The 115,343-nt window shown below is 71.8% G+C and carries 103 protein-coding genes and 1 tRNA gene (2 of these 104 only partly in view); 54 read left to right on the top strand and 50 right to left on the bottom strand.

Annotation, left to right across the window (positions count from 1 at the left end):
* Together VFC33_04750 and VFC33_04745 are read right to left on the bottom strand one after the other, a co-directional pair.
* A protein-coding gene (locus VFC33_04750) for a SpoIIE family protein phosphatase (GenBank protein HZR12540.1) crosses the window boundary here: on the bottom strand, positions 1–440 show its beginning. It extends 1,303 nt beyond the left edge of the window; the window shows 440 of its 1,743 coding nt (coding positions 1–440); the start codon lies at positions 438–440; its stop codon lies beyond the left edge, outside the window.
* A 117-nt stretch (positions 441–557) separates the two neighbouring features.
* Positions 558–1,742 carry a zinc-binding dehydrogenase gene (locus VFC33_04745; protein HZR12539.1) on the bottom strand — a complete coding sequence of 395 codons (1,185 nt, stop codon included), beginning with the start codon at positions 1,740–1,742 and terminating at the stop codon, positions 558–560.
* A gap of 35 nt (positions 1,743–1,777) precedes the next feature.
* Here VFC33_04745 and VFC33_04740 point away from each other — a divergent pair, with 35 nt between their 5' ends.
* A complete protein-coding gene (locus tag VFC33_04740; protein ID HZR12538.1) occupies positions 1,778–2,662 on the top strand; it encodes a phytanoyl-CoA dioxygenase family protein in 885 nt (294 codons plus the stop codon).
* Between the two features lie 13 nt (positions 2,663–2,675).
* Here the strand turns inward: VFC33_04740 and VFC33_04735 are convergent.
* A tRNA-Cys gene (locus VFC33_04735) sits at positions 2,676–2,747 on the bottom strand.
* A gap of 43 nt (positions 2,748–2,790) precedes the next feature.
* Between VFC33_04735 and VFC33_04730 the strand changes: the two genes are divergently transcribed.
* Positions 2,791–3,468, top strand: coding sequence for a helix-turn-helix domain-containing protein (locus VFC33_04730; protein HZR12537.1), 678 nt, complete (start codon positions 2,791–2,793; stop codon positions 3,466–3,468).
* Between the two features lie 6 nt (positions 3,469–3,474).
* On the opposite strand, the gene VFC33_04725 is transcribed toward VFC33_04730, so the two are convergent.
* Entirely contained in the window at positions 3,475–4,695 is a 1,221-nt protein-coding gene (locus VFC33_04725) for a cytochrome P450 (GenBank protein HZR12536.1), read from the bottom strand.
* Between the two features lie 50 nt (positions 4,696–4,745).
* Here VFC33_04725 and VFC33_04720 point away from each other — a divergent pair, with 50 nt between their 5' ends.
* Positions 4,746–5,603 carry a TIGR03619 family F420-dependent LLM class oxidoreductase gene (locus VFC33_04720; protein HZR12535.1) on the top strand — a complete coding sequence of 286 codons (858 nt, stop codon included), beginning with the start codon at positions 4,746–4,748 and terminating at the stop codon, positions 5,601–5,603.
* An 11-nt stretch (positions 5,604–5,614) separates the two neighbouring features.
* Here VFC33_04720 and VFC33_04715 read toward each other — a convergent pair whose 3' ends face one another.
* The gene (locus VFC33_04715) at positions 5,615–7,165 is read right to left on the bottom strand and encodes a PQQ-binding-like beta-propeller repeat protein (protein HZR12534.1); all 1,551 of its coding nucleotides are present in this window, start codon (positions 7,163–7,165) and stop codon (positions 5,615–5,617) included.
* A gap of 149 nt (positions 7,166–7,314) precedes the next feature.
* On the opposite strand from VFC33_04715, the gene VFC33_04710 reads away from it, so the two are divergent.
* On the top strand, positions 7,315–8,592 hold the full coding sequence (locus VFC33_04710; protein ID HZR12533.1) for an amidohydrolase family protein: 1,278 nt from the start codon (positions 7,315–7,317) through the stop codon (positions 8,590–8,592).
* Between the two features lie 58 nt (positions 8,593–8,650).
* Here the strand turns inward: VFC33_04710 and VFC33_04705 are convergent, their stop codons facing one another.
* Genes VFC33_04705 through VFC33_04695 form a run of 3 tightly spaced genes read right to left on the bottom strand, consistent with a single transcriptional unit; the run spans position 8,651 to position 11,606 of the window.
* Positions 8,651–9,283: a TetR family transcriptional regulator gene (locus VFC33_04705; protein HZR12532.1), complete on the bottom strand. Its 633-nt coding sequence runs from the start codon at positions 9,281–9,283 to the stop codon at positions 8,651–8,653.
* A gap of 8 nt (positions 9,284–9,291) precedes the next feature.
* Positions 9,292–10,473, bottom strand: coding sequence for an amidohydrolase family protein (locus VFC33_04700; protein ID HZR12531.1), 1,182 nt, complete (start codon positions 10,471–10,473; stop codon positions 9,292–9,294).
* Positions 10,474–10,529: 56 nt separating this feature from the next.
* Positions 10,530–11,606, bottom strand: coding sequence for an ABC transporter substrate-binding protein (locus VFC33_04695; protein HZR12530.1), 1,077 nt, complete (start codon positions 11,604–11,606; stop codon positions 10,530–10,532).
* Between the two features lie 142 nt (positions 11,607–11,748).
* Here VFC33_04695 and VFC33_04690 point away from each other — a divergent pair, with 142 nt between their 5' ends.
* Positions 11,749–13,005, top strand: coding sequence for a hypothetical protein (locus VFC33_04690; protein ID HZR12529.1), 1,257 nt, complete (start codon positions 11,749–11,751; stop codon positions 13,003–13,005).
* 57 nt (positions 13,006–13,062) lie between these two features.
* Here the strand turns inward: VFC33_04690 and VFC33_04685 are convergent, their stop codons facing one another.
* The gene (locus tag VFC33_04685) at positions 13,063–14,568 is read right to left on the bottom strand and encodes a class I adenylate-forming enzyme family protein (protein HZR12528.1); all 1,506 of its coding nucleotides are present in this window, start codon (positions 14,566–14,568) and stop codon (positions 13,063–13,065) included.
* A 28-nt stretch (positions 14,569–14,596) separates the two neighbouring features.
* On the opposite strand from VFC33_04685, the gene VFC33_04680 reads away from it, so the two are divergent.
* Together VFC33_04680 and VFC33_04675 are read left to right on the top strand one after the other, a co-directional pair.
* Entirely contained in the window at positions 14,597–15,835 is a 1,239-nt protein-coding gene (locus tag VFC33_04680; GenBank protein HZR12527.1) for a sulfotransferase, read from the top strand.
* A 25-nt stretch (positions 15,836–15,860) separates the two neighbouring features.
* Positions 15,861–17,039 (top strand): DUF1214 domain-containing protein, encoded by a 1,179-nt coding sequence (locus VFC33_04675; protein HZR12526.1) that lies wholly within the window; start codon positions 15,861–15,863, stop codon positions 17,037–17,039.
* 8 nt (positions 17,040–17,047) lie between these two features.
* Here the strand turns inward: VFC33_04675 and VFC33_04670 are convergent, their stop codons facing one another.
* Both VFC33_04670 and VFC33_04665 read right to left on the bottom strand, forming a co-directional pair.
* A complete protein-coding gene (locus VFC33_04670) occupies positions 17,048–18,409 on the bottom strand; it encodes an ABC transporter substrate-binding protein (protein ID HZR12525.1) in 1,362 nt (453 codons plus the stop codon).
* 109 nt (positions 18,410–18,518) lie between these two features.
* The gene (locus tag VFC33_04665) at positions 18,519–19,715 is read right to left on the bottom strand and encodes a cytochrome P450 (protein HZR12524.1); all 1,197 of its coding nucleotides are present in this window, start codon (positions 19,713–19,715) and stop codon (positions 18,519–18,521) included.
* A gap of 89 nt (positions 19,716–19,804) precedes the next feature.
* Here VFC33_04665 and VFC33_04660 point away from each other — a divergent pair, with 89 nt between their 5' ends.
* A complete protein-coding gene (locus VFC33_04660) occupies positions 19,805–21,289 on the top strand; it encodes an acetyl-CoA acetyltransferase (protein ID HZR12523.1) in 1,485 nt (494 codons plus the stop codon).
* 59 nt (positions 21,290–21,348) lie between these two features.
* On the top strand, positions 21,349–22,119 hold the full coding sequence (locus VFC33_04655; GenBank protein HZR12522.1) for a glucose 1-dehydrogenase: 771 nt from the start codon (positions 21,349–21,351) through the stop codon (positions 22,117–22,119).
* Between the two features lie 32 nt (positions 22,120–22,151).
* On the opposite strand, the gene VFC33_04650 is transcribed toward VFC33_04655, so the two are convergent.
* Positions 22,152–22,964 (bottom strand): coniferyl-alcohol dehydrogenase, encoded by an 813-nt coding sequence (locus VFC33_04650; protein ID HZR12521.1) that lies wholly within the window; start codon positions 22,962–22,964, stop codon positions 22,152–22,154.
* A 59-nt stretch (positions 22,965–23,023) separates the two neighbouring features.
* Here VFC33_04650 and VFC33_04645 point away from each other — a divergent pair, with 59 nt between their 5' ends.
* A complete protein-coding gene (locus tag VFC33_04645; GenBank protein HZR12520.1) occupies positions 23,024–25,546 on the top strand; it encodes a glycoside hydrolase family 3 C-terminal domain-containing protein in 2,523 nt (840 codons plus the stop codon).
* On the opposite strand, the gene VFC33_04640 is transcribed toward VFC33_04645, so the two are convergent.
* The gene (locus VFC33_04640) at positions 25,533–26,660 is read right to left on the bottom strand and encodes a phosphotransferase family protein (GenBank protein ID HZR12519.1); all 1,128 of its coding nucleotides are present in this window, start codon (positions 26,658–26,660) and stop codon (positions 25,533–25,535) included. The genes VFC33_04645 and VFC33_04640 overlap by 14 nt on opposite strands.
* Before the next feature lie 96 nt (positions 26,661–26,756).
* On the opposite strand from VFC33_04640, the gene VFC33_04635 reads away from it, so the two are divergent.
* Together VFC33_04635 and VFC33_04630 are read left to right on the top strand one after the other, a co-directional pair.
* Positions 26,757–27,491, top strand: a complete 735-nt coding sequence (locus VFC33_04635; protein ID HZR12518.1) for a class II aldolase/adducin family protein — start codon at positions 26,757–26,759, stop codon at positions 27,489–27,491.
* Positions 27,491–28,321, top strand: a complete 831-nt coding sequence (locus tag VFC33_04630) for an ATP-binding cassette domain-containing protein (protein ID HZR12517.1) — start codon at positions 27,491–27,493, stop codon at positions 28,319–28,321. Before VFC33_04635 ends, VFC33_04630 begins: the two co-directional genes overlap by 1 nt.
* A gap of 15 nt (positions 28,322–28,336) precedes the next feature.
* Here VFC33_04630 and VFC33_04625 read toward each other — a convergent pair whose 3' ends face one another.
* The 4 genes from VFC33_04625 to VFC33_04610 form a co-directional block, all read right to left on the bottom strand.
* On the bottom strand, positions 28,337–29,467 hold the full coding sequence (locus VFC33_04625) for a site-2 protease family protein (GenBank protein ID HZR12516.1): 1,131 nt from the start codon (positions 29,465–29,467) through the stop codon (positions 28,337–28,339).
* 65 nt (positions 29,468–29,532) lie between these two features.
* Positions 29,533–30,105, bottom strand: a complete 573-nt coding sequence (locus tag VFC33_04620) for an NUDIX hydrolase (protein HZR12515.1) — start codon at positions 30,103–30,105, stop codon at positions 29,533–29,535.
* A complete protein-coding gene (locus tag VFC33_04615) occupies positions 30,102–30,701 on the bottom strand; it encodes an isochorismatase family protein (GenBank protein ID HZR12514.1) in 600 nt (199 codons plus the stop codon). The genes VFC33_04620 and VFC33_04615 overlap by 4 nt, the downstream gene beginning before the upstream one ends.
* A gap of 11 nt (positions 30,702–30,712) precedes the next feature.
* Positions 30,713–32,023 carry a nicotinate phosphoribosyltransferase gene (locus VFC33_04610; GenBank protein ID HZR12513.1) on the bottom strand — a complete coding sequence of 437 codons (1,311 nt, stop codon included), beginning with the start codon at positions 32,021–32,023 and terminating at the stop codon, positions 30,713–30,715.
* 64 nt (positions 32,024–32,087) lie between these two features.
* Here VFC33_04610 and VFC33_04605 point away from each other — a divergent pair, with 64 nt between their 5' ends.
* A complete protein-coding gene (locus VFC33_04605) occupies positions 32,088–32,588 on the top strand; it encodes an inorganic diphosphatase (GenBank protein HZR12512.1) in 501 nt (166 codons plus the stop codon).
* Between the two features lie 16 nt (positions 32,589–32,604).
* Here VFC33_04605 and VFC33_04600 read toward each other — a convergent pair whose 3' ends face one another.
* From VFC33_04600 to VFC33_04585, 4 genes are all read right to left on the bottom strand, one after another.
* On the bottom strand, positions 32,605–33,333 hold the full coding sequence (locus tag VFC33_04600) for a hypothetical protein (GenBank protein HZR12511.1): 729 nt from the start codon (positions 33,331–33,333) through the stop codon (positions 32,605–32,607).
* Positions 33,330–33,947 (bottom strand): disulfide bond formation protein B, encoded by a 618-nt coding sequence (locus VFC33_04595; GenBank protein HZR12510.1) that lies wholly within the window; start codon positions 33,945–33,947, stop codon positions 33,330–33,332. Before VFC33_04595 ends, VFC33_04600 begins: the two co-directional genes overlap by 4 nt.
* A gap of 84 nt (positions 33,948–34,031) precedes the next feature.
* Positions 34,032–35,537, bottom strand: coding sequence for a hypothetical protein (locus VFC33_04590; protein ID HZR12509.1), 1,506 nt, complete (start codon positions 35,535–35,537; stop codon positions 34,032–34,034).
* 73 nt (positions 35,538–35,610) lie between these two features.
* Positions 35,611–37,866, bottom strand: coding sequence for an EAL domain-containing protein (locus VFC33_04585; protein HZR12508.1), 2,256 nt, complete (start codon positions 37,864–37,866; stop codon positions 35,611–35,613).
* 97 nt (positions 37,867–37,963) lie between these two features.
* On the opposite strand from VFC33_04585, the gene VFC33_04580 reads away from it, so the two are divergent.
* From VFC33_04580 to VFC33_04570, 3 genes are read left to right on the top strand one after another with little or no spacing between them, the layout of a single operon-like run.
* Positions 37,964–39,403, top strand: a complete 1,440-nt coding sequence (locus VFC33_04580; GenBank protein ID HZR12507.1) for an OB-fold domain-containing protein — start codon at positions 37,964–37,966, stop codon at positions 39,401–39,403.
* Entirely contained in the window at positions 39,403–40,578 is a 1,176-nt protein-coding gene (locus tag VFC33_04575; GenBank protein HZR12506.1) for a thiolase domain-containing protein, read from the top strand. The genes VFC33_04580 and VFC33_04575 overlap by 1 nt, the downstream gene beginning before the upstream one ends.
* On the top strand, positions 40,575–41,387 hold the full coding sequence (locus VFC33_04570; GenBank protein ID HZR12505.1) for an enoyl-CoA hydratase-related protein: 813 nt from the start codon (positions 40,575–40,577) through the stop codon (positions 41,385–41,387). Before VFC33_04575 ends, VFC33_04570 begins: the two co-directional genes overlap by 4 nt.
* Before the next feature lie 57 nt (positions 41,388–41,444).
* Here the strand turns inward: VFC33_04570 and VFC33_04565 are convergent, their stop codons facing one another.
* Entirely contained in the window at positions 41,445–42,278 is an 834-nt protein-coding gene (locus tag VFC33_04565; protein HZR12504.1) for a hypothetical protein, read from the bottom strand.
* Between the two features lie 148 nt (positions 42,279–42,426).
* Between VFC33_04565 and VFC33_04560 the strand changes: the two genes are divergently transcribed.
* The 7 genes from VFC33_04560 to VFC33_04530 all read left to right on the top strand — a co-directional run bounded on the left by VFC33_04560 (position 42,427) and on the right by VFC33_04530 (position 51,184).
* Positions 42,427–43,401, top strand: coding sequence for a phosphotriesterase-related protein (locus tag VFC33_04560; GenBank protein ID HZR12503.1), 975 nt, complete (start codon positions 42,427–42,429; stop codon positions 43,399–43,401).
* 92 nt (positions 43,402–43,493) lie between these two features.
* On the top strand, positions 43,494–44,411 hold the full coding sequence (locus VFC33_04555) for an SDR family oxidoreductase (GenBank protein ID HZR12502.1): 918 nt from the start codon (positions 43,494–43,496) through the stop codon (positions 44,409–44,411).
* A 19-nt stretch (positions 44,412–44,430) separates the two neighbouring features.
* Positions 44,431–45,609: an acyl-CoA dehydrogenase family protein gene (locus VFC33_04550; protein ID HZR12501.1), complete on the top strand. Its 1,179-nt coding sequence runs from the start codon at positions 44,431–44,433 to the stop codon at positions 45,607–45,609.
* 71 nt (positions 45,610–45,680) lie between these two features.
* Entirely contained in the window at positions 45,681–46,673 is a 993-nt protein-coding gene (locus tag VFC33_04545; GenBank protein HZR12500.1) for an acyl-CoA dehydrogenase, read from the top strand.
* 43 nt (positions 46,674–46,716) lie between these two features.
* Complete coding sequence (locus VFC33_04540; protein ID HZR12499.1) at positions 46,717–50,277, top strand: S8 family serine peptidase; 3,561 nt, start codon at positions 46,717–46,719, stop codon at positions 50,275–50,277.
* Between the two features lie 45 nt (positions 50,278–50,322).
* On the top strand, positions 50,323–50,682 hold the full coding sequence (locus tag VFC33_04535) for a helix-turn-helix transcriptional regulator (protein HZR12498.1): 360 nt from the start codon (positions 50,323–50,325) through the stop codon (positions 50,680–50,682).
* Positions 50,675–51,184 carry a hypothetical protein gene (locus VFC33_04530; GenBank protein HZR12497.1) on the top strand — a complete coding sequence of 170 codons (510 nt, stop codon included), beginning with the start codon at positions 50,675–50,677 and terminating at the stop codon, positions 51,182–51,184. The genes VFC33_04535 and VFC33_04530 overlap by 8 nt, the downstream gene beginning before the upstream one ends.
* A gap of 32 nt (positions 51,185–51,216) precedes the next feature.
* Here the strand turns inward: VFC33_04530 and VFC33_04525 are convergent, their stop codons facing one another.
* Complete coding sequence (locus VFC33_04525) at positions 51,217–51,993, bottom strand: iron-containing redox enzyme family protein (protein ID HZR12496.1); 777 nt, start codon at positions 51,991–51,993, stop codon at positions 51,217–51,219.
* Positions 51,994–52,142: 149 nt separating this feature from the next.
* On the opposite strand from VFC33_04525, the gene VFC33_04520 reads away from it, so the two are divergent.
* Genes VFC33_04520 through VFC33_04505 form a run of 4 tightly spaced genes read left to right on the top strand, consistent with a single transcriptional unit; the run spans position 52,143 to position 58,357 of the window.
* Entirely contained in the window at positions 52,143–53,966 is a 1,824-nt protein-coding gene (locus VFC33_04520) for a hydantoinase B/oxoprolinase family protein (GenBank protein HZR12495.1), read from the top strand.
* Positions 53,963–56,089, top strand: a complete 2,127-nt coding sequence (locus VFC33_04515; GenBank protein ID HZR12494.1) for a hydantoinase/oxoprolinase family protein — start codon at positions 53,963–53,965, stop codon at positions 56,087–56,089. Before VFC33_04520 ends, VFC33_04515 begins: the two co-directional genes overlap by 4 nt.
* On the top strand, positions 56,089–56,655 hold the full coding sequence (locus tag VFC33_04510) for a gluconate 2-dehydrogenase subunit 3 family protein (GenBank protein ID HZR12493.1): 567 nt from the start codon (positions 56,089–56,091) through the stop codon (positions 56,653–56,655). Before VFC33_04515 ends, VFC33_04510 begins: the two co-directional genes overlap by 1 nt.
* Positions 56,648–58,357 (top strand): GMC family oxidoreductase, encoded by a 1,710-nt coding sequence (locus tag VFC33_04505; protein HZR12492.1) that lies wholly within the window; start codon positions 56,648–56,650, stop codon positions 58,355–58,357. Before VFC33_04510 ends, VFC33_04505 begins: the two co-directional genes overlap by 8 nt.
* On the opposite strand, the gene VFC33_04500 is transcribed toward VFC33_04505, so the two are convergent.
* Positions 58,329–59,690, bottom strand: coding sequence for an MFS transporter (locus VFC33_04500; GenBank protein ID HZR12491.1), 1,362 nt, complete (start codon positions 59,688–59,690; stop codon positions 58,329–58,331). The genes VFC33_04505 and VFC33_04500 overlap by 29 nt on opposite strands.
* 100 nt (positions 59,691–59,790) lie before the next feature.
* Between VFC33_04500 and VFC33_04495 the strand changes: the two genes are divergently transcribed.
* Positions 59,791–60,621: an enoyl-CoA hydratase/isomerase family protein gene (locus VFC33_04495; protein ID HZR12490.1), complete on the top strand. Its 831-nt coding sequence runs from the start codon at positions 59,791–59,793 to the stop codon at positions 60,619–60,621.
* Here VFC33_04495 and VFC33_04490 read toward each other — a convergent pair.
* Positions 60,618–61,199, bottom strand: coding sequence for a YbhB/YbcL family Raf kinase inhibitor-like protein (locus VFC33_04490; protein HZR12489.1), 582 nt, complete (start codon positions 61,197–61,199; stop codon positions 60,618–60,620). The genes VFC33_04495 and VFC33_04490 overlap by 4 nt on opposite strands.
* A 37-nt stretch (positions 61,200–61,236) precedes the next feature.
* Here VFC33_04490 and VFC33_04485 point away from each other — a divergent pair, with 37 nt between their 5' ends.
* Positions 61,237–61,938 (top strand): HAD family hydrolase, encoded by a 702-nt coding sequence (locus VFC33_04485; protein ID HZR12488.1) that lies wholly within the window; start codon positions 61,237–61,239, stop codon positions 61,936–61,938.
* A 13-nt stretch (positions 61,939–61,951) separates the two neighbouring features.
* Here VFC33_04485 and VFC33_04480 read toward each other — a convergent pair whose 3' ends face one another.
* Both VFC33_04480 and VFC33_04475 read right to left on the bottom strand, forming a co-directional pair.
* Entirely contained in the window at positions 61,952–63,142 is a 1,191-nt protein-coding gene (locus tag VFC33_04480; GenBank protein HZR12487.1) for a DUF222 domain-containing protein, read from the bottom strand.
* 195 nt (positions 63,143–63,337) lie between these two features.
* Entirely contained in the window at positions 63,338–63,994 is a 657-nt protein-coding gene (locus VFC33_04475; protein ID HZR12486.1) for an SAM-dependent methyltransferase, read from the bottom strand.
* A 37-nt stretch (positions 63,995–64,031) separates the two neighbouring features.
* Here VFC33_04475 and VFC33_04470 point away from each other — a divergent pair, with 37 nt between their 5' ends.
* The 3 genes from VFC33_04470 (at position 64,032) to VFC33_04460 (ending at position 67,198) form a co-directional block, all read left to right on the top strand.
* Positions 64,032–64,496 (top strand): DinB family protein, encoded by a 465-nt coding sequence (locus VFC33_04470; GenBank protein HZR12485.1) that lies wholly within the window; start codon positions 64,032–64,034, stop codon positions 64,494–64,496.
* A 30-nt stretch (positions 64,497–64,526) separates the two neighbouring features.
* The gene (locus tag VFC33_04465; protein ID HZR12484.1) at positions 64,527–65,921 is read left to right on the top strand and encodes an aldehyde dehydrogenase family protein; all 1,395 of its coding nucleotides are present in this window, start codon (positions 64,527–64,529) and stop codon (positions 65,919–65,921) included.
* Positions 65,922–66,001: 80 nt separating this feature from the next.
* Positions 66,002–67,198: an amidohydrolase family protein gene (locus tag VFC33_04460; GenBank protein HZR12483.1), complete on the top strand. Its 1,197-nt coding sequence runs from the start codon at positions 66,002–66,004 to the stop codon at positions 67,196–67,198.
* A gap of 6 nt (positions 67,199–67,204) precedes the next feature.
* On the opposite strand, the gene VFC33_04455 is transcribed toward VFC33_04460, so the two are convergent.
* The 4 genes from VFC33_04455 to VFC33_04440 all read right to left on the bottom strand — a co-directional run bounded on the left by VFC33_04455 (position 67,205) and on the right by VFC33_04440 (position 71,435).
* Positions 67,205–67,582 carry a VOC family protein gene (locus VFC33_04455; protein HZR12482.1) on the bottom strand — a complete coding sequence of 126 codons (378 nt, stop codon included), beginning with the start codon at positions 67,580–67,582 and terminating at the stop codon, positions 67,205–67,207.
* Between the two features lie 13 nt (positions 67,583–67,595).
* A complete protein-coding gene (locus tag VFC33_04450) occupies positions 67,596–68,786 on the bottom strand; it encodes an acyl-CoA dehydrogenase family protein (protein HZR12481.1) in 1,191 nt (396 codons plus the stop codon).
* A 74-nt stretch (positions 68,787–68,860) separates the two neighbouring features.
* Complete coding sequence (locus VFC33_04445) at positions 68,861–70,636, bottom strand: AMP-binding protein (GenBank protein ID HZR12480.1); 1,776 nt, start codon at positions 70,634–70,636, stop codon at positions 68,861–68,863.
* A gap of 10 nt (positions 70,637–70,646) precedes the next feature.
* The gene (locus tag VFC33_04440; GenBank protein ID HZR12479.1) at positions 70,647–71,435 is read right to left on the bottom strand and encodes a 5-formyltetrahydrofolate cyclo-ligase; all 789 of its coding nucleotides are present in this window, start codon (positions 71,433–71,435) and stop codon (positions 70,647–70,649) included.
* Positions 71,436–71,548: 113 nt separating this feature from the next.
* Here VFC33_04440 and VFC33_04435 point away from each other — a divergent pair, with 113 nt between their 5' ends.
* Together VFC33_04435 and VFC33_04430 are read left to right on the top strand one after the other, a co-directional pair.
* Positions 71,549–71,923 carry a VOC family protein gene (locus VFC33_04435; GenBank protein HZR12478.1) on the top strand — a complete coding sequence of 125 codons (375 nt, stop codon included), beginning with the start codon at positions 71,549–71,551 and terminating at the stop codon, positions 71,921–71,923.
* 11 nt (positions 71,924–71,934) lie between these two features.
* Positions 71,935–72,786: a DUF6282 family protein gene (locus VFC33_04430; GenBank protein ID HZR12477.1), complete on the top strand. Its 852-nt coding sequence runs from the start codon at positions 71,935–71,937 to the stop codon at positions 72,784–72,786.
* A 7-nt stretch (positions 72,787–72,793) separates the two neighbouring features.
* Here VFC33_04430 and VFC33_04425 read toward each other — a convergent pair whose 3' ends face one another.
* The 3 genes from VFC33_04425 to VFC33_04415 form a co-directional block, all read right to left on the bottom strand.
* Complete coding sequence (locus VFC33_04425) at positions 72,794–74,392, bottom strand: glycosyltransferase family 39 protein (protein HZR12476.1); 1,599 nt, start codon at positions 74,390–74,392, stop codon at positions 72,794–72,796.
* Between the two features lie 2 nt (positions 74,393–74,394).
* A complete protein-coding gene (locus VFC33_04420; protein ID HZR12475.1) occupies positions 74,395–75,612 on the bottom strand; it encodes a mannosyltransferase family protein in 1,218 nt (405 codons plus the stop codon).
* A gap of 71 nt (positions 75,613–75,683) precedes the next feature.
* Entirely contained in the window at positions 75,684–76,337 is a 654-nt protein-coding gene (locus tag VFC33_04415; protein ID HZR12474.1) for a response regulator transcription factor, read from the bottom strand.
* 118 nt (positions 76,338–76,455) lie between these two features.
* Between VFC33_04415 and VFC33_04410 the strand changes: the two genes are divergently transcribed.
* From VFC33_04410 to VFC33_04400, 3 genes are read left to right on the top strand one after another with little or no spacing between them, the layout of a single operon-like run.
* Positions 76,456–76,944, top strand: a complete 489-nt coding sequence (locus VFC33_04410) for a hypothetical protein (GenBank protein HZR12473.1) — start codon at positions 76,456–76,458, stop codon at positions 76,942–76,944.
* Between the two features lie 60 nt (positions 76,945–77,004).
* Positions 77,005–77,649, top strand: a complete 645-nt coding sequence (locus VFC33_04405) for a hypothetical protein (protein ID HZR12472.1) — start codon at positions 77,005–77,007, stop codon at positions 77,647–77,649.
* Positions 77,646–78,251 carry a nitroreductase family protein gene (locus tag VFC33_04400; protein HZR12471.1) on the top strand — a complete coding sequence of 202 codons (606 nt, stop codon included), beginning with the start codon at positions 77,646–77,648 and terminating at the stop codon, positions 78,249–78,251. Before VFC33_04405 ends, VFC33_04400 begins: the two co-directional genes overlap by 4 nt.
* On the opposite strand, the gene VFC33_04395 is transcribed toward VFC33_04400, so the two are convergent.
* A complete protein-coding gene (locus VFC33_04395; GenBank protein ID HZR12470.1) occupies positions 78,248–79,321 on the bottom strand; it encodes a Gfo/Idh/MocA family oxidoreductase in 1,074 nt (357 codons plus the stop codon). The genes VFC33_04400 and VFC33_04395 overlap by 4 nt on opposite strands.
* Positions 79,322–79,353: 32 nt before the next feature.
* Here VFC33_04395 and VFC33_04390 point away from each other — a divergent pair, with 32 nt between their 5' ends.
* A complete protein-coding gene (locus tag VFC33_04390) occupies positions 79,354–80,226 on the top strand; it encodes an SMP-30/gluconolactonase/LRE family protein (GenBank protein HZR12469.1) in 873 nt (290 codons plus the stop codon).
* A 67-nt stretch (positions 80,227–80,293) separates the two neighbouring features.
* Here the strand turns inward: VFC33_04390 and VFC33_04385 are convergent, their stop codons facing one another.
* Genes VFC33_04385 through VFC33_04370 form a run of 4 tightly spaced genes read right to left on the bottom strand, consistent with a single transcriptional unit; the run spans position 80,294 to position 83,582 of the window.
* A complete protein-coding gene (locus tag VFC33_04385; GenBank protein ID HZR12468.1) occupies positions 80,294–81,541 on the bottom strand; it encodes a cytochrome P450 in 1,248 nt (415 codons plus the stop codon).
* Positions 81,542–81,578: 37 nt separating this feature from the next.
* Complete coding sequence (locus VFC33_04380; GenBank protein ID HZR12467.1) at positions 81,579–82,214, bottom strand: TIM barrel protein; 636 nt, start codon at positions 82,212–82,214, stop codon at positions 81,579–81,581.
* Positions 82,215–82,236: 22 nt separating this feature from the next.
* On the bottom strand, positions 82,237–83,139 hold the full coding sequence (locus VFC33_04375) for an SDR family NAD(P)-dependent oxidoreductase (GenBank protein ID HZR12466.1): 903 nt from the start codon (positions 83,137–83,139) through the stop codon (positions 82,237–82,239).
* Positions 83,139–83,582, bottom strand: coding sequence for a MaoC/PaaZ C-terminal domain-containing protein (locus VFC33_04370; GenBank protein ID HZR12465.1), 444 nt, complete (start codon positions 83,580–83,582; stop codon positions 83,139–83,141). The genes VFC33_04375 and VFC33_04370 overlap by 1 nt, the downstream gene beginning before the upstream one ends.
* Before the next feature lie 97 nt (positions 83,583–83,679).
* On the opposite strand from VFC33_04370, the gene VFC33_04365 reads away from it, so the two are divergent.
* Complete coding sequence (locus VFC33_04365; GenBank protein ID HZR12464.1) at positions 83,680–84,384, top strand: TetR/AcrR family transcriptional regulator; 705 nt, start codon at positions 83,680–83,682, stop codon at positions 84,382–84,384.
* Between the two features lie 25 nt (positions 84,385–84,409).
* Positions 84,410–85,210, top strand: coding sequence for a PIG-L family deacetylase (locus tag VFC33_04360; protein ID HZR12463.1), 801 nt, complete (start codon positions 84,410–84,412; stop codon positions 85,208–85,210).
* On the opposite strand, the gene VFC33_04355 is transcribed toward VFC33_04360, so the two are convergent.
* Together VFC33_04355 and arfB are read right to left on the bottom strand one after the other, a co-directional pair.
* Positions 85,211–86,317, bottom strand: a complete 1,107-nt coding sequence (locus tag VFC33_04355) for a hypothetical protein (GenBank protein ID HZR12462.1) — start codon at positions 86,315–86,317, stop codon at positions 85,211–85,213.
* Between the two features lie 94 nt (positions 86,318–86,411).
* Positions 86,412–86,810: an alternative ribosome rescue aminoacyl-tRNA hydrolase ArfB gene (arfB, locus tag VFC33_04350; protein HZR12461.1), complete on the bottom strand. Its 399-nt coding sequence runs from the start codon at positions 86,808–86,810 to the stop codon at positions 86,412–86,414.
* Between the two features lie 269 nt (positions 86,811–87,079).
* On the opposite strand from arfB, the gene VFC33_04345 reads away from it, so the two are divergent.
* From VFC33_04345 to VFC33_04325, 5 genes are all read left to right on the top strand, one after another.
* The gene (locus tag VFC33_04345) at positions 87,080–88,747 is read left to right on the top strand and encodes an ABC transporter substrate-binding protein (GenBank protein ID HZR12460.1); all 1,668 of its coding nucleotides are present in this window, start codon (positions 87,080–87,082) and stop codon (positions 88,745–88,747) included.
* Between the two features lie 180 nt (positions 88,748–88,927).
* Positions 88,928–89,878, top strand: a complete 951-nt coding sequence (locus tag VFC33_04340) for an ABC transporter permease (protein HZR12459.1) — start codon at positions 88,928–88,930, stop codon at positions 89,876–89,878.
* Entirely contained in the window at positions 89,859–90,803 is a 945-nt protein-coding gene (locus VFC33_04335; protein ID HZR12458.1) for an ABC transporter permease, read from the top strand. Before VFC33_04340 ends, VFC33_04335 begins: the two co-directional genes overlap by 20 nt.
* A 104-nt stretch (positions 90,804–90,907) precedes the next feature.
* Complete coding sequence (locus VFC33_04330; GenBank protein HZR12457.1) at positions 90,908–91,978, top strand: ABC transporter ATP-binding protein; 1,071 nt, start codon at positions 90,908–90,910, stop codon at positions 91,976–91,978.
* A gap of 1 nt (position 91,979) precedes the next feature.
* Positions 91,980–93,029 (top strand): oligopeptide/dipeptide ABC transporter ATP-binding protein, encoded by a 1,050-nt coding sequence (locus VFC33_04325; GenBank protein ID HZR12456.1) that lies wholly within the window; start codon positions 91,980–91,982, stop codon positions 93,027–93,029.
* A gap of 46 nt (positions 93,030–93,075) precedes the next feature.
* Here VFC33_04325 and VFC33_04320 read toward each other — a convergent pair whose 3' ends face one another.
* The gene (locus VFC33_04320; GenBank protein ID HZR12455.1) at positions 93,076–94,677 is read right to left on the bottom strand and encodes an ABC-F family ATP-binding cassette domain-containing protein; all 1,602 of its coding nucleotides are present in this window, start codon (positions 94,675–94,677) and stop codon (positions 93,076–93,078) included.
* Between the two features lie 246 nt (positions 94,678–94,923).
* Between VFC33_04320 and VFC33_04315 the strand changes: the two genes are divergently transcribed.
* The 4 genes from VFC33_04315 to VFC33_04300 are packed head-to-tail and all read left to right on the top strand — an operon-like array spanning position 94,924 to position 99,874.
* Positions 94,924–96,240: an ABC transporter substrate-binding protein gene (locus tag VFC33_04315; protein HZR12454.1), complete on the top strand. Its 1,317-nt coding sequence runs from the start codon at positions 94,924–94,926 to the stop codon at positions 96,238–96,240.
* 45 nt (positions 96,241–96,285) lie between these two features.
* Positions 96,286–98,379 (top strand): ABC transporter permease, encoded by a 2,094-nt coding sequence (locus VFC33_04310; GenBank protein HZR12453.1) that lies wholly within the window; start codon positions 96,286–96,288, stop codon positions 98,377–98,379.
* A complete protein-coding gene (locus VFC33_04305) occupies positions 98,376–99,134 on the top strand; it encodes an ABC transporter ATP-binding protein (protein HZR12452.1) in 759 nt (252 codons plus the stop codon). The genes VFC33_04310 and VFC33_04305 overlap by 4 nt, the downstream gene beginning before the upstream one ends.
* Positions 99,131–99,874 carry an ABC transporter ATP-binding protein gene (locus VFC33_04300; GenBank protein HZR12451.1) on the top strand — a complete coding sequence of 248 codons (744 nt, stop codon included), beginning with the start codon at positions 99,131–99,133 and terminating at the stop codon, positions 99,872–99,874. The genes VFC33_04305 and VFC33_04300 overlap by 4 nt, the downstream gene beginning before the upstream one ends.
* A 51-nt stretch (positions 99,875–99,925) precedes the next feature.
* On the opposite strand, the gene lon is transcribed toward VFC33_04300, so the two are convergent.
* Positions 99,926–102,283: an endopeptidase La gene (gene lon / locus VFC33_04295; protein HZR12450.1), complete on the bottom strand. Its 2,358-nt coding sequence runs from the start codon at positions 102,281–102,283 to the stop codon at positions 99,926–99,928.
* Between the two features lie 303 nt (positions 102,284–102,586).
* On the opposite strand from lon, the gene VFC33_04290 reads away from it, so the two are divergent.
* Positions 102,587–103,537 carry a GlxA family transcriptional regulator gene (locus VFC33_04290; GenBank protein ID HZR12449.1) on the top strand — a complete coding sequence of 317 codons (951 nt, stop codon included), beginning with the start codon at positions 102,587–102,589 and terminating at the stop codon, positions 103,535–103,537.
* The gene (locus tag VFC33_04285) at positions 103,537–104,121 is read left to right on the top strand and encodes a DJ-1/PfpI family protein (GenBank protein HZR12448.1); all 585 of its coding nucleotides are present in this window, start codon (positions 103,537–103,539) and stop codon (positions 104,119–104,121) included. Before VFC33_04290 ends, VFC33_04285 begins: the two co-directional genes overlap by 1 nt.
* Before the next feature lie 16 nt (positions 104,122–104,137).
* Here VFC33_04285 and VFC33_04280 read toward each other — a convergent pair whose 3' ends face one another.
* Both VFC33_04280 and fumC read right to left on the bottom strand, forming a co-directional pair.
* Positions 104,138–104,629 carry a glutathione peroxidase gene (locus VFC33_04280; protein HZR12447.1) on the bottom strand — a complete coding sequence of 164 codons (492 nt, stop codon included), beginning with the start codon at positions 104,627–104,629 and terminating at the stop codon, positions 104,138–104,140.
* A 169-nt stretch (positions 104,630–104,798) separates the two neighbouring features.
* On the bottom strand, positions 104,799–106,205 hold the full coding sequence (gene fumC, locus VFC33_04275) for a class II fumarate hydratase (GenBank protein ID HZR12446.1): 1,407 nt from the start codon (positions 106,203–106,205) through the stop codon (positions 104,799–104,801).
* A 31-nt stretch (positions 106,206–106,236) separates the two neighbouring features.
* Here fumC and VFC33_04270 point away from each other — a divergent pair, with 31 nt between their 5' ends.
* From VFC33_04270 to VFC33_04260, 3 genes are all read left to right on the top strand, one after another.
* Positions 106,237–107,916, top strand: coding sequence for a DUF885 domain-containing protein (locus VFC33_04270; GenBank protein HZR12445.1), 1,680 nt, complete (start codon positions 106,237–106,239; stop codon positions 107,914–107,916).
* 90 nt (positions 107,917–108,006) lie between these two features.
* Positions 108,007–108,672, top strand: a complete 666-nt coding sequence (locus VFC33_04265; protein ID HZR12444.1) for a PilZ domain-containing protein — start codon at positions 108,007–108,009, stop codon at positions 108,670–108,672.
* A 158-nt stretch (positions 108,673–108,830) separates the two neighbouring features.
* Positions 108,831–109,583 (top strand): SAM-dependent methyltransferase, encoded by a 753-nt coding sequence (locus VFC33_04260; GenBank protein ID HZR12443.1) that lies wholly within the window; start codon positions 108,831–108,833, stop codon positions 109,581–109,583.
* Here VFC33_04260 and VFC33_04255 read toward each other — a convergent pair.
* The 5 genes in view from VFC33_04255 to VFC33_04235 are tightly spaced (at most 30 nt apart) and all read right to left on the bottom strand, a layout consistent with a single transcriptional unit that may run on beyond the window.
* Entirely contained in the window at positions 109,580–110,383 is an 804-nt protein-coding gene (locus VFC33_04255) for an energy-coupling factor transporter transmembrane protein EcfT (protein ID HZR12442.1), read from the bottom strand. The genes VFC33_04260 and VFC33_04255 overlap by 4 nt on opposite strands.
* Positions 110,380–112,470: a DUF2232 domain-containing protein gene (locus VFC33_04250; GenBank protein HZR12441.1), complete on the bottom strand. Its 2,091-nt coding sequence runs from the start codon at positions 112,468–112,470 to the stop codon at positions 110,380–110,382. Before VFC33_04250 ends, VFC33_04255 begins: the two co-directional genes overlap by 4 nt.
* A gap of 5 nt (positions 112,471–112,475) precedes the next feature.
* Entirely contained in the window at positions 112,476–113,009 is a 534-nt protein-coding gene (locus VFC33_04245) for a nuclear transport factor 2 family protein (protein ID HZR12440.1), read from the bottom strand.
* A 30-nt stretch (positions 113,010–113,039) separates the two neighbouring features.
* Entirely contained in the window at positions 113,040–113,876 is an 837-nt protein-coding gene (locus VFC33_04240) for a glucose 1-dehydrogenase (GenBank protein HZR12439.1), read from the bottom strand.
* A 17-nt stretch (positions 113,877–113,893) separates the two neighbouring features.
* Positions 113,894–115,343: the 3' portion of a M3 family oligoendopeptidase gene (locus VFC33_04235; protein ID HZR12438.1), read on the bottom strand. Its footprint extends 362 nt past the window's final position; only the last 1,450 of its 1,812 coding nucleotides appear in the window; its start codon lies beyond the right edge, outside the window — the gene reads right to left on this strand; its stop codon occupies positions 113,894–113,896.

The following is a 115,343-nucleotide window of genomic DNA, read 5'->3' as shown; positions in this document are numbered from 1 at the left end:
GGCGCGAGCACGCGCGCGGCGCGTCCGTGCCGGCGCGCGAACTCGTCGAAGCGCGGCCAGTACGAGGCCACCTGGGACTGCAGCACGTGCGCGGCGGGATCCTCGCCGTGCAGCGAGAAGACGGCGTGGTCGCCGTGGACGTGCTCGGGGAGCGAGTCCCCGACGTACTCGAAGCTGTCGCGTTCGCCGCGCACGGCGAAGCGCACGACCGACGCGCCGAACAGGCGGGCCGTCTGCCGCACGACGGTGTCACCGACATCGCGTGGCGTCCGGGCGTGGAGCAGGGCTGCCGCGACGGTGATCTCCTCGGGCACGCCGTTGCCGGCGTCGTCGACCGGCGGGGCCCGGCGGCCGACGGCGGCGCGGCCGAGCGCGGCAGTGATCGCGGCGCCGATCGCGCCCGACGCGACCGCCAGGGCTGCCGATCGCCACCGCGACATCGTCGTGTCCCCCTCGCCGGCAATCCGCGCGCGCACCCGAGACCGGCAGTCGGGCGTCCCCGAGGACCTTTCCCTGCCCGGACGCCGCCGACACGTCCCTCGCCCGGTGGGCGCCCGTCAGGGCCGGAACACGACCTTGATCGCGTGCGCCCCACCCCGGTCGATGGCCGTCTCGACGGCGTCGCGGTACTGCTCGAGCCCGAATTCGTGCGTGACGACGACGTCGTCGGGGAGCAGGCCCGCGGCCAGCACGTCGAGCGCCCGATCCACCGAGTGGCGGTCCGCACCTCCGGCGAGGCCGGGCGCGCTGCCGGCGTCGACGGTGTGGTCGATCGAACCGACCAGCGCCGCCTCCTTGTACCAGACCGGGGTGAGGTCGACCTCGCTGACGCCGGCCGCGCCGAGCAGGAGGACGGTCCCCCGGTGCGCGACCGCCCGGAGCGACTCCGTCACCGAGGTCGGTGCGCCGACCGCCTCGACGACGTAGGGGAACCCGCCCATCAGCATGAGATCCGCCTTGCGCCCCACGACGCGCGCGCCGCTGATGCGCGCGAGCTCCTCGAAGTGCGCGCTCCCGGGCTCGCTCGTGACGACGTGCGTGGCGCCGCACGCGCGCGCTGCCGCCGCCTGGTGCTCGTGGCGCGCGAGGACGGTGACGGGGCAACCGGGGAACAGCCCGCGCAGCGCAGCGAGCGTCGCGAGGCCGATGATGCCCGCACCGACGACGAGCACCGGGTCGCCGTCGCGCGGCGGCGCGTGCAGGATGCCGTGGCACGCGATCGAGACCGGTTCGTGCAGGCTCGCGCCGCGATCCGGGACGCGGTCGGGGACGGCGTGCAGCATCGTGGTGTGGGCGAGCACCTGGTCGGCCCACCCACCACCGAGGCCCGCGGTGTAGCCGAGCGAGCGACCGCCCGTCAGCACCCGGCTGTCGAGCGAGAGACAGGCCGACGTCCAACCCCGGGCGCAGTTCGCGCACGGCGGGTCGATGCCGCGCGGCGCGCACGGCAGGCACGGGTCGACGGCGACGCGCGTGCCGATCGCGTGCGCACACCCGGGACCGGCCTCGACGACACGACCGGCGATCTCGTGACCGAGCAGGAACGGGAAGACGCCGGCCATCCCCATCAACGTCGGGGACGGCCCCGTGTTGTGCGTGAAGAGATGGAGGTCGCTGCCGCAGATCCCGCCCACCGTGACCTCGACGCGCGCCCACGACGGGCCCGGGAGCTCGGGCTCGGGCACGTCGACCAACGACGCCGGAAACGCGGGATCGGCCATGTCGAACTGAACGGCACGCACGGGCGGGAGCGTAGGTCTCCACGTACAGTGCCGGCGTGCGCGTGCCGGATGCGGCTCTCGACGACGTGCGCGAGCGGGGCTTCGCGCTCGTCGAGGGGTTCCTCGCGCCGGACGAGCTGCGTGCCGCGCGTGACGCGCTGTGGCTGCACTTCCCGACGCCGGACGAGTACTACGCGGCCCCGGAGCGCCACGCCTCGTACGCGGCGAGCCAGTTCGCCGGTGTCGAGGAGTTCCCGTACCGGTCGTGGGACCTCAACCGGCTCGCCTTCCATCCCGACCTCGTCGACGCCGCCGAGCGCCTGCTGGGGACGAGCGACCTGCACCTGTACAAGGTCGAGCTCTGGGCGAAGTACGCGGGCGCCGTCGACTACGACCAGCCGTTGCACCGCGACTACGGCAGCCATTCGCTGGTGGTCCCCCGGCGCGACGGCCGCTACCAGCAGATGACGACGTTCGTGTACCTGTCGGACGTGACCGAAGACGACGCGCCGACACGGATCGTCCCCGAGGAGCACGGTCGACACGTGCCGTTCACGCCGCTGTACCTGCAGCCCGGAGCGATGGCGGACGTCGAGGTACCGATGGTCGGGCCCGCGGGGAGCCTGCTCGTGTACCGCAGCGACGTGCTGCACCGGGGCTCGAACTTCACGCGGCCGGGCCGATCACGCTTCTCGTTGCTCGCCGACTACCAGGCGCGCGGGACGACGTGGGGCGGGAAGATGGCGTGGCCGAAGCAGGCGCCCCAACGGTGGGCAAAGCTCATCCCGCAGTGCAGCGTCCGGGAGCGCGATCTCTTCGGCTTCCCGCGTCCGGGCGACGCGTACTGGAACGAGCAGACGCTCGCCGACGTCGAGGCGCGCTACCCCGGGATCGACATGACGCCCTACCGCTCGCGCGAGACCGCCGGGCGACCGGGCTGACCCGCGTCGTTCGAGGCGGCGGTGGGAATTGAACCCACGTCCAGGGTTTTGCAGACCCTTGCCTGGGCCACTCGGCTACGCCGCCGGAGCGGTCGACACTACCGCACGCCTGCCAGAATGGCGTTCTGATGAGCCAGAAGGCGCTTCGGAACCTCCCGGCCGGCGACCTGGACGCAGGCGGCATGGACGCCGACGACGTCGCCGCGCAGATCGCGCAGCAGACCCTGAAGAAGCGCGAGGCGCAGTACGCGACGGAGGTGCGGCGGCTGCTCGACGCCGCGCTCGACGTCATGCGCGAGGGCGGGACGGGCTCGAGCCCGCGCGTCGCGGACATCGTCGCCGCGGCGGGCCTGTCCAACGACGCCTTCTACCGGCACTTCGCGTCGAAGGAGGCACTGGTCGCCGCGCTCCTCGAGGACGGCTCCGCGCGGCTGCGCGGCTACCTCGAGCACCAGATGGCCAAGGAGCGCACCGCCGAGGCGAAGGTGCGGCGCTGGGTCGAGGGCGTGCTCTCGCAAGCCGCTGACGACGACGTCGCGACGACGACGCGCGCCGTGATGTGGAACGGCGTCGCGCGCCACCCGTCTCCCGCGGCGGCGCTCGCGACGCTCCTGCGCGAGCCGTTCGCACAACTGGGCAGCTCCGATCCCGACGCCGACGCCGCGCTCGCGTCGCACGCCACGATCGGGATGCTGTCGGACTTCCTCTGGCAGCGGCTCCGCCCGACCCGCGCGCAGATCGACCACGTCGCGCGGTTCGTCCTCGCGTCGCTCGACCGCGGCGACCGGGCACCATCGACGCGATAGCCGGCGTCAGGGCGCGAACTGCAACGTGTGCGGGCCGCGCACCGTGGACGTGTGCACGAGCTCGATCGACGACTCGTCGACCTGCCAGTCCGGGAAGCGGGCGAGCATCTCCTCGAGCACGACGCGCCCCTCGAGACGAGCGAGCGCGGCGCCCAGGCAGAAGTGCACGCCGTAGCCGAAGGCGAGGTGGCGGTCGATCTGGCGGCGCACGTCGAAGCGGTCGGGGTCGTCGAAGTGGCGCTCGTCGCGGTTCCCCGACGCGTTGAGGATCGCGAGTCGCGACCCCGCCGGGATCGTCGTACCCGCGACCTCGACGTCGCGCGTCACGTAGCGTCCCTGGATCGGCGACGGCGACTCGTAGCGGAGCAGCTCCTCGACCGCGTTCGGCACGACGCTCGGGTCGTCGAGCAGGATGCGGCGCTGGTCGGGATGGCGCGCGAGCAGCACGGCCGTCCACCCGAGCAGTCGTGCGGTCGTCTCGTTGCCGGCCGCGATGAGCAGCTGCGTGAAGCCGAACACCTCGTCGAACGTGAGCTGCGTGTCGCCGCCGCCGTCCGCGTCCGCGATCCGCGCCGCGTGCAGATCCGAGATCATGTCGTCGCGCGGGTGGTCGCGCCGTTCGGCGACCAGGTCCTGCATGTACTTCCACAGCTTCCCGACCGACTCGGCCTTGAACGTGTCGGTGCCGTCGGGGTCCCAGCGCATCATCGCGTCGATCCAGATGCGCAGCTCGTTCTGGTCCGGCTCGGGCACGCCCATGATCGCCCCGATGACCATGCCGGGCACCTTGGCCGCGCACTCCTCCATGATGTCGAAGGGCTCACCACCGACGTGCGGGTCGAGGAACTCCGCGCACATCTCGCGCATCCGTGCCTCGAGCGCGGCGACGCGACGAGGTGTGAACGCGCGGCTGACGAGCTTGCGCAAGCGGTCGTGACGCGGCGGGTCCATCATGATCATCATCGGCAACATGCCGGGGATGTCGTCGAGCAGGACCGCGTCCGGGTTCGTGTCGATCATCTCGACGACGATGCCGCGCGCGGAGCTGAACGTCTCCCAGTCGAGCAGCGCGTTCAGCACGTCGTCGTAACGGCTCACCGCCCAGAAGTCGTGACGCTCGTTGTAGTAGACGGGCGCCTCGTCGCGGAGACGCTTCCACACCGGGTGCGGATCGGCGTCGATCGCCGCGTCGTAGGGGTCGTAGTACACGTCGACCGTGCTCGTCACGACTGTCTCCTCACGTCCTGGACGTCGTCGCGTCGACCATGATGCCCCGCATGGCACGTTCTCCTCACGCGGTCGACCCTGGGTCGCAGCGGCTCGGCATCCATCTCCCGCAGTACGGACGGGCGGCCGGCCCGGGCGCGGTCGAGCGCGTCGCACGCGCGGCCGAGGACCTCGGCTTCGACGACGTGTGGGTGAGCGACCACGTCGTCCATCCGGCTGCGCAGACGTACCCGTCGGCGTACCTGTACGACCCGTTGGTCGCGTTGACGTGGGCCGCGGCCGTCACGGCGCGCGTCGGTCTCGGGACGAGCGTGCTCGTGCTCCCGCAGCACCATCCGCTCGCGCTCGCGAACACGCTCGCGAGCCTCGACGCGCTGAGCCGCGGCCGCGTGCTCGTCGCCGCAGGGGTGGGCTGGTCCCAGGCCGAGTTCGACGCGCTCGGCCAGTCGTTCCACGACCGCGGCCCACGCACGGACGAGATCATCCGCCTGCTGCGCGCGTGCTGGCACGACGACCCGGTCACGTTCCACGGCCGGTGGTACGACGTGCGCGACATCCGCGTGCTCCCGAAGCCCGCCCACGACATCCCGATCTGGGTCGGCGGCGGGGTGGAGCGCGCGTACCGGCGCGCCGTGGAGCTCGGCGACGGCTTCCACGCGATCGGCCTGTCGCCCGAGCAGGTCGGCCCCGTGGTCGAGCGCGTCCGCCGGGACCGGCCCGATCCGTCGTTCACGTTCTCGCTGCGCACCGGATGGGATCCGCAGGGCATGGACCACGACCGCATCCGCCGCGAGCGCGACGACTACGCGGCGGCCGGCGTGCAGCACGTCGTCAGCGCGCCCTGGCGCGAGAACGTCGACGACTGGCTGCGCTCGATGGAGCTGCTCGTCCAGCTGCTGGGGCGCTGATCCCGCGCGCGTCATCCTGCCGGCAGTCGCAGCGCGACGAGCTGCGGCGGGTTCGCGATGCCGACGGGCACGAGCAGCAGGTCACCGGCGATCGTCATCCAGCCGTTGACCTTGCCGGGCAGCTGGTACTGCCAGACGATCCTCCCGCTGTGGCGGTCGTACGCGACGACCATGCCGTTGTACGTCGTCGTGAGCACGAGCCCGTTCACGACCGTCGCCGCGCCGAACGGGTCGCCCGGGACCTTCGAGTCCCACAGCACACGACCCGTCGCGGCGTCGACGGCGACCATCTCGCCGTCCTTCGTGCCGAACTCCGAGCCGATGTAGGACGGCTTGTCCGGTGACAACGTCGTCGGCGCGTTCAGCGTGGCGACGTACACGACGCCGTCCGCGGACGCGGGAGGGGTCTCCACGCCGCCGTACGTCCCCGGGAGGATCGCGGTCGGACCGGTCAACGAGGTGAGCTGGTCGTTGTCGTGCTCACCGACCTTCGTGCGCCACAGCAGCTTCCCGGTGTCGCGGTCGAAGCCCAGGACCTCGCCGCCCTTGCCGGTTCCCACGACGACCGTCTGTGTCGTGGCACCGCGCTTCACGTCGACGAGCATCGTGTGCACGAAGTCGCGGTCGAAGAGGTCGTGCGGGTAGGGCTGGAAGTACCAGTGCAGCGCGCCGTCGGAGGTTCCGAGCGCGAGGATCGAGTCGCTGTAGAGGTCCGCGCCGGGGCGGCTCGAGCCGTTCGGGAAGGCCTTCGTGCCCGGGAACGGCGCCGGGTTCCCCGTCCCGAAGTAGACGACGCCCCTCGCGGTGTCGACCGCGGGCGCGTACCACGCGCCACCGCCGGAGTTGACGTCGGGATGGCCCCACAGGTCCTTGGACTCGACGGTGTCGAACGACCACACGTCGGCGCCCGTCCGCGCGTCGAGCGCGTGGATCGTGCCGCGGTCGCCGGCCGCGAACTGACCCTGGATGCTGATGGGCACGGTCGAGACGAGCACCATGCCGTCGAACACCGTCGGGTCGATGTCGACCCCCTCGGTCCTCGTCCGGTTCAGGTCGCGCGTCCATCGCTTCGCGCCGGTGGTCGCGTCGAGCGCGACGATGCCCTTCGGTGTCGTCGCGAACAGCGTGCCGTTCGCGACCGCCACGCCGTACGGGCCGATGTTGTAGTCGTGGCTCGCGTAGTGCCACCGCGGCGCACCCGTCGCGCGGTCGAGCGCGGACACGCTGCCACTGCCGTCCTCGACGTAGACCGTGTCGCCGACGACGAGCGGCGCGGTCGACGCGCCGGCCGAGAGCGTCGCGGTCCACGCGGACGCGAGACGCGCGATCGTCCCGACGTCGATTGGCGAATCCGTCGCGTGGCGTGAGTTCGCGTAGTCGTGACCCGGGAGCGGCCAGTCGGCCGCGTGATCGCGGACCTCGGGCGGGATCGCGTCCGCGCCCGGCGCGCGCGCAGCCTTCGTCGTCGGTACGTCCTTCCTCGTCGAGGAGCCACTCGAGCTGCACGCCGTCGCGACGAGCGCGACGGCCACGAACGCGACTGCACCGCGGATCCCCCTCACGGGGGCGGGATCGTATACAACTCCTGTGACGGCGTCACACGATCGACGGGCGACACGCCGCCCGCAACGCGTCCGCGCGGCGCCCCGCCATGTCCCGCACCTCCCGGTTCGTTCGTATCCTGGTCACGCAGATGACAAGGAGCACGCGCGTGAACGTGAACGACCTCGTCCTCGTGAGCGTCGACGACCATCTCGTCGAGCCACCGCACCTGTTCGACGGGCGCCTCCCGCATCGCTACGCCGACGACGCGCCGCGCGTGCAACGGAGCGACGACGGCGCCGACGTGTGGGTGTTCAACGGCGTGACGATCCCGAACATCGGGCTGAACGCCGTCGCCGGGCGCCCGAAGGACGAGTACGGCGTCGAGCCGACGGCGTTCGACGAGATGCGACCCGGCTGCTTCGACGTGCACGAGCGCGTCAAGGACATGAACGCGGCGGGTGTGCTGGCGTCGATGTGCTTCCCGTCGTTCCCGGGGTTCAGCGGCCGGCTGTTCGCCGCCGCCGACGACAAGGAGCTCGCGCTCGCGGTCGTGCAGGCGTACAACGACTGGCACATCGACGAGTGGTGCGGGACCTACCCGGGCCGGTTCGTGCCCATGGCGCTCCCCGTCCTGTGGGACCCGGACCTCGCCGCACAGGAGGTGCGGCGCGTGGCCGCGAAGGGCTGCCACTCGCTCACGTTCACGGAGAACCCGGCGACGCTCGGCTACCCGAGCTTCCACGATCCGTACTGGGACCCGCTGTGGCGCGCGGTGTGCGACGAGGGGACGGTCGTGTCGATCCACCTGGGCTCGTCCGGGAAGCTCGCGGTCACCGCGGAGGACGCCCCCGTCGACGTGATGATCACGTTGCAGCCCATGAACATCTGCCAGGCCGCGGCCGACCTGCTGTGGTCCCGCGTGCTCAAGGAGTTCCCCGCGATCCGCATCGCGCTGTCGGAGGGCGGGACGGGCTGGATCCCGTACTTCCTCGACCGTCTCGACCGCACCTACGACATGCACCGCGCGTGGACGGGTCAGGACTTCGGTGACCGGCTGCCGAGCGACGTCTTCCGCGAGCACTTCCTGACGTGCTTCATCGACGACCCGGTCGGCCTGCAGCTGCGCGACAAGATCGGCATCGACAACATCGCGTGGGAGTGCGACTACCCGCACTCCGACTCGTCGTGGCCGAACCCGGGCGAGGACCTCCTCGCCGCCGCGGCCGGCGTCCCCGACGCCGACCTCGAGAAGATCACGTGGCAGAACGCCGCGCGGTGGTACTCGTTCGACCCGTTCGCGCACCGCACGCGCAACCAGGCGACGGTCGGCGCGCTGCGCGCCGAGGCCGCGGGTCACGACGTGTCGATCCGCTCGTTCGACAAGGGCCGCACCACCCGCAGCAGCACCGAGATCGGCAGCCTCGCGTCCCGCGCCACCGCGTAACAGGGCGTTCCGTGAAGCGTCAGACACACACTGTGTGGTTGACGCTTCACAGAACGGCTCAGCGGGGGCCGGGTGCCGGAGAGAAGATCAGGTCGACGGTGCGGTCGACGGCGGCGAGGACGTCGCGGATCGAGCAGCGGCCGAGCGCCCACGACCGCAGGCGCGCGTCCATCACGCTGTTCGTCGTCTCCACGACGGCGGCGGCCTGCTCGGGCGGGAGACCCGGCAGCGCGTCGGTCATCGCGGCGAGGTGACGATCGGCGAACTGCTGGAACAGCGCCCGCGCGTTCGGGTCGTTCGAGCTCTGCAGCACCATCTCCGCTCGCAGCAGCTGCGGGCGGCGCTCGAACGCCCGCACCGCCCGGTGCAGCAGCGCGCGCAGCCGTTGCGCGTCGGGCTGCGCGGCGCCGTCACCGCCGCGGCGTGACCGGAACCCGCTCGCCCATTCGAGCAACGCGGCCGCGTACAGGTGCTCCTTCGACGTGAAGTAGCGGTACAGCGTGCCGAGCGCGACGTCCGCGTGCTCCGCTACCTCGCGCATCTGCACGGTGTCGTACTCGCCGTGCTCGAGCAGGTCGAGCGCGGCGCGCACGATGCGGTCGCGGCGGTCGCGCAGGTGCGCGGGGAGCGTGTCGGGATCGGGCGCCCGGTTCTCGGCACGGGCGTCGACGTCGGTGGTCGCGCGCGCCATCGCGCCCGTCAACGCAGCGGCTGCGGGGTGACGAGCGCGCGCGCGTTGTCGTGCATGATCTTGCGCACGTCCGCCTCGGGCAGGCTGTCGATCTCCTTCGCGAAGCTCGTCGGCTCCGGCAGCCCCTCCGCGTGCGGATAGTCGGAGCCGAACAGCACGCGCTCCGCGCCGAGCAGGTCGACGAGCGCCATCACGTTGTCCTCGAAGAACGGCGACACCCACACGTGGCGGAGGAACAGCTCGTACGGGTCCTGCTCGAAGTGGCCGGGGACCTGGATGGAGATCGTCCGCAGCTTCTTCAGCAACGGCTTCACCCAGCCCGAGCCCGTCTCGATCGTCGCGACCCGCAGGTTCGGGAACCGCTCGAACAGCCGGTCGGCCATGAGCGACGCCATCATGTCCTCGATCGGGCTGGCCGACAGGAGCCGCTTGAGCGGCGGGACCCGGAACGACTCGACCTCGCCGCTCAGCCCCCACAGCCGCTCGTACGCCTGGTAGCCCGAGTCGCCGCCGTGGATGACGAGCGTGACCCCGGCATCGTTCAGGCGCTGCCAGAACCCGTCGTGTGCGGGATCGCCCGGCGTGCGGCGACGATCGGGACCGGCGACGGAACCCGGGCGCACGAGCACGACCCCGGCGTCGTGCGCGATCGCGTACTCCAGCTCCTCGAGCGCCCAGTCGACGTCGACGAGCGTGATGTAGGGCGCGCCGTAGATGCGACCCTCGAAGTTGAAGCCCCAGTCGTCCTGGAGCCAGCGGTTGAACGCGCGGAACGCGGCGCACAACGCCTCGGGATCGTGCTCGAGCGCGGTCTCCATGCCGACGCCGAGCGTCGGCAGCATGATCGTCGCCTCGAGTCCCTGCTCGTCCATCAGCCTCAGGCGCGCGGCACGGTCGCGGTACTCGGGACGCTCCTCGATCGGGTCGAGCTCACCGAACGCCTTGCGCATGTCGCCGACACCGGCCTTCGCGCGGAAGTAGTCGACGAGCGCGCCCGGCTTCGACACGCGCTCGAAGGTCGGGTTCGGGATGAAGCGGTTGACCTGCCCGCCGACGAGCAGGCGCGTCTTCCCGTCGATCTCGGCCCACTGCATCGTGCGCTTGCGCATCGACGGGTCGAGATGGCGGGTGAAGGCGTCGAGCGCCTCGTAGTAGTGGTTGTCGGCGTCGAAGACCGGGAAGCTCACCATGCCCGCCAGACTAGAACCGGATTCCAGTTCAGCGCAAGGACGCGAGGGCGTCGCGGTCAGTCGTCCAGCGGCTCGAACAGCCCCTCGAACCGGAGCTTCCCGTTCTCGACCCGGCCGTACGTGAGCCAGTCGCCCTTGAACAGGTTGTGGTCGTGCGGTGCGCCCGCGATGTGCGTGCGCGGCCCGCCCGTCGTCGAGGGGACGAACCGGAGGTTCTCGAGGCCCGCCTTCAGTCCCGGGCCGCTGAGCACGGGCGCGCGGTGCAGCCCTTCGCACAGGACGCGCGCGGTGTCGTAGGCGAGCAGCGGGATCGCGTTCGGCCAGAGCGCGACGTCCTCGCCGTAGCGCGCGCGGTAGCGCTGCACGAACGGCTCGACGCCGGGGTTCTCCGGGCAGTACTGGTCGATGCCGACCCAGCCCTCGAACTTGTCGAAGCCCATCAGGTAGAACATGAACGCCGTCGTCATGATGCGCGGCGGGTCCCAGTCGCACTTCTCGAGCGCCTCGCGCATCAGCCCTTGCGCGGCGAGCATCCCGTAGCCCATGTACGCGAGCGCGTCGGGCTCGGAGCGTTGCAGGTTCGCGAGGTTCGCGGCGAGGTCGTCGGGTGTCTGGCTGACGGTCTCGAGCGCGCAGATCGTCAGGCCGTGGCGGCGGCACTCCTGCCGGAAGAAGCGGAAGTACTCCTCGCCGTTGGGTGACACCTCGTTGATCACCGCGATGCGCGTGTAGCCGTGGCGCTTGAGCCAGCCGACCATGAGCGCGGCGTCGCCGCCGCAGTCACCGTTGCCGAGCCGGAAGCAGTAGTCACCGTGGAAGCGCTCGGTCCCGCACCAGCTGACGAGCGGGATCTCGAGCTCGTTCGCGACCGGGCCGACGGTCATCCCGTTGTCGGAGCTGTACGCGCCCGCGACGCCGATGCAGCCCTCCTCGACGAGCCACAGGAACCCGTCGATCGCGTTCTTGGCCGACCCCTGCGGCAGGCCGTTCTCGGGATGGATCACGAACTCGACCGGCCGGTTGAGGACGCCGGACTCGATCGCCTCGTCGAAGGCCATCCGGTGGATCTTGTCGGCCCACTCCCCCGGGCCGCCGAGCGCCGATCCGAGCCAGCCGATCCTGATCGGCTCCATGTCCATCGTCATGCCGGCCCCCCAGGTCGAACTTGCCGGGTCGACTCCGCTCCGGCCTCCCGAGCTCCGCCCAGGCCTCGGCTTCGTCTCCGTCCGCAGTTGTATACGTTATGCGTTCCCGCGGGATGTCGAGGAGGTCAGCATGGTTGCGCCCGCGCCTGCGCTGGAAGAGCTCTCCCGCGAGGAGCTCGTGCCGGTCGCGTTCGAGCACATGCTCTCCGGCATGATCGTGACGCGCGCGCTGCTGCCCCAGGTCGTGCTGCACGGCGGCGACCTCGACCTGATGAACCAGGTCGCGATCGACGAGTGGATGGGCGCGAGCCCCGTGTACACCGCGCGCATGCGCACGCTCATGGGCATCGAGGGCGACGACGTCAGCGCGATCATCAAGGCGCTGCAGCTCGACGTCGGGTTCGTGCACCAGTACATGGACGTCGTGTACGAGGTGTCCGACGAGCAGCACGCGGAGTTCTGGCTCGCGCACTGCGGCGCGCTCCTCGACGCCGAGCCACACGGCGAAGAGCGCGTGTTCGGCATGTGCCACACGATCGAGGACCCGACCTTCGACGCGACCGCGCTCGCGACGAACCCGCGTGCGCGCATCCGGCCGATCCACCGTCCGCCGCGCGTGCCGGCCGACCGCCATCCCCACTGCCACTGGACGCTGACCATCGACCCCGACAACGAGCCGGTCGGGCCGATCGAGCTCACCGACCGGGTGCGCGCGCTCCCGCTGGCGTCCGTGCCCAACGAGATCCCGCCCGCCCGGGCCGGCGACGTCGGCGGGATGGCCGACTACCGCGGGCCGCTCGACCCGTCGTTCCACCTCGCCGACCTGTCGTCGGCCGCGCTCGTGGCCGCCGCGCGCGAGTTCCAGGTCCAGTCGCACCTGCTCGTCGCGTCGACCGACCTCGCCTTGCGGGGACATCTCGGCGAGGACATCGCGCGCGACATCGTCGAGCAGGCCTGGGTCGGAGCGTCCTGGATCCTGAGCGAGCGCCTGGTGAAGGCGCTGGGCACGTCGACCGACGCCGACGGCCTCGCGCGGGTCCTCGCGCTCACCCCGGCGGTGCCCCCCGGGTTCGACCGGCGCGTCGAGGTCGACGGCGACCGGGTGCACGTCGAGCTCACCGCGACGCACGCCGGGCTGCTCGACGAGTCACACCCCGGTTGGTGCGGCGTGCTCGCGCGCGGCGACGCGCGTGGCGTGGAGGCGATGGTCCGCGGCGTCGACCGCGGCGCGCGCGTCGACGGCGTCGAGGTCTCGGGCGACACCGCGAGCGTCGACGTCGTGCTCGGCGGCGCTCCGGCCGCGGAGCCCGACGCCGTCGCGCTCGGTCGCATCGGCATGGTCGCGACATGGAGCTTCGACGTCAGCGACCCCGTCCGCGCGAGCTGACCGCGACGTTCGTGCGTCGCTGAACGTCGTACCACGACGACGAGCGACGCATGGACGCTATTCGCGCTCGCGCTCCCGCGCGGCGAGCGCGCGGCGGTCGACCTTGTCCATCCCGGTGAGCGGCAGCGCGTCGACGACGCGCAGCGCCTCGGGCAGCTTGTACGCGGCGAGGCGCGGCGCGGCGAACGCGCGCAGGTCGTCGAGCGACGGCTCGGGTGCATCCGCGCGCGGCACGACCACCGCGACGCCGATCTCGCCCATCACGTCGCTCGGACGCGCGACGACCACGACGTTCGCGACCGCGGGGTGCTCGAGGAGCACCGCCTCGACCTCCTGCGGGTACACGTTGTACCCACCGCGGATGTACATGTCCGCGACGCGCCCGGTGATCCGCAGGCAGCCGTCCTCGCGGATGCACCCGAGGTCACCGGTGCGGAGCCAGCCGTCGGCATCGAGCGCAGCGGCGGTCGCGTCGGGGTTGCGCCAGTAGCCCGTCATCACCGCGGGCGAGCGCAGGCAGATCTGACCGACCTCGCCCGTGCCGAGGACCGCGCCGGTCTCGCGGTCGCGGATCTCGAGCTCCGTGCCGGGCCGGGGGCGGCCGACCGTCTCGAGCACCTCGTGGTCCGGCGCGTCGAACGCGGTCATGGTGCCGAGCCCACCGGACTCCGTCGACGAGTACCGGATCGAGTACGGCGCGTGGAACCGGGCACGCGCCTCGCGGACGAGGGCCGCGGGTGACGGGCCCGCGCCGATGATCAGGCCCTGCACCGCGCGCAGGTCGTAGCGGTCGAAGTCGGGGACGCTCAGCAGGAGCGACACCTGCGCCGCGACGCCGCCGATGTACGGCATGCGCTCACGCGCGATGACACGCAGCGCGTCGGCCGCCCGCCAGCGCGTCAGCACGTGCATCGTCGAGCCGGCCTGCAGATGACCCGCGAGCTTCGTCATGAACCCGACGTGCGACAACCCCGTTGCGACGAGCTGCGGCCGGCCCGCGCCCCACGCGCCGCCCGTGTCCATCGCGGTGATCGCGGCGATCCGTCGCCCGTCGAACACCGCGCCCTTCGGGATGCCGGTCGTCCCGGAGGTGAACACCACGGTCTCGGAGGCATCCGGATCGTTCGGCGACCCGGGCGGCTCCGCGCCGTCGAGGCGAACGTCGCGCAGGATGCCCGCGACGTCGTCCGACACGCTGACCCGCACGACGTCGACGCCGCCGGGTATGCCGTCCGTGAGGTCGTCCGTGGCCACTGCGACGTCGGGCGCGAGCTGTGCGAGCAGCGTGGCCCGCTCGGGCGCCGGCGAGCGCGGGCTGATCCCGCTGACGACCGCGCCGAGGCGCGCGAGCGCGACGTACGCGACGACGTACTCCGCGCTCGCGGGCAGCGCGAGCGCGACGACGTCGCCGCCCCGCAGGCCCCGGCGCGCGAGCCCCGCGGCGGTCTCGTCCGCGAGCGCGTCGAGCTGCGCGTAGGTCAGCGCGCGCGCCTCGTGGACGAGCGCGACGCGCGACGGGAACCGGCGAGCGGCTTCGCGCGAGACGTCGGCCAGGACGGACATGACGGACCGTCAGAGTACGCTCCCGCCGGTGCCATGGGACCCGGGCCCGCGACCGACGTGGGTGCAGGACATCATCGACGGGCGCGGTGCGCCGTTCGTCGCGGCCGTCGCAGACGCGCCACTGACGCGCGACGTCCTCCTCGACGAGGCGCGCGTGCGCACCGGGCTGGGCGACTTCGGCGACGACGCGTTCGTCGAGGCCCTCGACGTGCTCCTCGCGTCCGCGAACGACGAGGCCCGGTTCCACGTCGTCGGACGCGCGCGGTTCCGCGAGACGATCGTGCACCACCTCGCGAACCGTCTCCGGCTGCGCGAGCACGTGCGGCGCGATCCCGGCGTCGTGGACGAGGAGATCGCCGCGCCGCTCGTCGTGACGGGGAGCCCGCGCTCGGGCACGTCGATCCTGCACCAGCTGCTCGCGCAGGACGGGCGGCACCGTGCGCCGCTGGCGTGGGAGCTCTGGTGCCCCACCCCGCCGCCCGAGCCCGCGACGCATGCCACCGACGCACGGATCCGTCTCGCCGACGTCGACGTGCGGATGAGCGCGTGGCTCGCGCCGCACTTCGACGCGATGCACGAGATGTCCGCGACGGCACCGCGCGAGTGCATCGGCGCGCAGAACGTCTCGCTGCGTTCGGACGACCTTCCCGGCAACTTCCGCCTGCCCTCGTACCAGGCGTGGCTCGACCGCGCGGACATGACGAGCGCGTATGCGTGGCACCGCCTCGTCCTGCAGGTGCTCCAACGGCGCATGCCGTCGCGACGCTGGGTGCTGAAGGCGCCGTCCCATCTCGCCGCGCTCGATACGCTGTTCGCGACGTACCCGGACGCCGAGCTCGTCGTGACGCACCGCGATCCCTTGACGATGCTCGGCTCGGTGACGAGCCTCGAGGCGACGCTCTACTGGGCGCACTCGGACGGCGTCGAGCTCCCGGAGATCGCGCGCGAGCAGGCCGACCGTCACGCGCGCCTCCTCGACGCCCTCGTCACGTGGCGCGACGCGCATCCCGACGCGCGCGTCCACGACGTCGAGTACTGGTCGTTCGTCGCCGACCCGATGCGCGCGATGGACGAGCTCTATGCGCGCATCGACGTCCCGCTCACCGGCGACGCGCGTGACGCGATGGCGCACCATGCCGCCGCGAAGCCGCAGGGTCGTCACGGCGGTCACCGCTACTCGTTCGACGACCTGGGCCTCCGCTACGACGAGACGCGAGCACGCTTCCGTCGCTACCAGGAGCGGTTCGGCGTCCCGGACGACTTCTGACCGCGCGGCACCGCTGGGAGGTTCGATGAACGGCGACGACGTCATGACGGGCGCGGCATGGCGCGAGCTCTGCGACCGGCTGGGCGCGCTCGGCGACCGCATCCTCGGCGACGACTTCCCGTCGTCACCGCGCGATCGCGCGGAAGGGTTCCGCCACCTCGCGAACCAGGTCGCGTGCTGGCTGACGTACGCCGTCGGCCACACCGACGCGCGCCATCCGCTCCTGTTCCGTCACAACGACCTCGTCTACCGGTGGGGCGGGCCGAACGTCGACCAGAACGCGCGTCGCGCCGTCATCAGCGGCGACGGGACGTACCGCGTCTCGGGCCGCATGGGCGCGTGCGAGGAGTTCGTCCTCCAGGTGAAGGCGGGCGAGATGCACACCGGCGACGCGCGCATCTGCGCCGAGACGTCGGCGTCGCGCCTCGGCCTGGGGCCGGGCGACGCGTTCGAGATCGTGCTGAGTGCGCACGAGCACCCGGGGAACTGGGTCGCGATCGATGCCGACGCCAACCTCGTCCACGTGCGCGACTACTACTTCGACTGGCGTCCGGAGGAGCCCGCGACGTTCGCGATCGAGCGGCTCGACACGCAGGGTGAGCCGAAGGTCGCGCCGACACCGGCCGCCGTCGCCGCGATGCTGGAGGAGGCGCTCCGCCAGGTCGAGGGGTCGATCGTCTACTGGAACGAGTACCAGGCCGGCATCCGCGCCGAGCAGACGACGAACGCGTTCGGGACGCCGGCGTTCGTCGCGGAGGGCGTCCAGGACATCCGGTACAGCCACGCGTTCGTCGCGCTGCCCGCCGGGCACGCGCTCGTCGCGACCGTGGATCCGCGTGACGCCGACCTCTGGGACGTCCAGCTCTACTCACGCGGGTGGTACGAGTCGCTCGACTTCCCCAACCGTGTCACGAGCCTGAACCACCGGCAGGCGCGCCACGACGGCGACGGGCGGATCCGTGTCGTGGCGTGCGCCGACGACCCCGGGGTCCCGAACTGGCTCGACACCGAGGGGCGGGACGAGGTGATGGCGACGATGCGATGGTGGCGCGCACCCGCGACGCCGTCGGTCACGACGAAGGTCGTCGCGCTGACGGAGCTGCGCGACCACCTCCCGCCGGACACCCCCGTCGTCGACGCCGACATGCGCGCGCGACAGCGCCGGGCCCGCGCGATGCACGTGGCCCGGCGCTGTCGGACATAGCTCGAGCGCTACTTCGGGAACCCGGTCAGGTTGATCTGGTTGTCGCTCCCGCAGTTGAAGATCCCGGTGTTCGGCTTGGTGATCTGACTGTCGATCGTGAAGCCGGTCGGCGACGCCTTCAACAGCACGAAGCACCCCTCGGTCGGGCTGTTCGCGTTGCCCGGCTTGATCGGCGCGGTGAGCCCGCCGCCGTCCCAGTCCGTCACCGCGCTCGCCTTGCTCAGGACGCAGTCGCTCGTGAGGTTCGAGCCACACTCCTTGACGCCCTTCGCCCACAGCAGCCACGCCGACATGGCGTTCACACCGAGGCTCTTCGGCTTGGCGCCGTTCGCGTACTGGGCGAGGATGTCGATGTACTGCTTGGTCGGCGGGTTCTGGCTCGCCATCTCGAACGGCACGATGTAGTCGTTGACGTACACCCAGTCACCGGTGAGCGCGCTTCCCGCGTTCTGGATGAGCGTCTGGTCGTAGTAGTTCGCGCTGCCGATGAAGTACTTCGGGTGCGTCCCGAGATCGGACAGCGCCTTCGCGAGGTTGGCGAGCGTGCCGGGCGCGCCTTCCATGCTGAGCACCTGCACGCCCTTGGTCTGCACGTTCTGGGCGTACGGCCGCCAGTTGTCGACGAGCAGCGGCGCCTCGTCGTAGTAGGTCTCGGTGTAGCCGAGCTGCTTCGCGGCCTGCCGGGCGCGGTCCCCCGAGTCCTTGATCGACTGGAACTGGCTGCTGATCAACCCGTAGTGCTGCGTCACCGCGGCGTCGAACGCCTTGAGCGCGCGGTACGCGCCGCCGAGGTCGCTCTGGTGGTTGGAGGTCGGGATCGCCTGCAGCGACATCGGTGCGGTGCCCGCCTGCGCGGAGACGACGTAGGCGGGCATCTCGGCGAGCTTGCACTTCGTGCGCTGGTCGACGCCGGTGGCGTCGAGCGCCTCGCCGTTGCCGACGAGCATGAAGTCGCTCTGGCACGCCTGGATCATGCGCGCCGCCACCTCCGTCAGCTTCGAGTCCCACTTGTCGAGCTGCAGCTTGCGCCCGTCGATCCCACCCGCCGCGTTGCACCACCCGACGAACGCGTCCGCGGTGTCGAACAGCTCCTGGTCGAGACCGGGCTGCGCCTGCGCGCCCGGGTCGGCCATCGTGCCGACGCGGATGGTCGAGTCGCTCACGCCCTGGGCGGTCGAACCCTTCGCGTTGCCGGGTCCGCACACACCCTTCAGCGAGCCGAAGTCACCGGCTGCCGCCGACGAGCCGCCGCCTGCGCTCGTCGACGTGTTCGAGCTCGAGCTCTTGCTCGACGAACGGCTGCACGCGCCCAGCGCGAGCAGCGCCAGCACGCTCACGACCACGACAGCACTACGACCGAGTCTCGGCATCGGACACTCCCCCGGGGTCGTCGTGTCGCGCTCCGCGGCCGACGTTCGTCCTCCAAGCCCACGCGGCCCACGCGCAAGCCCGCGCGACTTCGGGATCGTATAACACAGGTCAAACATCTCGGCCGCGGCCCGCGGCTCTCAGCGACACCGGGAGCGAGCGGTGGCCGAGGGCCCAGAACACCGGGTTCGGTGCCGGCGTGAACCCCTCCGCCAGGTGCAGCGCGCCGACACGCGCGCACAGCGCGTCGAGCACCGCGACGGCCTCCGTCCGGGCGAGCGTCGCACCGGGGCACACGTGCGGCCCCGCGCCGAACGCGACGTGGTCACGCGGTCGCGGCCGATCGACGCGGAACGCGTCCGGGTCGTCGTGGACGCGCTCGTCGCGGTTCGCCGACGCGAGCCCGAACACGACGCGCTCACCGGCGTGCAGCGGGCAACCCGCGATCGACGTGTCGGCGAGCACCGCACGCGCGAGAACCTGCACGGGCGAGTCGTGCCGCAGCGACTCCTCGACGACGACCGGGACGAGCGCGAGGTCGGCCCGGATCCGCGCGTACAGACCCGGATCGCACGCGAGCGTGTGGAGGCAGTTCCCGATCAGGTTCCGCGTCGTCTCGTTGCCTGCGACGATGAGGAACATCGTCTGCGTGCGGATCGCGTCGTCGGACAGGTACTCGCCGTCGACATCGGTGCGGAGGAACCGCGTGACGACGTCGTCGGGCGGATCGGGATCGGCCCGGCGCGCGTCGATCAGCGCCTGGATGTAGGCCGCGAACTCCGGGTGCGAGGACGACAGCGTGCCGGTGGCACCAGAGTTCTGCGCGTCGAGCAGCTCGTCGGACCAGCGGCGGAACGTCGCCTGATCGGCGAGCGGCACGCCGAGCATTTGCGCGATCACGGTCGACGGGAGCGGATCGACGACGTGCTCGACCAGGTCCACCGTGCCGTGCTCGTCGTGCACGCGTAGCGCGGTGTCGACGAGCCGCTCGGCCTCGGCCCGGATGAACGGCTCGGCCTGGGCGGTGCGGTGCGCGGCGACGACGGTGTTGATGACCCGCCGGATGCGACCGTGCCGAGGCTCCGGCACGGCGGAGATCATCACCTCGTCGGGTGGGAGCGCGCTCGTGTCCATGAACGAGCCCACGAACCGCTCGACGTCACGCAGACCCTCGAGCACGCCGGCCGCGGTCGCGACGTACCACCCCGCCGGCGTCGCCACCACACCACCGTCGCGAGCTCGTGCCGCGCGCATCGCCTCGTAGCGTGCATCCGACGACGGCGCGTACGGGTCGAAGGTCTCGGTCACGGGCGTGCTCTACTCCGACGATCGTGCCCGGTCAACCACGCTCCTGGTAGTCCTGTTGGCCGACGACCCGCCCCGACCCGGAGGAACGCATGCCGATCGACGCGCGCACGCCCGTGATCGTCGGTGTCGCCCAGCTCTCGCAACACGAGGACGCCCACGACGCGCGCGAGCCCGTCGACCTGATGGCCGACGCGGGACGCGCCGCGGCGCTCGACTGTGGGAAACCGGCGATCCTCGACGCGCTCGACAGCGTCCGCGTCGTGAACCTCCTGTCGTGGCACTACCGCGACCCGGCCGCGCTGGTCGCCGCGCAGCTCGGTGCTGCGCGCGATCACGTGGAGACCGTCTACACGGAGGGCGGCGGTCAGATCGTCGGGACGTTGCTCGCTCGGACCGCCGACGACATCGCGGCGGGCGCGCTCGACGTCGCGCTCCTGACCGGCGCCGAGGCGTGGCGCACACGCACGGCGTACCGGCGCGCCGGGGAGCCGCTGCCGTGGACCGAGCAACCCGAGGGCGTCGCCCCGGACCGGATGGTCGGCGCGCCGCTCGACATGTGGCACCCGGCCGAGGTCGCGCGCGGCATCACGACGCCCGTGCAGGTCTATCCGCTCTTCGAGTCCGCGTTGCGCGCGGCCGCGGGGCGCGGGCTCGCCGAGCACTCACGCTTCCTCGGCGAGCTGTGGGCGCGCTTCAACGCGGTCGCCGTCCGCAACCCCGACGCGTGGGACCACACCGCCTACACCGCCGAGCAGATCGCCACGCCGTCACGTGCGAATCGCATGGTCGGCTTCCCGTACACGAAGCTGCTGTGCTCCAACGAGCAGGTGGACCAGGCCGCTGCACTGCTGATGTGCTCGGCCGAGCGAGCAGACGCGCTCGGGATCGCGCGTGACCGGTGGGTGTTCCCGCGCGCGGCGAGCGAGGCGCGCGCGCCGAACGTCTCGGAGCGTCCCGACCTCGCGACGTCGCCGCTGGTGCGCGCGGTCGGTGACGCGCTGTGGAAGCTGACCGGTGTCGGCCCCGACGACGTCGCGCACGTCGACCTGTACTCGTGCTTCCCGTCGGCCGTCGAGCTGCAGGCGGCCGAGCTCGGTGTCGACCTCGGCCGCGACCTCACCGTGACGGGCGGGATGCGGTTCGCAGGCGGTCCGTGGAACAACTACCCGATGCACGCGGTCGCGACGATGACGAACGTCCTCCGCGGCGATGCCGGCGCGCTCGGCCTGGTGTGCGCGAACGGCGGGTACGTGACCAAGCTCGCGCTCTGCCTGCTGTCGTCGGACCCCGCACCGGACGGCTTCCGCAGCGTGTCGGCGCAGGACGCCGTGGAGGCAGCACCGCGCTGCGGGGTGGAGGGTGAACCCGACGGGGTTGCCACCGTGCAGGCGTCGACCGTCATGCACGACCGGGGCGGCGAGCCGACCGACGGGATCCTCGCGTGCATGCTGCCCGACGGCCGGCGCGCGTGGGGCACCGTCAAGGACCCGGCGGCGCTGGGCGCGATGGAGCGCGAGGAGACCGTTGGCCGCACCGCGACGCTGCGCCCCGACGGCACCGCGACGATCGAGTAGGCACTTTTGTGGTTCAGCGCGGTCGAGGCGCGCCGAACCACAAGTGCAGGGGAGGACGTGTGGACCGGGAGAAGCTGCAGTCGCTGTTCGACCTGACGGGCCGGGTCGCGATCGTCACGGGTGGGACACGCGGCATCGGGCGCGCCATCGCGGAGGGGTTCGTCGCCGCGGGTGCGAACGTCGCCGTCGCGAGTCGCAAGGCCGACGCGTGCGCGGAGACCGAGGCGCACCTGCAGGCGATGGGCGGCGAGGCGCTCGGCGTCCCCACGCACCTCGGCGACCTCGACGCGCTGGCGGCGCTCGTGCACCGGACGGTCGAGCGGTTCGGGCGGCTCGACATCGTGGTGAACAACGCGGCCAACGCGTTGCGCGAGGACCTCGGTCACTTCACGCCCGAGGCGTTCCAGAAGTCGATGGACGTGAACCTCCGCGGCCCCGTCTTCCTGATCCAGGAGGCGCTCCCCCACCTGCGCGAGAGCCCCGGCGCGTCGGTGGTCAACGTCATCTCCGCGGGCGCGTTCCTCTTCTCGGCGTTCACGGCGACCTACTCGGCCGCGAAGGCCGGGTTGTTCTCGTTCACGAAGTCGATGGCCGCGGAGTTCGCGCCGCTCGGCGTGCGCGTCAACGCGCTCGCGCCCGGGACGGTGAACACCGACATGGTGCGCAACAACCCGCCCGCGGTGCAGGAGCGGATGGCGAACGCGGCGTTCATGCGCCGCGCCGCGGACCCCGACGAGATGGTCGGTCCGGCGCTGTTCCTGGCGTCCGACGCGAGCAGCTTCGTGACCGGTCAGGTCCTGCTCGCCGACGGCGGCCTCGTGCCGCACTAGCGACCTGCAATGCCGCAGCGCGCCGCGCGCGGTTACGACAGGCCGCTGAAGTCCACCTGGCCCGTCTTCATCGCGGCGAAGAAGCCCGCGTCGACGTCGAGGTTCACCCCGTTCACGTAGACGGCGGCGTCGCTGCCGAGGAACGCGAGCGCGGTCGCGACCTCGCGCGGCGTCACGAGGCGGCCGTTCGCCTGCGACACAGTCCAGTCGATGATCTTGTCGGACATGACCTGACGGAACTCGGGCAGCAGCGGCGTGTCGATCGGCGCCGGGCACACGCTGTTCGTGCGGATGTCGCGCCGACCGGTCGCGCGCGACGACCACATCGTCCACACCTGGACGCACTGCTTCGAGAACGCGTACGCGTCGGTGATCAGGTCGGGATGCGCGTCGCACCAGTCGAGCGCGGCGTCCCATCCGTCGACACCGATCAGCTCCGTGATCTCTCCGAGGTGCTCGGGCCACTGGTTCCCCGCGATCGACGCCGTGTTCACGATCGCCCCGCCGCTCGGGATGCGATCGAGCAACGACTCGGACAGGCGCCGCAGCGCGAGGTAGTTGACGGCCATCACCGTGCGGGAGGGTCGGGTGCCGGCGACACCCGCGTTGTTGAAGAGCACGTGCACGTCACCGTCGATCGCGGCGATCGCGTCGTCGATCGCCGCGGGGTCCGCGAGGTCGGTCTCGAGGTACGTGTCGACGGGCCCGCTCGGCTTCCTCACGTCGAGGACGGTGACGTGAGCCGCGCCGAGCTCGGCGAGGAGCTCCACCAACGCCGCGCCGACGCCCGAGAAAGCGCCGGTGACGACGACGCGCTTGCCTTCGTAGCCGAACGGGTTCGTCATGGCGGGCGACACTACAGTCCCGCCCTTTCCGGGGAGCGGCGCGGTGTGGAGGTCGCACGATGACGCGTGAGGTCGACGTCGCTGCACTCGTCGACGCGATGTCGCTCGACGAGAAGGCCGCGCTCACAGCCGGCGCCGACATGTGGTCGACCGTCGCGGTCGAGCGGCTCGGCATCCCGTCCGTGAACGTGACCGACGGCCCGAGCGGCGCGCGCGGCCCGTCGCTGCCCGGAGAGGGAGGCGAGCCGTCGACGTGCGTGCCGTGCGGCGCGGCACTCGGCGCGACGTGGGATCCGGACCTCGTGTCACGCGTCGGCGCCGTGCTCGGACGGGAAGCGCGCGCGAAGGGCTGCCGCGTGCTGCTCGCACCGACCGTGAACATCCACCGGTCGCCGCTCGCAGGCCGGGACTTCGAGTGCTACTCGGAGGACCCGCTGCTGTCCGGACGGCTCGCAGCCGCGTTCGTGCGCGGCGCACAGAGCGAGGGCGTGGTGACGACCGTGAAGCACTTCGTCGGCAACGACGCCGAGACGGAGCGCTACACGATGTCGTCGGTGATCGACCCGCGAACGCTGCGCGAGATCTATCTCCTCCCGTTCGAGACCGCGGTGCGCGACGGCGGCTCGCTCGGCGTCATGACCGCCTACAACCGGCTCAACGGCGCGTGGTGCACCGAGGACGAGCACCTGCTGCGCGGGATCCTGCGCGACGAATGGGGCTTCGACGGGTTCGTGCTCACCGACTGGTTCGGGATCGCGGCGACGGCGGCGTCCGCGCGCGCCGGCCTCGACCTGGAGATGCCCGGGCCCGGCCGTGCGTACGGGACCGCGCTCGCGGACGCGGTCCGCGCCGGCGACGTCGACGAGAACGACGTCGACGCGATCGTCACGCGCCTGCTGACGACGTTCGCCCGCGTCGGCGCGCTCGACGCGCCCGAGCCGCGGCGACCCGAGCGCGTCGACACGCCCGCGCATCGCGCGATCGCGCGCGAGGCGGCGACGAGCGCGATCGTGCTCCTGCACAACGACGGGCTGCTGCCGGTGCGACGCGAGCAGGTGGGCCGCGTCGCCGTCATCGGCCCGAACGCCGACCGCGCCGTGATCATGGGCGGCGGGTCGGCCCAGGTGACGCCGCCGTACCGGCGAACGCCGCTGCAGGCCCTGCGGGACAAGTTCGGCGACCGCGTCGAGATCGTGTACGAGCCCGGGCTCGACATCGACAAGTCCGTCCCCGTCCTCACGGCGGAGACCCACGTCGCGGTGTTCGCGGGCACCGAGCTCGCCGGCGAACCGGTGATCGACACGACCCGCGGGACGCTCGAGCTGCTCTTCCTCGGCACGCCGTCACCCGACCTGCGGGGAGCGTTCTCGGCGCGCGCGACGACGCGGTTCACGCCGTCCGTCGACGGCCCGCACGACTTCACCCTCGTCCAGGCGGGCAGGGCGCGAGTCGTGGTCGACGGCACGACCGTGCTCGACGGGTTCACGGATCCGCCGCCGCGCGGCGAGTCGTTCTTCGGCGCGGGGAGCGTCGAGGCCGTCGCGACCGTCGAGCTCGCGGCGGGCCGCGCCGTCGACGTCGTCGTCGAGTACGCGTCCGGCTCGTCACCGGTCATCAGCGCGGCGCGTGTCGGCGTCCGGCCCACACCGGCCGCGGACTCCGTCGAGCGGGCCGTCGCCGCGGCCCGCGACGCCGACGTCGCGATCGTCGTCGTCGGGACGACGAACGAGTGGGAGTCCGAAGGCCACGACCGCACGTCGATGGACCTCCCGGGCGGCCAGGACGACCTCGTCGCGCGCGTCGTCGCGGCGAACCGCGACACCGTCGTCGTCCTGAACACGGGCTCCCCGGCGACGATGCCGTGGGCCGACGACGCGCGCGCCGTCGTGCAGACATGGTTCGGCGGGCAGGAGATGGCCGACGCGCTCGCCGACGTCCTGACCGGCGACGCGGAGCCGGGCGGACGCCTGCCGACGACGTTCCCGGTCCGGCTCGAGCACAACCCGAGCTACGGGAACTTCCCCGGCGAGCGGGACGAGGTCCGCTACGGCGAGGGCCTGCTCGTCGGCTACCGCTGGTACGACACGCGGCGGATCGAGCCGCGCTACTGCTTCGGCCACGGCCTGTCGTACACGACGTTCACGATCGGCGAGCCGGTCGCGTCGTCGACCCGAGTCGCGCCCGGCGAGCCGGTCCGCCTCGACGTCACCGTCACGAACACGGGCACGCGTGCGGGCAGCGAGGTCGTGCAGTGCTACGTCGCGCCGCGCGCCGCGCGGCTCGTCCGGCCCGAGCAGGAGCTGAAGGCGTTCGCGAAGGTCACGCTCGAGGCGGGCGCGTCCGAGACGGTCACGCTCACCCTCGACGAGCGCGCGTTCGCGTACTGGGATCCCGGCCGCCCCGACGCCGAGACGCTGAAGAGCCGCGGATCGGTCGTCCCGACGGGCGGCGGCGCGGACGGCGACGACGGACGACGCGCGCAGCCCGGCTGGCGGGTCGACCTGGGTGTCTACGAGCTGCGCGTCGGCCGGTCGTCGCGCGACGTGGCGCACACCGTGGAGCTCGAGATCACGAATCCGTAGACGGCGGGCGCGCGAGCATCTCCTCGAGCAGCGGCCGGAACATCACGAGGTCGTCGGGATCGTCGGGTTGCTCCGCGAGGCCGTACGCGATGCCGCGTGTGCTCGTGCGCACCGAGACGATCGCGAAGCGCAGCGCGGCGAAGACCTCGTACCAGTCCAGGCTGCGCGGTGTGTGACCGGTCAACGACTCGTAGGTGCTCGCGAGGTCGTCCCGCCGCATGAAGTCCGGCATGCCGGGCAGCCCGTAGCGCGCCGCGATGTCCTGGAAGAAGCGGTGCAGGAACGCCATCCACGCGAGGTCGACCTCACGCGGCCCGACCGTCGCCATCTCCCAGTCGAGGACCCCGACCGCGCGGAAGTCGCGGAAGAGGATGTTGCCGATGCGCGCGTCGCCCCAGTCGAGCACGGCGTCGCCCTCGACGGGACGGTGCTCGTCGAGCCACCCGAACGTCCGCTCGATGAGTGGATACCTGATGCCCTCGCGCGCCCACTCGTAGTACGCGCGCTCGTGGCCGAGCTGCTGGTCGAGCGGCGACGCGCCGTGCTCCGGATGGGCGAGGAACGACAGGTCGGCATTCCGGGGCGTGATCGTGTGGACCCGCGCGAGGACGCTCACCGCGTCGCGCTGCAGGCACTCCCGCTGCTCGGGCGTCGCGTCGGCGAGCCAACCGCCGAACACGTACGGCGGGACGTCGGGCGGCGCCTCGCCGTCGATCCCCGCCATGACGAGGAAGGGCACGCCGAGCCAGCGCACGTCGGGCTCGAGCCAGCGGACCTCGGGCGCGGGCACGTCCGTCCGCTCACGGACCAGACGCATGCAGCGGGCCTGGAGGTCGAGGTCGTAGGTCTGGAAGACGGGATAGACCTCGGGGAGCGGGGCGAGGCGCGCGACGCACGGCTGCGGCGGACCGTCGCCTTCGCGCAGCGTGAACAGCACGGTCTCGCTCGACATCCCGTTGCCGGGCGCGGCGACGTCCGAGACGGTGACCGCGCCGGGCATCGTCTGCGCGGCCCACTTCGCGAGCGCGGACGCGAGCTCGCCGACGTCGCGTCGCCACGGCGTCGTGAAGTCGTCGATCCCGCTCGCGCCGCCGGCCGTCGTCTCGTCGCTCATGCTCCCGCTCCTCCACGCGGGTCGACCACGCGGGCCGGGGACTCTACCGGCGAGCCTCTAACGTCGTGGACCGCGCGCACGTCACGAGGAGGCGTCGTGGAGTTCACACCGACCCCCGAGAAGCTGATCCCGGACCTGTCGCCGCGCGAGGAGCTCGTGCTGCTCGCGCGGACGTTGTGGCGCGAGGGCTACAGCGACCATCTCGCCGGGCACATCACGTGCAACCTCGGCGACGGCACCCTGCTGTGCAACCCGTGGCTGATCACGTGGAACGAGCTGCGCCCGGGCCAGGTGATCCGCATCGATCTCGACGGCGGGCTCGTCGAGGGCGATTGGCCGGTGCCGCTCGGGATCCCGTTGCACCTCGAGCTGCACCGTTTGCGCGACGACGTCAGGTGGGCGGTGCACAACCACCCGCTCTACGGCACGGTGTGGGCCGACATCGGCGAGGTGCCCCCCGTGCTCGACCAGAGCTCCGCGCTCGGCGGGGGCGAGCTGGTCCTCGTCGACGAGTACGACGGGCCGGTCAACGATCGGTCGAGCGCGCGCCGAGCCGTCGAGAAGATGGGCGACGCGCAGCTCGCGCTGCTCGCCGGACACGGCGTGTTCGTGCTCGGCGGCTCCGCGCGCGCCGTCCACCAGCGCGCGGTCGCGCTCGAGCAACGGTGCCAGCGCGCGTGGCACGTGCGCGCGGCAGGCGGGACCGCGGTGTCACGGCTGCCGGACGCGTACGTGCGCGGGATGCAGCGCAGTGACGGCGAGGGCTTCCGCGGGTTCTGGGAGGCGATGGTGCGCGAGGAGCTGCGCGCCGATCCCACGTTGCTCGACTAGTGGCGCGTCCCGCCGCGCTGGTCGAGCTCGAAGGCGCGAGCGTCCGCACCCCGGACGCGACCCTGCTCGCACCGCTCACGTGGTGCGTGCACGAGCGCGAGCACTGGGTCGTGCTCGGGCCGAACGGCGCGGGCAAGACGACGCTGCTGTCGTTGCTCGCGGCGCGGCGTCACCCGAGCGCGGGCCGAGTGCGGCTCCTCGGCCACGAGCTCGGACACGTCGACGTGCGGTCGTTGTGGCCCGAGCTCGCGCTCGTCGGGCACACGGTGGCGGACCGCGTCCCGCCCCGCGCGCGGGCCGTCGACGTCGTGCGAACCGGCGCGTCCGGAGCCCTGAGTCCGTGGTGGGAGCGCGCCGACCGCGACGCGGAGGACGGCGCACGCGCCCTGCTCGACCGGCTGGGGTGCGCGGATCTGGCCGACCGCACGCTCGACACGTGCTCGCAGGGTGAGCGTCAGCGCGTGCTGCTCGCACGCGCGCTCGCCGGTCGCCCACGGGTGCTGCTGCTCGACGAGCCCGCCGCGGGGCTCGACATGCCGGGCCGCGAGGCGTTGCTCGCCGCGCTCGAGTCGGCCGCCGGCGACGACGGCACCGGCGACCGCGGTGCCCTGCAGGCGACGTCGGTGCTCGTGACGCACCACCTGGAGGAGGTGCCGACGACCACCACCCACGCGCTGCTGCTCGCGCACGGCCGGGCGGTCGCGGCCGGACCGGTCGACACGGTCCTCACCGCGCGCAGCCTGGAGCAGTGCTTCGGCCTGCCCGTCAGCGTGGAGCGCCACGACGGCCGCTGGTTCGCGCGCGCCGCGCCCGACTGGCGCGACCGCTGAGCGCGACCGCGGGCGTCAGCCCCAGACGCCGGCGCGCCGCTGCACGAGCCGGTCGAGGTCGCCGGCGGTCACGATCCCGGCGACACGGCCGCCGTCGAGGACGAGGAGGCGCCCCTCCGCGCCGGTCCCGATGCGGTCGACGAGGACGGGCGCGGGCTCGTCGGGTCGCGCGGTCGGGACGTCCCGGACCGGCCACGCGATCTCGCCGACGACGCTGCTCGCGCGCCGATCAGGTGGGACGGCACGAACGCGCGCCAGCGTCACGACGCCGACCGCGTCGCCCTGCGCGTCGACCACGGGGAAGCCCGAGTGGTGGTGGCCGAGCAGGTAGTGGTCGACGAACTCCCGCGCGCTGATCCATGCGGGCACGACGACGGGATGGTGCGTCATCACGTCCGACACGGTGCGGCCCGCGAGCATCTCCTGCACCTGCGCCCGCTGCTCCTCGGCGCGCGCCGCGGCGACGAGGAACCAGCCGAGCAGCGCGAGCCACAGCCCGCCGCCCAGGCCCGTCCCCGCGGCGAACTCGACGAACCCGAAGCCGATCAGGATCCACCCGAGCACCTGGCCGGCACGGCTCGCCGTCTCGGTCGCGCGCACGCGGTCACCGTGGCGGGCCCACAGGAAGGCGTGCAGCAGGCGGCCGCCGTCGAGCGGCGCGCCGGGCAGCACGTTGAACACCGCGAGCACGACGTTGATCGCACCGAGCCACCACAGCACGGCGACGACGAGTGCAGGCGCCGCGACCGCGTGCGCGATCCCGGCCACGCCCGCGAGCACGACACCGATCACGAGGCTGACGAGCGGACCGGAGCCCGAGATCCACAGCTCCGCGCGCGGCGTCGGTGCTTCGTCGTGCATGCGCGTCATCCCGCCGAGCAGCCACAGGGTGATGCCGTCGACACGTACGCCCTCACGCCGGGCGACGACCGCGTGGCTCACCTCGTGCGCGAGGACCGCGGCGAGGAACGCGACCGCGGTGACGACGCCCGCGATCGCGTACGCGACGTCGGAGTAGCCGCGCGCGTCGGACGGGAACCGGCCGCCCGCGAGCCCGGCCGCGAGGAGCGCCCCGATGACGAGGAGGCTCCAGTGGAGGCCGACCTCGACGCCGGCGATCCGCCCCAGACGCACGCTGTTCTTCATGTCCCTCCGCCCTTACCCATCGGTCTACTGGGGACAACGCCGGGCGGGGGCCGTGGTGTTCCTGGTCAGCGCATCCCGAACCGGGTGGCCAGGTCGCGATCGCCGAGCAGCGCGTGCGTCCGTGCGACGCCGTCCGCGACGACCCGTGCGTGGTCGAACGCGAGCTGCACGCCTACGCGGTCGCCGCCGAGCGCGAGGTCACGCACGGGATGCACGCGCGCATCGGCCGCGTCGTCCGCCGCGTGCGGCTCGGGGAGGTCGCGCACGAGCGCGAGGTAGGCGACCGTGACGGTGCGCTGACGCGGGTCCCGACCGACGTCGCCGTAGCTGCCGAGCTGCGCGAAGTACACGAGGTCGTGCGTGTCGGCGGTGAGGTCGAGTCCGGTCTCCTCCTGCAGCTCCCGGCGCGCGGCGTCGTCGAGCGTGCGGTCGGTCGCGTCGAGGAACCCGCCGGGGAGCGCCCAACGACCCTTGAAGGGGTGGCCGCCGCGCCGCACGAGCAGCACCGACAGCTCGCCGTCGCGCACCGTCAGTGCGACGACGTCGACGGTGACCGCGACGCGGTCGTAGCGCGACGGGTCGTAGGACGCGAGGAACCGTGCCTCGTCGCCGAGGTCCGTCGCCTCGTCGTCGTTCACCCGTCACCCAGGCCCGGGACCACCTCCACGCCGGCGGCGCGCATCCGCGCGATCGCCGCCGCGCTGGTGTCCGCACCGACGCCGGCGACCGCGCCTTCGAGGACGCGCACCGAGAAGCCGGCTCGCGCGGCGTCGAGCGCGGTGGCGAGCACGCAGTGGTCCGTCGCGATGCCGACGACGTCGAGTGCGGTGACGCCGTGGCGTTCGAGCCACCCGTCGAAGGGCTCGTGCGTGAGGTGCTCGATCGCCTCGAACCCCGAGTAGCCGGGGCCGCGGTGACCCTTGTCGAACACGGCGTCGAGCTCGACGTCGTCGAGCGCGGGATGGAACGCCGCGCCTCGGCTCCCCGCGACGCAGTGCACCGGCCAGCTCCGCACGTAGTCGGGTTCGCTGCCCTCGCTCGCGAAGTGCTCGCCGGGATCGACGTGCCAGTCGCGGGTGGCGATCACGACCTCGTAGTCGCCCTCTTGCGCGAGCAGCACGACGCGCGTCGCGACGTCGTTGCCGCCGGCGACGGCGAGCGCGCCGCCCTCGCAGAAGTCGCGCTGCACGTCGACGACGACGAGCGCGCGCCGTTCGCCGTCCATGCGCTCCATGGTCGCGCTCCTCAGACCACGGTCGCGGTGATCGACGCGCCGCGACCGGACAGGTCGCGCGCGCCGTCGGGCAGCTCGGCACGCGCCGCAGACGCGTGCGCGCGTGACTCCTCGAGCGACGGCTGCGCGGCCACGACACCGTCGGTCACGACGCGCACCTGCAACGGGCGGCCGCCCGCAGGTGTGCGGTCGTCGAGGAAGAGGTGCTCGGCGTCGGCATGGCCCTCCGGGTCCCGGAAGCGGAACGCCCGCTTCTTGCCCGCGGTGGAAGCCTTCCCGACGGACAGCTTCGCGACACCGCGCAGGCGGCGCTCCTCGCGCGGCTCCTCGCCGACCGCGACGAGCTTGTAGACGAACCCGGGTGTCGGCGCGAGCACGACCTTGGTCCCGACGAGGAACGTGTCGACGGGCGTGCCGCGCAACCGGGCGATCGCGTGCTCGTCGAGGTCGCCGGACGCGACGATCCGGGTCCGGGTCGCGCCCAGCTCGTCGAGGAGCGCGCGCGCCCGCGGCACCTCCGTCGCGAGATCGCCCGAGTCGATGCGGACGGCGCCGAGGCCGGGCCCGGCGACGTCGACGGCCGTGCGGATCCCCGCGGCCACGTCGAACGTGTCGACGAGCAACGTCGTGCCCGGGCCGAGCGCGGCGACCTGCGCCGCGAACGCGTCGCGCTCGGACGGGTACACGAGCGTGAACGCGTGCGCAGCGGTGCCGGCAGTCGGGATGCCGTACCGGCGACCGGCCTCGAGGTTCGACGTGGACGCGAAGCCGGCGATGTACGCCGCGCGTGCCGCGGCGACGGCCGCGTCCTCGTGCGTCCGCCGGCTGCCGCCCTCGATCAGCGTCCGGCCGGCGGCCGCGTCGACCATGCGGCTCGCGCCCGACGCGACCGCCGAGTCGTGGTTGAGCACCGACAGGACGATCGTCTCGAGGACGACCGCTTCGCCGAAGCCGGCCTCGACGGTGAGCACCGGCGAGAACGGGAAGAACGTCTCGCCCTCGCGGTACGCGTCGATCGAGCCGGTGAAGCGGTACCGGCCGAGCCAGTCCAGGGTCGTGTCGTGCACGAGCCGCGTCGCGGCCAGGTACTCGAGCTCGTCGTCGCCGAAGCGGAACTCCTGCAGCTCGTCGACGAGCCGGCCGAGCCCGGCGACGATCCCGTACCCGTACCCGTCGGGCAGGCCGCGGGTGAACACCTCGAACACAGCGCGTACGTCCGCGGTTCCCGAGCGCAGCGTCGCGTCGAGCATGGTGAGCTCGTACGCGTCGGTCCGCAGCCCGATCGCGCGCGTGCCGGCGGCACGCGTGCGGTCAGGGATCACGGCTGCAATTTAGGGACGCGTGGCGGGTACGTACCCCGCCGCCGGGCGAGCGCGAGGAGACGGCGTGGGCACGCACGACGGGCACGAGACGATCGAGGTTGTCATCGAGATCCCGCGCGGGAGCCGCAACAAGTACGAGTACGACCACGAGCGCCACGTGATCCGTCTCGACCGCCGCCTGTTCACGGCGACGGTGTACCCGGCCGACTACGGGTTCGTGCCCGACACCCTCGGAGAGGACGGCGACCCGCTCGACGCGCTCGTGCTGCTGGAGGACCCGACGTTCCCCGGCTGCATGGTCACCGCGCGGCCCGTCGGCGTGTTCTGGATGAGCGACGAGAAGGGGCCCGACGCCAAGCTCATCTGCGTGCTGGACCGCGACCCGATGATGGACGACGTGGCCGACCTGCGCGACCTCCCGCAGCACCTCCTCGACGAGATCGAGCACTTCTTCGACGTCTACAAGGCGCTCGAGCCGGGCAAGTCGTCGTCGACGGCCGGCTTCGAAGGGCGCGACGCGGCCTGGGCGGAGCTCGACGCGGCACGACGCCGCGCCCACCCTTGACCCCAGCCCCGGGCGGTCAGTGCAGCGCTTGCAGGTGCTGCTGGAACACGTCGAGCCCGATCTCACCGGTGAGGCGCGACCCGACCTTGCCCTGCGAGTCGACGAACACGAAGTACGGGTAGGCCGGGGTGCCCAGCGCGTTCGCCGCGGTCGTGTTCTTGTCGTCGAGCATGACGGGCGCGAGGTTCGCGGGCCAGCGGATCGTCGAGCTGATCCAGCGGCCGGGCGGCCAGTTCGGGTAGCTCGGCGCCTGGGCGGTCACGACGAGCGTGATGCGGGGGTGGCCCAGCGAGCCGCTGTCGAGCTCCTGCACGAGCTTCGGCAGCTCGCGGTTGCAGTGCGGGCACCACGGCGCGCCGACGACGACGACCTGGGGGCCACCGCCGGGCTGGATGGTGACGGTCGCGCCCGTGGGCGACTCGCCCGTGATCGTGGGCAGCGCCGCCCCGTCACCCTTCGCCGGCTGGTTCTCGTCGAACTGCGGGAGCGCGCTGCCCTGCACGGCGACCTTGCCGTAGTCGACCGACGACCCGGTCGAGCCGCCGCTCTTGCTGCTCGCGCTCTTGCTGCTGCCGCCACCCCCGGACGCGACGACGGCCACGAGCGCGGCCACGCCGATCACGACGACGACCGCGACGGCGACGACGAAGCCGGCGGGTGGGCCCTGGCGCCCCCGCGTGACGGGGCGCTTCCGCGGCGGGGGCCGCCGGCCGGAACCGCCGCCCGGACCGGGTCGCTGGCTCACGTGCCGCTCCCTTCCATCACGCGCGCTCCTCGGTCGCGCGACGGCGCGGGACGCGTCGCTGCGTCGTCACCGTCACCGTCGACGTCGGCGTCGTCGTCCGCGAACGGGTCGGCGACGGCCGTGAGGACGGCGATCGCGACGAAGCCACACGCGGCCATGAACGGGATCGTCACGAACCCGAAGTGCTCGACCCACCGGATCGAGCAGGGGTTCGCGATGTCGCATGCACCCTCGCCGATGCCGAGGTGCTCGACGCCGAGGTGCCACAGCGAGATCGCCAGCCCGCCGACCGCGAGCGGGATCGCATACCACCGCACCGCTGCGTCACGCCGCAGCGCCGCGACGACGAGCACGACCGCGAGCGGGTACATGGCGATCCGCTGGTACCAGCACAGGCGGCAGGGCAGGAAGTGCGCGACCTCGGACAGGTACAGCGAGCCGGCGAGCGAGACGACCGCGACGGTCGCCGCGAGGCCGAGCGCGCTGCGCCGCAGCGTCAGCCCGAGTGCGCCGTTCGCGCGTGCACCCGTGGCGGCGACGACGGTGACGACCGCACCGGCGAGGGCAACCAGCGCGAGCAACGACAGGAACGTCGTCACCGCGTGCACGGACATGAGACGCCTCTCGGTGGGCGGACGGGACGCGACGATCGTCGCGCACGTCCCCGGCCACCCGGTGCGCGTGCCCGCGACCCGGGGCTACGTCGAGGCTCGACAGGTGGTCGCGATGCCGCGGACGGCGTCAACGAACGACTGCGGCGGGTTGTCCTCGTTCTTCTGGACCTCGGCGTAGAGGTCGGGGCGGGCGACGACCCCGTCGGCGACGCACTGCGCCACGCCGCCGGGAACGCTGCTCTGCTCGACGAACGTGGCCGCGAGCTCGTTGCGCGTCCCGACCATCGTGAGCGCGTCGTCCGCGAACGTCTTCGCCGTCGGGACGGGCGTCCCCGCGTCGCACGACGACAACGTCACCAGCCCGCCGTTCGTGTCCACCGTCGCCATGCCGGCCGGCATCGCGCCGGCCCAGCGCCGCAGCCCGTCCGCGATCGCGGTCGTGGCCGACGCGTCACGGCCACGGAACGCGGCCCGGACGCACAGCTCGTCACCACGACGGAACTCGATCATCGAGTCGCCGGCCCACCCGTCGGCCGCGCGGAGCGCGTCGGCGGCCGGCATCCGGCTGGCGAGGGTGAAGTACAGCCCGGCGGCACCGAAGGTGTCGGGAGCACCGTCCCGACGCTCCCCCGCGCGCAGCGCCGGCGTCGCGACGTGACGCGCGCCGCCGAGGTCGTCGCCGAGGATCGGCGCGAGCACGTCGAGATCCGTCCGGGGCGGGTCGCGGAACGCGTCGTCGATCGCACCGCCGCCGTGCAGCGCCTTGAACGTCTCGAGCATCGTCGGGCCGAGCGCGTAGGGCGTCTGCTGCAACGCGACGACGATGCCGGGGACGTCGTCGGTCTGCTGCTGGACGGACGACGAGTCCGCGTTCTGGCTCGCGTCGTACGCCTGCTGGTCGGCCTCAGAGAGCGTGTTGACGTAGGCGTCCTCGATCCGGACGGCGTCCCCCTCGACGAGCGCGGTGAGCGGGAGCTGCCGGTTGTCGCGGTCGGCCTGGTCCTGCAGCTTCGTGAGGTCGAAGTGCTGGTCCTGCAGCGCGTGGGTCAGCTCGTGCGCGAGGGTCACGCGTGTGTCCACGTCGAGCCGCTGACCGCGCACGCTGACGCGCTTCGTGTCGTTGTCGTAGAACGCGAGCACGTCCGATCCCTGGAGCGTGTTCGTCGCCGACAGCAGGTCGACGTCGCGGCCGATCAGCCCGAGGGCCCGCAGCAGGCCCTCGCTGCGCTGCAGATCACGCCGGTCGGACGCGCTGAGGTCCTTGTCGTCCGTCGTGACGAGCTTGCGGAACTTCGCGTCGGACAGGAAGTCGACGGGCACCGGGTGCTCGAACTTCAGGCCGCGCAGCTTCTCGACCTCGTGCGCGATCGGTGCGATGCGGGCGTCCCAGTGGCTCGGGTACGAGTGACCACCCGAACGGCCCACGAGCGCGTAGACGAGCCCACCCGCGCCGAGCACGACGACGAGCACCGCCGCGACGACGAGGGCAACCAGCCGGCCGCGCCGGCGACCGCCCGGGCGATCGGGCGGCGTCACGACGGCCGGCGGTGCCCACGAGTCGGCGGGAGGCGGCGGTCCCTGCATGTCCACGGTCACAAGGTCGTTGATCGACGGCGCGCGGGGGCGCCTTGACCCGGGATCGGACCACAGCCTGGGCGTGTCGTTACGACGCGGCGTTCCGGCGGACCGGCAGCGGCACGACCTGAGCCGGTGCGAGGAGGTCGTCGATCGCCGCCGCGGGCAGCGCGGGCGAGAAGAGGTGACCCTGCGCGTTGTCGCAGCCGAGGGACCGGAGCACCGCGGCTTGCTCGGCGCGTTCGACGCCCTCCGCGGTCACCTGCAGGCCGAGCGCGTGCGACATCGTGATGACGGCCTGGATGATCGCGGCCTCCGACGCGGCCTCGTCCATCCCCTCGACGAACGAGCCGTCGAGCTTCACGGTGTCGACGGGCAGTCGCTTGAGGTAGTCGAGCGACGCGTAGCCCGTCCCGAAGTCGTCGATCGCGACGACCACGCCGAGCGCGCGCAGCCGCTCGAGCGCCTCGATCGTGCGGGCCTCGTCCGTCACCGCGCACCGCTCGGTGATCTCGATCTGCAGCCGGTCGGCGTCGAGCCCGGTCTCGTCGAGCTGCGCGGCGACCTCGTCGACGGCCTCGACCTGGCGCAGGAACCGCGCGGAGAGGTTCACCCCGACACGGGGCGCGTCGGGCCCGAGCCGCTCGTGCCAGCGGCGCCCGTCCACGCAGGCGGTGCGCAGCACGAGCCGGTCGATGGCGACGATGAGGCTGCTCTCCTCCGCCAGGGGCACGAACGCGTCCGACGCGACGAGCCCGCGCGCCGGGTCGTGCCAGCGCGCGAGGGCCTCGAGCGTGACGACCTCGCCGTCGTCGAGCGCGACGACCGGCTGGTAGTGCACCGCGAGCTCGCCGTTGTGCACGGCGCGCCACAGATCGGCCTCGACCTCGAGCCGCTCGGCGACGCGTGGCGCGCTGGACGGGTCGTACAGCTCGTAGCGTCCCCGCCCCTTCTCCTTGGCGACGTACATCGCGAGGTCGGCCTCGCGCAGCAGCTCGTCGGCCGCGAGCATCGAGTCCCGCGACACCGCGATGCCGATGCTCGTCGTCACGAAGAGGTCGCGCCCGCCGATGGAGACGGGATGGCGCAGCGCGTCGAGGATGCGTTGCGCGGTCGCGGTCGCGTCGCCGACGTCCGTCAGGTGGTCGAGCAGGACCGTGAACTCGTCACCTCCGAAGCGCGAGACGAGGTCGTTGGGTCGCACGCAACGCCGCACGCGCTGCGCGACGTCGACGAGGAGGCGGTCGCCGATCTCGTGGCCGAGGCTGTCGTTCACGAGCTTGAACCGGTCGACGTCGAGGAAGAGCACGGCGACGCGCTCCCCCGCGTGGGACGCGCGCACGATCGATCGGTGCACGCGGTCGAGGAACGCGGTGCGGTTCGGGAGGTCGGTCAGCGCGTCGTGGAACGCCTGGTAGCTGAGGCGCTCCTCGAAGCCGCGCCGCTCCGTGATGTCACGCAGGTTCGCGACGACGCCGTGCACCGCCGGGTCGTCGACGAGGTTCGTGACGCTCATCTCGAACCACTTCCACGGACCGCCGCGGAACGACATGCGGATCTGCACGCGGTGGACCTGGCCGGGCCGGCCGTTGATCTCCTGGAGCACGCGCGCCGCGGCGAGGTCGTCGCCGTGCGCCAGCTCGACGGCGGGCACGCCGACCGCGTCCTCCGGCGGCGCGCCGAACACGGGCTGGAACGCCGGGCTCGCGTACGTGATCCTCGTGTCGCGCCCGATGACGAGGACCACGTCCGACGCATGCTGGACGAGCGCACGGAACCAGGCCTCGCGGCGGCGCGTCTCGGCCTGTGCACGCTCCTTCGCGCGTGTCTCCCATCCGAGCAGCCGGATGGTGACGGCCACGCCGACGCCGCACAGGACCGCGAGGCCGTGCACGAGCGGCGCATGGACGAGCGTCGGCGCGACGTGTGCCGCGATCGCGGCCTGACCGAGCGCGATGCCGGCGAGGGAGCACACGATCGCCGGGTAGGTCACGGCCGACCCGTCGCCCTCGAGGTTGTCGACGGTCCCGAAGACATATCCGACCGCGAGCGTCGGGCCCCACCCGAGCGCGTACACGACCGCGGTGATGCCCGCCATGTCGACCGCGATGCGCGCCCACAGCCGCGGCCCGCTCGCGGGTGACGGGACCGCGAGGTGCACGAGCGTGCGCGCGCACGTGACGGCGACGAGCAGCAGCGCGAGCAGCCAGAGCGGTGTCGACGCGATCACGCCTGCGCGCCTGCCGAGCCACAGCAGCGGGATGCAGACGAGCACCCACCAGCCCGTCGGCTTGCGCGACACCTCGCGTGCGTACGCGCGCAGCCGAGCCCCTGCCTCCGTCACCCCTGACGTATCGACGCGAACCGCTCACGAGTTGAACACGCCGCGCCCGGCGTCCGACCCGAGGGAGCCAGGACACATGACGCTAGAGTCAGGTTCCGTGACGTCCCCCGCGCGCAGCTCCCCGGCCCGGATCGTCTCCGTCGGCGCGTCGGCCGCCGGCCTCCGTCTCGACGCCGCCGACGTCGGCGCGGCCTGGGGTCGCGGCGGCGGTCGGGGACGGACCGCGGTCTGTGCGCCGGACGAGGACGTCCTCACGCTGGCCGCGGAAGCCGCGGGTCGCGCGCTGACCGCGGCCGGGATCGACGGGGCGACGGTCGACGGGCTCTGGTGGGGCACGAGCCGGCCTCCGTTCGCCGAGGGCCCGAGCCACGCGCTCCTCGCCGCCGCGGTCGGCCTGTCACCGAACTCGTCCGGTGCGCTGTGCAGCGGCTCGACGCACGCCGGGATCGAGGCGCTGCTCGCCGCGGCCGACGCGGTCGCGGCGGGATCCGCACGGGTCGCGCTCGTCGTCGTGTCGGACGCGGTCGTGCCGGGCCCGGGGACCCCGTTCGAGACGCGATCGGGTGCGGGCGCGGCGGCGGTCGTGCTGTCGGCGGGCGACGGCCCCGCGACCATCGGGGCGCGTGTCACGCGGACGCGCCCGTTCCTCGACCGCTATCGCGGCGACGACGAACCGGCGACCCGGGACGTCTACGACGCCCGGCTGTTCCGCGAGGAGGTCTTCGTGCCGCTCGTGCGCGAGGTCGCCGAGCAGCTCGGCGCCCTCGACGTGAGCGCGTGGTCGCTCCCCGACCCCGACGGCCGCCTCGGCGCCGCGGTCGCGAAGCAGCTCGGCGCCGGTGCACCGGCGTCGAGCGCGGCGTACGGGGCCGTCGGCGACACCGGCGCGGCGGCGGCCCTCCTCGGCGCGGCCCAGGCGTTCGACGCGCCGGGCGCGGTGGGTGTCGTCGCGTACGGCGGCGGGCGCGCGACCGGGGTCGTCGTGACGGTCGACGCGCCGGTCCCCGGTGCGGCCGGCACCGCCGACGCGCTGGCCGGCGGGCGGAGCGCGAGCTACACGGAGGTGCTGCGGGCCCGCGGCCAGCTCGTCGCGACGGGTGAGACGGTCCCGATGGGCGTGCCGCCGGAGAGCGCGATGTTCGTGCGAGGCATGGACGAGATGCTCGGTCTGCTCGGCGCGCGCTGCGCCGACTGCGGGACGATCAGCACGCCGCCGTCGATCCATCCGACGTGCGTGCAGTGCGGCGGCACGAAGCTGGAGCCGGTCGCGCTCGCGCGGCGCGGCGTCGTGCACACGTTCGTCGTCAACCAGACGATGCCCGCGCCGTTCGTCGCGCCGCTGCCGATCGCGGTCGTCGACCTCGAGGACGGCGCTCGCGTGATGCTGCAGGTCGTCGGGGACGGCTCGGGGCTGCACGTCGGCTCGCCGGTGGAGCTGGTGTTGCGCAGGTACGCGTACGAGCGCGGCGTGCCCGTCTACGGGTTCAAGGCGCGCGCGACGGCGACGCAGGACGACAACGCTGCGGAGGGTGTGTGATGGCGTGGAACCGGGTCGCGGTCGTCGGCGCAGGGCTGATCAAGTTCGGGGAGCTGTTCGACCAGAGCTACGAGCAGATGGCGGCGGGCGCGTTCAACGCCGCGGTCGACGCGGTCGACAAGGGGTTCGACCCGCACCAGGTCGAGGCCGCGTTCGTCGCGACGCAGCGGGGCACGCTGTGGGGCCAGGAGGGCATCGGCGGCAACACGGTGCCGACCGCCATCGGCCTCGCGGGCATCGCGTGCACGCGCGTCGAGAACGCGTGCCCGTCCGGCTCGGACGCGTTCCGGGTCGGCGCGATGGCGGTCGCGAGCGGCGTGTACGACGTCGTGCTCGTGATCGGCGTCGAGAAGATGCGCGACAAGTCGACCGAGGAGGGGCTCCTGTCACGCGCCGCGGCCGGTCACCCGATCCTCACCCGAGGAGAGACCGCGCCCGTGCTGTTCGCGCCGTTCGCGACGCGTCACATGCACGAGTTCGGCACGACCCGCGAGATGCTCGCGTCGGTCGCGGTGAAGAACCACCACAACGGTGCGCTCGACCCGTACGCGCACTTCCAGAACGAGATCACCGTCGACGACGTGATGAAGTCGCCGCCGGTCTGCACGCCGTTGCACCTGCTCGACTGCTGCCCGCAGACCGACGGCGCCGCGGCGACGATCCTCGTCAACGCGGAGCGCGCCCGCGAGTTCACCGACAAGCCGGTGTACGTCGCGGGGTTCGGCGTCGCGACGGACCACCCGTACCTGCACGAGAAGTCGAGCTTCGTAGGGCTCCAGGCGACGACCGAGGCGTCGAAGCGCGCGTACGCGATGGCAGGGATCGAGCCGTCGCAGGTCGACATGGCCGAGGTGCACGACTGCTTCACGATCACCGAGATCCTCGACATCGAGGACCTCGGGTTCGTCGACAAGGGCAAAGGCGGCGTCGCGTCGCTCGACGGCGAGACGTCGCTCACGGGCCGCATCCCGGTCAACACGTCGGGCGGGCTGCTCGCCAAGGGGCACCCGATCGGCGCGACGGGCGTCGCGCAGCTGACGGAGTGCTGGTGGCAGCTGCGCGGGGAGGCGGGCGACCGGCAGGTCGAGATCCGCAACGGCTACGCGCTGCAGCACAACGTGGGTGGCCGCGGCTCGGGTGTGTCGGTCGTGAACATCCTGACGAACCAACGGTGACCGCCACGGCGACCGGCGTCCGGGTCGAGACCGGCGACGACCACGTCTGTCGCATCACGCTCGACCGGCCCGAGGCGAAGAACGCGCTCTCGATCGAGATGCGCGACACGATCGTCGACGCGGTCCGCGCGGGACGCGCCGACCCGGACGTGCGCGCGCTGCTCGTCACCGGTGTCGGCGACGCGTTCTGCGCGGGCATGGACCTCGGGGCCTCGACGGTCGCGCGAGCCGGTGGCGGCGAGTTCGAGACGCGCTCGACCTCGGAGGCGTTGCGCGTCGGCGTGCAGGCGTTCATCCGGGAGCTGTGGGAGCTCGACAAGCCGACCGTCGCCGCCGTGAACGGCGTCGCGGTCGGGCCCGGTGCGCACCTCGCGCTGGCGTGCGACTTCGTGATGGTGCACCCCGAGACGCGCTTTCTGTGGTCGTTCGCGAAGTGGGGGCTCGTCGTCGACGCCGGTGGCGCCTACCTGCTTCCCCGCCTCGTCGGGCTGCCGCGCGCCAAGGCGATGGTCATGCTCGGCGAGGGCTGCAAGGGCGCGGAGGCGGTCGACCTCGGCCTCGCGTACCGGTGCGTGGCGCAGGACGAGCTCGACGCCGAGGCGACCGAGCTCGCCGCCCGTCTCGCGGCGGGTCCGACGCGCTCGCTCGGCTTGTCGAAGCAATTGCTCAACGCGAGCTTCGAGACCGACCTCGCGCACTCGCTCGACCGCGAAGGCGCGTTCCAGTCGCTCGCGACGACGTCGTCCGACCTCGTCGAGGGCATGGCCGCGTTCAAGCAACGCCGCGACCCCAGGTTCACCGGGCGGTAACCACGCGAGATGCGGCACTGACGTACGGAATCCGTACGTCAGTGCCGCATCTTCGCGTCACCAGAGCTCGTCGACGTACTTGTCGGTGCCGATGACGGTCCGGAAGAACGGCGCCACGAGGTGGACGTCGCCGAGGCCCTGCTTGCCGATGCCGTCGGTGTAGCGGTGGAACCGGTCGAGGGTGTCGCGCACGTCGCCGGACACGAAGAACAGCTGGCACGCGCGCTCGGGCCCGCCGGCGCGTGAGCCGAGGTCCATGGGAACATCCTTCTCGTCGTTCTCGCCCGCCGACGGTGTCCACGTGCTCGCGATCTCGATGCCGGACCCCTGCATCAGCTCGGGCAGCAGCTCCTTCGACACCTTCTCGTGGAACCCGCGCGCGTCCGTGCCGCGCGCGTCGAACCACGCGGCGACGAGCCCGTCGTAGCCGTGGTCGAGCGCGAGCTCGACCGGCACCGCGACGTCGTCGGGATCGCGGTAGACCGCCCCGAGGTGGTCGAACAGCACGGTGTGCACGTGCTTGCGCTCCGCGAAGCCGCGGCCCTGCGCGTAGAGGTCGCGCACCTGCGGGCGGGCCCATTCGCCGAAGTGCTCCTCGTGATGGCCCTTCTCGACCCAGTAGATCGCGACGTACGAGCCGGCGTCGATCGGGTTCGCGATCGTCGTGTCGCCCTTCGGCCAGCGCAGGTCCTTGAGCTCGCGTGTCGCCACCCACCGGCTCCCCGCGAAGAGGAACGGGCCGATCATGCAGCCCGCGTAGAAGTGGTCCCGCTCGTACCACCGGTTGTACGCGCGCTCGTAGCCCTTCGACGGGTCCACGAGCGTGAGCAGCATGCTCCCGACCTTGATCGCGTAGTCGTCGACACCACCGACGTCGAGCGGGTAGTTCACGGTTGCCTCCGGCAGCTCGGTCCGACGGGTCCGGCGGCGACGCTATCTGACACGCCCTCAGGTGCGCGCCGCGCCTCGCCGAGCAGGCTCGGGTACCGTCCGCCGCCCGCGCCGAACGCGCAGCAGCGGGACGACAGGAGGTCGCGCCATGCCCACCGTCGAGACGGTCCGCGGGCCCGTCGACACCGCCGCGCTCGGGCCGACGTTGATGCACGAGCACGTCTTCGTCCTCAACACCGAGATCCAGCAGAACTACCCGGGCGACTGGGACGAGGAGGAGCGCGTCGCGGACGCCATCGCGAAGCTGAACGAGCTGAAGGCCCTGGGCATCGACACGATCGTCGACCCGACCGTCATCGGCCTCGGTCGCTACATCCCGCGCGTGCAGCGCGTCGCCGCGCAGACCGAGCTCAACATCGTTGCCGCGACGGGTGTCTACACGTACAACGACGTCCCGTTCTGGTTCCACTACCGGTTCCCGCAGCTGCAGCCCGACGGCGTCGACGTGATGGTGAAGATGTTCGTGCGCGACATCACGCAGGGCATCGCCGACACGGGCGTGAAGGCCGCGATCCTCAAGTGCGTCACCGAGGAGGCGGGCCTGACACCGGGCGTCGAGCGGGTGCTGCGGGCGACGGCGCGCGCGCACCGCGAGACCGGTGTGCCGATCACGACGCACACGAACGTCCAGCACTACCGCGGTCGTGACCAGCAGCGCGTCTTCAAGGAGGAGGGCGTCGACCTCGAGCGTGTGATCGTCGGCCACTCGGGTGACAGCACCGACCTCGACTACCTGCGCGAGCTGATGGACAACGGCTCGTACATCGGGATGGACCGCTTCGGCGTGGACGTGATCCTGCCGTTCGAGGACCGGGTGAACACGGTCGTGAAGCTGTGCGAGCAGGGCTACGCCGAGAAGATGGTCCTCTCGCACGACGCGTCGTGCTTCATCGACTGGTTCGACCTCGAGGTCCTGCACGTCGGCGCGCCGAACTGGAACTTCACGCACATCTCGGACGAGGTCCTCCCGGCGTTGCGCGACCGCGGCGTCACGGACGCGCAGATCGACGCGATGCTCGTCGGGAACCCCCGCCGGATCTTCGAGAACGTCGGCGCGTACTGACGGCGGGTGGGCTTTGGCCCGCCTGCGAGACCCGCCGCTACTGTCTGACACCGACGTCAGCAACCCGCCACGTGAGCACGACAGGAGTGAGCATGGGCCTGTTCGACGGGAAGGTCGCGATCGTCACCGGCGCGGGTCGCGGCATCGGGCGCGCCGAGGCGATGCTGCTCGCGGCCGAGGGCGCGTCGGTCGTCGTGAACGACCTCGGCGGCGACTTCAGCGGCGAGGGCAAGGACGACCGGCCCGCGCAGCTCGTGGTCGACGAGATCACGGGCGCGGGCGGCACGGCGGTCGCCAACTACGACGACATCGCGTCGTGGAAGGGCGGCGAGGCCGTCGTGCAGCAGGCGATCGACACGTTCGGCGGGCTCGACGTGGTCGTGAACAACGCCGGGATCCTGCGCGACAAGATGAGCTTCAACATGGACGAGTCCGACTGGGACGCCGTCATCAAGGTCCACCTGAAGGGCCACTTCGCACCGAGCAAGTTCGCCGCCGCGTACTGGCGTCAGCAGAGCAAGGCGAGCGGCGGGCCCGTGAACGCGAAGATCGTCAACACCGCGAGCGAGTCCGGCCTCTACGGCAACGCCGGCCAGGCCAACTACGCGGCCGCGAAGGCAGGCATCGCGGCGTTGACGATCGTCATGGCGCGCGAGCTCGAGCGGATCGGTGTCCGCGTGAACGCGATCGCACCGGTCGCGCGCACTCGCCTCACCGAGACCGTCGCGAGCGGGTTCATGAACGCGAAGGAGGGCGAGTTCGACAAGTTCGCACCCGAGAACGTGGCCGCCGGGGTCGCGTGGCTCGCGTCCGACCTCTCGGCCGGCGTCACCGGCCAGGTGCTGAAGATCCAAGGCGGGCTCGCGCAGATCGTGCAGGGCTGGCGGCCGATCACCGAGATCACGTCCGACAAGCCGTGGACGATCGCCGACATCGAGTCGGGCCGCGACACGCTGTTCGCCAAGTCCGACCCCGGCGTGCCACCGTTCATGTTCGGCCCGCAGGGCTGAGCGCGAGGGCCGTCCGCCGATGCACCTCGCGTGGGGTCCCGAGGAGGAGGCGTTCCGCGCCGAGCTCGTCGCGTTCCTCGACGAGCACCTTCCACCCGAGGCGCACCGGTTCCACGACTTCGCGGCCGCCGAGGACGAGGCGGGCGACGTCATCCCGCAGTGGGCCCGTGACTGGCAGGCGACGCTGTTCGACCACGGGTGGATGGTGCCCGGCTACCCACCCGAGCTCGGCGGCCGGAACGCGACACCCGTCCAGACGCTCGTGTACCTCGAGGAGATGGCGTCGCGCGGGATCCCGCGCGCGGTGCACTTCCCCGGGTACGCGATCGTCGGTCCGAGCCTGCTCGAGTTCGGCAACGACGCGCAGAAGCAGCTCGTCCCCGCGGCCATACGCGGCGACACGGTCTGGTGCATCGGGATGAGCGAGCCCAACGCGGGCTCGGACCTCGCAGGACTGCAGACGCGCGCGGAGCTCGACGGCGACCGGTTCGTCGTCAACGGGCAGAAGGTGTGGACGAGCTACGCGATGCACGCGCAGAAGTGCTTCTGCTACGTGCGCACCGACCCGGACGCTCCGAAGCACAAGGGCATCAGCGTGCTCATCATCGACATGGACACGCCCGGCATCGACATCCGCCCCCTCCGTCACATCAACGGGCTCGCCGGCTTCGCCGAGGTGTTCTTCACCGACGTCGTCGTCCCGCGCGAGAACCTCGTCGGCACGCTGAACGACGGCTGGCGCATCACCCAGGGCTCGCTGGCCCACGAGCGGGGCGGCCTGTGGGTCGAGGGCGTCGCCCGTCTCGAGCAAGGCGTGCGCGCGCTCGTGGATCTCGCGCACCGCGTCGGGGTCGCCGACGACCCGACCGTGCGACGGCGCATCGCGGAGTCCTACAGCAAGGCCGCCAGCCTGCGCGCGCTGGGCTACAAGGGCTTCACGAGCTTCGCGCAGGGCAGCTCGGCACCCGAGCACTCCTACATGAAGATGGCGACGTCCGAGGCGAGCAAGGCGGTGTTCGAGCTCGGGATGGAGATCCAGGGCGCATACGGACCGGTGGTCGACCCCGAGCGCGGGCAGGAGGACGGCCGCTGGGCACGCGGGTTCATGACGAGCTTCGCGGGGACCATCGCGGGAGGCAGCGCCGAGATCCAGCGCAACATCATCGCCCAGCGCATCCTGGGACTCCCTCGGGGGTGACGGTGACGACGGCGCGTTGGGTCGCTTTGTCGGCCATACGACGACTTTCTGTCCCAACACACGACCGGTAGATGGACTTCGCACTCACCGACGAGCAGGAGCTGCTGCGCGACACCGCGCGCGCGTTGCTCGCGCGCGAGTGCCCGACGTCGTTGCTGCGCGCGCACATGGACGACCCGTCGGTCGCGCGGCCGCTGTGGGAGCACCTGCGCGAGTTCTGCGCGCTCGGCACGGGGTCGGCCGTCGACCTGTGCCTCTTCGTGGAGGAGACCGGCTACGTCGCCGCGCCCGGACCGTTCTTCGCGACGGTCGCGCTGTTCGCACCGCTGCTGGACGCGATCGGCTCGGACCTCCTCGAGAAGGTGCTCGCAGGCGAGGTGACCGGAACGGTGGCGGTCGCGGGGCCCGACGGCGTGTGGCGCGCGAACGGCGACCCGGCGAAGACGTTCGTGCCCGAGGTGGCCCGCGTCGAGCACGTCGCCGTCGTCGACGCCGGACCGGTCGTCACGATCGTCGACACACCGCCCGCGCGACTCATCGAGACGATCGACACGACTCGCCGCCTGTTCGACGTCGACACCTCGTCGCTGCGAGCGTCGCCCGCCACTCCCGTCGACGAAGGCGCGCTCACGCGCGTCCTCGAGCGCGCGACCGTCGCGCTGGCGGCGGAGCAGGTCGGCACGTGCCGGCGCCTGTTCGACATGTCGCTCGCGTACGCCAAGGAGCGCGTGCAGTTCGACCGGCCGATCGGCTCGTTCCAGGCCGTCCAGCACAAGCTCGCGGACATGGCCCTCGACCTCGAGCGCGCGTGGGCGGCCGTCTACTACGCGGCGATGACGCTCGACGCCGACGACCGTGAACGGCACCGCGCGACGCACGCGGCCAAGGCGACGGCGGGCGTCGCGGTCCGCCGCATCGGCAAGGACTCGGTGCAGATCCACGGCGGCATCGGCTACACGTGGGAGCACGACCTTCACCTGTTCGTCCGCCGGGCGTTCGCGTCGGAGGCATGGTTGGGCAACGCCGACTGGCACCATGACCGGCTCGCGGAGCTGATCACGTAGCGGCGCGAGCCGGTCTCCGGACCGGTCGTCACGGAGGGGGCACATGGCACGGATGCGCACGCTCGTCGTCGTGCTCGCCGTCGTCGCGACGATCGTCGCGGGGACGGGGATCGCGCTGGCCGACTTCCCGCAGACCGCGCCCAACGACCCGGGCTACGCGCCGGCCGAGGGCAGCCCGGCGAACTGCCTGACGCACTCCGTCAACGAGGACCAGTACCACCTGTACTCGTTCATCCCGCAGTGCGCGAAGGCGACCGCGCACGACCCGGAGAACGCCGCCGGCATGTCGGCCGACGCGGCGTGGCGCGACTACACGACGGGGCGTCCCGACACGGTCATCGCGTACGTCGAGGGCGGCATCAACTGGCACTCGCCCGACGCCCGCGACCTCGTCGACAAGGTCTACCTGAACAAGGGCGAGCTCCCGCTGCCGTACGGGTCGACGACCTACGACGCCAACCACGACGGCGTGTTCAACGTCGAGGACTATGCGCACGACCCGCGCGTGCACGACACGAACGGCAACGGCTACCTCGACCCCGAGGACCTGATCGTCGCGTTCTCGAACGGCAAGGACGACGACCACGACGGCTACGTCGACGACATCTCCGGGTGGGACTTCTACGACAACCAGAACGACCCCGCGACGTACGACAGCGCCTACGGCCACTCCGACAACCAGATGCGGCAGGCGGCCGCGCAGACGAACAACGGCTTCGAAGGCGCGGGTGTCTGCCCCGGCTGCATGATCCTGCCGATCAAGGCCGGCGCCGAGGCGCTCGACCGCACCGACGACCTCGCCCAGGCGTGGTGGTTCGCGGCGGACTCCGGCGCGTCCGTGATCGTCTCGGTCACCGCGGACCTCGGCTACTCGAGCTTCATGCGCCAGACCGTCGAGGCGCTGTGGCGCAAGGGCGTGATCATGGCCGAGTCGTCGAACGACTTCGACTCGACCGACCATCAGGGCGGCATGTTCTGGCCGCACGTGCTGCCCGGCAACGGCATCCTGTCGAGCTCGGCGGGCGTGCCGGGCACCGCGGCGAACGCGCTCACGACGAACTTCCGCGAACGCTCCGACCTCACGTCGTTCGGGACGCACAACATGTTCTCGGTGCCGACCCAGGGCGGGAGCACGTCGGAGTCGACACCGACGATCGGCGGCGCGGCCGCGCTCGTGTCGTCGTACGGACGCGTCGCGTCCGACCAGGGTCTGATCCACGGCGCGCTGAGCGGTCCCGAGGTCGTGCAGGTGCTGCGCGCGACGGCGTCCGACATCGACGACCCGACGCTGCGGTGGCCGGGCGCGCCCGGATGGGACCTCCAGTACGGCTACGGCCGGCCCAACGTCCACCGCGCGATGCAGGCGATCTCGACGGACGACATCCCGCCCGTCGGCTGGATCACGTCGCCCGACTGGTACTCGATCTACGACCCGACGGTGACGTCCCGCGTCCCGGTGCAGGGCCACGTGGAGGCGAAACGTTCCACCGGCTACTCGTGGACGCTGCAGTTCGCGCCGGGCGCGCAACCAACCGAGTCACAGTTCGTCACCGCCGGGACGGGTACGGGCACGACGCCGCGCGACACGACCCTCGGCACGCTCGACCTGTCGAAGATCCCGCCGTCGTTCTGGAACGCCCCGTACCAGGAGTCGCACACCAAGTCGCTGGAGGCCACCGAGCAGTACACGGTGACGATCCGTCTCCGCGTGACGGACGCGCACGGTCGTGTCGGCGAGGACCGGCGCACGATCGCGGTGCACCACGACCCCGCGCTGCGGACGGGGGCGCCCCTCCGGTTCGGCATCGGAGGCGAATCGCAGACTGCGCTCGTCGACCTCCAGGGAACCGGTCACCTGGCCGCGGTGTTCGGTGACGCCGACGGACGGGTCCACGCGATCGACCCGACGACGGGACACGAGCTCCCCGGCTGGCCCGCGCGCACGGACCCGACCGTCGTGACGAAGACCCACGCGGGCATCGACCCGGGCCACGAGTCGATCGTCGCCAGCGTCGCGGTCGGCGACCTCGACCACGACGGACACCTCTGGGTCGTCGCGACGTCGACGGCGGGCAAGGTCTACGTCTTCGACTCCACCGGCCATCGACGACCGGGGTGGCCGCTGACGATGAACCACGGCGTCGTACCGCCGCCGATCCCGCGTCCCGCGCTCCCGCACACGCGCCTGCCCGTGCAGGGCGCGACCGCGTCGCCCGTGCTGGACGACCTCAACGGCGACGGGCACCTCGACGTCGTGCAGGCCGGTTGGGACGGCTACCTGCACGCGTGGGACGCGAACGCGAAGCCGCTGCCCGGATGGCCGGTGCACGTGACGTTGCCCGCGGGCTTCACCCCGCCCGCCGGGACGACGATCGTGAACGACAACAAGCTCGACGCGACCGCGACGATCGCGGACCTCGACGGCAACCACCGTCCCGAGATCGTCGTGCGCAGCCAGTACAGCGCGATCACCGGTGACGGCATCCAACCCGGCGGCACGTCGTACCTCTTCGCCTACCACGCCAACGGCACGCCCGTCGCGGGATGGCAGCCGCTCGCGATGCCCGGGCTGCTCGAGTACTACGGCTCCGCGCAGGAGTTCATCACCGAGGGCTCCGACGTCCCCGTCGCCGCCGACGTGAACGGGGACGGCCGCGACGAGATCGAGTCCGCGCCCGTCTTCACCCCGCCGCGCCTGTTCGGCGGGAACGGCACGCTGATGACGACATACGGTTCGGACGCCGCCGCGACGAGCGCGTTCCTCTCGATCCTCGGCAACCGCGCGGGCCTGTTGACCGGCTCGGTCACGCCGGTCGACATACCGATCAGCTTCACGACGAGCGGCGTGTTCGGCCGCGTCGGCGGCGGGCCGTTGTCGTTCGTCGCACCCGCGACCAGTGCGGGCTCGATGGCCGCCGCGCTGCTCGTGCCGTCGTCGGGGTTCGGGATCCACAACCTCGACACGGCGTACGACGCCGCGACCGGCGCGCCACGTGCCGGCTACCCGACCACCTTGCAGGGCCTCGACTTCCTCGGCGCCGCGCTCGTGACCGACGTGAACGGCGACGGCAAGCCCGACGTCGTCGACACGACCGACTCGTCGGCGCTGTCCGCGCACGACGGCGCGGGCGCGCTCGTGACCGGGTTCCCCCGCTTCACGGGTGGCTGGGCACTGTGGTCCGCGAGCGCGGGTGACGTCGCGGCGAGCGGGACGAACGACGTGGTGGTCGTGACACGCGAGGGATACCTGTTCGACTGGAAGACGGCCGGCCGGGCGAGCGCGAACTCCGAATGGTGGACGTACCACCACGACGAGCACCGCACCGGCCGCTACGGCGTCGACACGCGCCCGCCCGGGACGCTGCGCGACCTGCGCCGCGCCGGCAGGACGGTGACCTTCACCGCGCCCGGTGACGACTGGTACGACGGGCGCGCGCTCGGATACCTCGTGCTGTCGTCGAAGGGGTTCTTCGGCGTGCTGTCGTCCGGACCGGCGGGGACCACGCAGACGATCACGCTGCCGGCCGGCGCGCAGCACGTCGGCGTCGTGGCGGTCGACGCGGCAGGGAACTTCGGCCCGCTCGTCCTCGCACCCGGCCCCTGAGAGAGACCTCATCGGTACTGTCGAGATAGCTGATAGGCTATCGGCATGGCAGCAGACCGTCCCGGACGCCAGGTCCTCAGCAGGGTCGACACCGGCGCGCTGGTCCGCGACGCGCGCCGGTACGCGGGCATCACCCAGGCGGAGCTGGCCCGCCGCCTGGGGACCAAGCAGTCGGTGATCTCACGGTGGGAGCGCGGCGCCGACATCCCGCGCGTCGACACGCTCGGGCGCATCCTCCAGGCGTGCGGCTTCGAGGCCGACCTCACCTTCCGGCGCCACGACGACGAGGACCGCACCCAGCTCGCGCTCAACCTCGCGATGACGCCCGCGCAACGTCTCCGGACCGTCGAGCACGTGTCGCGGTTCGCCGCGAGCGCCCGACGGCACGACCGAGCCAGTGCCTGAGCCGCTCCAGCCCGAGGCAATGCTGCGCGTGCTCGCCGAGCACGACGTCCGCTACGTCTTGATCGGCGGGCTCGCCGGCGTGCTCTACGGATCTTCGGCGCTGACGAACGACGCCGACATCTGCCCCGAGCGGTCGCACGAGAACCTGGTACGGCTCGCCGCGGCGTTGCGGCAGATGGACGCGCGAGTGCGCGCGCACACAGAGCCCGACGGACTGGCCTTCGCCTGCGACGCCGAGCTCCTCGCGCGTATGGCGATGGTGAACTGCACTACGCGCTACGGCGACTTCGACATCTCGTTCGTCCCGGCGGGGACGAACGGCTACGACGACCTCGTCGAACACGCGGTGCACTTCGACATCGACGGCGTTGCCGTGAAGGTCGCCTCGCTCGCCGACATCATCCGGTCGAAGGAGACCGCGAACCGGCCGAAGGATCACCGGACCCTGCCGATCCTCTACGCACTGCAGGACGAGATCGAGGGTCGTAGGGGCGGGCGATAGCACGCGCGACGCCTCGACGTCCGCGCCGCGCGTCAGCCCCGCAGCGCGCCCGGTTCGTCGAGCCAGCGGTTGAGCGCGACCGTGCGCGCGTTGCGGCACACGAGCACGTGCTCCACCGCGCGTCGGATGCGGCGCTGCTGCCCGGCCGTGATCGCGACCTGCCGGAGCAGGTAGTCCGCGGCCGCGCCGTGATCCTCCTCGGCGTACGCGTGGACCTTGAAGTTCTCGACGTCGATGCCGTAGTGCTCGCGCATCCCCTCGTACATCTTCTTCGCGTACCCGGTCGACGCGGCGAAGCGCTCCCCCGCCCAGCCGAACGCGGCGAGGCCCTCCTCGTACGAGCGACGCATGTAGAAGAGCGTCGTGAACACCGAGCCGATCGACTCCGGCATCGCGCGGTACGACAGCAGCTCGTCGTCGCTGATGCCGAGCTGCCGGGCCCACTCGATCTTCATGTCGACATGGTTCCGGTCGCCCGCGAAGCCGGTCTCGTCGGCGAGGTTCTGCAGCCAGTGCTGGAAGTGCTCGCTCGTGCCGAGGTCGAGCGCGTCGACGTCCGGCGCGTTCGACACGATCGAGCCGAACTCGGTCGTGTACCACTTGCCGAGGAAGTAGTACTCCTTGGCGAGCCGCTTCAGGAGCTCCATCGACAGGGTCCCGTCGGCGACGCGCTCCCACACGAGGTTCTTCTCGGTCGCGATCTCGGCCTGCAGCGCCTCGAGCCCGGCCATGAACTCGTCGACGGGCAACGCGCCCTCCGTCTCGGCACGAGACCCGCGAACGTCGACGAACTCCCGGTGCTCGGACACGGCACACCTCCGGTTGCTCCCCGCGGCCGCTTCGAATGTACGGCGGCCCGACGGCCGTGTCAGCCGGGGACCGGCCCACCGGGCCGGTGTACGCTTGAGGTGACGCACGTGTCAGCTTCAGCCGTGACCCGCGTGACCCGGAGGCAGCGATGACCCACGTCGACCTCGTCCAGCTCGCCGGCCACCGGGGTCGCCTGAGCGAGCGCCCCACCGTCGACCAGGTGACCGCCGAGGTCGTGCGCGGCGCGATGGAGACCATCTGCTTCGAGATGGCGACCTACGTCAGCCGCACCGCGACCACACCGATCCTCAACCAGAGCAACGAGCGCAACGCGACGATCCTCGACGCCAAGGGACGGCTCGCGGCGCTGTCGGTCGGCATCCCGCAGTTCATGCTGACGTCGACGTTGCCCGTGCGCTTCGCGCTCGAGTTCCTCGGCGCGGACGAGTTCCGCGAGGGCGACGTGTTCGTCGCCAACGACCCGTACCACGGCGGCGGGCACCTCCCCGACTACAACGTCTTCGCACCCGTCTTCGCGGACGACGCCGACGGCAACCGGCGCATGGTGCTCATCGCGAGCATCCAGTGCCACCACGGCGACACCGGCGGTGGTGTGCCCGGCGGTTACAACGTCACCGCGGGCGACATCTGGGGCGAGGGCGTCCGGTGGCCGGCCGTGAAGGTGATCGACCGCGGCGTCGAGCGGCGCGACGTGCTGTACGCGCTGCAGGCGAACAACCGCCTCCCCGACTACATCGGCGACCTGCGCGCGCAGATCGGCGCGGCGCAGCTCGGCGTCCGTCGCCTGAGCGAGGTGATCGACGCGTACGGCAGGCAGGGCGTCGAGGAGTCCGTCGACCACATGATCGACTACGCCGCGAAGCGCTTCCGCGAGGAGGTCGCCGAGTGGCCCGACGGCGTGTACGAAGCCGACGCGTACGTCGACCACGACCCGCTCGGCAATCCCGACATCCACCTGCACGTGAAGATCACGGTCGACGGCGACGACCTGACGATCGACTACACGGGCAGCGACACGCGCCAGGAGATCCAGGCGTGGTCGACGTTCGGCAACACGCGCGGCTACACGATCGGGCAGATCGCCTCGATGATGGACCCCGAGATCCCGAAGAACGAGGGCTTCTTCGACCAGATCAAGCTCGTCGTGCCGAAGGGGTGCGTGCTCAACCCGCACCCGAACAAGCCGGTGAGCGCGGGCACGCACCACCCGGGCGCGGACGTCGGCGAGGTGATCGCGGTCGCGATGCAGCACGTCCTGCCGGACAAGGCCGTGCCCCAGACCTACAAGACGGGCATCCCGACGATCATCGTCGGCCAGGACCCGCGCACCGGCGCGACGTTCACCGACCATTCGGCCGAGGTCTACGCGGGCTGGTGCAATGCGGCGAAGGGCATGGACGCGTGGGGTGCGCAGAACGCGAGCTTCGGCAACCTGTGGAAGGCGACCGCCGAGATCAACGAGAGCCTCTACCCGCACGTCCAGTGGAGCCGGGACTACCGCACGGACTCGGGCGGTGCGGGCCAGTGGCGCGGCCTGTGCGGCAGCCACTACGAGAAGGAGGTGCTCGTCGACGCGAAGGTCTACACGTACGTCGTCGGCATGAAGTACCCGATGCCTGGGATCTGCGGCGGCGACCCCGGCGAGCCGAACAAGATGGTGATCCGCTACGGCTCCGACGACCCGTTCGTCGTGCAGCACACCGCGGACTGGGTGCCGATCAGCGCCGGCCAGCGGATCATGTACGACTACGGCGGCGGCGGCGGTTGGGGCGATCCGCTCGACCGCGACCCGCAGGCCGTGCTCGACGACGTCCTCGACGAGTACGTGAGCGTCGAGGGCGCCACGCGCGACTACGGCGTCGTGCTGACCGGCTCGCTCGACGACCTCACGCTCGCGGTCGACGAGGACGCGACTCGGGAGGTCCGAACACAGCGGCGGACACATTCGTGAGCCGGATCGGAGCGGCGAGCGACCGCGGCCCGGGTATCCCGGGCCGCAGCGAGCGCGACCATGGATATCGCGTTGGCATCGACGTCGGCGGGACGTTCACCGACCTCATCTGCGTGACTCCCGCGGGTGAGGTCGTGCTCGACAAGACGCCGACGACGCCCGAGGACCAGTCGATCGGCGTCATGAACGGGCTGACGCAGCTGGCGGAGCGATTCGGCGTGTCGCTCACCGAGCTGTGCCGGGAGCTCGACATCGTCGTGCACGGGACGACGACGGCCGACAACACGATGATCGAGATGAACGGTGCGCCCACCGGGCTGCTCGTCACCGAGGGTCACCGCGACGAGATCGAGATGCGCCGGGTCCACAAGGAGGAGATCTGGGACCCGACGTACCCGCCGCCCGAGCCGATCGCGCGCCGCCGCGCGCGGATCCCGATCCCGGAGCGAATGAGCTTCGAGGGCGAGGTCCTCATGCCGCTCGACGAGGACGCCGTGCGCCGCGGGGTCCAGCGGCTCCAGCGGCTCGGCGTGCGCTCGATCGCGGTGATGTTCCTGTTCAGCTTCGTCAACCCCGCGCACGAGCGCCGCGCCGCGGAGATCATCCGCGAGGAGTTCCCCGACGTCGAGCACGTCTCGCTCTCGCACGAGGTGATGCCGCGCGGGCCCGAGTTCGAGCGGACGTCGACGACGCTCGTCAACGCGTATGTGGCGCCGCGCATCCAGTCGTACGTGCAGCGCCTGACCGAGAAGCTGCGTGCCGCGGGCTACGCGGGGCAGCTGCTCATCATGCAGTCGACCGGTGGTGTGATGCCGCCCGACTACGTCTCGCGGCGCGCGGTGTCGTTGCTCGCGTCGGGTCCGACCGGTGGCGTGATGGGTGCGACGCTCGCGGCGTCGAAGGTCGGCGTCGACCGGTTCGTCGCGGTCGACATGGGCGGCACGAGCTTCGATCTCTGCCTCGTCCGCCACGGCAAGCCCGAGATCAAGACCGACTGGAACTGGCGGTACCGCTACTACATCGGGATGCCGATGGTCGACGTGCAGAGCGTCGGCGCAGGCGGCGGTTCGATCGCGCGGGTGCGGCAGGGCGCGCTGCTCGTCGGCCCCGAGAGCGCGGGATCGCAGCCCGGGCCCGTCTGCTACGGCCGCGGTGGCACGCGCCCGACGGTGACCGACGCCGACGCCGTGCTCGGGTACCTCCCGGTCGACGGGTTCGCCGGCGGACGGATGCGTCTCGACGTCGACGGGGCGCGTGAGGCGATCCGGCGTGACGTCGCGGAGCCGCTCGCGCTCGACGTCGTCGAGGCCGCGTGGGGCATCGAGCGGATCGTCAACGCGAACATGGCCAACGCGACGCGCAAGGTCCTCGCGGGGCACGGCGCCGACCCGCGCGACCTCGCCGTCATCGCGTACGGCGGCAACGGCGCGGTGCACGCGTGGGCGATCGCGAACGAGCTCGGCGTGGACCGCATCCTCGTGCCGAAGGCGGCACCCGCGTTCTCGGCGCTCGGCGTGCTCGTCGCCGACTACGTCGTCGACATCGTGCGCGCGTACGTCGTGCCGCTGTCGCAGGTCGACCTGGGCCGGCTGCGCGGGTTGATGACGGAGCTGAGCGACGAGGCCCGCAAGGAGCTCGAACCGACCGGTTTGCCGGAGAGCCAGGTCGAGGTCGCGCTGTACGCGCAGATGTGCTACCCGGGCCAGAACTTCGACATGAGCGTGCCGGTCCCCGAGGGCACCTCGCTCGACGAGCCCGGCCTGCTCGACCTGATGGAGCGCTTCCACGACGAGCACGAGGCCGACCGCGGGTTCTGCTTCCGCAACCAGCAGCCGGTCCTGCGGGGCGTGCGCCTGGTCGCGCGAGGTGCGACGCCGAAGCCGTCGCACCTCGGCGAGACCGGTGACGTCGCCGATGTCGAGCGCGCGCGTCGCGGGACGCGACCTGCGTACTTCGGCGTCGAGTTCGTCGACACCCCCGTGTACGACGGCGCCGCGCTCGGTCCTGGTGCGGAGGTGCACGGCCCGGCGCTCGTCGAGGAGCCGTTCACGGTCGTCGTCGTGCCGCCCGCGTGGCGGGCCCGTCTCGACGAGCTCGGCAACTACGAGCTGCGCGCCGAGTAGTGCCTGTCTGGTTCGACGAGCAGTCGTACGCGGTCGTCCGCGCCGCGCTCGACCGGCTGATCCCCGCCGAAGGCGAGCACCCGGGCGCGGTCGCGGCCGGCGTGACCGACTACGTCGACGGGCTGCTCGGCGCGTTCACGTTCGACCCGCCCCGCATCTTCGCGGGCGGCCCGTTCTCGGGCCGACACGGCGGCGAACCGTCGTTCGCGCGCTTCACGCCGCTCACGCGGCTGCAGGAGCTCGCGTGGCGGACACGCATCGAGGGCTCGAACGGGATCGCGGAGCGCGAGTTCAACGGACCCGTCGTCGGGTGGCAGCAGCGCTACCGAGACGGGATCGCCGCGCTCGGCGACGACTTCTGCGAGGTCGACGGCGACGAGCAGGACCGCCGTCTCGCCGCGGTGCCCGGATTCCGTCACCTGCTGTACGAGCACGCGTGCGAGGGCGCGTACGGCGCGCCCGAGTACGGGGGAAACCGCGACGGGTCGGTGTGGGCGGCGATCGGCTTCCCGGGCGACGTGCAACCGCGCGGCTACACCGACGAGGAGGTCTCGGGCCGTGAGTGATCACGACTGCGACGCGGTCATCGTCGGGTCGGGTCCTGCGGGGTCGACGGTCGCCGACGTGTTGACGTCGGCGGGGTGGTCCGTCGTGATGCTCGAGAAGGGCGCCAACCACCTGTTGCACCTCGATCCGCCGTTCGGCGGCAAGGGCGAGATCACGAACGACGAGATCAAGTTCACGCGCCGCTGGTTCCTCGGACCCGACCCCCTGCTCGAGCCGCGCACGTACCGCCGCGCCGACGACGACGGCGATCGGCTGATGGTCGGCGAGGTCAACAACCTCCCGTCCACGCTCGGCGGCGGCGGCTTCCACGCCGACGGGAAGCTGCCCCGCTTCCGCGAGGTCGACTTCCACGCGCGGTCGGAGCTCGGCCCGATCGACGGTGCCGATCTCGTGGACTGGCCGGTCGACTACGACGAGATGGAGGCGTACTACGCGGCCGCGGAGCGGCTGATCGGCGTGGCGGGCGACCACACCGCGAACCCGTTCGCGTCGTGGCGATCCGGCCCGTACCCGATGCCGCCCGGTCCCGACATGTTCGTCGCCGTGCTGACTGGCGCCGCCGCGACGAAGCTCGGCCTGCACCCCTACCGCGCGCCGACCGGCGCGAACAGCGTCGAGTACGACGGGCGTCCGGCGTGCAACAACTGCGGGTTCTGCGCGTACTACGGCTGTCCGATCGAGGCGAAGGGCGACCCGATCGCACCGCTGCGCAACGCGCTGCGGACCGGACGTCTCGACGTGCGGCCGGAATCGTACGTCGTCGACGTCGTGCTCGACCCGAGCGGCAGGCAGGCGCGCGGCGTGCGCTACCGCGACGTCGAGGGCACGACGCACGAGATCCGGGCCCGCCACGTCGTGCTGGCGTGCGGCGCGTTCGAGACCCCGCGCTTGTTGCTGCGCTCCGAGATCGGGAACTCCTCGGGCCTCGTCGGCCGGTACCTCATGTACCACTTCCAGACGTTCACGCTCGGCATCTTCCCGTTCCGCCTGCACGCCTACCGCGGGCGCGCGGTGACGCACCTGCACGACGACTTCCTCGTCCCCGACGACGACGCGCTCGCCGCAGCGCGCGCCGCCGGGCTGCCCTACTTCCGGGGCGGGATCGTCGAGCACGGCGGTGCGTCGTTACCGCTGATGGAGGCGATCCACACCGGCGCGGGCCGTCACCACAGCGCCGCGATGCTGCACTCGGCGATGCGCGACCACATGGGCGCGTTCACCGTCCAGGGCGAGGACATGCCCCAGGCGACGAACCGCGTCGACCTCGACCCGGCCGTGCGCGACGTGTGGGGGTTCCCCGCCGGGCGCGTGACGTACCGGCCCCATCGTCACGAGATCGCCGCGTCACGACACTGGGCGCCGTTGCTCGAGCGGGTCATGAAGGAGGCGGGCGCGACGCATGCGTTCAGCGTCACGTCGCCGCCGCTCGTGGGCGAGCCCGGCGCGGACACCGACTTCATGGCGCCGGCGTCGCGTCACGTGATGGGGACCGCGCGCATGGGTGACGATCCGACCACGAGCGTGTGCGACCGTTGGCAGCGCCTGCACGACGTCGACAACGTGCTCGTCGCCGACTCGTCGGTGTTCCCGACGTCGACGGGTTACGGACCGACGCTCACGATCGTCGCGCTCGCGTTGCGTGCCGCCCGCGCGCTCGCGGGGCTCGAGCCGCTCACGTCGCAGCGACCTCCGGACGCGTAGCTCTCGCTCGCTCGCGCGCGAGCGGGAGCACGGCCGCGCCGAGCAGCGCGACGACGACGCCGACGCGCAGGACGCCCTCGATGGCGAGTCCCTCGGCGTGCGCACCGTGGCCGTGCTGCAGCTGCTCGATGAGCGTCGCGGTGAGCGTCGTCGCGAGCGCGGCCCCGACGAGCAGCGCGGTCGTCACGAACCCCGATGCCGCGCCGGACTCGGCCGCGGGAACGACGGCGAGCGTGCCCGAGTTGGTGGCCGCGTAGGCGAGACCCAGGCCCAGGCCGACCAGCGACGCGCCGACGAAGTAGGTCGGCCATCCCGTCGACGCGGAGAACACGGCGAACCCGGGCGCGGACAGGAGCAGGCCGGCACCCATGAGCGTCCGCAACTCGTGGCGCTGGCTCAGCTTCCCGGACAGCGGACCGCCGATGGCGGCGCCGATCGAGAGGGGCAGGAACAGGACGCCGGCAACCATCACGGACACGCCGCGCACCTGCTGCAAGAACAAGGTCACGCAGAAGACGGCGAGCGCGAACGTGAAGTTCCCGGCGAGCCCGGCGCCCGACATCACCATCAGCGGGCGGTTCCGGAGCAGCGCGGGGGGTACGAGCGGCGCGCGCACACGGTGCTCCAGGACGACGAAGCCGACGAGCAACACGGCCGACGCGACCAGGAGACCGACGATGCGCACCGATCCCCATCCCCAGCCCGGACCGCGGTCGATCGCGAGCGTCAGCGCGACGATGCCGCCGCTGACCGTCAGCAGACCGGGAAGGTCGACGTGACGCGACGCGGTCTCGTCACGCGACTCGCACACGAACGTCGTCACGAGCGCGATCGCGCCCGCGGCGACGGGAACGTTCAGGAAGAAGATCCACCGCCAGCTCAGCGTCTCGGTGAGCACCCCGCCGACGAACGGGCCGAGCGCCATGCCGATCCCCGAGATGCCCACGATGATCCCGATCGCGCGCGCCTGCCGATCGGCGGGGAACGCGTCGACGAGCACGGCCATGCTCGCGGGGAACAGCGCGGCCGCGCCGATGCCCTGGACGGCCCGGGCGCCGACGAGCAGCCCGACGCCGTTCGACAGCCCGCACACTGCGGACGCGGCGCCGAACACGGCGGCACCGCCGATCAGCATGCGCCGGCGGCCGAAGATGTCACCGAGCCGTCCCGCCGCGATGAGCGCCGCGGCGAAGGCGAGGACGTACCCGCTGATGGCCCACTGCAGGTCGGTGGTCGAGACGTGCAGGTCGTGCGACATCGGCGGCAGCGCGACCGAGAGCGACCAGTAGTCGAGCGTCACGCAGATCTGCGAGAGCCCGACCGCGACGAGCACCAGTCGCAAGCGCCGATCGTCCATCTCCACGCCCCAGTGTCGTCACCGGCGACGGCCGACTGTAGTGACGGCGCCGCGTGTCACGTGCGAGCCTGCGACCATGCCGGAGCCGTACACGACGCTGCGCATCGATCGCGACGGCGGGATCGCCGTCGTCACGATCGACCACCCGCCGATGAACCTGCTGGACGCGGCGCTCGTCACCGACCTGAACGGCCTGCAGGCCGAGCTGGCCGCCGACGACGGGCTGCGCGTCGTCGTGTTCCGGAGCGCGGATCCGGAGTACTTCGTCGCGCACGCGGACCTCGCGATGATCCGCGGGCTACCGCGCGACGCGGCGACCGCGACCGAGGCCATGCGGGGCATCCACGGCTTCATGGAGCGGTGGCGGACGCTCGACAAGGTGACGATCGCGCAGCTCGAGGGTCGCGCCCGTGGTGGCGGGAGCGAGCTCGTGCTCGCGCTCGACCTGCGGTTCGCGGCGATCGGTCGCGCGGTGTTGAGCCAGCCGGAGGTCGCGCTCGGGATCATCCCCGGCGCGGGCGGGACGCAGCGGCTCGCACGGCTCGTGGGTCGCGCACGCGCGCTCGAGATCGTTACTGGGTGCGCGGACTTCGACGCGCTCATGGCGGAACGCTACGGCTGGGTCAACCGCGCGCTCCCTGCGGACGAGATCGGTCCGTTCGTCGACGCGCTCGCGCGCCGCATCGCGTCGTTCCCACCACACGCAATCCGTCTCGCGAAGCAGGCCGTCGATGCCGGCGCGGCGTCGTTCGAGGACGGGCTCGCCGCGGAGCGCGCCGCGTTCGCGGCAACGGTCGCCGACCCCGACCTCGACGCCCGCTTCGACGACGCGCTGGCGGTCGGGCTGCAGACGCGCGACGCGGAGCTCGACCTCGACGCGCTGCTCGACGCCTTCCGCGGGCGCTAACGCCCGTACCGGCCGACGAGCGTCCCCTCGGCGAGGACCTTCCCGTCCATGTTCGAGCGGAGGTCGTCGATCGACGCGCCGTCGGCGAGCGCGACCGGCGACGAGAGGGCGTAGATCGTGAAGACGTAGCGGTGCGCCTTGTCGCCCTTCGGTGGACACGGGCCGCCGTAGCCGGTCTTGCCGAAGCCCGTCCGGCCCTGGTGGACGCCGTCGGGCAGGACACCCTCGTCGAGCTCGTGCGTCGCCGGGTCGATGCCCCACACGACCCAGTGCACGAACGTCCCGCCGGGCGCGTCGGGGTCCACCATCGTGAGGGCGAGCTCGGCCGCGCCTGCGGGAACACCGTCCCACGTCAGCGGGGGCGACACGTCTTCGCCGTCGCACGTCGAGCGGGTCGGGATCATGGCGTCGTCGGCGAACAGGGCGCTCGACAGCGTCATCGTCATCGGGGCCTCCCGGTTGGTCGTCGGGCGGGACCGGGGAGAGGTGCCCGCCCCGGACGGACCCGACCCGCACGCCGCCAGCAGCGTTCCGAGCGTCGTCGACGCGAGCACCACGGCGACCGCGCGGGCCCCCATCACGGGGCGACCGTACCCAGCGCGCGAGGATCCGACCATGCCGTTCCGGGCCGTCCTGCTCGACTTCTACGGGACGCTCGCGCGCGCGACCCAGTGGCGTTCCGCCGAGGAGGTACTCGCCGAGCACGGCTACACGCTCCCGGCCGAGACCCAGCGGCGCTGGTTCAACGACGGGATGGACGGGGTCGAGCACCTCGAGCACTCGCGCAGCCGCGACCACTACGTCGCCTGGCAGCGTGAGCGGACGCTCGGGATGCTCGCCGAGACCGACGTCCATCCCGACGAGTACGAGTCGATCGTCGAGAAGCTGCGCGCCGGCGCGACCCAGCGCGTGCTCGAGGCGTATCCCGAGGTACCGGGCACGCTCGCCGCGCTGCGCGAGCGCGGCCTGCGCCTCGCCATCTGCTCGAACTGGGACTGGGACCTCGCGGAAGCCGTCGACGACGCCGGCCTCACGCAGTACTTCGACGCGCAGGTCTCGTCCGCCTGGGCCGGCGCGCGCAAGCCGCACCCGCGCATCTTCCGACGCGCGCTCCAGGAGGTCGGAGCGGACGCGTCGGAGACGTTGTTCGTCGGCGACAGCTGGGGCCCCGACGTCGAGGGCCCCCACGCGGTCGGCATGTCCGCCGTGTACCTGCGCCGCGAGGGCCACTGGGACGACCCGGGCGCGCCCGAGCATGCGGACGACCGCGTCGTCGCCGTCCTGCCCGACCTCGCCGGCGTACCCGATCTTCTCTGAGCCGCGCGCCGCGCTACGCCGCGAACACGCGGTGCCGGGTGGTCGGGTCGAGGGGTGGTGGGCCGGGCGCGTAGATGCGCGCGTCGGGTCGTCGGAACACCAGCCCGTCGGCGCGGTTCGGATCGCCGCGCGCTCGCCAGCCGTGTTCGTGCACCCAACGGTGATGGCGGGGGCAGAGCATCAGCAGGTTCCCCGCCTCGGTCGGCCCACCGTGCTCGTAGTGCACCATGTGATGTGCGTGCAGCCCCCACGTGCGCGTGCACCCCGGGAACCGGCACGTCCGGTCCCGATGGCGCAACACGCGCGCCAACGCGGGAGACACCGTTCGCTGTCGGGCACTCAGGCCGACGGGGTTGCCGAACGCGTCGCGGATCAACACCTGGATCCACGCGTCGCAGCCCAGCCGACGACACATTTCCGGCGACAACGGCTCGTCGTGTTCACCGACGAAGCCGGTCGCGGTGTCGTGCTCCACGTGCACGACGACGCACGCCCGATCCATGTCGCTGTCCGCGGCCAGGTTCATCCCCGCGAGGTCCGCGAGCGCGTCCGCGTACCGCTGCTCCCACGACTCGACACTGCCGTCCGGGCCGACGGGGTCGCGCTCGACGATCCGTTCCAACGCCCGCGTCAGCCGCTCATCCTGCTCCGCAGTGAGCCGGCCCTTCAGCCGCAGCATCTTGATCCGCGCGTCGAACCACCACACCAACGACCGCTGCCGCTCGCGCGCCACGTCCTCTTCGTTGCGCGCCGTGCGCCTCACGCGCGCCCGATAGCCGAGCTGCGCGGGCGAATAGCCGCGCCCATGTGCAGCCCACCACTCGTCGCTCGTTGCGTCGGCGATCTCCGCCAACGGCACCAGCTGATCCCAGCTCAGCTCGCCGCGCGCCGCCACCTCGGCGACGTGGGGGAGCTCCTTCAACCCGCGGGCGGTCGCGACCTGCTGCACCGCATGCGGACGCGTGACCAACGACTGCGCCGCGACCCAGGCCTCGGTGTCCAGCGCGCCGTCGTCCGCACCGGCCTCGCGCTCGTCCAACACCGCGAGCACGAACAGACGCTGCACTCGGACCGCGTTCTCCAACGCGTCCAACTGCCCGAACGCGACCTTCAACTCCTCCGTCGAGCACCCGCGCAGACGCGCCAACAACTCGGACTGATCGAACGTCTCCGCCGCGTGCCCGACCCCGCCCTGATCGAACATGCCTGAATGATAGCGAACATATGTTCGGATGTCAATGCGCGTCAGGAAAGCCGGCGCGGCAGCAGGACGCCCGGCCGGTGCGACTGCACGTCTTTGCGATCAACGTCCGCGCACGCGCGCTGTACGAACGGCTCGGCTTCGGGGTGGCCGACGAGCACGACGGTCGCATCGCGATGGAGTGGTGCACCGGCTCTGTCAGCAGTTCCCCAGGGAGCCGTCGCCGACGAAGCTGAACATGCGGGCGCCGGGGACGTACGTGTGCGGCTCGGCCGTCAACCGCGCCGTCCCCACACCGAGGAACGTGTCGGGCGTCGTGTCGAACGCGACCTCCTCGAACCCCGCGTCGACGAACCACTCACGGATCGACACGGTCAGGTCCGGGGGCTTGCGGTGCCGCGTCCAGATGACGGTCGCGGCGGGCGCACACAACGCCGGCAGCATCGCGACCGTCCGGGCGACGTCCTCGTCGGACACGTTGCCGAAGATGCCGCACGCGAGCACCACGTCGGCGGGGACGGCGTCGACGTACGCGGCCGTCGTCGACGCGTCACCACACACGACGCGCACGCCGTCGAGACCGGCCGCACGAGCGGCCCCGCGCGCGAACGCGACGTTGCGCGCGTCGAGCTCGACGAGCAGCGCCGAGACATCGCCACGTCGCGCGTGACCGTCGAGCGTGCCGACGACGTCGCGCCCCTGTCCCGCGCACATGCTGATGACACGGACCGGACCAGGCGGGCACGCGTCGAGCGCGTCACGCAGCCGGTGCTGCACGATCGCGAGACGGCGCTGCAACGGCGACCCGTCCTCGTCGTACGGGCGGTGCCACTCCAGCCAGTCGCGCGTCGTCATGGGGGCGCAACGGTACAAGCGAATAGCGTGCCGACCCATGGCCGATCGCAAGCCCCCGAAGCTCGTCGCGGACGAGCGCACCACGCTGCGCGCGCTCCTGCAGTTCCAGCGCGACTCGGTGGTGCGGAAGGTGGACGGTCTCGACGACGACGCCGCGCGTCGCCGGCTCGTCGACAGCGGCACGACGCTGCTGTGGCTCGTCCAGCACCTCGCGTACGCGGAGACGCTCTGGGTCGTCCATCGCTTCGCGGGGCAGCCGATCGACGCGATCCGGACCGACACCGGCCTCGAGGCCGCGATCGACGACTACCGCACGACGTGGACGCGCGTCGACGCGATCGTCGACGACTCCGGGCTCGACGACATGTGCCGCGACATGGACGGCGACGACCGACCCGTGACCCTCCGTTGGGTGCTGATGCACCTCCTCGAGGAGACCGCACGCCACGCCGGCCACGCCGACATCCTGCGCGAGCTGATCGACGGGACGACCGGGCGGTAGCACGCGAGCGACGCCATTAGCGTGGGGCGCATGACCGACGTGACGCCCACCCCCGTCGCCGACATCCCCGACACCGTCAAGCGCCTGCGCGCGACCTTCGCCGCCGGCCGCACCCGCTCGCTCGACTGGCGCCTCGAGCAGCTGTCCCGCTTGCGCACGATGCTCGTCGAGCGTGAGCAGGAGCTGCTCGCCGCCCTGCTCGACGACCTCGGGAAGCCGCCGACCGAGGCGTACGCGACCGAGATCGGCTTCACCGTCGCGGAGATCGACTACGTGCGCAAGCACCTCGCCGGGTGGATGCGTCCCGAGAAGGTCCACACGCCGCTGCTCGCGCAACCCGGCCGGGCGCGTCTGCACCGCGAACCCGTCGGCGTCGTCCTCGTGATCGCGCCGTGGAACTATCCCGTGCAGCTCCTGCTCGCGCCGCTCGTCGGCGCGATCGCGGCGGGCAATTGCGTCGTCCTCAAGCCGTCCGAGGTCGCCGCGAACGTGTCCCGCGTGCTCGGGCGCATCGTCCCCGAGTACCTCGACACGGAGTGCGTCGCGGTCGTCGAGGGCGCGGTCGCGGAGACGACGGCGCTGCTCGCGGAGCGCTTCGACCACATCTTCTACACGGGCAACGGCACGGTCGGTCGTGTCGTGATGGAGGCGGCCGCGAAGCACCTGACGCCGGTCACGCTCGAGCTCGGCGGCAAGAGCCCCGCGATCGTCGACCGTCACGCCGACCTGGACGTCGCCGCGCGCCGGATCGCGTGGGGGAAGTACCTCAACGCGGGCCAGACGTGCGTCGCGCCTGACTACGTCCTCGTCGACGCGGAGCTGCACGACGCGCTCATCACGGACGTGCGCGAGGCGGTGCGGTCCTTCTACGGCGACGACCCACGGCGCAGTCCGGACTACGCGCGGATCATCAACGACCGTCACTTCGAGCGCCTGGAGCGTCTCGTCGACGACGGCGCGATCGCGTTCGGCGGCGACCGCGACGCGCACACGCGGTACTTCGCCCCGACCGCGCTGCGCGACGTGCGGCCCGACACCGCGGTCATGCACGAAGAGATCTTCGGGCCGATCCTGCCGATCCTGCCCGTCGACGACGTCGGTGCGGCGATCGAGTTCGTGAACGAGCGCGACAAGCCGCTCGCCCTGTACGTGTTCTCGGAGTCGGAGGCCGTGCAGCAGCGGGTCGTCGAGGAGACGACCTCCGGCGGCGTGTGCGTCAACGGGACGCTTCTGCACCTCTCCGTGCCCGAGCTCCCGTTCGGCGGTGTCGGCCCGAGCGGGATGGGTGCGTATCACGGCCACGCGAGCTTCGACACGTTCAGCCACAAGAAGGGCGTGCTGACGAAGTCGACGCGCGTCGACCCCGACGTCGCCTACCCGCCGTACACGCGCCTGAAGCGGGCGCTCATCCGCCGGTTCATGTAGCGAGCCGCGTCACCCTTGCGCGCGGGCCGCCGCCGCGGCACGCTCGCCTCGTCGACGGACTCCGGCGAAAGCGGGTCGCCATGGCGAGCAACGGCATCCGGTACATCGACTCCGACGGTCACATCCTCGAGCACCCGACCGGCATGCTCCAGTACGCGCCGAAGGGCTACGAGGACCGCATCTGGCACATCGAGACGGACGCCGACGGCAACGAGTGGTGCGTGTTCGGCGAGCAGCGCACGCCTGCGAACTTCCTCGCGCTCGCGGGGACGGCCGGCATGTCGCTCGAGGAGCGCGAGAAGGCGCAGCGCGGCGAGCTCCGCTACACGGAGGTCCGGCCCGCGGCGTACGACGTCAAGGCGCGCCTCGCGGACCTCGACACCGACGGCATCCACCAGTCCGTCCTGTACCCGACGATGCTGCTCGGCATCGCGGGCATCGACGACGTCGACTTCGCCGACGCGCAGTGCCGCGCCTACAACGACTGGCTGTCGGACCACGCGGTCCAGGGTGACGGCCGGCTGTTCGGCGTCGCGATCGTGCCGCAGCAGGACGTCGAGCGCGCGGCCGCGGAGATCCGCCGTGTCGCGGGCAAGCCGAACATCGTCGGGGTGATGCTGCGCCCGAACCCGATGATCGACTGGAAGCCGTTCTCGGATCCCGTCTACGACCCGTTGTGGCGCGCCGCGTGCGACGCCGGGCTACCGGTCGGGCTGCACCCGTACCTGCTCGCCGACCTGCCCGGCGCATGCCGCGGTCTGCACATCGACCACCTCGGCACGTCCGGACGCCCGACCGAGATGAGCGCCCGGCGCGGCGCGATCGACAACGTCTACTTCACGCAGGCGATCTCGAACCCGTTCGACATGATGTACACGATGGCGTTCGTGCTCGCGGGCGGGGTGTGCGAGCGCTTCCCCGAGCTGAAGATCGTGTTCCTCGAGGCGAACGGGGGCTGGGTGGTGCCGTGGCTCGAGCGGCTCGACCACCACGCGAGGATCTTCGCCTGGGACGTGCCGAGCCTGAAGCTCGCGCCGTCCGAGTACTTCCGCCGGCAGTGCTGGATCAGCTTCGACCCCGACGAGTCGACGCTCGCGTTCACCGCGCGCTCGCCGCTCGTCGGCGCGGAGCGGATCGTGTGGGCGAGCGACTACCCCCATCCCGACGCGAAGTTCCCCGGCGTGACCGAGGAGCTCGCCGAGGCGATGGACGGGCTCACCGACGACCAGCAGCGCGAGATCGCGGGTGACAGCTGCCGGAGGCTGTACTCGATCTGAGCTCGGCTACGCGTCGCCGTAGTAGCGCAGCTCGACGACGTTGCCGTCCGGATCGCGGACGTACAGGCTCGTGCCGTCGCCCTGCGCGCCCCAGCGCGTCGCCGGGCCGTCGACCACGTCGAAGCGTCCGGAGTCCTTCAACGCCTGGAGGTCCTCGGGCTCGATCACCAGGCAGACGTGGTCGACGTTGCCGTCCGCGCGTGGCGCCTGCAGGAGGTCGATGACGGTCGTCGCGTCCAGCCGCACCGACGGGAAGAAGATCGTCCCCGCGCGCCACTCGTCGACGCGCTCGGGCATGCAGCCCAGCTCGTCGCAGTACCACGCGAGCGACCGCTCGACGTCGGCGACGCGCAACACGACGTGATCGAGACCCCGGACCTTCATGATGGCGACGACGCTACTGCTTCGCCTTCTCCTTCGGCGGTGGCTCCCGCGGCAGGCCGAGCATGCGCTCGCCGATGATCGTGCGCTGCACCTCCGACGTGCCACCGGCGATGGACGCAGCCTTGCTCCACAGCCACTGCCGCTGCCACTTCCCGCCCGCGGGTTCGTGCGTGGCGCCCGCCCAGAGCGGCGCGGCGTCGCCGAGCACGTCGAGCGCGCGCTCGGACAGGTGCTGCGTCATGTCGGTCCACGCGAGCTTCGTCACGCTCGACTCCGGCCCGGGCTCGACGCCACGCGCGAGCCGGGACAGCGTGCGCCAGTTGTGCAGCCGCAGGACCCGCAGCTCGACGAAGCTCTGCGCGAGCTCGTCCGACACGTCCTCGTCGTCGAGCTCGCCGCGACGCGACGCGAGCGCGTACAGCTCGTCGAGGTACACCTCGTGGACGACCTGCTCCTTGAACGGGAACGCGGTGCCACGCTCGTGCGCGAGCGTCGTGTTCGCGACCGCCCATCCCTGGTGGAGCCCGCCGACGAGATGGTCCTCGGGAACGAACACGTCCTCGAAGAACACCTCGTTGAACTCCGCGTCGCCGGTGATCTGCACGAGCGGTCGCACCTCGATCCCTGGCGCGGTCATGTCGACGACGAGGTACGAGATCCCCTTGTGCTTCGGCGCGTCGGGGTCGGTCCGGGCGAGGCAGATCCCCCACCGTGCGAACTGCGCGTAGCTCGTCCACACCTTCTGCCCGTTCAGCACCCAGCCGCCCTCGACCGGCGTCGCGCGCGTCCGCAGGGACGCGAGGTCCGAGCCCGCCTCGGGCTCGCTGAACAGCTGGCACCAGATCTCGTCCGCGTTCAGGATCGAGGGGAGCCAACGCTGCTTCTGCTCCTCGGTGCCGTGCGCGAGGAGCGTCGGCCCGGCGAGGTTGATCCCGACGCGGTTGATGGGCTGCAGCGCGCGCGACCGCGCGTACTCCATGTTGAAGATCGCGACCTCGACCGGCGACGCGCCGCGCCCGCCGTACTCGGCCGGCCAGTGGATCCCGACCCACCGGCCACCGGCGAGCTTCGCCTGCCATGCCCGCCCCCACTCGATCTCCTCGGCGAGCGACGGGAACGACGGCGGCAGCTCGAGGTTCCCGCGCAGCCACTCGCGGATCTCCTCCGCGAACGCCTGCTCCTCCGCGGTGAACGACAGGTCCACCTACCGCCCCCCGTTCTGTGAAGCGTCATCCACACGATGTGTGTCTGACGCTTCCCAAAAGCTCGAAAGAGCGGTCACAGGTCCCAGAAGCGCTCGCGCTGGTAGTGCACGAACGAGTCGTGGAGGGCGCGCTCGTCGTCGGCGGTGAACGACCGGTACACGTCCTCGCCACGACCGCGCACGTACACCTCGTCGCCCCCGACCCGGTCCGACCGGAACTTCTGGTGGACGAGTGTGCGCTTGACGATCTTGTTCGTGCCGGTCGTCGGCGGGTCGCGCAGCAGACGTACGTACCGCGGCCGCCACTTCGGGCCGATCGCGTCCTGCCCGTCGAGCCAACGCGCGAACGCGACGGGATCGAACGTCGCACCGTCACGCATGACGAGCCCGGCCATGACCTGGTCGCCGGCCTGGTCGTCGGGGACGCCGTACGCGACCGCGAGCACGACGTCGGGATGGTGCCCGAGCGTCGTCTCGATCGGCGCGGCCGGGAAGTTCTCGCCGTCGACCCGGATCCAGTCCGCGTTCCGGCCCGCGAAGTACAGGTAGCGGTCCTCGTCGAGGTAGCCGAGGTCGCCGGTCCAGTACCAGCCGAACCGGGTCGTGCGCTCGTTCGCGGCATCGTTGTTGTAGTAGCCCTCGAACGGCCCGACGCCCGCGGTGTTCACGATCTCGCCGACGCACTCGTCCGCGTTCTCGAGCCGGCCGCTCGCGTCGAAGCGCGCGAACGGCTTCGGGTTGCCGTCCTCGTCGACGACGGCGACGTTCTCGCCCGCGAGACCGAGCGCACCCGTGCGCTCCTCGGCGTCGCGGTTGACGGCGACGCCGCCCTCGGTCGCGCCGTACGCGTCGATCACGTCGACGCCGAAGCGGCGGCTGAACCGGTCGACGACCTCCGGAGACCCCTCGTTGCCGAATGCGACGCGCAACGGGTTGTCGGCGTCGTCGGGCTGCTCGGGCGTCGACAGCACGTAGGCGAGCGGCTTGCCGGTGTAGTTGAAGTACGTCGCACCGTAGTGGCGGACGTCGGCCAGCCAGCGTGACGCGCTGAACCGCCGCGCGAGCCCGACCGACGCGCCCAGGACGATCGACGGCGCCCATCCCACCATCACCGCGTTCGAGTGGAACAACGGCATGCAGACGTAGCCGACGTCGTCGGGACCGAGATCCATGATGATGCCCATGCGCGTCCCGGTGACGAGGATGCGGCGCTGCGTCGTGATGACGGCCTTCGGCGCGTCGGACGTCCCCGACGTGAAGATCAGCGTCCACAACGTGTCGGCCACCGGCTCGAGACCGGGGTCACTCGCGGGCACGCGCGCGAGCGCGTCGTCGAGCGACGTGCCGAACGCGGGTGCCGGATCGTCGCCGTCGGAGAAGCGGGTCGTCACGAGCACCGCGTCGCGCCCGCCGGGCAGCTTCTCGGCGATCGGGTCGAGCAGCGCCTGGTGACGAGGCTCCGTGATCACGAGCGAGCAGTGCGTGTGGTCGGCGTCGCGGAGCAGGTGCTCGTCGCGGCGCGTGTGGTTGAGCCCGACGACGCACGACCCCGACAGCGCCGCGCCGCCGAACGCGAACAGGTAGTCGGGCGTGTTGTCGAGCAGCACCGCGACGTGCAGCGGTCGGTCGGCGGGCTTGTGGTCCAGGAACAGGTTGGCGAACCGGCACGACTCCTCGACGTACTCGCGGTGCGTCCAGACGCGGTCGCCGAAGCGCAGCGCGGGTCGATCGGCGATCGCGGGATCGGTCGCGTTGCGTCGCAGCAGCGCGGCGGCGTTCGGCGCCGGCATCGGCGCCTCGCCGGGAGCGGGGACGGCACGGCGGCGCAGCGACGTCTCGGAACCTGACATCGGCGTCACTCTAGCGGTGGCGTGCGGACGGCTCCCGAGCCGACCCGCGCAGTCGCTGCAACAGCGGGATCGCGGCGATCTTCTCGTCGGTCAGCTCGTCCCACCGGACGCGTGGACTGCGGCGCCGGCCGCGGTGCCGCGCCGCGACGACCCGCGTCGGCGTCACGATCACGTCGAGCAGGAAGTCGTGCTCCGCGCGCGGGATCACACCGGCGGGCACCACCTGCAGGTCGTGCACGGTCGTCACGATCCTCGTGCGCGCGTCGACGAGGCCGGCCTCGGCCGCGACCGCGAGCTCGAGATCGCTGAAGCCGCCGCCCTTCCCGAGGCGCGCGCCGTCCTCGCTCACCGCGACGCAACCGGTCACGACGAGGTCGACGGCGTCGAGCTCCTCGACGTCGACCGCGCGCGCCGAGCGCGCCGCGCCCTTGATGGAGCTCGCCGTGCGCGGAGCGTCGGCGAGGTGCGCGGGGTCGAGGAGGAAGAACGGCTTGTCCTCCGCGAGCCGCGGGACGGCCATGTAGAGCGTCTTCCCGTCCTCGAGTGCGCGCTGGCGGACGGGCCACTGCGGCGAGTCGGGATTCGCCTTGACCGTGCGCGCGTCGCGCCACACGTCGAGCTCGCGCAGGCGCTCCGCCGCGGCCTCCGCACCGACGAAGTTGGGGATGCGGTTGTACGCACCCGGGAACCTCGCGACCTTGGCGTCGGTGAGCGCCGCCCACACGTCGTCACGCAATCCCGCCTTGCGGTCCAGCAGCTCCCGGGGTCCGCCGGCGTCGTGGTCGTGTCGGACGGGCATCGCGCGACGGTACGCGCCGCAAGGCGGCCGGTGTACGGCGAGCGCGCTCGCCCGGCGGCAACGGCGTGTGCGATCGTCGTGCCGCCCGCCGACCCCGCCCGGAGGAGACCACCATGAGCACGCCCGCCGCGTTCGAAGACGTGGCCCCCGTCGTCCCCGTGCTCGACCTGGACGCCGCGCTCGAGCGGTACCGGAAGATGGGATTCGCCGTGCGCGCGTACGGCCACGGGACCGGGTACGGCTACGCCGAGCGCGACCGCGTGTCGATCCACGTCAGCGAATGGGACGAGCACGACCCGAAGCGGACGGCCTCGGTCGTCTACCTGTACGTGTCCGACGCGGACGCCGTCCGGGAGGAGTGGTCGACCTGCGGCGTCGCGGGTCGCCTCGGTGAGGTGCGGGACACCGACTACGGCATGCGCGAGTTCGCGTTCGTCGACCCGGACGGCACCCTGCACCGGGTCGGCTCGCGGCCGTCACGGGGCTGAGGCGCGCGCTCATGGCGACGGTCGACCTCACGGGTGCAGCGGACCTGCACTGCCACTTCGGGCCGGACGCACACCGCGAGCGTTCCGTCGACGCCTACGACGCGGCGCGTGACGCGGCCGCGGCCGGCCACGCCGCGATCGTGTTGAAGTCGCACGACTACCCGACCGCGGCGCTCGCGACGATCGTCGACCGCCTCGTCGACGGTGTGCGCGTGTTCGGTGGGATCTGCTGCGACCGCGAGGTCGGTGGTCTGAACCCCGCGGCCGTCGAAGCCGCGCTGCTGATCGGCGCGAAGGTCGTGTGGCTGCCGACGTTGTCCAGCCGGCAGGACCAGGTCAACGGGATCGGCGCACAGCTCGGCATCCCCGGTCCCGGACTCACCGTCACGAACCCCCACTCGGACGAGCTGCTGCCCGAGACGCTCGAGATCATGCAGCTCGTCGCCGCGCACGACGCCATCCTCGCGACCGGTCATGTGAGCGCGCAGGAGCACTTCGCGGTGGCCGAGGAGTTCGCGGGGCGCGGCAAGGTCGTCGTGACGCACGCGATGGAGGAGCTCGCGGGCCCGAACCTCTCGGTCGAGCAGTGCGTCGAGCTCGCCGATCTCGGTGCGACCATCGAGCTGTGCGCGCTGACGTGTCTGGGGAACATCGCGACGCGCTCCCCCGCCGACATCGCGGCATGTGCGCGCGCGGTCGGCATCGACCGGGTCACGCTCGCGACCGACTACGGGCAGAAGGCGAACCCACGCCCGGCCGAAGGGTTCGCGCAGTTCGCCGGCGCGCTCGCGGACGCGGGTCTGACGGGCGACGAGATCCGCACGATGGCGTGCACGAACCCGCGCCGGCTCCTCGGCGTGTAGCGAACGGCTACGCCGCGGGACGCGGTACCCAGACCGTCAACGGTCCGGTGGGCGTCCCGGTGAGCGGGAGGAGCGGGTGGTGGCGGTCGCCGACGTAGCCGACGCGGACGTACGCGCGCCGGAAGCCCTGGGGCAGGTACGAGAACGTCTCCGCGGAGTCGACGACGACCCAGTCGTAGCGCTGATGCGCGATCGCGTCGTGGAGCGCGCGGCCGAGGTCACGGCTCGTCGAGCCGAGCTTCGCGCGCAACACGTCCTCGAACGCGGCCGACTGCACCACGCCCGGCTTGCCGGCGAGCTCGAGGTACGCGCCGTGACCGGGCAGGTACACGCGTCCCGGCAGCGCGCGCAGTCGTGCGACGAGCGCGGCACCTTCGGCGCGGTCGCGTGACGACGGGATCTGCTTGGTCGGGTCGTACGTCAGCGTCGCGAGCTGCGCGACGAGGAGCAGGAGCACCGCCGTCGCGGTCCACGCGCGCAACCCCGGGAGCCTGCGCGTCCGCGCCGCGTGGATCCCGAGCCCGCACGTCAGCGCCAGCGCCGCGAACAACGGCAGCAGCACGTTGTCGTAACCACCGCTGTGCAACCGGCCCGTGTACGCAGCGAGCACGAGGGCGGCGGTGACCGGGCCCCAGAACCACACGACGCGCACGCCGTCGTCGTCGACGTCGTGGTGCGTCGACGCCCACCACAGGCCGAGCGCGCCGACGAGCGTCGCGACCGCGAGCGGAGCGAGCAGGTCCTCCGTCCAGAAGGCCCACCACTCGCGCCCCACGATCTCGTGACGGGCAGGGAGCTGGAACACGTAGAACGAGAACCAGCCGTGCGAGACCGCCTCGAACACGACCGACACGCCGCCCACCGCGACCGCGAGCACACCCGCGTACCAGCCCGCGAGCGTGCGCCGTGCGCGCCACAGGAACGGCACGGCCGCGACCGCGGGCAGCAGCGCCTCCTGCTTGGTGAAGAACGCCGCGGCCATGACGAGCGCGGCGAGCACCGCGGCCGGGCGGCTGCGCGCCCGTCGGACCAGCAGCAGCCCGGCGAGCGTGAGCGCGAGGAAGAGCGAGTCGATGCGGGCGAGGTCGAACCACGCCCCGCCGCGCCGGAAGCACGCGGCGAGGATGCAGCCCGCGACGACCGACGCGAACGGGTCGCGCGTCTCGCGGTGGACGAGGAGACCGACGCAGCCGAACGCGCCCAACGACGCGAGAAACGACACCAGTCGCAGCGAGGAGAACGAGACGCCGAACAGCTTCGCCGGCACCGCGGCGACGTAGTAGTAGAGCGGCGTGTAGAGGTACGGCGTGAACGACAGCGACGGCCGCGAGTACACGCCGTGACCGTGGACGACGCGCCGCACGTGGTCGAGGACGCCGCCCTCCATCCACTCCAGCTCGTACGGGTAGCGCATCCGCGCGACGGCGATCGCGACGTACACGGCGACGAACGCGATCCCGACGACGAGGAGCACGACACGCAACACGGCCGCCGTTCGGTCCGCGGTGGGCGACCCCGACCGGCGGGCGTCCGGTTCGGTCGCGCCACGGCTGACGCTCGGCGCCTCGGCGCGCACCGGGGCCGCGACGGGCGTCGGGCGCGCCATGGTCACGGGGTCGCGGCGAGCGACGCGACCGTGATCCCGGTCAGCACCGCCATCCCGATCGCGCTGACGACCGCGAGGACGACGAACGCCTTGCCGCGCACGCCGCGCGCGACCGCGATCGCGACGGGGAACGCGGGCAGCAGCAGGCGCGGGCGCGGGCCGACGTTCACCGAGGTGCACGCCATGACGATCACGCCGAGACCGAACAGGGTGACGGGCAGCGGCGGGCGCCACTGGAGCAGGAACACGATGCCGACGACGCCCAGCACGATGCCCACCGCGACGACCTGGACGTTGAGGCCGCCCGCGTGGAGGGACGGCGCGGGGCCGGTGATCGTCTGCCAGATGCGCTTGAACGCGGTCACGCCGGGGTCGAGGTGGTCCTGCCAGTTGTTGCGCTCGGCGTGGAACCACGCCATGAAGTCACCGGTTCGCGCGTACTGGAACGTGAAGTAGGCGAGACCACCGACGGGTGCCAGCAGTGGCGCGATCCACGCGCGAATGTCGCGTTCGTGGCGCCACGCCACGAACGCGGCGGCTGCACACGCGAGGACGATGGCGACCGCGTTGGGCCGCGTCGCCGTCGCGACCGCCGCGGCGACGCCGGCCAGGAGCCAGCGCCGGTCGAGCAGCGCGAGGAGGCTCACCGCGCACGCGAGGACGAGCAACGCCTCGGCGTACGCCATCGACAGCGCGAACGCGCCCGGGAAGAAGCAGAACAGGATCGCCGCGCGGTCCGCGACCTGGCGGCCGGCGAGACGGTTCGCGACGAGCCAGACGAAGACGGTCGCGACGCCGCCGAAGATCGTCGTGAGGATGACGCCGACGATCAATGGCGAGAGACGGGTGACGTCGGAGACGCCGCGGACGAGCATCGGGTAGAGCGGGAAGAACGCGTTGCTCGCGTGGCCCTTCGGCGGCGACGACTCGACGCGGTAGCCGTGACGCACGATCGCGAGGTACCACGCGCTGTCCCAGCGTCCGAGCGCGCGGAGGAACGGCACGCGCGGACCCGGCAGCGTGGGCCACGGCCCCTTTCCCGGATCGGCGCGGCCCGCGAGCGTGACGATTGCGACCGTCGCGAAGACGAGCAGGCGCGAGACGACGTACGCGACCACCGGCCGGGTCAGCGGTCGCCGGTGCTTGACCGGCAGCGGCGGGCGACTGACCGGGGACGGTGCGCGAACGCGCTCGCGCAGGTCCGTGAGGGCCGTCGTCAAGGTTCGCTGCCTCCTGCCCGCGCGCGGTTCACCGGTTTACCCGTGCCTCGAATGGGAAAAGCGACGGCGGATCATCGACGGTCGGAGGGCGCCTTCGCCAACCGGATGATGCCCGTCCGCGCCGCGATCGCGACGGCCTCGAGACGCGAGTGCGCGTCGAGCTTGGTCAGGATCCGGCGGACGTGATTGCGGACCGTGTGCGGGCTCAGCACGAGACGCGCAACGATCTCCTCGGTCGAGAGCCCCTCCGCGAGCAGATCGGGCACCTCGCGCTCGCGGGGGGTCAGCTGTGACGCAGCGGCGAGACGCGTGCCGTCGAGTGCACGACGCGTCGCCGCGGCCTCACCCGAGGCCGCCGCGCTGCGGATCGCGTCGGTCAACGCGTCGACCGGCTCGGCCTTGGAGACGTACGCGACAGCACCGGCCTCGACGACGGCGTCGCGCGTCGCGACGTCTTCCGAGTTGCCCAGCGCGATGACGACCGTCGCCGGTCGGTGGGCACGGACGTCACGCGCGAGATCCGCGCCGGTCGCGTCCGGCAGCTCGGAGTCGACGACCACGACGTCGGGCGTGTGCTGCTGGACGAGCTCGAGCGCGCGGCGCGCCGTGCCCGCCCGACCCACGACCTCGAAGTCGCGCTCGTCCCCCAACGTGTGCACGAGCGCCTCGGCGACCATCGCATGATCATCGACCAGGAGCACGGCGATGTGGTGGCGCGGCGGCATCGGAGGGACCGTACCCGCGAGACATTCCGGACGATCCCCGCCCCGTGCGCGCGCTGCGTGGCCGGTTCTCGACGCCCAGAACCCTTCGGAGCCGGGCCGACGTGCCGACGAGTACCCCGTGGACCCGATGACGACCCGCCACGACGCGCCCGGCGCGACCGGGCCCGTCTCGGTGCGCGACCCCGTCGAGGTGCGTGCCGTCGACGCGACTCCCGTGGCCGCGACGTTGCTCGCCCGCACGCAGCACGGCGACGCGCTGCTCGTCGCGGCGCTCGTGCCCGCACCGTCGCTGCATGTCGCGCTCACACCCGAGGCGACGACCGTGCTGCGAAACAGCCTCGTGCGGATCGTGAGCGCGGTCGTCGGCGACGATCTCACCGTGCCGTGGATCCACGACCAGGTTCTCGCGCTGCTCGCGGGCGCGTCGTACCAGGACGCGATCGACACCGGCGACGTCGTTCGTGCGCGCTGGCACCAGGCGTGGCAGGCACCCGTCACCGTCGTCACCGCCGCGGCCACGGTGGACCCGTCGACGCCGGCGTCCGTCGCGGTCTTCCTCGCCGGCGCGCAGCTCGGCACGGTGAAGGACGCGTGCGCGCACGCGTGACGGCCGTCGTCGGCTGACGCGTCCGCCGTACAATCCGCCGCTCACGCGCAGGGAGGGCGGATGGAAGACCGGATCACGCCGGGCCTCTACCTGGAGATGACCGACCGCGCCGCCGACGCCTACGCGTCGACGCGCGTGCCGTCGGTGCTCGCACGCGACGGCGTGTCACGCGCGACGTGGTGGCGCAACGAACGTCGCGATCGGCAGGACCTCCCGCGGCGCATCCCGGAGTTCGATCTCCTGGGCGTCTACGAGGTCGACGACCGGTTCGCGCCGCCGGAGGTCCCGGCCGACGTGCGCGCGCACCACTTCCGTCATCACGCGCGCCCCGGGCAGGGACGCCTGAGCGGACGCCCGACCGTCGGGCTGTCACTCGTACTCATCAGCCCGCGCCACGACAGCGAGGCGCAGGCACTCCGGGACTGGGGCGACTTCGTGCACATCCGCCACATCGCGGAAGCCGCGGTTCCCGGCTACACGATGATCACCCCCTACGAGAACGCGACACCGAGCGCGTCGCCGCGCTTCCTGCACCTCTACGAGATCGACCGCGACGACCCGGAGGCCGTGTTCGCGTCGATGACGCCGCTCGTCATGCAGCGACTCGGCTCCGACACGCCGCAGTGGCGCGAGTGGGCGAACACACGCGAGCTCCGCATCGACTACGTGAACACGTTCGCGCTGATCGCGAGCGCAACACCGTGACCGAGCCGCGCTTCTTCGACGTCGTGCGGACGTTGCGCGCGCACCGAGCCTTCACGGACGAGCCCGTCGACGACGCGGTCGTCGAGCGCGTGCTCGAGACGGCGACGTACGCACCGAGCGCCGAGAACAGCCAGCCGTGGCAGTTCGTCGTCGTGCGCGACGAGTCGCTCCGCACGCGCATCGGCGAGCTCACACGGCGGGCGTGGGAGGCGCACGGGCGCGACTTCGAGCGGGGCCGCATCCCCGACACGATGCTCGCGGACGTCGACCGCGGCGCGACCGGTGGCGTCGCCGGCGCACCTGTGCTCGTCGTTGTGTGCGGCGACACCTCGTTCTGTCTGGAGCCGGTGCTCGAGGCGTCCGTCTACCCCGCCGTGCAGAACCTGCTGCTCGCCGCGCACGCGCTCGGACTCGGTTCGGCGCTCACGACGCTCGCGACGGGATTCGACGCCGAGCTCCGCGAGCTGCTCGCCCTGCCGGACCACGTGCGCGCGCTCGCCGTCGTGCCGCTCGGGCATCCCGCCCGCACGCTCGGCCCGCCGCGTCGCGAGCCGGTCGCGGGCAAGACGCACCGCGACCGCTTCGGCACGCCCTGGCGCTAGACGCCGCTCTTGACGGGCACGCGGTCGCCGCCGCGCGCGTCCGACCGGCGCACCGCGTCGAGCACCTGCATGCACGCGAAGCCGTCCGCGAACGTCGGCACCGGGACCGCGGCCTCGAGCGGGCGACCCTCGACCCCGGCCCGCAGCACCTCGCACAACCGTGTGTAGGGGCCGAGCTCGAGGTGCGTGAAGCGCTCGCGCGGGTCGTCGCTCGGTGACGCGGCAGGGAGCGCGAGGTCGGGCGGGACGGGCACGACCTGCTCGCCGAGGCGGTCGGCGAGCCGTACGACGCCGTCGTCGATCCACAACGTGCCGTCGCTCCCCGCGACGCGCGTGATCCCGGTCGGCTCACCCCACGCGCCCGCGGTCTGTTGGAGCACTCCGTCGACACCCGACTCGAGCGTGAAGCGGATCGTGAACGAGTCCTCCGCGCCGACGTCACGCGCGGAGACGACGCGCAAGGACGCGCTCAGCGTGTCGAACTCACCGAGCCACGTCCGCACCTGGTCGGCCGCGTGCGAACCCGATGCACCGAGCCAGCCACCGCCCGCACCGGGCTCGAACCACCATGCGGGCATGCGGCCGGCGGGGTCGGCCACGAGGGGCGTGAACTGCACGAGCGTCGCGAAGCGGGGCTCGCCGATCACACCCTCCGCGATCGCGCGGCCGAGCACCGCGCGGTCCGTCGCCCACCGGAACTCGTGCCCGACGAGCGCCGTGACGCCGGCCGCCTCCGCCTCCTCCAGCATCGCGGCAGCCTCCACGACGTCGAGCGCGAACGGCTTCTCGCACACCACGTGCTTGCCCGCACGCAACGCCGCGATGGCCAGGCGCGCGTGCGTCGACGGCGGCGTCGCGATCGTGACCGCGTCGACGCCGTCGAGCGCCAACGCGTCCTCGACCGAGGTCGACGCGACCGCGACGCCGAGTCGGGTGGCCCGCCGCTGCGTGCGCTCGCGATCGGTGCCGACGAGGGCGACGACGTCGAACCCGGCGGCCCGCAGCGCGGGCACGTGCACGCGCGCGCCGAAGCCCGTCCCGATGACGACCGCGCCCGGCTGCGGAGACATGGCGGGCGATCGTACGGGTACCGTCGGCAGCCGTGTCGAGCCAGATCGTCGCGACCGGTGTGCGCTTCGGTGAGGGACCCGTGTGGTGCGGGGACGGCACGCTCGTCGTGACGAGCGTGTGCGACGGCATGCTGCTGCGCGTCGACGTGTCGAGCGGCGAGGTGACGGCCGTCGCCGACACCGCGGGCGGGCCGAACGCCGCGTACCCCGCGAGCGACGGTGGGTTCGTCGTCACCCAGAACGGCGGGCTCGACTTCTCGCAGATGGGTGACACCGTCGGCACGTTCGCCGACGCGGGCTACCGGCCCGTCGAACCCGGGCTGCAGCGCGTCGATCCCGACGGGCGCGTCTCGTACCTCGCCCGCGGCGGGTTCCGGGCGCCGAACGACCTCGTGTGCGACGCGCAGGGGACGGTGCTCTTCACGGACCCGTACCACTTCCTGCGCGCGCCCGCCGAGGGACGCGTGTGGGCGTACGCACCCGACGGCTCGACGCGCGTCGTCGCCGGCGGGTTCGCGTACTGCAACGGGATCGCGCTGGAGCCGGACGGCACGCTCGTCGTCGTCGAGCAGCGCGGGCTGATGCGTGTGCTCGCCGACGGTGAGCGCGAGTGGGTGGTCGAGCACCTCGGGCCGGGCGGTGGCGACGGGTTCTGCGTCGACGCCGAGGGCCGGTTCTACGTCGCGTCGACGAGTGAGCACGGCGTGCGCGTCGTCGAGCCGGACGGTACCGAGGTGGAGTTCCTCGCGATCCCCGGCAGCGGCGTGACGACGAACTGCTGCTTCGGCGGCGACGACCTGCGCACGCTGTTCGCGACCGACGCCGTCCCCGGCCACGTCGTCGCGTGGGAGCACATGCCGACGCCCGGCCTTCCCCTCCACCCCTGGCCCGCACCCGCCCGGTAGCCACTGCGTTGGGACAGAGACGCGGCGTAGCGACGCGTTTCTGTCCCAACGGCGCGGAGGCGTTGCGTCAGCCGAACAGGACAGGGAGCGCGCGGGGCGCGCGGAACGTCAGGCCCATGATCGCGACGTCGGCGTCGGGGTCGAGGCGCAGGTTCGGGAGACGGTCGAGGACGCGCTCGAGCATGACCGCGGTCTCCATGCGCGCGAGGTGCATCCCGAGGCACATGTGCGGACCGCTGGCGAACGCGAGGTGGTTGGTGCGCGTGCGGAAGATGTCGAAGCGCTCGGGCTCGTCGTAGTGCGCGGGGTCGTGGTTCGCCGCACCCAGGCACACCGCGACGGACGCGCCCGCCGGGATGGTCACGCCGTCGACGGTCGCGTCACGCGTCGCGGTGCGTGCGATCCCGGTCAACGGCGGCTCCCACCGCAGCCCCTCCTCGATCGCCTGCGGCATCAACGAGCGGTCGCGCCGGAGCGCGTCGAGCTGGTCGGGGTTCGTCAGCAGCCCGTACAGCAGGTTGCTGGAGGAGCGGTACGTCGTCTCGGAGCCCGCGGGGAGCAGCAACCGGCAGAACGCGAAGATCTCCTCGTCGGTCAGGCGCTGCCCGTCGAGCTCCGCGTGCGCGAGCAACGAGATGAGGTCGTCCCCGCGCTCGTCGCGCCGCTCGGCGACGAGGCGACCGATGTACTCGCCGACCGCGACCGACGCCGCGAACCCGCGCTCGGGCTCCGCGGTGATGTTCGTGATCTCGACGGCCCACCGGTAGAACTGGGGCCGGTCGGCCTCCGGCAGCGCCATCGCCTGCGCGATGACCTGGTTCGGGAACCCGAACGTCAGCTCCTTCACCAGATCGGCGCGCCCACGATCGGCGAACGCGTCGATGCACGCGTCGACGGTCGGTCGCACGAACTCGTGCTCCCAGCGCTCCATCTCCCTGCGCGTGAACGCCTGCTGGATGAGCCGCCGGTAGCGGCCGTGCTCGGGCTCGTCCATCTCGAGGATGGTGTGGCCCATGACGAGACCCATGCTCTTCTCGTAGCCGCGCGACGAGAACGTCTCGTGGTCACGCAAGACCTGCTCGACGCCGTCGTACGTGAACACCGTGTACGTCGGGCCGTCGTCGAGCATGTCCAGCGTGATCGCGTTCTCGACGCCCATCAGGTCGCCCGCGCTCCCCTCGTGCACCGGGCACCGCGCGCGCAGCTCCGCGAACCCGGAGTACGGATCGCTCACGACCTCGGCCCCCTGGGCGCGGTCGAAGGCTTCGAACGGGTCGTAGTCGTCGTCCTGCGCCGGCACGTGCACGTCGGTCATGGCGTCCTCCCGGTCGAGCCCCAGCCTGACACGCCCGTCAGGTGGGGGGAAGCGCGCGCACGTGGTCGGCCAGCGCGACGGCCCAGCCGACCGGGTCGTCGAGGGGCCAGCCCTCGTCCGGCAGGTCGAAGTACTCGACGCTGAGCGCGCCCTGGTAGTCGAGGTCGTCGAGCCGGTGCAGCACCGCGGCGAAGTCGACGACGCCGGCCGGGTCGTCCACGTGGACCTGCGTCGCGCCTGGTCGGCCCTGGCGCAGCTGGACGTGGTCGGCGTACTCGAGCAGCTCGAGCGGGTCACCACCCCAGTCCGCGACATGGCCGGTGTCGACGAGCAGCCGGAGCCCCGGCACCTCGCGCATCATCTCGCGCGCCGCGTCGGCCGAGTTCACGGTCGAGCCGGCCCACGGCTCCAACAGGGCACCCGGCGCGGCTCGGAACCACCGCACGGTGCGCTCCCACATCCCGTCACCCGCCCGTGGCGCCGGGGTCGCGCACCATCCGGGCCGGGGCTTCGGGAACGCGGTCGGGCACGCGACGGGCAACGCGAGCGTCGACGGGTCGACGTCGACGAGCACGTCGAGATGCTCGAATCCCAGGTCCCGCGCGCGACGCGCGCTCTCCTGAGGCGGTGCCGGCCAGAACGTGACGTCGACGACGCCGAGCCGCCAGCGCACGTGCGACGACGCGTCCCGCCGGCTACTTGCCGCTGTCGCCGTGGCCCATGCCCTTGGGCATGACCATGCCGACGGGCTGCAGGTGCTGCCCGAGCACCGTGTCGAAGTTGGCGGCGACACCCTCGGTGTCCCAGCCGCCGTCGCGCCACATGAACGCGATCTGCCGCGGCGTCTGGAACAACGTGTACGCGTAGTCGCTGCGGCCGAGCACCTGACCGTTCACGTGACCGGCCTGCTCCGACGCGAGGTATGCCACGAGCGGCGCGTTCAGCGCGGGGTCCTGCTCGGGAGGCGGCTCGGTGCCGCTGCGCTCGTACAGGCCCGCGGTCATCCGTGTCGCTCCCGCGGGTGCCATCGCGTTCACGGTGATCCCGTGCCGGCCGAGCTCCATGGCCCAGATGAACGTCATCCCCATGATGCCGGCCTTCGCCGCGCCGTAGTTCGTCTGCCCGAAGTTCCCGCGCAGGCCGGCCGACGACGTGATGTTGATGATCCGGCCGTAGCCGGCATCCCTCATCACCGGTGCCGCATGGCGCGCGCAGTTGAACGTGCCCTTCAGGTGCACGTTGACGACGGCGTCGAAGTCCTCCTCCGTCATCTTCACGAGCGTGCGGTCACGCACGATGCCGGCGTTGTTGACGAGGATGTCGAGCTTCCCGAACGAGTCGAGCGCGGTCTGCACGATGCGTCCGGCGCCCTCGAAGTCGGTGACCGAGTCGTAGTTGGGGACCGCGCGGCCGCCGAAGCCCTCGATCTCCTTGCACACCTGCGCGGCCGGGTCCTCCTCCGTGCCGCGCCCGTCGAGGCTCACGCCGACGTCGTTCACGACGACGGACGCGCCTTCACGCGCGAGGCAGAGCGCGAACTCGCGCCCGATCCCGCGCCCCGAGCCGGTGACGATCGCGCTCCGTCCCTCGAGCAGCATCAGCCGCGCTTCTCCACCCGCGCGGACGCCGTGCCGGTGAGGCAGGTGTCGCCCTTGTCGTTCTTCACCGTGAGGTCGCAGTCGGCGACGCCGTGGTCGCCCTCGTCGTGCAACGCGGTGATGGTCGCGGTGCACGTCAGCGTGTCACCGGGCCACACCTGCTTCGAGAACCGCACCTGGTAACGCAGCAGCGCCTCCGGCCCGAACCAGTCCTTGAGCACGCGCGCCAGGATCCCCGCGGTCAGCATCCCGTGGCCGAACACCGACGGGTTGCCGGCCTTCGTCGCGATCGTGTCGTCGTGGTGCATCGGGTTGAAGTCGCCCGACGCGCCCGCGTAGCGGACGAAGCTCGTTCGGGTCAGGTTCTCGACCACGAGCGGCGGCGCCTGCGCGCCCAGCTCCAGGTCCTCGAAGCGCGGCGTCGTCGTCGAAGTCGCTGGCACGCTGCATCCCCCTGTGACATGCGGACGGCCCGGCGACAGTAGCGCGACCGCCCCGAAAGGTGACATGGGCGTCGGAGATCGCTGGTAGCCTGCGGCGATGGCCAGGGGATCCCGGCGCGCCCCGTCCAGGCGCGCGGCGTCCGGGAGCGCGGCGTCCGAGCACGACGACGCCCGTGCCGGCCGCCCCGCGCAGAACCGCGAGCTGCGCGCCCGCGGGAAGCGCACGATGCGCAAGCTGCTCGACGCGGGCGCGGACGTGTTCGCGCAGCGCGGCTACCACGCGGCGCGCGTCGACGACATCGTGAAGCTCGCCGACACGTCGCACGGGACGTTCTACCTGTACTTCGCCAACAAGGAGGACCTGTTCCGCGCGCTCGCGCTCGACGTCGCGGAGCAGATGATGCAGCTCGCCGAGGGGCTGCCCGACGTCGCGCCCGACGACTCGGGCTACGCCGAGCTGCGTGCCTGGCTCGAGCGGTTCGGTGAGCTCTACGACCACTACGGCGCGGTGATCGGGGCGTGGACCGAGGCCGAGATCGGCGGCAGCGAGTTCGGCCGGCTCGGCAACGACGTGCTCGGCGAGTTCACCCGGGTCGTCGCGGAACGGATCCGGGCGGCGCGACCCGAGGGCATCTCGGCGACGGTCGCGTCGCTGGCCGTCGTGGCGATGATCGAGCGGTTCAACTACTACGTGCTGTCCCGCCAGGTGAAGGTGACCCGGGACGCGATGCTCGACACGCTCGCGCACGTGATCCACCGCGGCGTGTTCAACGGCGTCGACGACGTCGCGGCTGCATCCTGATCTCGTCGCGCGCCACACTGCTCGCATGGCGCAGACGCTGGTGACGTTCCACGCGCACCCCGACGACGAGAGCATCGCCACCGGCGGGACGATGGCGCGCGCGGCGGCCGAGGGGCACCGCGTCGTGCTCGTCGTCGCGACGAAGGGCGAGAACGGCGAGGTCCCCGACGGGTTCCTGCGTCCGGGCGAGACGCTCGCCGAGCGGCGCGTGGTCGAGACGATGCGGGCGGCCGACGCGCTCGGCGTCGCGCGCGTCGAGTTCCTCGGCTACGTCGACTCCGGGATGATGGGCACGCCGACGAACGACGCGCCCGGCGCGTTCTGGCGCGCGCCGCTCGACGAGGCGGCCGCGCGTCTCGCGCGCATCCTCGACGAGGAGCACGCGGACGTGCTCACGGTCTACGACGAGCGCGGGACGTACGGGCACCCGGATCACGTCAACGTGCACAGGGTCGGGATGCGCGCCGCGGAGCTCGCGCGCACGCCGCGCGTGTACCAGGCGACCGTCGACCGCGAGTACATCCGCGCGCTGATCCGTGAGCGCGCCGACCAGATCCCCGACGCGCCGGACTCCCCCGAGGCCGACACGTTCGACGTCGGCGTGGACTCCGACCTCATCACGACCGTCGTCGACGTCCGCGCGTACGCGCCGCAGAAGCGGGCCGCGATGGCCGCCCACGCGAGCCAGATCGCGGAGAGCTCGTTCTTCCTGCAGCTGCCCGAGGACGCGTTCCTCGCCAGCTTCGGCCAGGAGTGGTTCATCCACGACGGCGCGCCGCGCGACCGGCGCGAGACCTGGTTGTTCGACGACGGCGCGACGCGGTAGTCAGCGGCCGGGCGTCGCGCGGCGGATCCACCCGCCGGGCCGCCCGCGCGCGATGCGCGGACGGATGAGGATCGACCGGTCGGACGACCACATCGCGTACGGCGCCATCGTGAGCCCCGCGAGCGAGAGCAGCACGCGGTCGTAGTTGACGCGCCAGCCCGCGAAGTCGCGCCACGCCTGGTCGCGGTCGTCCTTCAGCGGCACGCCGACTGCCGCGAGCTGGCGACACACGTCGTCGAACTCGTCGCGGGCGATGCTGATCGGGTCGCTCGGCGCAGGGTCGGGGTCGTACTCGATCCCGAAGAAGTCGGCGATCGAGCGCAGCGCGGTGAAGCCGGACCGCACGCACAGTGCCGCCATCGGCTGCCACGGCCCCTCGATCGTCGAGTTCACGAGCGCGGCGGCGTCGAGCACGACACCGGACGCGGTGACCCAGGACCGGTCCGGCTTCGGCGAGCGGAAGAACGTCAGCGACGCGAGCGACGTGTGCGTCTCCTCGAGCTCGCCGAACCAGAGCTGCCACGACACCCACAGGTCGTCCAGGTCGTACAGCCGCTCGATGCGGTGCGCGCGGATGATCAGGTCGACCGCGCTGGGCGGCGCGCCGGCGCGCGCCGTCAGGTGCGCGACGAGGATCTCGCGACGCGAGAACGCGGCGTAGATCGTCGGCAGGTACGAGATCAGCAGCGCGAGCAGGAACAGGCCGAGCGCCGCCTCGCAGAACGCCAGCGCGGTCGTGGGCAGGTCGCGCGGGTGGACGAACCCCAACGTGAACAGCGACGAGCCGCTCTCGCTGAACGCCTCACGCCACCTCGTGACGCCGAGCCCGTGGAACACGAGCATGAACCCGCCGAGCACGAGCACGAGCCACGTCGCCGGGAGGACGAGGAGCGCAGTGGGCGCGTACATCGCCATGACGTGGTCGCGCGCCTCGTACGTCTTGCTCTGGCGCGCGAGCACGTTGAACACGCGGCGGATCCCGATGAAGACCGCACTCGTGTACGGGACGACGACGCCACGCGGCAGCACGAACGTCCGCACGGCGGAGTCGAGCACGACGACGACGAGCAGCGCGCCCACCACCACGCTGACGACGTCGCCCACCATCCCCACGGCCCCGCAGCTTGGCAGAGGAGCGGCGAGCGTCCGCGAGGCGCGTATCCCGCCTCGCAGCGAGCGCGACCAGAGGCATCCGCCGCCGTCACTCCTCGGGTGACGGCGGCGGCCGGCGGTTGCGCTTCACGTCGCCGCGGCGGCGCTTCTCGTCGACCCTCGCGGCACGCGCGCGTGCGGTGGGACGTGTCGCCACGCGCGGTGGCCGCACCCGGAGCGCGTCGGCGACACGGGCGCGCAGGCGGTCGAGCGCGAGGGCCCGGTTGCGCGCCTGCGACCGTTCGCTCGCCACGACGACGCGCACGACGGGTCCGAGGCGGGCGAGCAGCCGCTCACGCTGCCGCGGGCCCAGCGAACGTGAGCTGGCCACGTCCCAGCGCAGCTCGACCTTCGTGTTCGCTGTGTTCGCGTGCTGACCGCCGGGCCCGCCCGCGCCGGTGAAGCGCCACTCGAGCTCGTCGAGCGCGATGGCGCACGAGCCGGTCACGTGCAGGCGATCGTCCACCCTCGGCCCTTTCCGGAGTTCGCGACATCCGCGAGCGTCCCACGTGGGGTAGAAGAGGTTGACAACAAACGGCCCGGTTCCTACCTTGCCGTCACCAACTGACCGCCCGGTCAAGCGGGCAGGCACGCAACGCACCACGCACGCACCAGTACCACCAGCACCACGCACCAGTCGGCGGCAGGGCCTTGCGGGAGCGTCCACGGACGGACGGATCGTCCACGGACGAAACTGATCGGGACACGGGGGGAAACGTGCAGCACTCGCCTCGCGCGACGCGTCGAACGCTTCGGTTCCTGGCCATCGCCGCCGCATTCGCGACGGTCGCGGCGGCCTGCGGCGGCGGCAGCAGCAGCAAGAGCTCGAACAACGGCGGCACGTCGAGCGGCGCGAGCGAGGGCACGCCGAAGGAGGGCGGCAAGATCGTCTACGCCCTCGAGGGCAAGACGACGATGTTCTGCATCCCGAGCGCGCAGCTCGCGATCAGCGGGATCATGGTCACCCAGGCGATCTACGACACGCTCGTCGAGCCCGACGCGAGCGGCAACATGGTGCCGTACCTCGCGAAGTCGGTGACCCACAACCCGACGTACGACCAGTGGACGATCACGCTGCGGCCCGGCATCAAGTTCCAGGACGGCGAGCCGCTCGACGCCGCCGCGGTCGCGCAGAACATCAACGCGTGGCGCAAGGGCATCCTGCTGCAGTTCGTCTTCCAGGACATCTCGAACGTGCAGGCCACCGACCCGATGACCGTCGTCGTCACGACGTCGAAGCCATGGGTCGCGTTCCCGCTCTACCTCTGGGCGACCGGTCGCGTCGGCATCGCCGCGCCCGCGCAGCTCAACAACCAGGCGACGTGCAACACGAACATGATCGGGACGGGTCCGTTCAAGCTCAAGAGCTTCGACCCGGCCACCGGTGAGGTCGACGTCGTCAAGAACACGGACTACTGGCGCAAGGACAGCTCGGGCCGCCAGCTGCCGTACCTGAACGAGATCGACTTCAAGATCCAGGAGGACGGGCAGCAGCGCACACGCGGTCTCCAGGGCGGCCAGTTCGACGTCATGCACGACTCGAACGGCACGGACCTCTCGACGCTGCAGGGCCTCGGCAACCAGTTCAACATCGACATGGAGCCGCAGGGCCGCCAGGAGCTCGGTCACATCCTGCTCAACGTGAACCGGCCGCCGTTCAACAACCTGTCGTGCCGGAAGGCGGTCGCCGAAGGTGTCGACCGGAAGGTGCTGAACAACATCGTGAACAAGAACCTGTTCCGCATCGCGAACCAGGTCTTCGACACGAAGGGCATGGGCTACGTGTCCGACCCGGGCTTCCCGCAGTTCGACACGACGCAGGCCAAGAAGGACGTCGCGGCGTGCAAGACGGCGAACGGCGGCAAGTTCGAATTCAACCTGCAGTCGACGTTCGACGCGCTGACGCAGCAGCTCGCGCAGGAGGTGCAGCGCGAGGCCCGGCAGGTCGGCATCACGGTGAACCTGCCCGCGCCGGTCGACCAGGCGACGATCATCAACCAGGCCATCGGCGGCAAGGTCGACGCCTTCCTGTGGCGCAACTACCCCGGCGGTGACGGTGACAGCCTGTACGTCTGGTTCCACAGCGGCTCGCCGGTGAACTTCAACCACGTGAGCGATCCCGAGCTCGACCGGGACCTCGACCAGGGCCGCAGCGAGACCGACAACGCGAAGCGCGTCGCGCTGTATCAGGACTTCAGCCGGCGCATGTCGCAGCAGGCCTACAACCTGTGGAGCTGGTACACGCAGTGGTTCGTCGCGACGAAGACCACCGTCCACGGGCTCGGCGGGCCGAACCTTCCCGACGCGACGGGCGCACCGGGCACCGACAAGCCGATCCCGATGATCGCCGGCTACCACCAGCTGCTCGGCATCTGGGTCTCATGACAGCGAGCGAGCCGGGAGGCGAGCGGAAGCGTGGCCTCGGGAGCGGCGAGCGTTCGCGAGCCGGGTATCCCGCGCGAGCAGCGAACGTGACCATCGGCGTCACCGGGCACCGAAGGTGCCGAGAGCGGCGGCATGGACCGTGCGCCTCGTGGCGCACGGTCCGCTGAGGAGTCGCCGCGCATGCGCCTCATCGCCGCGAAGCTGGTGCGGCTGGTCGTGGTGCTGCTCGTCGTCACGTTCCTGACCTTCTGCCTGATCAAGCTGCTGCCCGGTGACCCGGTCCAGAAGATCATCCCGTTCGGCACGCCACAGCAGAAGGCGCAGCTGCGCCACGACCTGAAGCTCGACGAGGGGTTCTTCCAGCAGTACTGGCACTGGCTCAGCGGACTGCTGCACGGGAACCTGGGCCGGTACTACGACTCCGGCCAGCCGGTGACGACGGTGCTCAAGAAGGCGTTGCCGGTCTCGTTGCAGCTCATGCTGTACGCGCAGGTGCTCGCGCTGCTCGTCGCGATCCCGCTCGGCGTCGTGACCGCGTACAAGGCCGGCACGAAGCTCGACGCGGTGACCAACACCGCGGCGTTCGGGATGCTCGCGCTGCCCAGCTTCGTGCTCGCGCTCGTACTCGCGATCTACGTCGGCGCGACGTGGAAGATCCTCCCGACGCAGGGCTACGAGCCGATCGGCGCCGGGCTGTGGCAGCACGCGAGATACATGATCCTGCCGACGATCAGCCTCGCCGTCGGCCAGATCGCGGTCTACATGCGGCTGCTGCGCAGCGACATGATCCAGACGTTGCAGGAGGACTACATCGCCACCGCGAAGTCGAAGGGCATTCCGACGCGACGGGTCCTACTCCGCCACGCGCTGCGCCCGTCGAGCCTGACGCTGTTGACCGTCGCCGGCCTGAACGTAGGCGCGCTGATCGGCGGCGCGGTGGTGATCGAGGTCATCTTCCAGCTCCCCGGCGTCGGGACCCGCATCACCGAGGCGATCTTCGCCGACCAGTACCCTGCGCTGCAGAGCTACGTCGCGCTCATCGCGGTCGCGTACGTCGTGCTGAACTTCCTGGTCGACATGCTCTACACCGTCCTCGACCCGCGGATTCGCAGTGCCCGAGTTGCCGTCTAGCCCCGCCGAGCGGCTCGCCGCCGAGGAGGACCGCGAGGGGCTGCCCCCGAGCGAACCGCTCCTCCAGGGCCTCGCGGTCGAGCTCGGCCCGCAAGGCGCGAGCGCCCGCCGGCGCCTCGGGATCGCGGCGTGGATCGCGATCGCGTGGATGGTGCTCGTCATCGGCAGCGCGGTCCTCGCGTCGTTCCTGCCGCTGAAGGATCCGATCAACTGGGCGGACAGCTCGCACCTCAACCAGGGCCCGACGCTCGCGCATCCGTTCGGGCTCGACGGGAGCGGCCGCGACGTCCTCTCCCGGGTCGTGTACGGCGGGCGGGTGTCGCTCGTGATCGGGTTCGGGTCGATCGCGATCGGCTTCGTGCTCGGCGGGGTGCTCGGGTTGATCGCCGGCTACTTCAAGGGCCGCATCGGCGGTTTCATCGGCTCCGTGCTCGACATCTTCCTCGCGTTCCCGCAGCTGATCCTGGCCCTCGCCGTCGTGACGTTCCTCGGTCGCACGACCGTCAACGTGACGGTCGCGTTGGCGATCGTGTCGACGCCGATCCTCGCCCGCATCGCGCGCGCGTCGACGTTGACGTGGTCCGAGCGCGAGTTCGTGCTCGCCGCGCGCGCCCAGGGTGCGCGGCACCGGCGGATCATGTTCCGCGAGATCCTGCCGAACGTCCTCCCCGCGATGTTCTCGCTCGCGCTGCTCGGCATCGCGGTCGTCATCGTCGCCGAGGGCGGGCTCGCGATCCTCGGTGCGAGCGTGAAGCCCCAGACGGTGTCGTGGGGGAACGTGATCGTCAGCGGCAAGAACAGCATCTCGAACGCGCCGCACATCGTCCTCGCGCCGTCGATCGTGATCTTCCTGACGGTGCTCGCGCTGAACTACCTGGGCGACGTGATCCGCGCCCGCTTCGACGTGCGGGAGAGCTCGCTGTGACGTTGCTCCCCCGTCGGCGCGTGCGGCGCGCCCTCGACACGGACCAGCGGTTCCCGACCGAGCCGCTCGACGGCGCGCTGCTCGAGGTCACGGACGTCCGCACCATGTTCCAGACCGATCGAGGTCTCGTGCGCGCGGTCGACGGCGTGTCGTTCTCGCTCGAGCGTGGTCGCACGCTGGGCGTGGTCGGCGAGTCGGGCTCCGGCAAGACGGTGCTCAGCCGCTCGATCATGGGGCTGCTGCCCAAGAGCGGTGTGGTGCGCGAGGGCAGCATCGTCTTCGAGGGACGCGAGATCGGTCACGCGTCGCCCGAGGAGATGCGGTCCCTGTGGGGCACGCAGATGGCGATGGTGTTCCAGGACCCGATGACGTCGCTCAACCCCGTCATGCGGATCCGTCGTCAGATCACCGAGCCGCTCCTGTACCACCTCGACATCTCGCGCAGCTACGCGAACGAGCTCGCGCTCGCGCTGCTGACGTCGGTCGGGATCCCGGAGCCGGAACGGCGACTCAACGAGTACCCGCACCAGCTGTCGGGCGGGATGCGCCAGCGCGTGATGATCGCCATCGCGATCGCGTGCGGCCCGAAGCTGCTGTTCGCGGACGAGCCGACGACCGCGCTCGACGTCACGGTGCAGGCGCAGATCCTCGACCTGCTGCAGGCGCAGCAGCGCGAACGGTTCATGGCGATGATCCTCGTCACGCACGACCTCGGTGTCGTCGCGGGTCGTGCCGACGAGATCGCGGTCATGTACGCCGGTCGCATCGTCGAGAAGGCGCCGACCACGACGCTCTTCCACCAGATGCGCCACCCCTACACCGAGGCGCTGGTCCGCTCGATCCCGCGGCTCACGAACCGCAGCCACACCCGCCTCGACGTCATCCACGGCCGTCCGCCCGATCTCGTGAACGCACCGCCCGGATGCAAGTTCAGTCCCCGCTGCCCGTACGTGCAGGACCGGTGCCGCATCGAGGAGCCGCCGCTCATCGACGCCGACGCGCCGGGGCACGCGTACCGCTGCTGGTTCCCGGTCGGGACGCCGGAAGGACGCGCCGCGCTCGAGCGCAACCGCGCGGAGGGACGGGTGCCGGTCGGCACGATCGCCGACACGGTTCCCGCCGCGGACACGATCTCGGCGGCCGGTGTCGACACCGCCAGCTCGGGAGGCGCTTGACATGGCGGGCAGCGGCACCGCGCACCTCCGGCCGGCCGACGACACGCTGCTGCGTGTCGAGCACCTCGTCGTCGAGTTCCCGGCCGGGGGCGGGAAGAAGGTCCACGCGGTGTCCGACGTCAGTCTCGACATCGCGCCGGGCGAGACGCTCGGGCTCGTCGGCGAGTCCGGGTGCGGGAAGTCGACGACGGGCCGCGCGGTCCTGCAGCTGCCCCGTCCGACCTCGGGCAGCGTGCGCTTCGACGGCACCGAGCTGACCGAGCTGAAGGGCGAGGGCATGCGACGCGTCCGCCCGCAGCTCCAGATGATCTTCCAGGACCCGATCTCGTCGCTGAACCCGCGTCGCCGCGTGGCGGACATCGTCGGCGAGGGCCTCGCGATCTGGAAGATGGGCGACGACGAGAGCCGTCGCAAGAAGGTCGACGAGGTGCTCGAGGCGGTCGGGCTCGACCCCGCCGCCGCCGGCCGCCGGCGCCCGCACGAGTTCTCCGGGGGTCAGTGCCAGCGCATCTCGATCGCGCGCGCGGTCGTCACCGAGCCGAAGCTCATCATCTGCGACGAGCCGGTGTCCGCGCTCGACGTGTCCGTGCAGGCGCAGATCCTCAACCTGCTCGAGGACATGAAGTCGCGCTACGGGCTGACGCTCGTGTTCATCGCGCACGACCTCGCCGTCGTGAAGAACGTCAGTGACCGCGTCGCGGTCATGTACCTCGGGAAGATCTGCGAGGTCGGCCCGCCCGACGAGATCTATGCCGCACCCGCGCACCCGTACACGGCCGCGCTGCTGCTCGCGATCCCGGTGCCCGACCCGGACCTGCGTCCCGAGGAGCGTCCCGTCGTCGGCGGGGAGATCCCGTCGCCGCTCGACCCGCCGAGCGGATGCCGGTTCCGGTCCCGTTGCCCCCGGGCGCAGGAGCGGTGCGCGCAGGAGGAGCCGATCATCCGGGAGATCCGCCCGAAGCACTACGTCGCGTGCCACTTCCCGCTCGACCAGGGCGAGACGCTCGTCCACGAGATGAGCACCAACGGCGAGACCGCGACTACGAGCTGACTCTTGTGGTTCAGCGCGCTCTACGCGCGCCGAACCACAATTGTGGCTACCCGAGGACGATCTCGTGGGTGAGGTCGACGGTGTCGAGCAGCCAGCGGTCGTGGGTGACGAGCACGAGTGTGCCGTCGTAGGTCTCGAGCGCCGACTCGAGCTGCTCGATCGCCTCGACGTCGAGGTGGTTCGTCGGCTCGTCGAGCACGAGCAGGTTCACGCCGCGCGCGGTCAACGACGCGAGCACCGCGCGCGTCCGCTCTCCCGGTGAGAGGCGCGCGCCCTCGCGATGCACCGCGTCCGCGCCGAGCCCGAACTTGGCGAGCAGCGAGCGCGCCTCGTCGAGCCGCATCGAGGTGCCGGCGACGAACGTCTCGAGGACGGGCCGCGTCGTCGAGAACGCGCCCCGTGCCTGGTCCATCTCGCCGACGACCACGCCGGGCCCGAACCAGCGCGTCCCCGCGTCGAGCGGGATGCGGCCGAGCAGCGCGCGCAGCAGGGTGCTCTTGCCCGAGCCGTTCGGGCCGAGCAGCGCGACGCGATCCTGCCAGCCGATCTCGACGTCGATCGGACCGAGCGTGAAGTCGCCCCGGTGGACGACCGCGCCGTCGAGGCGGGCGACGACGTCGCCGCTCCGCGCGCCGGCGGACAGCTCCATGCGCAGCTGCCACCCCTCCCACGGCTTCTCGACCACCGCGAGCCGCTCGATCCGCCGCTCCGTCGCGCGCACCTTCGCGGCCTGCTTCTCGCTGCGCTGCGTCTTGCGGTAGCGCACGTGCTTGTCGGTCTCGGCACCTTTCTTGACCTTGCGGACGCCCGTCTCCGACCACTGCCGCTGGCGGCGCGCTCGTGTGAGCAGGTCGTCGCGCTCCGCCTTGTACTTGCCGTACGCCGCGTACTGCTGCGACCGAGCGAGCGCGCGGGCCGCGACGTACTCGCTCCACCCGCCGGCGGTCTCCGTCGCGCGGTGCGTCTCCTCGTGGAGCTCGAGCATGCGGTCGACCGCGTGGTCGAGGAACGCGCGGTCGTGCGAGACGACGACGAGCCCTCCGGCGCGCTCGGCGAGGTACGACTCGAGGCGGTCGAGACCGGCGAAGTCGAGATCGTTCGTCGGCTCGTCGAGCAGCAGCACGTCGACGCGCGAGAGCAGGATCGCGGCCAGCGCGGCTCGGGCGACCTGACCGCCCGACAGGTCGTGCATCGCGACGTCGAGCCGCTCGGCCGGGAGCCCGACGTCCGCGCACACCTCGCCGACACGCGCCGCGAAGTCGTCGCCGCCGAGCGCGAGGAACAGCTCGAGGGCGGCGGTGTACTCGTCGACCACGCCGGGATCGCGCGCGAGCGCGTCGGTGAGCCGATCGAGGGCGGCCTCGGCCGGTCCCACGCCCGTACGACGCGCCAAGTAGGCGCGCAGCGTCTCGCCCTCGAGTGCGTCGGTCTCCTGCGGGAGGTACCCGACGGTCGTGGACGCGGGTGCCCGCTCGACACGGCCCGCGTCGGGGACGTCGAGCCCGGCGAGCACCCGCAGCAGCGTCGACTTGCCGGCGCCGTTGCGGCCGACGACGCCGAGGCGCGTGCGCGGGCCCACCGTGCACGACACGTCGTCGAGCACGACCCGTCCACCGAGGATGCGCGTGACGCCGCGAGCCGCCAGCACGCCTCGCACCCTACGATCCGCGCCCGTGCGAGCCGGCCCGCATTTCCTCGCCCGGGACGGCCGCCGGATCACGACGGTCCGCACCGCCGGCGGCACCCTGGTCAGCCGAGAAACCTGACGTTAGTGTTAGGGAAGTTCGCGCGCGAGAGGCTTCACGGGGTAGGACCAACCTGACGTGCGGCGCGACAGCTCACGACGGAACGGCAACGATCCGAGTCGGAGACACCGGTGAGTGGGGGAGCTTGCATGCGTGCTCGGTGGGTCGCGGTCCTCGCAGTGCTGGCGGTCGCAGCGACCGCGTGCGGCAACTCGAGCAGCGGCAAGTCATCGAAGAACACCACGACGACGTCGTCCTCCGGGACGACGGGCACGGTCAAGGGCAGTGGGACGTTCCCGCCGGTGAACCAACCCGGCGTCACGTCGACGGAGATCCGCGTCAGCGGCGTCGCGTCGACGACGAACCCGCTCGGTGGGCTGTACGGCACCGCGTTCGACGGCGTCCAGGCCTACTTCGACATGATCAACAGCCAGGGCGGGATCTACGGGCGCAAGCTCGTGATCGTCAAGCGCCACGACGACCAGCTCACGCAGAACCAGCGTGAGGTCGAGGCGATCATCGACCAGGACAACGCGTTCGCCGTGCTGCCCGTCGCGACGATCTTCTCGTTCAGCGGCGCGCCCCTGCTCGCGAAGGCGGGCATCCCGACGTTCGGCTGGGGCATCAACCCCGAGTGGCAAGGACCGCCGAACCTGTTCGGCCACGTCGGCGCGCTGTGCTTCGACTGCGGCGGACCGGCGCTCCCGTGGCTCGCGCAGCAGCTCGGCAAGAAGCGCCTCGGCGTCCTCGCCTACAACGTGGCGAACTCGGCCGAGTGCCTCACCGGCATCCAGCGCAGCTTCGAGATGTACCCGACCGCGAAGGTCGTGTTCACCGACAAGAGCCTGTCGTTCGGGGTGACCGACCTGAGCGCCGACGTGAAGCGGATGCTCGACGCGAAGGTCGACTTCGTCACGACGTGCATGGACACCAACGGCGTCCTGACGCTGGCGCGCGAGATGCGCCAGCAGGGCATGACGGCGATCCAGTACCTCCCCAACGGCTACGACCCCGACTTCATGAGCAAGAACGGCGGGTTCTTCGAAGGTTCGATCGTCCTCGTGCAGGAGGCGCCGATCGAGACGCGGCCGCAGTTCCCCGCGCTCAAGCAGTACGTCGAGTGGATGAACAAGGGCGGCTACAAGCTGACCGAGAACGCCGAGATCGGGTGGGTCAACGCGGACCAGTTCGTCACCGGCCTGAAGATGGCGGGGCCGAACTTCACGCGCCAGAAGATCATCGACTCGCTGAACACGCTGACGGCCTACGACGCAGGCGGGCTCATCGGTCCGATCAACTGGACCAAGCAGCACACGGACAATCAGTACCCGCTGTCGTGCGGCGCGCTGCTCAAGGTGCACGACTCGAAGTTCGTGCCCGTGTACGGCTCGCCCGGCAAGCCGTTCCGGTGCTTCAACGGGAACACACCGCCACTGTCGTCGGTCCCGACGTTCACCAGGCAGTAGCGGCGACGGCGACCCGCCCGACGGACCCACTGCGGGGACACCAACGTGACTGACTTCATCTCCTACGTCCTGCGAGGCATCCCCTTCGGATGTGTCTTCGCGCTCGTCGCGGTCGGTCTCGTGCTGACCTACAAGACGTCGGGCGTGTTCAACCTCGCGTTCGGTGCGCAGGCGTTCGTGTCCGCGGCCGTGTACTACGACACGCACGTTCGCCACAACTGGCCGATCATCCCCGCGTTCGTGCTCGCGGTCATCGTGATCGGACCGCTCGTCGGCCTGATCTTCGACCGGTGCATCTTCCGGTTCATGCGCGGCGCCTCGGAGCTCGCGAGACTCGTGGCCGCGCTCGGCCTCCTCGTCGCGGTGCCGCAGATCGTCGGGTTGTGGTTCGGTCAGAGTCCCAGCTACGGCGTCGAGGGAATCTGGCCGTCGTCACAGGGCAGCAACTTCGCCGTCTACCACTTCGGCAGCTACTCGCTGAACGGCGACCAGGTCGCGACGATCATCGCGACCGCGGTCGTCGCGATCGGGCTCACCGCGCTGTTCCGGTTCACCACCATCGGGTTGCGCATGCGCGCGGTCGTCGAGAGCTCGCGCATGACCGAGCTGAACGGCATCAACGCCGGCCGTGTCGGGACGTTCGCGTGGATGCTGTCGAGCCTCGTCGCCGGCCTCGCCGGCGTCCTGCTCGCCCCGCTGTTCGCGCAGGTGAGCGCGGACAACTTCAACATCCTGATCGTCGCGGCGATCGCGGCCGCCGCGTTCGGCCGGTTGCAGAGCATCCCGATGACGCTGCTCGGCGGCATCCTCCTCGGGATCGCGCAGGGCCTGCTCGGCGGCTACCTGCCGCCCGCGAGCGTCCTGGCCCAGGGACTCCGGCCGTCGCTGCCGTTCGTCATCCTCTTCGCGCTGCTCATCTTCTGGCCCGCCCTGCGCAACCGGCGCGAGGTGACCGACCCGCTCGCGGGCGTCGACCCGCCACCACCGGGCCTCGCCGCGCTCGAGCGCACGCGCGCGCTCACGTGGGCCACGCGCATCTTCGGCGTCGTCGTCGGCGTCGCCGCGATCGCGTACATCATGCAGGACAACTACTGGCTGCTGCTCGGCACCCAGGCCGTCGTCCTCGGCATCGTGTTCCTGTCGTTCACGGTCATCACCGGCATGGCCGGGCAGATCTCGCTCTGCCAGGCCGCGTTCGCAGGCATGGGCGCGTTCACGACCGCGCAGCTCGTGCACAGCCAGGGGATGCCCGTCCTCCTGACGATGGTGATCGGCGCGATCGTCGCCGCGATCGTCGGCGGTCTCCTCGCGATACCGATCCTGCGCCTCGGCGGCATCTACCTCGCGCTGGCCACGTTCGCGTTCGCGCTGATGTGGGAGAACATCTTCGTGCCGCTCGACTGGGTCGGGCACGGGCGCGCGCCGCTGCGTGTCCCGAGACCAGTGATCGGCCCGTTCGATCTCGCGAGCAACAAGTCGTTCTTCTTCTTCGCGCTGATCGTGCTCATCATCATGAGCATCTTCGTGATCTTCGTGCGCAACGGCACGACCGGTCGGTTCCTCGACGCGTTGCGCGGCAGTGAGACCGCCGCGCAGTCGATCGGGATCAACCCGACGCGTGCACGCATCGTCGCGTTCGCGCTGTCGGCCGGGATCGCAGGGCTCGGTGGCGGGATGCTCGTCACCCAGAGCGGTGTCGCGCAGCCGGCCGACTACGGGTACTTCTTCGGCCTGTTGTGGGTGGTCCTCGTCGTCACCCTGGGGTCGCGCACCGTCGAGGGCGCGATCCAGGCCGCGATCGGCTTCGTCCTCGTCGGCGAGATCCTGAAGCGCCTGGGGGTCAACGCGAGCTGGGAGCCGATCCTGTTCGGCCTCGGCGCCATCACGTACGCGCGCCATCCCGAAGGGATCCTCGAGGCGAACAAGCGGCAGTCGCTCGCGTTCTTCCAGCGCCAGTTCTCGAAGCTCGGCAAGAAGCAGGCCGAGGAGGCGCCCGTCGAGCCCGCGCACGCAGCCGCGGGTGGCGGCTCGCTGCCGCCGCTGCCCGAGGGTGCGGTCGGCACGGTCGGCGAGAAGGCGGCCAAGCGCGGAGGCGCGTACTCGAAGCGCGGGCGAGCCGGCCGTGGAGCGAAGCCATGAGCCTGCTCAACGCGACGGACGTCACGAAGCGCTTCGCCGGCATCACCGCGCTCGACCGCGTCACGCTGCGCGTCGAGGCCGCGGAGGCGGTCGGCCTCATCGGCCCGAACGGCGCGGGGAAGACGACGTTCTTCAACTGCCTGCTCGGCCTCCTGCGCCCCGACGGCGGACGAGTCGAGTTCGACGGGCGGAACATCACCCGCCTCCCCGTCTACAAGCGGTCGCGGCTCGGCTTCGGGCGGACGTTCCAGCGCATCGAGCTGTTCTCCGGGCTCACCGTGCGCGATCACCTGCTCGTCGCCGAGCGCTCGCGACGCGGCGACGGCCGGCTGTGGAAGGACGTCCTGAACCTGGGTGGGCCGAAGGACGACGAGATCGCCCGCACCGACGAGACGCTCGCGCTGCTCGGGCTGTCCGACGTCGCCGACCGCCCGATCGAGGCGTTGAGCCTCGGGCGGGGCCGGCTCGTCGAGGTCGGGCGCGCGCTCATGACGGAGCCGAAGCTCCTGCTGCTCGACGAGCCGTCGTCCGGGCTCGACCGGCACGAGACCGACGAGCTCGTGAACACGCTCGAAGCCGTGCAACGCGAGCGCGGCACCGCGATCCTCCTCGTCGAGCACGACGTCGAGATGGTGCAGCGCTTCGTGACGCGCCTGTACGTGCTCGACTTCGGCACGCTGATCGCCGAGGGCACGACCGACGAGGTGCTCGGCGACGCCGCCGTGCGCAAGGCCTACCTCGGGGAGCTCGTGTGACCGCCACGCTCACGGCCACGCCGCTGCTCGAGCTGCGCGACATCGACGCCGGCTACGGCCCGTTCCGCGCGTTGTTCGACGTGTCGCTGCGGATCGAGCCCGGGCGCGTCGTCGCGCTGCTCGGCGCGAACGGTGCGGGGAAGACGACGATCGCGCGCGTCGCGTCCGGCCTCGTCAAGCCCACCTCGGGCAAGCTCCTGTTCGAGGGCAACGACATCACGGGCATGCGCACGTACCGGGTCGCCCGGCTCGGGATCGCGCACGCGCCCGAGGGCCGGTCGCTGTTCGCGTCGCTGACCGTCGAGGAGAACCTCACGCTCGCGTTCCGGCGTGAGCTGGGGAAGAAGCGCACGATGGACGCGGTGCAACGCGCGTACGAGCTGTTCCCGCGGATGGGTGAGCGGCGCAAGCAGCTCGCGGCGACGCTGTCGGGTGGTGAGCAGCGCATGCTCGCGCTCGCACGCGTCCTCGTGAACCCCCCGCGGCTGCTCATCGCGGACGAGCTCTCGCTCGGCCTCGCGCCGATCGTCGTCGACGAGGTGTACAAGACGCTCGCGAACGTGCGCGACCAGGGCACCGCGCTCCTGCTCGTCGAGCAGCACGTCCACCACGCGCTCAGCCTGGCCGACGACGTCGCGGTCCTGAACAAGGGTCAGGTCACGTACTTCGGCCCCGCGTCGGAGCTCGGCGACCTGTCGGAGCGCCTGCTCCCCTCCGCGTCGAACGGCAGCACTCCCTGACTTGTGTGGATTCGCCGGGCGTGAGCCGGCGAATCCACACAAGATGAGGGGTCAGGCCGCGGCGGCGGACATCGAGGGCGTGGCGTCGTCGAGCGCGACTGCGAGGACGTCCTTCACGTCCTCCGCGAGGTGGAAGGTCATCCGCTCGCGCACCGGCTCGGGGACGTCGTCGAGGTCGGGACCGTTGCGGGACGGGAGGATCACCGTGGTGAGCCCGGCCCGCTCGGCCGCGAGGACCTTCTGCTTGACGCCGCCGATCGGCAGCACACGCCCCTGCAAGGTGACCTCGCCCGTCATGCCGACGTCGCTGCGGACGGGGCGACCGGTGAGCAGGCTCACCAGCGCGGTGGTCATCGTCACGCCGGCGGACGGCCCGTCCTTGGGCACCGCCCCCGCGGGGACGTGCACGTGGAAGTGCCGCTGCAGCGCGTCGGGATCGATCCCGAGCTCCTCTGCGTGCGCACCCACGTACGACCGCGCGATGGTCGCCGACTCCTTCATGACGTCGCCGAGCTGACCGGTGAGCGTCAGGCCTGCGTCGCCGGGCGTGGACGTCGCCTCGATGAAGAGGACGTCGCCGCCCGCGCCGGTGACCGCGAGCCCCGTGGCGACACCGGCCGTCGCCGTGCGCGCCGCGGCCTCCTCGGCGAAGAACCGGGCCCGCCCGAGGTAGCGCGCGACGTCGCCGGGCTCGATCGTGACGGGCTCGTCGCTCTCCCCCGCCGCGCGCGACGCGGCGACCTTCCGGAGCAGCTTCGCGAGCTCACGCTCCAGACCGCGCACACCGGCCTCACGCGTGTAGTCCGTGACGATCGTGCGGAGCGCGTCGTCCGTGACGGAGACCTCGTCCGCGGTGAGACCGTTGCGCCGGAGCTGACGGCCGAAGAGGTGGTCGCGGGCGATCGCGACCTTCTCGTCCTCCGTGTAGCCGTCGAGCCGCACGACCTCCATGCGGTCCAGCAACGGCCCCGGGATCGTGTCCGCGACGTTCGCCGTCGCGAGGAACAGCACGTTCGAGAGGTCGAGCTCGATCTCGAGGTAGTGATCACGGAAGGTGTGGTTCTGGGCCGGGTCGAGGACCTCGAGCAACGCCGAGGTCGGATCGCCACGCCAGTCGGCACCGAGCTTGTCGACCTCGTCGAGGAGGACGACCGGGTTCATCGTCCCCGCCTCCTTGATCGCGCGCACGATGCGGCCGGGGATCGACCCGACGTACGTCCGCCGGTGGCCGCGGATCTCGGCCTCGTCGCGCACGCCGCCGAGCGCGACGCGCACGAACTTGCGGTTCGTGGCGCGCGCGACCGACTCGCCGAGCGACGTCTTGCCCACACCCGGGGGACCGACGAGCGACAGGATCAACCCGTTGCCGCGACCGCCCTCGTCGGTGAGGCCGCGGTCGGCGCGGAGCTTGCGCACCGCGAGGTACTCGACGATGCGCTCCTTCACGTCGTCGAGCCCCGTGTGGTCGGCGTCGAGGACGGCGCGCGCGTCGCGCACGTCGAGGTTCTCCTCCGAGAGCTCGCCCCACGGCAGCTCGACGACCGTGTCGAGCCACGTCCGCACCCAGCCGTGCTCGGGGCTCTGCTCGCTCATCCGCTCGAGCCGGTCGACCTCGCGGGTCGCCGCCTCGCGCGCCGCGTCGGGCATCTTCGATTGCGCGATCTTTCGCCGGTACTCCTCGACGACGTCGCCGTCGTCGCCGTCACCGAGCTCCTTCTTGATCGCGGCGAGCTGCTGGCGCAGCAGGTACTCCCGCTGCGTCTTCTCCATCCCCTCGCTCACGTCGCTGCGGATCTTCTCCGCGAGCTCGAGCTCGCCGAGGGCGTCGCGCGCCCACTGGACGACCTTCTCGAGCCGCTCCTCGACGTCGATCGTCTCCAGCGCCTCGATCTTCTGCTCGAAGGGGAGCTCGGGCCACCAGCCGACCGTGTCGGCGAGCGCGCCCGGGTCGGTCACCCCGGCGAGGACCTCGACGAGGCGGCGCGAGTGCAGGCGGTCCGCGATCGCCGAGACGACCGCGCGGTACTCGCGCGCGAGCTCGCGCGCTCGCTCGGTCGGCTCCCCGTCCTCGACGGGCTCGGCCTCGACCCACAGCACGTCACCGGTGCCCGGGACGCCGACGCCGACGACCGCGCGGTACAGGCCGCGCAGCACGAGCGCGCCGATGCCGTTCGGGAGCTCGCCGTCGTTCTCGATGCGCGCGACGGTGCCGACGCGCGCGTAGCGCCCGTCGATCCGGGGCACGAGGAGCAGCAGGCGCTCACCCTGCGTGGCCGCTCGGGCGACCTGCTTCGCCTCGTCGGTCTCGAGGGCGAGCGTGACGACCATCTGGGGCAGCACGACGCCCGTCGTGAGCGGGAGGAGCGGGAGCGCCAGGGTCTCGATCTGGTTCTCGGCGTAGTCCGCCATGAGAGCCTCACCTCGTTGAACGTTTGATGGTCACCGATCCAACGAGCGGGCGGGTACTGGCATTCCCTGTCTTCTTGCGCCGCCCCGCACCGGGAGGGGGGCGCGCCGGGGGTCGGCCAGCGGCGACGCCGGCCAACAGCGGGTCACGCCGGAGGTGCCCCTCTCAGGGCATCCACGCCGCCCCGGACCGAGAGCGGGGCGAGCCGGAGCTCGCCGTCCGGGCCGGCGGTCGGTCCGGCCGATGGCAGGATCGGTGGGGTCTTCGTCATTGCGGCCAGGCGCGGAGGGGCGCAAGCTGGCCCGGTGCGCCGCGTCGTGATGCTCGCCTTCCCCGGGGTCCAGTCGCTCGACGTGACGGGACCCACCGAGGTGTTCGCCGCCGCCGGCGACGCACGGGTCGAGGTCGTCGCGCCGGTCGCAGGCGTGGTCCGGTCGTCGAGCGGGCTCGGGCTCGTCGCGGACCGCGCGCTGGCCGAAGTGCACGGGCCGGTCGACACGCTCGTGGTCGCCGGCGGTCCGGGCACGCGTGCGGCGGCCGGCGACACGGCGGTCGTCGCGTCGGTCCGCCATGTCGCGGCGCGCAGCCGGCGGGTCGCGTCGGTGTGCACGGGCGCGTTCGTGCTCGCTGCGGCCGGGCTTCTCGACGGGCGTCGCGCGACGACGCACTGGCGGTCGTGCGAGCTGCTCGCACGACTCCATCCGTCGATCACGGTGGAACCGGACGCGATCTTCGTGCGCGACGGCGAGGTGTGGACGTCGGCCGGCGTGACCGCCGGCATCGACCTCGCGCTCGCGATGGTCGAGGAGGATCACGGCCGCGCGGTCGCGATGCGCATCGCGCGACAGCTCGTCGTGTTCGTGAAGCGGCCGGGCGGGCAGTCGCAGTTCAGCGCGCACCTCGCGGGGCAGTTCTCGGACCAGGCGACGGTGCGTGACGTCCACGCGTGGATGGTCGATCACCTCGACGAGGTACTGACCGTCGAGCGTCTCGCGGCGCACGCGGCGATGAGCCCGCGGCACTTCGCGCGGGTGTTCCGTCGGGACACGGGCACGACGCCGGCCCGGTTCGTGGAGCGCGCCCGCGTCGACGCCGCGCGGCGCGCGCTGGAGGACACCGACGAGTCGGTCGACGCCGTCGCGAGGTCATGTGGCTTCGGGACGGCGGAGACCATGCGGCGCACGTTCCTGCGCACGCTGCGTGTGTCACCGCGCGAGTACCGCAATCGGTTCCGCCGAGTGGAGGAGAGCGCGTGATGGCGCTGACGACCGGCATCCTCGTGTTCCCGGGCATGGAGGAGCTCGACTGCGTCGGGCCGTGGGAGGTGTTCGCGATGGCCCGCCGCGACGGCGACCGCGTCGTCACCATCGCCGAGCGCGCCGAGCCCGTCGCCGCGAACCTGGGGCTGCGCATCCTCCCCGATCACACCTTCGCGGACGCGCCCGACCTCGACGTCGTCGTCGTCCCGGGCGGGTTCGGCACGCGACGCGAGGTGGACAACCCGGTGCTCCTCCGCTGGCTCGCCGGCGCCGCGGCTGCCGCCACGTGGGTGACGAGCGTGTGCACAGGAGCGCTGCTCCTGCACGCGGCCGGCCTCGTCGACGAGCGCCGCGTCACGACACACTGGGCCATGGTCGACACGTTGCGCGAACGCGGCGTCGACGTCGTCGATGACGCGCGCTATGTGCGCGACGGCAACGTCGTCACCGCGGCGGGCGTGTCGGCGGGCATCGACATGGCGTTGTGGGTCGTCGGTCAGATCTACGACGTCGACCACGCGCGCGGTGTCCGCAAGATGATGGAGTACGACCCCGCACCGCCGTACGCGGCGCTCGCCTGACGGGCGCCGCGGGTCGCTACGACGCCGGCAGCTGCTCCTCGATCGCGCTCGTCAGCTGCGCGTCGTCCGGCGCGACGAGGGGACGGAAGCGGGCGACCACCTCGCCGTCCGGCGAGATCAGGAACTTCTCGAAGTTCCACTGCACGTCGCCGGCGTTGCCCTCGCCGTCGGCGGTCGCGGTCAGCTGCTCGTACAGCGGGTGCCGGCCCGGCCCGTTGACCTCGATCTTCTCGAACAGTGGGAACGTGACCGAGTAGTTCGTCGAGCAGAACTCCGCGATCTCGTCGGGTGTCCCGGGCTCCTGCGCGCCGAACTGGTTGCACGGGAAGCCGAGCACCTCGAACCCACGGGCGCCGTAGGTCTCGTGCAGCTGCTGCAGCCCCGTGTACTGGGGCGTCAGGCCGCACTGCGAGGCGACGTTGACGATCAGCAGCGCCTTGCCCTTGTAGTCGGCGAGCGAGGCGGCGGTGCCCCCGAGCGTGCGCACGGGCGTGTCGTAGATGGTCACGTCGGCTCCTTCGTCCGTCGGTTCGGCGTCTCGCGGTACGTCGCACGCCGAGGGAGGGATTGCGAGCCTGCCACGCGCACCCGGCCGGTGTCCTGCGTGCCCGGTGCTCTTCGAAAGCGTCAGACACACATGGTGTGGATGACGCTGCACAGAACGAGACGCTGGGCGGCTACGCCTTCGGGTGGACCATGTCCTCGGGGCGGACGGCGGCGTCGAACTCGTCGCCGGTGAGGTAGCCGAGCGCGAGCGCGGCGTCGCGCAACGTCGTCCCCTCGTGGTGGGCCTTCTTCGCGATCTCGGCCGCCTTGTCGTACCCGATGACGGGGCTCAGCGCGGTCACCAGCATGAGCGACTGGCGGACGTGCTCGTCGATGCGCTCGCGGTTCGGTTGCAGCCCGTCGATGCAGAACTCGCGGAACGTGCGACACACGTCGGTGAGCATGTCCACCGAGTGCAGGAAGTTGAAGATCATCACGGGCTTGAAGACGTTGAGCTCGAAGTTGCCCATCGAGCCGGCCATGGCGACCGCGGTGTCGTTGCCGATCACCTGCACGCACACCATCGTCATCGCTTCGGACTGCGTCGGGTTGACCTTGCCCGGCATGATCGACGACCCGGGCTCGTTCTCGGGCAGCGACAGCTCGCCGATGCCGGCGCGCGGGCCGGAGCCGAGCCAGCGAACGTCGTTGGCGATCTTCATCAGCGACACCGCGAGCGTGCGCAATGCGCCGCTCGCCATCACCAGCCCGTCGTGCGCGGCGAGGGCGGCGAACTTGTTCGGCGCGGACACGAACGGCAGGCCGGTCAGCTCGGCGATCTTCGCCGCGGCGCGTTCGGCGAACTCGGGGTGCGTGTTGATCCCCGTGCCGACGGCCGTGCCGCCGATCGCGAGCTCGTACAGCGACGGCAACACCGTCTGCAATCGCTCGATGTCGGCGTCGAGCTGCGCGACGTAACCGCTGAACTCCTGACCGAGCGTGAGCGGGACGGCGTCCTGGAGGTGCGTACGGCCGATCTTCACGATGTCGGCGAAGTCGCGGGCGCGCGCGTCGAGCGAGTCGCGCAGCGCGCGCACCGACGGGATCAGCCGGTGCGTCACCTCCTCGACCGCCGCGATGTTCATCGCGGTCGGGAACGTGTCGTTCGACGACTGCGACATGTTGACGTGGTCGTTCGGGTGGATCGGGTGCTTCGACCCGCGCTCGCCGTCGGCAAGCTCGATCGCGCGGTTCGAGATCACCTCGTTCACGTTCATGTTCGTCTGCGTGCCGCTGCCGGTCTGCCAGACGTAGAGGGGGAACTCCTCGTCGTGCTCCCCCGCGATGATCTCGTCAGCGGCCTGCACGATGAGCCGCGCCTCGTCGTCGCTCAGCTTGCCGAGGTCCCGGTTGACGAGCGCGGCGGCCTTCTTGAGCACGGCCATCGAGCGGATCACCGCGGCGGGCATGTGGTCGTCGGCGATCGAGAAGTGGTGCAGCGACCGTTGCGTCTGCGCGCCCCAGTACCGGTCCGCCGGCACGTCGATCGCGCCCATGGAATCCGTCTCACGCCGGGTGCGGGATGAGCTCTTCGGCATGACGGCCATCCTCCCATGGGAGACTTTCCCCATGCCCACCGTGTTCGACGTCGCCGACGAGTACGTGGAGACGTTCGCCCGTCTCGATCCCGTGAGCGCCACGGACTACGGCATCCGCGGCCACGACGACGAGATGACCGACTACTCCCCCGCCGCGGCCGACGAGCGCGCGGACGCCGACCGCCACGCGCTCGCCGCGCTCGACGCCGCCGACGTGCGCGACGACCGCGACCGCGTCGCGGCCGACGTCATGCGCGAGCGGCTGCAGGTCGCGCTCGCGCAGCACGACATGGGCGAGCGCCTGCGCGACCTGCGCGTCATCGGCAGCCCGGTACAGGGCGTGCGCCAGTGCTTCGACCTCATGGCGTACGACACGGACGACGACTGGGAGACGGTGTCCGCGCGCGTTGCGCGCGTTCCCGCGGCGCTGCAGAGCCTCCGCGAGTCGCTCGACGCAGGCATCCGGCGCGGCGTCGTCGCCGCCCGTCGTCAGGCGCTGGCCTGCGCGGAGCAGGCCGCGGGATGGGGCGGCCTCGAGGACGGCACGACGCCGTTCTTCGCGCGGCTGCTCGAGCGCTACGACGCGACCGGCCGGGCCGACGCGACCGCGCGCCGCGAGCTCGCGGCGCGCGTCGACGCCGCGACCGATGCGTACGCCGCGCTCGCCCGCTACCTGCGTGACGAGTACGCCCCGCGCGCCGACGAGCGTGACGCCGTCGGCCCCGACCGGTACGCGAGCTGGGCGGAGTCGTTCACGGGCACCAAGCTCGACCTCGACGAGACGTACGCGTGGGGCTGGGAGGAGCTGCACCGGATCGAGGACCAGATGGCGAGGGTCGGCGAGCGCATCCTCCCGGGCGCGAGCGTCGGCGAGGTCATCGACCTCCTCGAGCGCGACCCGGGTCGCGCGATCGAGGGCGAGGAGAACCTGCGCCGCTGGCTGCAGGACCTGATGGACCGCACGATCGCGGAGCTCGACGGCGTGCACTTCGACATCCCCGAGCCCGTGAAGACGGTCGAGGCGATGATCGCCCCGCCCGGCGGCGCGGCCGCCATGTACTACACACCGCCCGCCGAGGACTTCTCCCGTCCCGGTCGCACCTGGTATCCGACCCAGGGACGCACGCGCTTCCCGCTGTGGGGCGAGGTCTCGATCGCGTACCACGAGGGCGTCCCGGGTCATCACCTGCAGGTCGCGCAGGTCGTCTTCCTCGCGGATCAGCTCACGCGGTTCCAACGCACGATCGGGTGGACGAGCGGGCACGGCGAGGGCTGGGCGCTGTACGCGGAGCGGCTCATGGGCGAGCTCGGCTACCTCGACGTGCCCGACTACGAGCTCGGGATGCTGCGCGCGCAGGCCATGCGCTCGGTGCGCGTCGTCGTCGACATCGGCATGCACCTCGAGCTGCCGATCCCCAGTGACGAGCGGTACCACCCGGGCGAGCGTTGGACCCCGGAGCTCGCCCTCCCGTTCGTGATCGAGCGCAGCCGCTTCCCGGAGGAGTTCATGGCCAGCGAGGTCGACCGGTACCTCGGGTGGCCGGGCCAGGCGATCAGCTACAAGGTCGGCGAGCGGGTCTGGCTCGCGGCGCGCGACGACGCCCGGGCGCGCCACGGTGACGCGTTCGACCTCAAGGCGTTCCACCGCGCCGCGCTCGACCTCGGCCCCATGGGGCTCGACCAGCTGCGCGCAGAGCTCGCGAAGCTCTAGATCCTCACGGTGCGCGCGCGGCGTCCGACGGGGGGCGCGGACGTCGCTAGCCTGGCCCGGTCCGGGGTCCGACCGGAGGGGAGCGCACGCATGCTGACGAAGGAGCCCGTCCCGCCGTCCGCGACGACGTTGCTCGCGACGGGCAACCACGTCCGCCTCGTCGACCCCGAGCGCGCGGAGGACGTGTGCCTCGGTGTCGTCGCGCTCACGACCGGGCGGACGGTGCGGATCCGGCTCGTCGACGCGCTGCCTGGCGACTGGGTCGCGGGACGCGCGCTGCGGCTCGAGGTGCTGAACGACGGGCGCGTGTGGGCCGCGCCCGCCACGCTCGTGCAGTCCGGCACGACGTGGGTCGAGTGCACGCGCCCGCGCGTCCTCGACGTGCGCGAACGTCGCGCGCACCCGCGGGTCGCGTGCCGCCTGCCGGTACGCGTCCAGCGCTTGCGACCCAACGGTGTCGACCCGACGCTCCCCGGCCGCGCGTGCGACCTCGGACAGGGCGGCATGCTGCTCGCGGGCGTCGACCTGTCGGTCGGCGACGTGGTCGAGCTCGACGTCGTCGATCCCGAGACGATCGACCTTCGTGACGACCCGGGGCTCGCGGATGCGGACGCGATGCTGACGGTGCGCGCGCTCGTCGTCGGGTCGCGCGTCGACGCCGCCGGCACGCACTACGCGCACGTCGCGTTCGCCACGATGCCGGAGCTCACCGAGCGCCGCCTGGCGGGACTCGTCCAGGAGCTGCAGTCCGTCTAGGACTCGTGGACCGGCGGTCCCGCGGGACCGCGGTTGCCGTCGTCACGCGCGGCGTGCATCCTGGCGCTGTGCCGTTCCGTTACGTGTGAGTCGCCGCCCGGGCGCGTGGCCCCCCGCCGGGCTCGGTCCCTCGTCGGAGCCGAGTCCCGGGAGGCCACATGCCGAGACGACGTCGGGCGCGCTTCGTCGCGCTCGTCCACCTGCTCGCACGCGTACGACCCGACGTCGAGCCCAGCGCCGTCACCGACGGTCGCGTGTTCGTGGACGGTCGTGTCGTCGCGAATCCACGAGCGCTCGTGCGCGCGGACGCGTCGGTCCGTGTGCAGGAACCGCGACGGCTGCGCGGTGCGCGCAAGCTCGCTGACGCGCTGGACGCGTTCGACCTCGTCGTCGCGGGGCGCGTCGCGCTCGACGCCGGCGCGAACGCCGGCGGCTTCACGACGGTCCTGCTCGAACGGGGCGCCCGCCGCGTGTACGCCGTCGAGGTCGGCGTCGGCCAGCTCCGCGGCGTGCTGCGTGTGGACGAGCGTGTCGTCAACCTCGAACGGACGAACTTCGCCGCGCTCGACCACGAAACGGTGCCGGACACGATCGATGTCGTCACGATCGACATCGGCCATCTCGCGCTCGCTGAGGCTGTGCGGCAGTTGGCGGGGTGCCGCATCGCGCCCGATGCGGATCTCGTCGCGCTCGTGAAGCCGACGTTCGAGCTCCGCCGGGGGACGCTGGCCGCGTCCGACGAAGACATCGAGCACGGCGTCCGTCTCGCCAGCCGCGCGATCGCGGCGGCGGGGTGGACCGTGATCGGGAAGTGCGACGCGCCCCGCACCGGTCGCCGTCGTGCGAGAGAGGTCTTCGTTCGGGCTCGACGATCCCCCAGCGCCGACCCGAGTTCCCCGACCGCGTCCTAGATCGGGACGAGGATCGCGGCGGTCAGCACCGCGGCGACGATCGCGAGCGCGATGACGTCGCGGCTCGCGATCCGCGAGCGGCCCGTCGTGACGTTCGCGGTGCCTCCGCGCGCCTCCATCGCGTCGGCGAGCTCGTGCGCGCGCCGCAGTGAGACGGTCAGCGCGGCGACGAGGAGGTCGACGGGCTCGCGCAGCTCGGCCCGGAAGCGGGCGCGCCGGCTGTCGTAGTACGGGCGCGGGCGCAGCCGCCGCGCGGCGAGCATCGTGCGCGAATCGTCGAGCAGCAGCGGCAGGCAGCGTGCGCACAGCGCGATCGTCACGGCCATGTCGTCGACGGGGACGCGCACCCAGCCCAGCGGCGTGAGCAGCGCGCGGATGGCGGGCGCGAGCTCGGCCATGTTCGTCGTCCACGTGACGAGCGCGGCCGCGCCGAGCAGGACGACGCCGAGCACGAAGAACCTCACCCACTGCTCGAGCGCGCCGCCGCTCCACGAGATGCCGAGCACCGTGACGTAGGGCGGCTTCGTCGACGCGAGCGCAGCCGCAGCGCCACCGAGAAGGAGCAGCACGACGAACCAGCGCGGGACGCGCGGGAGCACGCCGCCCGGCAGCCGCGCGACGAGCGCGCCGGCCACGACGAGCGCGCCGACCAGCGCGATCGCGGGCCACTCGGGGCGCAGCGACAACGCGACGCCCGCGCCGGCGACGGCGAGCAGCTTCGTGCCGGCCCACAGCCGGTGGACGGGTGAGTCGACCGCGACGTAGCGGAAGACGTGGACGTCACGCGTCCTCGCGCTCATGGACGCACGTCCGCGACGAGCTCCGAGACCGCGGAGCGGTCGAACGACCCAACCGGCTCGTCGAGCACGAGACGGCCGTCGCGCAGCCCGACGACGCGGTCTGCGAACGGCACGGCGTCGTCGAGGTCGTGCGACACGACGACCGTCGCGACGGCGCGCGTCGCGCGCAGCCGGGCGAGGACCTGCGCCAGGGCGACCCGCGCGTCGTCGTCGAGACCGGCGAACGGCTCGTCGAGGACGAGCACACGGGTCCCGGTCGCGAGCAGTCGGGCGAGGAGGGCGCGACGCTGCTGCCCACCCGAGAGCGCGTCGATCGGCCGGCCCGCGATCGAGGCGTCCAGCCCGACCTCGGCCAGCGCCCGCACGAGCGAGCCCTCGTCGGGCGCGACGACGGCGAGCTCGCCGCGCACGGTCGGCCGGAGGAGCTGCAGCCGCGCGTGCTGGAACGCGAGCCCGACCGCACCCACGTGGCGGGTCGCCGCGTCGCCATCGAGGAGGACCTCGCCCTCGGTCGGGTGGAGCAACCCCGCGAGCAGCCACGCGAGCGTCGACTTCCCGGAGCCGTTCGCGCCGAGCACGAGGACGGTCTCGCCCTCGCGCACGGTCGTCGTGACGTGTTGCAGCGCGCGGTGCTCCCAGGGCGTGCCCGGCGAGTACACGAACCCGGCGTCGCGCACCTCCAGGACCGGCGCGCCGGGACCCGCGACCGGCACCGCGATCGTCGCCTCGGGTGACGGCGGCGGCGCCGCGCCGGCGATGACGCGCCCCCGCTCGACGCGCAGCAGCCCGTCGCCGGGGTCGATCTCGCCGTAGCGGTGCGTCACGTGGACAACCGTCGTGCCGCGTGAGGTGAGACCCCGCAGCAGGTCGAGCAGGCGCCGACGGCCCGCGGTGTCGACCATCGCGGTCGACTCGTCCGACACGAGGAGCGCGGGCGCGCGTGCAAGGGCGCTCGCCAGCGCGAGTCGTTGGAGCTCGCCACCGGACAGCGTCGAGGTCTCGCGGTCGGCCAGCCCCGCGAGCCCGACCTGCGCGAGGAGTGCATCGACGTCGACGGCAGTCGCGTCGTCGTACCGGAGCCCCCACACGACGTCGTCGCGGACACGCACGCCGAGCACCTGGCTCTCGGGCCGCTGGAACAGCATCGCGGTGCCGTGGGGCCGTCCGAGTGCGACTGCACCCGGCCGCTCGATCGTGCCCGACTCGAGCGCCGCGCCGGCCAGGACGCGCGACAGGCTCGACTTCCCGGCGCCGTTCGGACCGGTCACGGCGACGAACCGTCCGGTCTCGACCGTCAACGAGACGCGGTCGAGCGCGGCGCGCGCCTCGCCGGGATAGCGGAACGTGACGTCGACGAGCCGCGCGGGGACGGGTCCGGCCTGTCCGTCGGAGGTGCTCGTTCCGCGACGGCCGTCGCGGTCGGTGATGCCGAGGCGCGCGTGCGGGCGGCCGACGACGACGCGCGGCACGACCGCATGAGACAGCGTCTGCGCGACCCAGGTGACCGCAATGAGCACCAGGGCCTCGACCGCGGGAACGACGAAGTACCAGTGGCGGATCGACCACGACACGACGACGTCGCCGGCGTGCGCGAGCTGCTCGAAGCCGAGGTTGCGCAGGATGCGCGCGACGCCCGACCACGAGTTCCGGACCTGGTCGAACGTGAGCCGGCGCAGGTCCGAGAACACCTGCAGCGCGGCGACGGTGATTGCCGCGCCGATCGGCCAGACGACCGCGACGGTGACGGCGACGGTGCGCGCCCGGCCCCATGCGCGCCGTCTCCCCCATCCGACGAACGCCCCGAGCACGCCGAACTCGACGAAGCTGATCGTGAGCCCGGTGCCGCCCACGATGAACGCGAGCGCGCACCCCGCGACGAGGCCGACGACCACGGCCCGCAGCCGCTGACGGGCCGCGAGCGCCACGACGGGCACCGCGGACGTCACGAAGAATGCGCCGCCGTACGGCAGCAGCCAGCCGAGCACGCACAGCACGAGCGAGACGTCGATGAGGACCGCGGCCTCGGCCAGCTCGACGGGGGTCAGGCGGCGCGCGCCGCGCGGGCCGCGAGGAAAGCGGGAGGCCACCGGCGTCAGCGCCCGCCGCGAACGCCGGCGTCGCGGTAGACGGGATCGCCGCGATCACGCCGGCCCGTGATCATCCCGGCCGGGATCGGCCACGCATCGTCGGCGCGCGCGACGCGTACCCACTCGGTGACCGCGGTCCTGCGCGCGATCCGCCACGACGGCGTGCCGTCGACGTCGCGGCGTTCGAAGTCGTCGACGTAGCGGAACCCGGTCACGAGGTTGCCGCGCTCCTCGCCGCCCTCCGTGTGATGGAACGCGATGCCGTAGCTCTCGACGTGCGCGACGTCGTCGTTCACGTGCTCGACGAGCACGTTGCCGAGGAGATGCATCGTCGAGGTGTAGCGCTCGAGGACGCGCCACACCCACGTGACGAACTCGTCGACCGTGCCGCGGAACGAGCCGTGGGAGTCGGTCGCGTCGTCGTGGTAGCAGGACCGGACGAGCTCGACGTCCATGCGGTCGATCCCGCGGCAGTAGCGCATGAGCACGTCGCGGATCTCACGCTCGTCGAGCAACCGCCGCAGCAAGGGGTCCGGCATCCCACGATTGTCGCGGGCGCCGGGCCCCGCTCAGGGCGCGAGCGGCCGGTTCGTCCACCCGCCCCGCTCGGTGCGGAACCAGCCACCGGCCGCGAGGCTCCCACCGTCGGCGTGGATCGTCGTCCCGGTGACGAACGCGGACAGGTCCGACGCGAGGAACACGGCGCAGCCGGCGAGGTCGTCGGGCGTGCCGAAGCGCCCGACGGGGACCCAGGTGGGGATGAGATGCCGCTGATCAGGAGCGACCCAGCGGCCGTACGGGACCTGCAGCGTCTCGGTGAGGTCGGGCGCGATCGCGTTGACCCGCACGCCGTCGTTCCCGAGGTCCAGGGCGAGGCTCTTCGTGAACTGCGTGATCCCTGCCTTGAACGCCGAGTACACGACCTGGTTGGGGATCCCACGGAACGCCTCGACCGTCGACACGTTGACGATGCTCCCGGAGCGCTGCGCGACCATCCCGGGCGCGAACGCCTTCGTGCACAGGAACACGTGCTTCAGGTTCACCGCGTAGAGCGCGTCCCACTGCTCCTCGTCGGTGTCGAGGAAGCGCAACCCGCGGTACAGGTAATGACCGACGTTGTTGACGAGGACGTCGCAGCGGCCGAACGCGTCATACGTCTCGCGCGCGAGACGGTCGACGTCCGCGCGCTGGCGCACGTCCACGACGGACGCGCGCGCCTCGCCGTCTCCGCGCGCGCCGATCGCGTCGACGGTCGCGCGGGCGCGCTCCTCGTCGATCTCCGCGACGACGACACGCGCACCGTGCGCGGCGAACGCCTCGCTGATGCCCCGGCCGATACCGCCTCCGCCGCCGGTCACGACGGCGACCTTGCCGGTGAGCAGCGCCGCGTCGGGGGTGAGCACCATGTGAGTGGACCGCGGCGTCAGTCGGCGACGCGACCCGAGGCACGCGCCGCCGCCTCGGCCGCCTCGAGCTGACCCTCGACGATCGCGAGGCCGCCGTCCCAGAACGAGGGGTCGGCGAGGTCGACCCCCACGATCCGGCCCAGCTCCTCGGGCGAGCGCGAGCCGCCGCTCGCGAGCAGCTCGAGATAGGCGGGCACGAACGCGCCGCCCTGCTCCTCGTACGCGCGGTACACCGAGAGCGCGAGCAGCTGGCCGTACGCGTACGCGTACACGTAACCGGGCGTGGCGATGAAGTGCGGGATGTAGGACCACCAGGTGCGGTAGCCCTCCGTGATCTCGACCGCGTCGCCGAGCATCTCCGTCTGCGTCTCTGCCCACCGCTCGTTGAAGCGCTCGACGCTCAGCTCGCCCTGCTCGCGCCGGTCGGTGTGGACGAGGGCTTCGAACCGGTTCATCGCGGTCTGGCGGAACACCGTCGCGATCTGGCCCTCGAGGCTCTCGGCGAGCAGCGCGAGCCGCGCCGACGGGTCGTCGGTCGCCTCGAGCAGCCGTCCGAACGTCACCGTCTCGCCGAACACCGACGCGGTCTCGGCGAGCGTCAACGGCGTCGTCTGGTGGAAGACACCCTGACCGCGCGCGAGATACGCGTGCAGCCCGTGACCCATCTCGTGCGCGAGCGTCAGCACGTCGCGGCGACGGGCGGTCCAGTTGAGCAACAGGTACGGGTGGTGCGAGGGCACGGTGTACGCGCAGAACGCGCCGGGACGCTTGCCGGGGCGGATCGGCGCGTCGATCCAGCGCTCGTCGAAGAAGCGCTGCGCGACGTCGGCCAGCTCGGGTGAGAACGACGCGTACGCGTCGAGCACGAGCGCGCGCGCCTGCGACCACGTGAACTCCGAGTCCTCGTCGGCGACGGACGCCATGCGGTCGTAGTCGGCGATCCGGTCGACACCGAGCAGCCGCGCCTTGAGTGCGTACCAGCGCTGCGGGATGTCGTAGCGCCGACGGACGGCATCGACGAGCGCCTGCACCGACTCGTCGCTGGCCTCGTTCGCGAGGTTCATGCTCGCGAGCCAGTTCGGGTAGCTCCGCAGCCGGTCGTCGATGCTCTTGTCGGCGAGCAGCGTGTTGAACACGAACGCGCGCGTGCGCAGGCCGGGTGCGAGACCTTCCGTGACGGCCTCGGCGGCGCGCCGGCGCAACTCCCGGTCGGGCGAGCCGAGGACCGACAGCGCCTCCTCGAGCGAGCGCGACTCGCCGTCGAGCTCGACGCGGATCGTCGACGTGAGCTCGCTGAAGAGCCGGGACCACGCGCTCCGGCCGGTCACGGCCTTCTCCGACATGATCCGCTCCTCCGGCTCGGACAGGAGGTGCGGGCGGTACCGCCGGATCGCGCGCAGGTGGTGGCGGCAGAAGTCGAGACGCTCGTCCGCGAGCACGCTCTCGACATGGTCGTCGGGCGCCGCG

Source organism: Acidimicrobiia bacterium (assembly GCA_035651955.1).
In the GTDB taxonomy this organism is placed as follows: Bacteria; Actinomycetota; Acidimicrobiia; order IMCC26256; family JAMXLJ01; genus JAMXLJ01.
The sequence above is the reverse complement of the archived record's forward strand: the minus strand, read 5'-3'. Positions and strand labels throughout refer to the sequence as shown.

What these genes read in the sequence shown, in the direction of transcription:
- VFC33_04405 (HZR12472.1), top strand. Translation starts at nt 77,005, where the DNA reads ATGGAAGACCGGATCACGCCGGGCCTCTACCTGGAGATGACCGACCGC.
- VFC33_04720 (HZR12535.1), top strand. Translation starts at nt 4,746, where the DNA reads ATGGCACGTTCTCCTCACGCGGTCGACCCTGGGTCGCAGCGGCTCGGC.
- VFC33_04690 (HZR12529.1), top strand. Translation starts at nt 11,749, where the DNA reads ATGGTTGCGCCCGCGCCTGCGCTGGAAGAGCTCTCCCGCGAGGAGCTC.
- VFC33_04595 (HZR12510.1), bottom strand. Translation starts at nt 33,947, where the DNA reads ATGTCCGTGCACGCGGTGACGACGTTCCTGTCGTTGCTCGCGCTGGTT.
- VFC33_04455 (HZR12482.1), bottom strand. Translation starts at nt 67,582, where the DNA reads ATGAAGGTCCGGGGTCTCGATCACGTCGTGTTGCGCGTCGCCGACGTC.
- VFC33_04650 (HZR12521.1), bottom strand. Translation starts at nt 22,964, where the DNA reads ATGACGAACCCGTTCGGCTACGAAGGCAAGCGCGTCGTCGTCACCGGC.
- VFC33_04375 (HZR12466.1), bottom strand. Translation starts at nt 83,139, where the DNA reads ATGCTGCTCGAGGGACGGAGCGCGATCGTCACCGGCTCGGGGCGCGGG.
- VFC33_04615 (HZR12514.1), bottom strand. Translation starts at nt 30,701, where the DNA reads ATGGAGCGCATGGACGGCGAACGGCGCGCGCTCGTCGTCGTCGACGTG.
- VFC33_04265 (HZR12444.1), top strand. Translation starts at nt 108,007, where the DNA reads ATGCTGACGAAGGAGCCCGTCCCGCCGTCCGCGACGACGTTGCTCGCG.
- VFC33_04670 (HZR12525.1), bottom strand. Translation starts at nt 18,409, where the DNA reads ATGCCGAGACTCGGTCGTAGTGCTGTCGTGGTCGTGAGCGTGCTGGCG.
- VFC33_04360 (HZR12463.1), top strand. Translation starts at nt 84,410, where the DNA reads ATGGCGCAGACGCTGGTGACGTTCCACGCGCACCCCGACGACGAGAGC.
- VFC33_04460 (HZR12483.1), top strand. Translation starts at nt 66,002, where the DNA reads ATGGCGAGCAACGGCATCCGGTACATCGACTCCGACGGTCACATCCTC.
- VFC33_04445 (HZR12480.1), bottom strand. Translation starts at nt 70,636, where the DNA reads ATGTCAGGTTCCGAGACGTCGCTGCGCCGCCGTGCCGTCCCCGCTCCC.
- VFC33_04695 (HZR12530.1), bottom strand. Translation starts at nt 11,606, where the DNA reads ATGGAGCCGATCAGGATCGGCTGGCTCGGATCGGCGCTCGGCGGCCCG.
- VFC33_04440 (HZR12479.1), bottom strand. Translation starts at nt 71,435, where the DNA reads ATGCCCGTCCGACACGACCACGACGCCGGCGGACCCCGGGAGCTGCTG.
- VFC33_04365 (HZR12464.1), top strand. Translation starts at nt 83,680, where the DNA reads ATGGCCAGGGGATCCCGGCGCGCCCCGTCCAGGCGCGCGGCGTCCGGG.
- VFC33_04545 (HZR12500.1), top strand. Translation starts at nt 45,681, where the DNA reads ATGGACTTCGCACTCACCGACGAGCAGGAGCTGCTGCGCGACACCGCG.
- VFC33_04730 (HZR12537.1), top strand. Translation starts at nt 2,791, where the DNA reads ATGAGCCAGAAGGCGCTTCGGAACCTCCCGGCCGGCGACCTGGACGCA.
- VFC33_04305 (HZR12452.1), top strand. Translation starts at nt 98,376, where the DNA reads ATGAGCCTGCTCAACGCGACGGACGTCACGAAGCGCTTCGCCGGCATC.
- VFC33_04430 (HZR12477.1), top strand. Translation starts at nt 71,935, where the DNA reads ATGGCGACGGTCGACCTCACGGGTGCAGCGGACCTGCACTGCCACTTC.
- VFC33_04270 (HZR12445.1), top strand. Translation starts at nt 106,237, where the DNA reads ATGCCCACCGTGTTCGACGTCGCCGACGAGTACGTGGAGACGTTCGCC.
- VFC33_04470 (HZR12485.1), top strand. Translation starts at nt 64,032, where the DNA reads ATGGCCGATCGCAAGCCCCCGAAGCTCGTCGCGGACGAGCGCACCACG.
- lon (HZR12450.1), bottom strand. Translation starts at nt 102,283, where the DNA reads ATGGCGGACTACGCCGAGAACCAGATCGAGACCCTGGCGCTCCCGCTC.
- VFC33_04555 (HZR12502.1), top strand. Translation starts at nt 43,494, where the DNA reads ATGGGCCTGTTCGACGGGAAGGTCGCGATCGTCACCGGCGCGGGTCGC.
- VFC33_04495 (HZR12490.1), top strand. Translation starts at nt 59,791, where the DNA reads ATGCCGGAGCCGTACACGACGCTGCGCATCGATCGCGACGGCGGGATC.
- VFC33_04685 (HZR12528.1), bottom strand. Translation starts at nt 14,568, where the DNA reads ATGTCCGTCCTGGCCGACGTCTCGCGCGAAGCCGCTCGCCGGTTCCCG.
- VFC33_04425 (HZR12476.1), bottom strand. Translation starts at nt 74,392, where the DNA reads ATGGCGCGCCCGACGCCCGTCGCGGCCCCGGTGCGCGCCGAGGCGCCG.
- VFC33_04330 (HZR12457.1), top strand. Translation starts at nt 90,908, where the DNA reads ATGTTCCAGACCGATCGAGGTCTCGTGCGCGCGGTCGACGGCGTGTCG.
- VFC33_04485 (HZR12488.1), top strand. Translation starts at nt 61,237, where the DNA reads ATGCCGTTCCGGGCCGTCCTGCTCGACTTCTACGGGACGCTCGCGCGC.
- VFC33_04640 (HZR12519.1), bottom strand. Translation starts at nt 26,660, where the DNA reads ATGAGCGACGAGACGACGGCCGGCGGCGCGAGCGGGATCGACGACTTC.
- VFC33_04535 (HZR12498.1), top strand. Translation starts at nt 50,323, where the DNA reads ATGGCAGCAGACCGTCCCGGACGCCAGGTCCTCAGCAGGGTCGACACC.
- VFC33_04645 (HZR12520.1), top strand. Translation starts at nt 23,024, where the DNA reads ATGACGCGTGAGGTCGACGTCGCTGCACTCGTCGACGCGATGTCGCTC.
- VFC33_04700 (HZR12531.1), bottom strand. Translation starts at nt 10,473, where the DNA reads ATGGTGAGCTTCCCGGTCTTCGACGCCGACAACCACTACTACGAGGCG.
- VFC33_04435 (HZR12478.1), top strand. Translation starts at nt 71,549, where the DNA reads ATGAGCACGCCCGCCGCGTTCGAAGACGTGGCCCCCGTCGTCCCCGTG.
- fumC (HZR12446.1), bottom strand. Translation starts at nt 106,205, where the DNA reads ATGCCGAAGAGCTCATCCCGCACCCGGCGTGAGACGGATTCCATGGGC.
- VFC33_04575 (HZR12506.1), top strand. Translation starts at nt 39,403, where the DNA reads ATGGCGTGGAACCGGGTCGCGGTCGTCGGCGCAGGGCTGATCAAGTTC.
- VFC33_04415 (HZR12474.1), bottom strand. Translation starts at nt 76,337, where the DNA reads ATGCCGCCGCGCCACCACATCGCCGTGCTCCTGGTCGATGATCATGCG.
- VFC33_04255 (HZR12442.1), bottom strand. Translation starts at nt 110,383, where the DNA reads ATGAGCGCGAGGACGCGTGACGTCCACGTCTTCCGCTACGTCGCGGTC.
- VFC33_04315 (HZR12454.1), top strand. Translation starts at nt 94,924, where the DNA reads ATGCGTGCTCGGTGGGTCGCGGTCCTCGCAGTGCTGGCGGTCGCAGCG.
- VFC33_04540 (HZR12499.1), top strand. Translation starts at nt 46,717, where the DNA reads ATGGCACGGATGCGCACGCTCGTCGTCGTGCTCGCCGTCGTCGCGACG.
- VFC33_04260 (HZR12443.1), top strand. Translation starts at nt 108,831, where the DNA reads ATGCCGAGACGACGTCGGGCGCGCTTCGTCGCGCTCGTCCACCTGCTC.
- VFC33_04285 (HZR12448.1), top strand. Translation starts at nt 103,537, where the DNA reads ATGGCGCTGACGACCGGCATCCTCGTGTTCCCGGGCATGGAGGAGCTC.
- VFC33_04560 (HZR12503.1), top strand. Translation starts at nt 42,427, where the DNA reads ATGCCCACCGTCGAGACGGTCCGCGGGCCCGTCGACACCGCCGCGCTC.
- VFC33_04550 (HZR12501.1), top strand. Translation starts at nt 44,431, where the DNA reads ATGCACCTCGCGTGGGGTCCCGAGGAGGAGGCGTTCCGCGCCGAGCTC.
- VFC33_04660 (HZR12523.1), top strand. Translation starts at nt 19,805, where the DNA reads ATGCCGATCGACGCGCGCACGCCCGTGATCGTCGGTGTCGCCCAGCTC.
- VFC33_04490 (HZR12489.1), bottom strand. Translation starts at nt 61,199, where the DNA reads ATGGGGGCCCGCGCGGTCGCCGTGGTGCTCGCGTCGACGACGCTCGGA.
- VFC33_04395 (HZR12470.1), bottom strand. Translation starts at nt 79,321, where the DNA reads ATGTCTCCGCAGCCGGGCGCGGTCGTCATCGGGACGGGCTTCGGCGCG.
- VFC33_04480 (HZR12487.1), bottom strand. Translation starts at nt 63,142, where the DNA reads ATGTTCGATCAGGGCGGGGTCGGGCACGCGGCGGAGACGTTCGATCAG.
- VFC33_04355 (HZR12462.1), bottom strand. Translation starts at nt 86,317, where the DNA reads ATGGTGGGCGACGTCGTCAGCGTGGTGGTGGGCGCGCTGCTCGTCGTC.
- VFC33_04520 (HZR12495.1), top strand. Translation starts at nt 52,143, where the DNA reads ATGACCCACGTCGACCTCGTCCAGCTCGCCGGCCACCGGGGTCGCCTG.
- VFC33_04240 (HZR12439.1), bottom strand. Translation starts at nt 113,876, where the DNA reads ATGGTGCTCACCCCCGACGCGGCGCTGCTCACCGGCAAGGTCGCCGTC.
- VFC33_04245 (HZR12440.1), bottom strand. Translation starts at nt 113,009, where the DNA reads ATGCCGGACCCCTTGCTGCGGCGGTTGCTCGACGAGCGTGAGATCCGC.
- VFC33_04465 (HZR12484.1), top strand. Translation starts at nt 64,527, where the DNA reads ATGACCGACGTGACGCCCACCCCCGTCGCCGACATCCCCGACACCGTC.
- VFC33_04385 (HZR12468.1), bottom strand. Translation starts at nt 81,541, where the DNA reads ATGACCGACGTGCACGTGCCGGCGCAGGACGACGACTACGACCCGTTC.
- VFC33_04625 (HZR12516.1), bottom strand. Translation starts at nt 29,467, where the DNA reads ATGAAGAACAGCGTGCGTCTGGGGCGGATCGCCGGCGTCGAGGTCGGC.
- VFC33_04675 (HZR12526.1), top strand. Translation starts at nt 15,861, where the DNA reads ATGAACGGCGACGACGTCATGACGGGCGCGGCATGGCGCGAGCTCTGC.
- VFC33_04475 (HZR12486.1), bottom strand. Translation starts at nt 63,994, where the DNA reads ATGACGACGCGCGACTGGCTGGAGTGGCACCGCCCGTACGACGAGGAC.
- VFC33_04325 (HZR12456.1), top strand. Translation starts at nt 91,980, where the DNA reads ATGGCGGGCAGCGGCACCGCGCACCTCCGGCCGGCCGACGACACGCTG.
- VFC33_04340 (HZR12459.1), top strand. Translation starts at nt 88,928, where the DNA reads ATGCGCCTCATCGCCGCGAAGCTGGTGCGGCTGGTCGTGGTGCTGCTC.
- VFC33_04705 (HZR12532.1), bottom strand. Translation starts at nt 9,283, where the DNA reads ATGGCGCGCGCGACCACCGACGTCGACGCCCGTGCCGAGAACCGGGCG.